The following is a 115,343-nucleotide window of genomic DNA, read 5'->3' on the forward strand; positions in this document are numbered from 1 at the left end:
TGAATATACTGCGATGTCCATACCGGGTAATCTGAAGTCATTGCTGGCAGGCAGAATAGCCTACTTGCTTGACTTACATGGACCCTCTATATTGGTGGATACCGCATGCTCCTCTTCTCTTGTTGCGATTCATATGGCGTGCATGGCTCTGATGCAAGGAGAATGCAGTATGGCGATCGCAGGAGGCATCAAACTGAATATGCTCCCCGTTGAGCCGCCAGAGAAGCTGGGAATTGAATCCGCGGATCAGCTTACGAAGACCTTTGACCAGTCATCCGATGGAACAGCAGGTGGCGAAGGGGTTGGTGCGGTGCTGCTTAAGCCCCTAGTCCAGGCGGAGAAGGACGGCGACCATATCTATGCTGTCATTAAGGGCAGTGCGGTTAATAATGACGGCGATTCCATGGGGGTTACGGCACCGAATCCGCTTGCCCAGGAAGAAGTAATCGTTCGTGCATGGAAGGCCGCCGGAATTAACCCTGAAAGCTTGTCCTTTATAGAGGCTCACGGCACAGGGACTAAGCTGGGGGATCCGATTGAAGTGGAGGGAATCACGAAGGCCTTCCGCCAATTCACGGAGAAGCAGCAATTCTGTTCGATTGGATCGGTCAAATCCAATTACGGCCACTTGGACAATGCGGCGGGAATGATCGGGTTCATGAAAGCTGTTTTTTCTCTGAAAAATCGTCAATTGCCTTCATCCCTGCATTTTCGTTATCCCAACCGGAATATCGGGTTTCACAAATCTCCGGTTTATGTGAATGATGTGCTGCGGGACCTGGAGGAGAGCGAGGAACCGGTTCGGTGCGGTGTAAGTTCTTTCAGTCTCGGCGGAACCAACTGTCACATGGTCTTGGAGGAGTACACAAGGAAGTGGCCTGGTGCAGCAGCAACCGGGGATTCTCTTTTTACACTGTCGGCCAAAACAGAACGCTCATTATATCAGCTTGTGCAAAGCTACATTAAATACTTCAATGATCCTTGTAGTCTGGCAGAGGTTTGCTACACTTCAAATATTGGAAGGGGGCATTATCAATACCGGCTGGCGATCATTACGAACGACCAATTGGATCTTCAGAATAAATTAATGCTGTTCCAATCCGGGAAGAAAAACTGCCCGGAGCTGCAAATTTATTATGGCTCAGTCAATAAAGCGGCTGCCGATGCTGCAGGAGCTCTCTTGGAAGCTTATGAAGATGTATTGGCGGAAGGCCATGATCCGAAGCGGCTGGGCCGGCTTGCAATATCGTATGTTCAAGGACATGAAGTGAACTGGAGCGCGATGTACAAGAATACGGTATTTCGCAGAGTCCCATTACCTCCTTACGTCTTTGATGAAAAGAGGTGCTGGGTTGCCAAGGAGACGGAAGACAGAGGGGAAGAACAGTATTATCAACTCAATTGGGTGGAGGCAGAGAAGGCTGTTCCACCCGGGCGAACATGGGAAGGTGCTGTTCTGGTCATTGTGGGGGATGGTTGTCTCTCCGATGCGATAATGAAGGAGCTCCGTGGACAAAGATATGTTGTAACGGCACAACTCGGCCGTGAATATTCCAAGATCAGTGCGATGGAGTATCTAATTCGGAATACGGCAGCGGACTTCTCGGCTCTGCTTGCGCAAATGAAGGACATGAATTTGACCGCGATTGTGCACTTAGCCAGCCTTTCCGAGCAGGGGGGGATGGACAGCGAAAATGATTTGACTGCAGGTCTTCAGCGGGGAGTGTGCAGTTTTAGAAACCTCCATCTGGCTCTGGCAGAAGAAACCTTTGCAGACTTGGACCTTTATTTGATAGCGGAGCGCGTCAACGCTATACACCGCAGTGATCCCGTAATCAACCCGGTCTTCGCGCCGATGTTCGCGCTGGCGAAAGTAATGAAGTACGAAAATTTCAATACCCAATGCAAATGCATCGATATAGATTCCGAGACGGAAGCCGAAGTCATCGCCAATGAGATTGCGTCAGCGGCAATGGATTCGAACGTGGCTTACCGGAAAGGGATCAGATATGTGGAACGGCTGGAGACCTTCCAGCCTCTGGATATGGAGCTGAAACCGACCGGTATCCGGCCCAAAGGTGTTTATGTCATTACAGGGGGAACGGGAGGGCTAGGGCTTCAGGTTGCCCATTATTTGTCGGTTCAAAATCAGGTAACCTTGATTCTGATTAACCGCTCCTGCTTCCCGGATAAGAAAGAGTGGGCAGCAATAGCGGCCGATCCTGCCAATGCCTTAAGCGATAAAGTGAAGTCGCTTCAACAAGTTGAGGGACGAGGATCTCAGGTCCGGTGTTACCAGGCGGATGTTTCCTGCCCGGAGGACATGATTTCTGTTCTGGATGAGGTTCGTGAGACTTACGGCAGCATTCACGGAGTTATCCATAGTGCAGGAATAGGAACGGGTGCCAGAGGGGTGAGTATTCAAGAGCAGGAAGAAGAAGACTTCCTTCGCACATTAGCCCCAAAGGTTCAGGGAACATGGCTCTTGGATCGCTTAACACAGCAGGATAAGCTGGATTTTATGGTGCTGTTCACCTCACCGGTCACCCTGATCGGCGGTGTGGGACTTTCAGGTTATACTTGTTCCAATTCCTTCTTGGATTCCTTCGTTCATTACCGAAATACTGGTGGTAAGCGAACGATTGCCATGAGCTGGGCACCGTGGGAGTTCACAGTGCAGTTGATGGGGGAGCGGTTTAATCCGCAGAAGCAGTTGTTCCAGGTCATTTCTTCAGAGAGGGTACGTGAAGCGTTTCACGACATTTTAAACCATGACGTGCAGGAGTCCATTATTGGAGGATTAAACTACCAGGGCGAGCTTCTTCCTTACTATAAGGAGTTTTCCTTCCGTCTGTCCGATTCCATTATTGAAAGAATCAAAGGCGGGCTTGAACAGGCTTCTTCGTATCAACGTGTGGTCGAGGTAAGGTACAAGGGGGAAAAGGTACCACCGCATGGACATTCGGAAAGCCTTGGACAAATCATCGGCGGCGTCCTTGGCATGGAGAAGCTTGATCTGGAGAGCAACTTCTTTGAGCTTGGCGGGGACTCCATCATTGCCATGAAAGTAATAGTGCAAATTAATCAAGTCTTCCAGACGGCACTTAAGGTAACGGATCTGCTGCGGTTCCCAGACCTTCATGCTTTCACCGGGTTTATTGCGGAGCAGACCATGGTTGAAGATTCTTCACAGAACACGGCGAGGGATATTAGCCGAGACATTCTCCTGGCACCTGAGCAGAATTATTATCCCGTTACTCCAATTCAACGGGGGATTTTCATTATCGAAGAGCTGGGAAACGCCGGTTGTTCTTACAATATGACTAATGTAGTCAGAATTACCGGTAACTTTGATTTGAACAGACTGGAAAAGGCCTTTGGAGCTCTGATTCGGAGACATGAAGCGTTGCGGACTGCCTTCCGGATTGCCGACGGCGAGGTTGTTCAAACCGTCCAATCGGATGTACCGGGAATCGTAACTGTCAAACAAGTGGAGACGGAGGAGGAGATCAGACATTATTTAAAGGCTTTTATCCGCCCATTCCATCTTCTAAGCGCTCCGCTGGCACGATTAGAGGTATTGGCAGCAGGTACAGAGCAATTTATCTTATGTTTTGATATCCATCATATTGTATCTGACGCAGTGTCGCTTAGCATTCTCACTAAGGAGCTCTCAAGTTTGTACAACGGAGAGAGGCTCGAACCGGTGAGAATTCATTTTAAGGACTATGCTTATGTGCGCGGCAAGCAATGTGAGCACAATGAGATGGCGGCTGATCTGGAATACTGGGATGCGAAATTGAACCGGCCGGCAATTTCTTTTGAGCTTCAGACCGATTTCCCGCGGGGACCAATCAGAGAATTTGCTGGAGACACAGTCACTTTGGACGTCAGCGGGGACGTAAATCGTGGTTTATTCCGGTTAGCACATCAATCAGGAGGCACCTTGTTCATGAGTTTGTTTGCGGCTTTTCACATTCTTCTCATGCGGGTCTCCGGTTATGAGGATGTCATCGTCGGTACACCCATAGCTTTAAGGGATCAGCCAGCCCTGGAAGGCTTGGTCGGAAACCTGGTCAATGTTGTGCCGGTAAGGACCCGTCCGGTCCCTGAGGATACCTTTAACGGCTTTTTTGCCAGATTTAGGAGTGAAGTGCTGCAATCCTTTGAGCATAAGGAGTTGTACTATGATGAGATGGTATCCTTATGGAATGCACCGCGTCACGTCAGCCGCAATCCTATATTCGATGTTGTGTTTGCCATGCAAAATATTCCGATACCCCAAGCTTCCTTCGGGCGTCTGCAGGCCAATCCGTACAGGTATGAGAATTCGAATTCCAAATATGACCTTACGTTAAATATTCAGGACTACGATGGGGTATTGAGCTGCAATATGGATTACAACACCAAATTGTATCAAAAGGAAACGGCAGAGGAGCTGTTGCGCCAGTATACAACAATATTGGAAGCAGTTGTAGGCAACGGGGATATTCAGCTGGCCCGGATCAATCTGGATGATCCTTCGAAGATATCGCGCAAGGTTGATTTGGAAAGCGTTGAATTTGATTGGTAAGGGGGGAATGAGATGGAATTAGAAGATGCATATCCAGGGGATGGCAAATACTACTGGAAGGACAAACAAACGCTGGTGGAGAAAGTAAGCGGTTTTCCACGAGATTGTGTACACGTTGGCAGTTCCGATTATCCTTCATCAGTTGAAACGTTCCTGTTTCCGGATGCAATAAATAACGAAATTAAACGGATCACCAAGAAATCTCCCTACGCAGAGTTTATGATGCTGAATGCGGGAGTCATTTTTTTGCTGTCCAAATATGGAAGGGTTTCCGAGGTTATTGCTGTAACTCCGCTAATGAATCAGTGGGATAAACCGGACGTTGATGTTGTCAAAAAGTTGCTTATCCCTGTATGTTTTCATTTAAAGCGGGAGATGACCTTTAAATCCTATATGGACGGTGTGAGAAAAACGCTGCAGCAGGCCCTGAATAGCCCGGATTCGGGTTTTCACCCTCTACCGGAGATGTCTCTGCCCGCCTTAGTCGTTCACCGGGATATCCATTATCTTGAAAAGTGGAAGGCGGACCTTTGCTTTTCCTTTTATTCGGATGATTGCGGCCGTATTGCATTGGATATCGAATTTCATCCCGGATATTACGATGCCGGTACTATTCGCCGTATCTTCGGTCAGTTAAATGTTTTTTTTGAGCAGGTCCTGAGCAATACCAATACGTTATTGAAGGATGTTCAACTGTTAACGAACCAAGAGCAGCAGCGGATAATAACCGAATATAATGAGACGGCGTCAGAATACCCGGAGGCCCATACCATCGACCAACTCTTTGAACGGGTTGCCGAGTGTTACCAAGACCGGGTTGCCATAACCTGCGACAGCAGCTCATTGACTTACAAAGAACTCGATCAGCTGGCAAATGTATACGCGCGGCAGCTTCGCAAGCTCAACCTTCCGCAGGAAACTATAGTTGGAGTGAAGCTGGATAAAAGCATTGATTTGGTGGCAGCTGCGTTAGGAATATTGAAATCGGGTGCAGCTTATCTGCCGATTGATCCGGAAATGCCGGCGGCGAGAATGAAGGAAATCATTGAAGACAGCCGGTCCCCTGTCATTATCACAAGCAGACGGTTCGCAGATACAGGGGGAGAATCAGGACAAGCAGCCGTCATCTATACCGAGGACTTGGCCCGCTTGAATGAAGAACCGGAGACCGCTTCTAAGCCAGCTGATCGGAATCCAGGGCAGTTGGCATATGTGATCTACACTTCAGGATCGACTGGCAGACCGAAGGGGGTCATGATTGAACATCGAAATGTGGCGGGGCTGCTGAGCAATAACAAAAGCCTGTTTGATTTCAATAATGATGATATATGGACCATGTTTCATTCCTTCAGCTTTGACTTCTCTGTATGGGAGATGTACGGCCCGCTTCTGAACGGAGGGCATCTGATCATTGTCCCCAAGGAGGTTGCCCGGGATACTCCCCGCTTTCGTAAGCTGCTTATAGAGAAGCGGGTAACCGTTCTGAATCAGACTCCGGGGGCTTTTCATACCTTGATTCGGGAAGATGAGAGCTATCATGATGCAGGTCTATCGCAATTGCGCTATGTCATATTCGGCGGGGAAGCGCTGAATCCCTCAATTCTCCGGGACTGGCATAACAAATATAAGGCAACCAAACTGATCAATATGTATGGCATAACGGAAACAACTGTTCATGTGACCTATAAAGAGATTACGGAAACGGAGATCTCGAAGGGACATTCCAATATAGGGAGGCCGCTTCCCACTTTATCTGCCTATGTTGTTGATGAAGACCTGCAGCTGGTGCCGGAAGGAATTCCGGGAGAGCTGCTGGTTGCCGGACTAGGAGTTGCCCGGGGATATTTAAACCGTGAAGAACTGACAGAGGACAAGTTCATTCCGGATCTCTTTCAACACGGATCGAGGGTGTACCGTTCAGGGGATTTGGTAAAATGGTCAAAAAGCAGCGAACTGCTCTATTTGGGCCGGATAGATCAGCAAGTGAAGATCAGAGGACACCGGATTGAGTTGGGAGAGATCGAGAACCAGTTGTTGAAGCTGGGCGGGGTGCGGAATGCAGTTGTCCTTGATATGAAGGACGGGGAAGACAGCAGGTACTTGCATGCTTTTTTTACCGGCAGTGATCAATTAACCCTTACGGATATCAGATCGCACTTAGGGCAGCAGCTCCCGGACTATATGCTTCCGGCTTTCTTCTCACGCATCAGGGAGATTCCTCTGACGAGTAACGGGAAGGTCAACAGAAAACAATTAATGGAGAATTCCCCAGTCTTAATGAGGGAACAGGGTGTGATCCAGCCCAGAACCGAAGCGGAGCGGATTATGGCCGGGGTGTGGCAGGATGTCCTTAAGGTGGCTGAGGTCGGTATAGACAACCACTTTTTCACGTTGGGCGGAGACTCGATCAAGGCTATACAAATTCTTTCTAAGTTAAGGCAAAAAAACTGGAAGGTGGAGTTAAAGCACTTCTTTCATTCTCCCACCATCCGGGAGATCAGTAACCACATGGAGCCGGCGGAGAAGCTGGACAACTATGACAGCGTTTCCGGCGAGGCTGCATTGTCACCTGTTCAGCAATGGTTTTTGGAGGAATGCTCCTTGGAGATCGCCAATCACTATAACCAAGGCATACTCTTAACCTCAGTCGAGCGGATGAGGGCAGTTTGTATAGAACAGGCTTTTTACAAACTGATGGAACATCACGATGCGTTGCGTAGTGTTCTTCGCGTCTATGAGCAAGGTACCGTTCAGCAAATCAGAGAACCCGGTGCTCGCCCTTTATTTGCCTTTGAAACGGTGGACCTGTCGCAGCTTGAACATGCAGAAGAGCGGATTACGGGACATTTGAATGGGAAACAAAGAGCCATGCGTCTGGTTGATGGCCCGTTGCTGCAGGTAGTGCATTTTCGCTGCAAAGACAAAGATTATGTAGCTGCTTTGATCCATCACTTTGTGGTTGATGGGGTTTCTTGGAGAATTATTCTGGAGGATTTCACTACCCTTTATAATCAGGCAATTGCAGGTGAGGGGCTGATTTTGTCTGGAAAAACTGATTCCTATGTGCAGTGGATTCAGCGGCTGAACAGGTATTTTGAATTGCCCGGAGCTGACAGGGAGAAGGATTACTGGACTGCAGTGGAGGAGCAGATCGAACCGTTCCTGCCAAGTAATCATGAAGGAAAGGGCTATTGCTTTCAGGATGTTGCCAGGGTTGAATTTGAGTTGTCTGCCGCCGAAACGGAAGCAATGATGAAGCTTGTCCATCACGCTTACAACACCGAAATCAACGACATCTTGCTGGCCGCGACCGCATTAACCCTGAAACAGTGCTTTAATGTAGACAAGGCTGCAGTGGATATGGAATCGCACGGCAGGAATCAGGAGCTGTTTGAAGAAGCGGATATCTCCAGAACAGTCGGCTGGTTTACAAGTATTTATCCGGTTGTATTAAGGGTCAAAGAACTCTCGGACGACTATTCCGAATATATCAAACTGGCGAAAGAAACCTTAAGAGCCGTTCCGAACAAAGGAATCGGAAGTATGCTGCTTGACTACGGGACCGGCAAAAGAGAACACAGAGCGCGAAAACCTCAAGTCAGCTTTAATTACTTGGGGAATTTTGACGTGTCTGATTATCAGGGGTTTCATTTCTCCGGCATCTCTATGGGGGAAATGGTCTCGCCTCGCTGGAAGCGAAAGCATGATCTCGACATTTCAGGTATCCATATCGGCGGAAAGCTCTCCATATCTATGACCTATAACAAGCATCAGCCTGGACAGGCAACCATGGAGCGGTTCGCCGATGTGATGAAGAACAATCTTTCGGGTATGATCGTCCATTGCATGGAAAGAAAGCAGCAAACCTTAACCCCAAGCGATCTTACCCTTCAAGGGTTGAATGAGCACAAGCTGGAACGGCTCTGCCGTTTTGCCGGGGGAATAAATGCTCAATTGGAAGATGTGTACCCGCTTACGCCGACGCAGAAAATGATCTTGTTTCATTCCATGCTCTATAAAGAGAAGAATTCGTATTTTAATCAGATGTCTTTTGATTTTGAAGGGTCCATACAGAATGACCTGGTTCAGGAAAGTCTGCTTGTTCTAATCAAGAGGTATCCGACCTTGAGATCAGTATTTACATTCCGTACTATCGAGGTTCCCGTTCAAATAGTGCTGAAAGAGACAGAGGTTCCTTTGGAAATAATTGAACTCTCAGGCATGGACGAGGAGAAACAGTCTGAATCCATTCAAGAGATTATCTGTAGCTCCAGAAATGCCAGATTTCACTTAAGCAGCTCCCCTCCTCTTCGGATTGTATTAGTGAAGCGAAGCAATACGAAGCATTTATTAATATGGAACTTTCATCATATTCTCCTGGACGGGTGGAGCTTAAGTATCATCATGAGGGAGTTTTTTGAAACCTATCAAGCCTTGTCGGTCCAAGATCCACCTCGGCTGAGGGAGCCCCGGCTGTTCCGCGACTACCTCCAATGGTTCCAGAAGTATAACAAGCGGGAGGAAGCGATTGCGTACTGGAGACATACGCTGGATGGTGCCACGGCTGGGACGCAGCTGTCGAAATTCAAAAAGGGAGGTGGGACCCGGCAGTATGTTCAAGAAGAGATTCAAACCTCTCTGGGGGAGGCCAGAACACAAGGTCTAAAACAGCTGGCCGAGCATTTAGGGGTAACGCAGAGTGCATTGTTTTTAACAGTATGGGGATTACTCCTCCAAGACATATGCGGGACGAATGAGGCATTATTTGGCCTGGTAATATCGGGAAGACCCACAGAGATCAGCGAAATTGACCAAATGGTGGGGATGTTCATTAATGCTGTGCCGGTACGAGTCAAAAATGTCTTAACATCCGGAGTGCCGGAAACAGCCGCTTCCGTTCAGGAGATTATCTTGTCATCCGAACAATTCGGTTGTCTTCCTCTCAGTGAGGTTCTTAGCAACGCAGGTATTGACAACATAATCATAGATCACATGATTATATATGAGAATTATCCGCGTTTGGAAGAGGTAGTTACCAAGGTGAAAAGCACCTTCCGCTTGGTAGGAATACACAGTTATGAGGAGACAAGCCACAACCTGAATATTGTTATTCTTCCGCAAGATGAATATCAGGTGAATTTTGTATACAACTCACTGGTTTATGCAAAGGAAACCATGGAAGGCCTGAAACAGCGACTGATTGAGAAGGTAGACATGGTCTTGGAGTCTTCGAAGACAATACAAGGAGGTTAAAGTCATGGGGGACGAACAGATGCTGCTGGAATTGAAAGCGATTCTGGAAGACTTGAACATTGAAGGCGTTGACAGTATCCAAGTGAACGACAGCTTGGCCGATTACGGATTAAACTCAGCCGGGCTGCTGAGATTGATCTTAGCTGTTGAAGAACAATTCGGATTTCAATTCAAAGATGAAGATTTCGATTCCGAGAACTTTGAAACGTTGGAAAGCTTGATTACCTATATTGCGCGTCGTAAGGAAGATTCCCATGAGTGAAATAAGTGTACGGAAAATCGGTGTGATTGGCGCAGGAGTTATGGGAAGAGGCGTTGCACAAACTTTTGCACAGAATGGTTATGGAGTTATTCTGATTGATATCTCTGAAGAAATACTGGCCAAAGCGAAGGAAGAAATCAGCAACAGCCTCCGCCTGTATACTATGTTCCATCCTGACAAGCTCACAGTAAAGCCTGAAGAGGCATTGAGCCAAATCGAATTTACAACATCCTATAATCACTTGGCAGACGTTACATTTGTTATAGAGAATGTGTCGGAGAAATGGGAGGTAAAGGAGCAGGTATATGCTACTTTATCGCGGACAGTCAGACAGGATTGCATTCTTGCTGTAAATACATCCTGTATTTCAATAACCCGGATCGGAGCATTGACCAAGCAGCCAGAGCGTGTCATCGGCACGCATTTTATGAATCCAGTTCCCCTCATCCAAACGATAGAGGTAATAAGAGGATTCTACACCTCCGATGAGACCATAGAGAAGACGAAGGACGTTCTCTCCTCTATTGATAAGGACTGTGTGATTGTTCAGGATTCACCGGGTTTTGTGTCGAACCGTATCTCTCATCTGCTGATGAATGAAGCGGCATTTGTTGTCCAGGATCAGGTTGCGTCTGCGCATGATGTGGATGAAATATTCAAGAGATGTTATGGACATAAGATGGGGCCGTTGGAGACTGCCGACCTGATCGGCCTCGATACGGTAGTGGATTCGCTGGAAGTGCTCTATCAGGATTTTCAGGATCCGAAGTATCGCTGCTGTCCGCTGCTAAAGAGAATGGTCAGTGCAGGGCTGACCGGGAAGAAATCGGGCCAGGGTTTCTTTATATACTAAAAAAAGCGAGGTTATAACACATGGAACAGATCAAGGAAAAAACAAAAGGTTTTTTAAGCAAGTTTTATAGAAAAAGAGAAATATCTGATAGCGAAGATATTTTTGCGCTGGGCTTTGTAAACTCACTCTTTGCAATGCAGCTGGTTATGTTCATGGAGAAAGAGTTTTCCATCCGGGTTGAAAACAATGACCTGGACATGAATAATTTCAGATCCATTGAGAGCATTGCGCAGTTCGTAGAACAGAAAAAGGCTGTTTGATCAATTTTAAATATACAGGGAGGCCTTGAAATGGAATTTACACCTTCTCAATTGAAATGGCAGGAATCCTTCAGTCTGTTTGTCGATCGTGAGCTGATTCCGGTTGCGGAACAGAATGACCGAGAGGAAAAGATCTCAGCGGAGCTGCTGCAAAAGGTTGCAGATGCGGGATATCTGGGGTCTATGCTGCCTCAAGATTACGGCGGCCTGGGGCTGGATATGGTTACAGTTGGCTTATTAAATGAGGAGATCGGCAGAGGCTGTTCCAGTGTAAGAAGCCTGTTGACGGTTCAAGGGATGGTTGCACTCGCTATTTTAAAATGGGGTACGCCGGAACAAAGGGACAAGTGGCTTCGAAAATTAGCCCGGGGAGAGGTTATTGGAGCCTTTTCCCTTACTGAGCCTACTGTTGGAAGCGATGCAAAAAATATTACCATGTCTGCAACGCTGGAGCAGGATGAATACGTTTTAAACGGAACGAAGAAATGGACGACCATGGGGCAAATCGCCGACCTTTTTTTGGTTTTTGCCCAGGTCGAGGGATTACCCACTGCCTTCCTCGTTGAAAGAGATAACATTGGCCTGGAGATAAAGCCGATTGAGGGTTTGTTGGGAGCAAGAGCTTCAATGATAGCCGAAATAGACTTTAAGAACTGCAGAATCCCGAAGGGAAATCTTGTAGGCAGCTTGGGCACGGGGTTATCCCACGTAGCTCTTGCTTCGCTGGACTATGGGCGGTTTACAATAGCATGGGGATGCGTCGGACTTGGCCAAGCCTGTCTGAATGCAAGCTTAAAATACGCCAGAAAACGGAAGCAGTTCGGTGCATCGCTCAGACAACATCAGTTGATTCAAAAAATGATTACCGGCATGGTAACGAACATCAAAGCGGCGAGAGCTTTATGCCATCATGCCGCTAGCTTAAAAGAAGCGGGAGAGCCAGATTCAATCATGGAAACATGGGTGGCAAAATATTTTGCTTCAACCATGGTATCCAAAGTCGCCAGCGATGCTATTCAAATCCACGGAGCCAACGGCTTCAGCAGAGAGTATCATGTGGAGCGTTTTTACAGGGACTCTAAGGTCAATGAGATTATCGAAGGCACAAACGAAATGCATGAGATTTTGATTGCAACATATGCCTTTCGGAATATCTGAAGAATAGATTAGAAACGGGGCGACGAGCGAAATGAGTATTGCAGGTGCAGCACACAAAACGCTGAAAATGAAATGTGTCGTTTGGGATTTGGATCATACCCTGTGGGATGGCGTACTGCTGGAAGGTTTCGGAGTTACGGTCAAGGACAATGTCAGCGAGATCATACGTACATTGGATGAACGGGGAATACTGCAGTCGGTCGCCAGTAAAAACAATCATGCGGATGCGGAACAAAAGCTAAGAGATTTGGGCCTTTACGAGTATTTCTTGTACCCGCAGATCAATTGGAATAATAAATCGGATTCCATCGGCACAATTGCAAAATCCTTAAATATCAGTCTGGACAGTATAGCCTTTATAGATGACCAGCCTTTTGAATTGGATGAAGTACAGTTTGTTCATCCTGATGTTTTCTGCATTCTAGCGGAAGGGCTGGACGGTCTGCTTGATCTACCAGAGCTGCACCCTGTCTTTATTACGGAAGATTCCAAGATTAGACGGAAAATGTATCAGGATGATATTGAACGTAAGCTGGTGGAAGAACGCTTTGAGGGAGCCCAGGAGGATTTTTTGGCTTCCTTGGATATGGAGTTCACAATATCTTCCGCAACCGAAACAGATTTACAGCGAGTCGAGGAGCTGACTGTCCGCACACACCAGCTTAATACTACCGGGTATACCTATTCATATGAGGAGCTAAGAGAGTTTATCAAATCGGACAGCCACAGGCTGATTATATCCGGTCTCAGCGACAAATACGGCACATATGGAAAAATCGGTATTGTCCTGCTGGAATGTCAGGACAAGGTGTGGAATATTAAGCTGCTGCTGATGTCTTGCCGTGTCATGTCGCGCGGTGTCGGCAGCATAATGTTAACCTATCTGATGCAGGAAGCTGCCAACGCCGGAGTGAAGCTGCGGGCAGAGTTTATTTCCAATGACCGGAACAGGCCTATGCTGATTACCTATAAATTTGCCGGGTTCCAAGAAGTTGAACAACAAGGGAATTGTACAATTATGGAGCGGAATACGGATCAAATTCCTCAGCTACCCGATTATGTAAGCATTATCATCAATGATTAACCAATGACGAAGGAGCTGCAATAAATGAATAACAAGCTGGCGTTTGTTTTTCCGGGACAAGGATCGCAATTTGTCGGTATGACCAAAACACTCTGTGATGACTATTCAGTAGCGAGGGAAGTATTCGAGGAAGCGAATGATATCCTGGGGTTTAATATTAAAAAACTTTGCTTTGAAGGGCCTGTCTTGGAGCTGAATGCCATTGAGAACATGTTGCCTGCTTTATTGACGGCAAGCTATGCCATCTTCAGGGCCTTTATGGATAAGGTCGGACTTGAACCAAGGTATTTGGCCGGTCACAGTTTGGGAGAATACTCAGCTTTGGTTGCTTCGGGAGGGCTTCGGTTTGCCGATGCCCTCCGGCTTGTCCGGTTAAGGGGTTCACTGGCGATGAATGTCAAGGATACACATCCAAGCTGGATGACGGTGGTGAACGGACTAGATTCAGCCCGGGTGGAAGCAGTATGCAATTGCCTGTCCCGGTTGGGACATACCGTCTCTATTGCTTGTTTCAATCTCAAAGACCAGCAGGTGATTGCCGGCAGTGAACAGGCTATCACGGATGCGGAGAATGAACTGCTTGAACTTGCCGACGACGTGCAGATTACACCGTTGTTTTCGAGTCCTCCCTTTCACAGCGGGTTGTTGAAGGATGTCTCGGATCAATTGAGAGCAGAAATATCAAAAATTACACTGAACGACGTAAAGTGGCCTGTCATTTCAAATGTTACCGGAATGCCATATACAACCTCAGAGCAAATCATCACCAATCTGACCGAGCAGCTGTACAAGCCGGTTCAATGGGACAAGACGATGGAATACTTGTCTGGACAAGGCACAGATTTGTATATTGAGATGGGACCGCAATCCATCATGACCAATGTCATTAGGGCAACCTGCAGCAACGTACAGGCTTACTCCTTTGGTCAGATTGACGACCGCAACTCCGTAATGGATAAATTTCAGACTCATCATGTCAACACTCCAGAGGACAATCAGTTTACGGTGATTACCCGTTGCCTAGCAATCGCGGTTTGTACAAAAAATAATAATGACAACAACGAAGAATACGAAACCGGCGTAATTATGCCTTACGAGAAAATACAAGCCCTTCAGGATCAACTGGAGAAAGAGCAGAGTATGCCGACGAAGGAACACATGGAAGAAGCGCTTGCGATGCTGATGAGTGTATTTGAAACTAAACGTACTCCCGCGGAACTTAGAGTAAAGCGGTTTGATCAAATTTTTGAAGAGACCGGTACAAAAGCCTTGTTCGCCGATTTTATTTACCATTAAGTCTGGTTTAGTGCAGGAGGGAAGCATCTTTGGATGAATAAATCTGACAAATACAATCAAGAGAGCATAGCGATTATCGGAATCGCTATGCAAGTGCCTGGAGCCGGCAGTCTGGAAGAATTGTGGGGAGTTATTACAGAGGGGAAGGAGTGCATCTCTGACCTGCCTTTGGCCCGGAAGCGTGATATTGAAGCTTACCGGGATTATTCCGCGGGATATGATCATGAGCTTAGGTACAATAAGGGCGGTTTTTTGCAAAATATAGACCAGTTTGACAACAGTCATTTTCGGATCTCACCCAAAGAATCCTCGGTGATGGACCCCACCCACCGGATGTTCTTGGAGTCTTGCTGGGAAGCAATTGAGGACGCAGGTTATGCCGTACAACGATTGGCAGGAACCGATACGGGGGTTTATGCGGGAGTCCGTTTGAATCATTCCGCCTATGCAACGATTGCAAAAGAAGTTGATCCGGAGGGGTATGGAAATTTCTTGACGGGGAACGCAACGGCTATAGTAGCTAATAGAGTGAGTTATCTGCTCAATCTCACAGGGCCTTCCATGACCCTAGACACCGCTTGCTCTTCCTCTTTGGTCGGCCTCCATCTGGCATGCCAAGCTATCCGTTCAGGCGACTGCAGCATGGCTCTCGTCGGTGGAGCTTATATCATGCCTGATCCGATACAGAGTGATGTAAAGATTGGAATTGAGTCGGAATTCAACAAGACGAAGACATTCGATGCCTCAGCGGACGGTACCGTTGAGAGCGAAGGTGTAATTACGCTTCTATTGAAGAGCTACAATCAGGCGAAGGAAGACAGGGACCATATCTATGCCCTGATCAGGGGCAGTGCGGTTAACCAGGACGGTAAAACCATCGGCCTGACATCTCCCAGTGCGGAGGCACAGGGCAATGTCATCAGAAAGGCGTGGAAGAATGCGGATATTGATCCAGAGACCATTACCTATATCGAAGCGCATGGTACTGGGACCAAAATCGGGGATCCGATTGAAGTTTTAGGAATCAGAAAAGCATTTGAAGCGTATACCTCGAAAAAACAGTTCTGTGCCATCGGCTCAGTCAAAACGAATCTGGGCCATTTAAATTGTGTCTCCGGTTTGGCGGGACTGATCAAGGTTATATTGGCTATGCAGTATAAAGTGATACCCAAGCAAATAAATTTTCTGCAACCGAATAAGAGAATCCGGTTTATTGATTCTCCTCTCTATGTCAGCGACAGGAACGAGCCCTGGAATGCTGTGCCTAGAAGAAGTGGGATCAGTTCTTTTGGAATTGGCGGAACCAACTGTCATATTGTTGTGGAGGAGGAGCCCTCCGTTCCACCTCGCGAGGAGGAACTGCCCGATGTTCTCTGTCTTTCCGCAAAAAGTAGGAAATCTTTGATTGAGCTAATGAAGCAATATGAACAACACCTTCGAACCCATTTAGACTTATTGAATATCCAAGATCTCTGTTTTACAGCTAACAACGGCAGAACGCATTACAAACACAGACTATCCATGCTTATTAAGAGCAAAGAAGATCTGCTGTCAAAGCTGGAACAATTGAACTGCATGGATGATTCTTTGTGGATTCAGGAACCGGATATATATATTGGCGGTGAGGAAGCCTTCACACAGCAGGCGTTGTCTTGCAGCGAAGAGGCCCCCCTGCCGCTTCAGACTATTGCGCAGCGCTATGCTGCTGGTATGACGATTGATTTCTCCGCCCTATATAGAGGCCAGAGCAGGCATAGGGTCAGAATTCCGGTTACCCCCTTTGAACGGAAGCGGTGCTGGATCCAAATACCGGAACATAGCCGGGTTGGGAAGTGTTTTGAAATGCAGGATGGCTATGAGGTGGTCTGGAAGGAGGATCTGAGCCCGAACCGGCCGGCTGCTGCCCGTAATGATGTAGTCACCATAGTGTTGGGCGGAGGCGGAGAGCGGGAGAGGGCGATTCTAGCATCATTGCAGGCAGATACCGAGAATGTAATTCCTGTGACGATAACGGATTATTGCGCCAAGGAGGGGGAAAGGTTCTTCATCACAGGTGATAGAACGGGGTATCAATGGCTGTTCAGACAAATCGGCATAAGCGGGAAAGTACAATTGGTTCATATGACTTCCGTGGGCTCAGTCAACGCTGCGGATGATTATATGGAACTGGGAACATCCATGATAGACCCGGTTATCAATCTGCTTACACTGATTAGAACGTTTCAGATGAATCAAATCCAAGAGGCCGAATTGGTCATTGTTACCCGGTATGCCTATCTGGTGAATCAAACAGACCTGGTACAACCTGTGAATGCGGCCTTGCACGGGTTTGCCAAGTCATTTCATTGGGAATTTCCCCAGGTGGGCTGCAAATGCATTGATATAGACGATGCCACTGAGCTTTCCGTTATCACGCGTGAAGTGCTCTGCCAGTCACCTTATTTCATAACGGCTCTCCGTGCTGGAAGAAGATATTATGAAGAGCTGAACCCAATGTCCGAGACTACCGTCCATGCTGAATTACGCAATGTGGGGATAAAGGAAAACGGGCTGTATCTGATAACCGGGGGATTTGGCGGGATCGGGCTGGAACTGGCCAAGTATCTGAGCGGTAAAAAGAAAGTCCGGCTTATTCTTCTCGGTCGTTCCAGACTTCCCGATACGGATGCCCGAAAGATGGACATGATTAAGCAGATGGAGAACTCCGGCAGTACAATTATCCATTATGCTGCGGATATTGCGGATTTTGACCGGATGAAGCAAATAATGGAGGAGATCAGGGTGATACATGGCCCGTTGAATGGCATTGTTCATTGTGCCGGAAACGGGATGGTCAAAGAAATCCATGAGTTGTCGGAAGACAGCCTTAGGGGAATCCTGCGTCCTAAGGTGCAGGGCACTTGGATATTGGACCGGCTGACATGTAACGAACCGCCTGACTTTATCTGTCTATTCTCTTCGGCCATGACCCTGATCGGAGGATACGGGGCTGCCGGTTACACAGCAGCTAACAGTTACATGAACAGTTACGCGAGTATGCGCTGCAGCGCATCGACTCCGTTTATTAACATCAGGTGGCCTGAATGGACGGATACCGGGCTGGCAGAATGCAAGCAAACCAATCTGCGCAAAGAATTATTTGAGCCACTGTTACTGGAGAGGGCCATACGTTATTTTGACTGGGTGCTGCACCATAATGTCCACGATTTGATCCCGGGCAGGATAAATTGGGGATGTGAGTTGTATGAAATCTCTGAACAATTGCCGATCCGTTTTTCGGAATCCGTCAACGAGGAGTTTCATAAACGGCAACAGCTCAGGCCGGATGCAGACAGTCGTATTCAGGTGAACAATAAGACCGCAACACGGACAATTGAACAGAAGATCGGAAGTCTGATTGGAGAGCTCTTATCTTATGAGCATGTGGATTATAACCAGAACTTCTTTGAGTTGGGTGTTGATTCTATCATTGCGGCCAAAATTATCAACCGAATCCAGAATCAGCTGAACTGTAGCTTGGAGGTAGCGGATATCTTCAGATATCCAACCGTCCATCAGTTATCCGGACATTTGGAGACATTGTGGCAACAATTATCCATGTTAAAGGCGATTGTTCCAGCCAAGGAACAGAAATATTATCCGGTGTCGGCTGCACAAAAAAGAATATTTCTTTTGCAAAGCATCAGCAGAAATAACACGGCTTACAATATGCTGGATGCCTTCAGGATAGATGGCGATCTGGACCGCCAAAGATTGGAGAAGGCCTTTCTTTCTTTGATTCATAGGCATGAGACCCTTCGAACGTATTTCTTAGTTGAGGGAGCAGAGGTTGTACAGAAAGTATCCAGCGAGTGCAGCTTTAGGCTTGAATGGGCGGATCTCTCCCAGGATACCAGCATGGAGGTTGAGGCTTGTATTCGCCCCTTCATCAGCTGTTTTAATTTAGGCACTTCTCCGCTGATACGGGCGAAGCTTATCAAGTTGCAGCAGAACGAGCATTTGCTGCTTATTGATATCCATCATATTGTTACCGACGGAACCTCCCGGGGAATTATTCTGGGTGAATTGGGAGACGGCTACGAAGAAAGAACGCTGCCTCCATTGGAGCTGCAATACAAAGACTATTCCACCTGGCAGAGCGAGATGCAAAAGGAAGGGTACTTCAAGAGGCAAACCGAGTACTGGCTCCGCCGGTATCAAACACTGGCTCCGCCTTTGGAACTTCCGACGGACTATGTAAGAACATCATATGTAGGTTTCGAAGGACGTATGTTTTCTATCGAGGTAGACCGGAAGACGACGGATCGGCTGAGAAGCTTCGCTGCGGAGAAAGAATGTACTCTCTATATGGTGTTACTGTCTGTCTACTATGTGCTGCTAAACAAATTCTCCGGACAAGAGGATATTGTGGTGGGATTTCCTATTGAAGGAAGAACGCAAATGGGGACGGAAAAGATCATTGGTTTATTTGTCAACACCCTGGCGCTAAGAAACTATCCTGTTCCCTGCAAGAGCTTTCTGGATTTTCTGTTTGAGGTAAAAACGAGTCTTTTGGAAGCTTATGATAATCAGGAGCTTCCATTCGATGAGTTGGTTAACGCCTTGGGAATACAGCGGGATACCAATCGCAACCCGTTATACGACACCTTGTTCGTACTGCAAAATTCTACTAAGATCCAGGGGCAGTTCCAGGATGTGAGGCTGGTCCCTTATTCCATTGACCAGACTGCTTCCAAAATGGACTTGGAGGTTGAAGTTACGGAAACTTCCGCGCAGCTGCGGATTAATTTTACTTACAAAACGGCTCTTTATAAAGAGGAGACGATCCGCAGCATAGCCGATGAGTACAACAAGCTGATTGAATTAACCCTGAACGACCCTTCCATGGATATCGGGAGCCTAACCTCCCGTGCTGTAGAGCAAAAGCCGCTGGCAGACAGCTGGGATTTCAATTTTGAACTTGAACTGGACTAAAATGGAGGTTATGCTAAAATGAGGTTTTTCAGTATTCCGGCGGATTTCAAAGAGACTACAATCAACGGGTATGTTGAGCTTGCCAAGCAATATCCCGGTAGTCAGGTACTCGAGACTTACGGGCAAATATCCATTAATAACTCTTTTGAATCGGGACGGATCAACGAATATTTACCCCAGATTGACATGTATGATTTGACAGAATACATCCGGTATTGTGAAGCGAAGGGCATTGGTTTTAACTATGTTTTCAATGCACCTTACATGCATAACCGTGAGTTTACTGCAGAAGGCGTGAAGGAGACGAAGCAGTTTATATCCGCATTATATAAAGCAGGGGTCAGATCGTTGACCGTAACACTCCCATCGCTGATGGATCTTGTGAACTCCATGGAGTTGGACATAAAGATTAAAGCGTCTGTCATCTGCCAGATCAATTCCGTAAACAAAGCTCTGCACTACAAGAAGAATGGTGTAGACCGTATCGTGCTGGACGAATCAATCAACCGGGATTTTGACATGCTCCGGAGAATCGCGAGCGCTTTCGGCGACAAATCGGAAATCATTATTAACTCCCTGTGCCATCAGGAGTGTACGTACCGGATGTTCCATTACAACCAGACAAGCGGTGTTGTACGGGATCCTATGGATACAGGAACAAACTACTATACAACCAGGTGTGCGCTGAAAATTTTTCAGGATGTAAACCAACTTATGAAGTTGTCTTGGATCCGTCCTGAGGACCTGCATTACTATGAAAGCATCGGAATCCGCTATTACAAATTACAAGGCAGAGAATACGTGAACCGCGGGAATCCGCTTAAGGCAGTGGAAGCATATTTCAGAGGGTCATTTGACGGGAATCTGATGGAATTGCTGGATATGTTCTCATCGAATTATGCTTATAAGTTTTCAGTTGACAATAAGCTGCTCGATGGTTTCCTCAAACCTTTCTACGACATTCAGGGATATTGCAAAAAAGACTGTACAAGATGCAGTTACTGCGACAGGTATGCCAGCAAAAGTGTTGTGAGTGACGGAGTCAATGAAATAAGCGCACTCGCCAAGGATTTTCATACCAAATACGATGATTACAAGAAATTTGTGCGAGCTGTTGATCATGACAAGAAAGAAGAAGCTTCGAGCACTGTAGGCGGTATGGAAATCGAGTTTGATTTCTAAGCTTGTATATACCGGGGAGGAGTTACGATGTCATCGCTCAAAATCCACAGAGCGCGCCTGCATAACTTAAAGGAAATCTATGTTGAAATACCGAAGCACCGGTTAACGGTCATTACCGGACCGAGCGGCTCAGGTAAATCAAGCCTTGCCTTTGATTTGATTCATTACGAAGGCACCAAACGTTACCTTAGCGCACTTGGAGAATGGGATCTGAATTATGAATATGAGACTACTTCCTTCGACAAGATGGAGGGACTTAACCCGACGGTTGCGGTGGAACAGAAGCTTGTCCGGCAGAGCAATCCCCGCAGCACGGTCGGGACGAAGCTGGGAATGAACCGGTTGCTGGAGTTGTTCTTTTCACTTTACGGAACGTTGGAATGTACGGTATGCGGTAACACCGTAGCCGTCAATACAAGTTGTAAGGTTTGTGGGAGCCGCCACGGGGAATACGTCCCTTCAGCATTCTCGCCTAACTCCAGCATCGGCATGTGTTTTCAATGCTACGGACGGGGCGTTATCTCCCATGTGGATGAAAAAAGTATATTTGAAAAGCTAATGTTATCCAAAGCAAGCCTGTACAACGATACGAACCGGAATTTGAAACAGGAGCTTCTGCGTTATGCGAAGCTGGCAGGGTTTGATGCCAATCTGCCGTATTCCAAGCAGTCTCCCGCAATACAGCGTGACTACTTGTATGGGAGCAATGAATTTTATTTTATTGGCTATATTCCCTACATTAATCAAATCTACGCTCAAAAAGATATTGAAGACTGGGCAGAAACCACGGTTTGTCCTGGGTGTGAGGGCAGCGGACTGGCTCCGGAGGTTCTGAAGGTAAAGGTATTGAACCACCATATCTCATACCTGAAATCCATTTCGGTTAAGGAGCTTTACGGGATTCTGACTGAGGCAGCCGAGCACGGGCACGATGAGCGGTCCGTGCAGCTTGCCGAGCTTATGTGCAGAAAACTGCTGCATCTATTGGATGTCGGATTGTCCTATCTCTCTTTGCAACGCAGAATTCCAACGTTAAGCGGAGGAGAACTGCAAAGACTATATCTGGCTTCATTCTTTGATATTGAATTAAATGAGATCATGTATGTTTTTGACGAGCCTACAGTCGGGCTGCACGAAATTGAGAAAGATAAGGTTATTAATAAGCTTCTTAAGTTAAAGGAAGCCGGTAATACCGTTATAGTCGTTGAACATGACCATATGATGCTAAGGGCAGCGGAGCACATTATTGAATTCGGACCCGGCGGTGGACAAGAAGGCGGACAGATTCTGTTCCAGGGAAACTATGAACAGTTCATCAGCTGTAAGGAGAGTGTGATCAGCCAATATATTGCAAAGGAACAAGTGCAGCGTTTGCTGAGAAGAAGAGATCTGATTATAACTGCAGATACACCGCGTCTTAGCCTGTATGGGGTTAACACAAACAATCTGAAGGATATCCATGTTGCCATTCCACTGGGCACAATGGTTGGAGTTGCTGGCGTATCCGGAAGCGGCAAAAGCTCCTTGATCACGGACACGCTTGTTCCGGCACTGCAAGAGCACTTGTCCAAGGGAAGAAAGAGTGTTGCCGGTTCCACACATTTAGATGGAGCGGAGCATATTAGGAAGTGCCATTTAGTTGAACAAAAGCCTATAGGCAGGGCCAAAACGTCCATTCCTGCCAGTTACATCGGAGTTTGGGACCTTATCAGGCAGGCGTTTTCCAAGCAAGCCATTGATCAGGGAGAGCATTATACCGAAGGAGATTTCTCCTTCAACTCCAGGGGAGCTTGCCAGCAATGCCGTGGTGACGGTATCGTTGAGATCGCCCGGTTCAGCCATGTTTGTCCCAGCTGCGAAGGGAAGCGCTTTAAGCCTGAAATTCTTCAAATCCGGTATCAAGGCTATACCATCAGTGACGTTTTGCGGATGACCGTACAAGAAGCCTCTGGAGTATTTGTTCATGATCCAAAAATCGCAAGGATTCTGTTAACCATGGTCAATGTAGGATTAGGTTATATTGCATTGGGGCAACCGATTACAACGATTAGCGGCGGAGAGGCCCAGCGGATAAAATTGACTAAGGAATTAGCCGATCACAAGCATACAGGACAGCTGTTTGTTCTTGATGAGCCTACTTCGGGCCTTAGCTATCATGATATAGGCAAGCTGCTGACCTTATTAAATGAATTGGTTGGAAGAGGGAATAGCGTGATCGTGATTGAGCATGACGCCTTGTTTCTTTCATGTTGTGACTGGATTTTGGAATTGGGTCCGGGAAGCGGGGAACAGGGCGGCTCTATCATTGCGGAGGGGACGCCTGAGATGCTAGTCCATAATCCGCATTCGGTTATAGGAAGCTTCTTATATCTAAACTAAAACTACGGAGGCTAGCAATACCATGGTGGTTCACGGATCAAAGATATGGCCGGCGGAGGAATGGGAATACGGCACTCCAAGCTCAGCAGGAATCGATCCGGAGCTGTTATGGAATGCCAGTAAGCATCTTCAGAGAGATTTCCCCCATGTATACAGTTTTTTAGTAGTACAACATGGAAGAATCGCCTTTGAACAGTATTACAGAGGAACAAGAGAGACTGATAAACGGGATATTCTGTCTGTGAATAAAAGTATACTGTCAGCTTTGGCCGGTATAGCCTTAGCTAAAGGATACCTGTCGAATACGGATCAGCAAATCATAGAACTGTTTCCCGAGTTTCTCAGCAAGGATTGTGATCCAAGGATACTCTGTCTCAACATCAAGCATCTATTAACGATGACATCGGGTTTCTACTATCCCAGACTTGCAGCCGACAGTCAGCCAATGGTTGACAGGATGCGCAGGTCTGATAACTGGTTAAGGTATATTCTTGAGCTTCCTGTCAAGAACAGGGCGATGAACCGGTTTCAATATAATAATTTCGATGCTTGGCTTCTTTCGGCTGTGTTACAGAGAGTAAGCCAAATGTCAATTTACGAATTGGCCAACAAGTGGCTGTTTGGTCCAATCGGTATACACGCCGATGCTTGGGAATGCGAGGATCCGCAGCAGCATTTGGCCGGAAGCTTGCATTTAACTGCAAAAGATATGGCCCGGTTCGGTTATTTGTACTTAAATGAGGGGGATTGGAACGGTGTACAAGTTATCCCCTCCACTTGGGTAACTGAATCCACCGCCGGAAGCGGTCCCTATTCATATTTGTGGTGGCTGCATCCGCATGGCTATTATGCCTCAGGGGCCGGGGGAACAAGCATAATCATTCTGCCTCAAGCGGATATGGTTATTGTTTTTCAAGCTAAACATCTGAAGCGGTTCCGCCATCCTATGGAGGCGATGCATACACATTTATTCCCATACATCGGCTTAAGTTAAAAACATCTCTTTGGAGGCGCAAAAATGAATGAATCTCTTCTTTCATCAGGTTTACAAAGTGAAACGATGAATTACTGGATCGAAAAGTTCAGGAAGGAATACCAGGAATTGAGACTTCCAAAAGATTATTCTGCTCAGGGAAATGAAAAGGGTGAGTATCTTTTTAACCTACCAGCCGAATTATCGGCGCAAATCTTGCGGCTCGGGAAAAATCAGAATTTAGCGGTGTTTACCGTGATCTTATGCGCATTGCATGTTTTCCTAAACAAATGGTGCGATCAGGATGACATGACGGTTGTTATTCCTGCGTTAGCAGAAGAATCGCTGAATCCGTATTTGTTTCTCCGAACAGAAATCGACCCTGAACAAACATTTAAGAGTCTGCTGTTTCAGGAGAAGCAAAGCTTGATGGATGCCTACAAGCATCATTATTTCTCTATCCGCAGATTAAGTGAGCTTCTTGGAGAAGAAGCTGCGCAATCTGTATTCCGGGTGGCATTGCATATGCAGGGGTTACACCGGGAAGAATTCATCACCAGCCTTAGCTCCAACCCAAATAATGAGTTAGTGTTCTCCTTTGCTCAGACTGACGGGCTGATTAAAGGGAAGGTACTGTACCGCTTGGGCAGTTTTGACGAAGCTACCATTTGCCGGATTACAGAATGGTTCATTCAACTGTTCATGCAGGTGATGAGCAGTATGGAGCGCCCGATACAAGAGTATGAGTATATTACATCTGAAGAAAAAAATACAATCATATATGAGTTCAATAACACAAAAGCCTACTATCCGAAGGATAAACTCCTCTATGAGCTCTTTGAAGAGCAGGCGGCCAAAACGCCGGATCAAGTGGCCATTATCTGCAAGAATGAAAGAATGACGTATAAAGAAATGAATCGGAGAAGCAATCAACTGGCCAGGAAATTGCGTTCACTGGGAGTAGGATGCAATGAATCCGTTGCGATGTATTGCCAGCGTTCTCCTGAGATGCTGGTCGGTATCATGGCTATTCTTAAGGCGGGCGGATGCTACCTGCCGATTGATCCCAAATGTCCCATTGAAAGACGGGATTATATGCTGGACTTCAGCCGTGTGAGGGTGGTCTTGACAGACCACAGCTGTCCCGGGCTTGAGAAGCAAGGCCTGGAGATCATTGCCCTTGATGAAGCGGCGAATTATTCCGGGGAAGCTACCAATATGGCTCCTGTCAATTCCCCGGCAGACCTTGCATATGTCATTTATACATCGGGTTCGACAGGAGTGCCAAAAGGGGTTATGGTTGAGCACCATTCCGTTGTGAACCGGTTGCATTGGATGCAAAAAAAATTTCCGTTACAGCGCAATGACGTCATATTGCAGAAGACCCCCTATACCTTCGATGTTTCGGTTTGGGAGATTTTTTGGTGGTCTTTCCAAGGTGCGAAGGTATGCATACTAGAGCCGGAAGGCGAAAAAAACCCCATTGCAATACTGGAAGCTATTCATCAGGGCGGGGTGACGGTGATGCACTTTGTTCCGTCGATGCTTGATATCTTTGTCGATTATGTTCAACAAACCGGGAACGCACATCTTATGGATACAGTAAAAGTAGTGTTTGCCAGCGGAGAAGCCTTGCACGGAAAGCATGTACAAAATTTCCACTCCGTCTTCCGGAATAAGCAATTGGTGAACTTGTACGGGCCGACTGAAGGAACCGTTGATGTTTCGTATCATGTGTGCAGTGAATCGCATCAGGCTGATGCAGTCCCAATAGGCAAGCCGATTGATAACATCGGATTGTTTGTAGTTAACCGCAGTAATCAGTTGCAGCCTGTCGGGGTACCGGGAGAATTGGTCATCACAGGTGTAGGGGTTGCCAGAGGTTATTTGAATCAGCAGGACCTCACTGATGCCAGATTTAAAGATAACTGCATTACCCATGAGGGACAGATGTATAGAACCGGCGATTGGGCAAAATGGACAGCCGGCGGTGAGCTGGAATACATTGGCCGGATCGACTATCAAGTGAAAATTCGAGGAAACCGGATCGAAATTCCTGAAATTGAACTGCAGCTTTTGAAGGTTGAAATGGTGAAGTCTGCAGTGGTGCTGGTTCAGGAGGACCGTTCCAGCAATAAGGAATTGACCGCGTATTATGCTGCAGGTAAGGCCGCGCCGGCGGGGGAGCTCGCTGCATTCTTAAGTGCTTATTTACCGGGTTATATGATTCCTGCCCGCTTTATCCATTTGGATGAGATGCCGTTGAATGCCAATGGGAAAATTGACCGGCATGCACTGAAGATGTTAACAGAGCAAGTAGATCACGGCCAGGAGCAGCCTGCAAATGAAATGGAACGTAGAATCCATAAAGCCTGGGCGGGGATTTTAGGTTTGAGTGAGTTTGGAATTGACGATAACTTTTTTAACTTGGGGGGAGATTCCCTTAAGGCTATTCAGATTGTGGCAGCTTTGCAGAAATCACACATTGAATTGGATATCAGCTATATATATGAACATCCGACGATTCGCCGATTAGCCGTGCATGCGAAACAAAATGAATCACCTGCGAACGATTTATCCGGTGCTATCGAGCGTGTCGAAAAGCTCAGGGACACCATCTTAAACGATCCGCTGCAGGCAGCTTTTCTTCCTGAGCAATATGAAGATTTTTACCCGATCAGCGATATTCAGTTGGGCATGATCTTTTACTCATTGAAAAACTCCGGGGATGCTGTTTATCATGAACAATTTGTTTATGAAATTGAGGATGACTGCTTTGTATTGGAAGCGCTTAATAAATCCATGGGATTAATGCTGAAGAAGCATCCTATTCTCAGAACCACATTTGATATTCAACATTTTCACGAGCCGGTTCAGATCGTTCACAATAATATGGATTATATTATTGATTACATAGACATAACCGGGTACTCCAAAGACGATCAGCAAAGAATCATCGCTTTATACCAGGAAGAGGATAAGCGTAAGCCTTTTATTTACCCGTTGCAGGAAGGGTTCTCGCTGTTGTGGAGAATGAAGGCATTCCAAATTAATACTCAATCCGTTTGCATCTGCTGGAGCTTCCATCATGCTTTGCTGGACGGTTGGAGCAACGCAACCTTCAGTACGGAAATCATTAATACGTATTTCCAAATGAAATCAGATGGCTTCGCCGTGTTTGAGAAATTAAGCAGTACGTATTATGACTACGTTCTCTATCAATTATCGCTGAAGGAAAAGAACGACATTTATCACTTCTGGGAGGAAGAGCTAAACGAGTATAAGCGCTCTCAATTCCCTAAACGCAGTAAGGAGGCGGGAGAAGGGGCGGAGAGTAAGGCATCCATATTTAAGATTGATGAGATTACAACACAATCGCTGAAGCAATTTGCTGCCCAGAATCAAGTTTCTTTGAAAACCGTCTTATTCAGCGCTTATCTGTATATGTTGAACCTGTATTCCCACGATAATGATATTGTAGCAGGTATTGTAGATCAGAACAGGCTTATGTCTGAGGATAGTCATAAGATACTGGGTTGCTTCCTGAATACGATTCCTGTTCGCTTTCAGTTGGGGGACAGCCGGTTGACTTGGAGGGATCTCATCCATCGCGTTGAAGAGAAGTTAACAAAGCTAAAGTATTTTGGAAGAATGCCGTTATATGAGATTTCCAAACATCTGGGTGAAATGGGCAACTCCAATCCGTTTTTCGATACCCTGTTTAATTATGTAGACTTCTATGTCTATAACGAAGTGAAGCAGGACCTGTCAGCGAAGAGTGAATTGTCGATCAGTAACTATGAACGGACCAATACTTTATTTGATTTTACGATCAGCAATTTTGACTCAGAACTGGAAATCAGAATGATTTATAAAGAAGCCTATTTGCCGGTTGCCGAAGTCGAAATATATGCCGATTACTATCTTGCTATTTTGGAGCAATTCATTAAGAATCCCGATATCCAGACTAATAAAGAACAGATTCTGAATGACCGGGAATTGGAGCGGATGAACGCTCTTAATGAGACGCAGAAAGAGTATCCATCGAATACAACCATCCATCAGCTTTTTGAGGAGCAAGCGGAGTTGTTCCCGGAGAATATTGCACTTCTCTTGGAAGATGCAACGATCACGTATGGCGAATTAAACCGGAAGGTCAATCGATTAGCGCACTGTTTAACACGGGAGTTCGGAATACAACCGGGTGATCGGATAGCTATTTGTATGCATCGCGGGTTCGATATGATCGTAACCTTACTTGCGGTCATGAAATCGGGGGCGGCATACGTTCCAATCGAACCTGATTATCCGCAGGAAAGAAAAGAAGCGATTATGAAGGATGCGGAAGTCCGCTTAATGGTGTCAGGTGACGCGGAGGAAGGGATATATCATCCCCGTCTCTTACGGTATAACGACAAACACTTCAGGTCATTTCCATCGCATAACAACGATGTAAGAGTAAGCGGAGTGGATGTAGCTTATATAATTTACACATCAGGTTCGACAGGAACCCCCAAAGGGGTAACCATCGCACATCATTCCGTGGTGAACTTGATTTGTTGGGTGAATCAGCGCTTTGACATCGGACGGGATGATCGGCTTTTATTTGTGACTTCAATTAGCTTTGATTTATCAGTTTATGATTTATTCGGGATTTTATCGGCAGGTGGACAAGTTGTCATAGCAGATAAAGAAAGCGTTATGGATCCACGTAAGCTGCATAATCTTTTGTACGAGCAGAGAATCACCTTTTGGGATTCTGTTCCCTCAACGTTATCGCATTTGGTCGGATACATGGAAGACAGCGAGTTGACGACCAAGCAGACGTATCTGCGGCTGGTGTTTATGAGCGGAGATTGGATCGGTGTCGGATTGCCGGCCCGCATACAGGGCTTCTTTCCAAATGCCCAATGTATCAGCCTCGGCGGTGCTACAGAAGCGTCAATATGGTCGATATATTATCCGATAGAGGAATCATGTGCGTATGAGGTAAGCATTCCTTACGGAAAGCCGATTGACAATAATCAGTTTTACATTTTGGACAACAGCCTGCAGCGTATGCCCTATGGAGCTGTCGGAGAACTATTTATCGGCGGTGCGGGGCTCTCCCTGGGATATCACAAGAATGAGGGCATGACGAAGGAAGCCTTTCTTAGTGATCCCTACACTGGCAAGCAGTTGTACAAAACCGGTGATATGGGCAGATTTCTTGCGGACGGCAATATTGAGTTTATGGGAAGGTTAGAGCAGAACCAGGTCAAGATCAGAGGATTCCGGGTTGAACTCGGAGAGATCGAATACCAGTTAAGGCAGCATGAGGCAATTAAAGAGGCTATTGTATCGGATTTCTTGGATGAAGACCGTCATCGTTCCTTAGTCGCGTATTATCTCCCAGTAATCAAGGGCATATCCTTGAATTTACGGGAGTACCTGATGGAGAAGCTGGCCGATTACATGATTCCTTCTTACTTTATTGAAGTGGATCAATTTCCTCTTAACGGAAATGGCAAGGTGGATAAAAAGCAGCTCCCAGCCGTAAAGAAGAATCACCATCAGCCGGACACAACTCCTTATGCAGCGCCTGTAACAGAGCACGAGAAGATATTAACGGAGATTTGGCAGGCAGTGCTCGGTTACGAGCGAATCGGAGTGGAGGAGAACTTTTTCCAGTTGGGCGGAGACTCCATCAAATCTATTCAAATCTTGTCGCAGCTGCATAAGCATCAGATGTACTTCGATATGAAGGATTTGTTTGAATTTCAGACGATCAGCAAACTAAGTGAATGTCTTAAGGATACCAACAGCAGCATTGACCAGAGCCTCATCGTAGGAGAGATTCCTCTGATGCCGATTCACCATTGGTTTTTTGAAGTTGCGAACGGCCAGGTCAACCACTTCAATCAAGCCATGATGATTCATCGGGAGGGCGGGTTTGACGAGGCCTTGGTACACAGTACCTTCGACTCTATCCTGATGCATCACGACGTCTTAAGAAGCATATTTGCCAGGAAGGGTACAAGAACCGTTCAGATCAACAGGGGATGGGATAGCGGTCTTTTCTCATTAGAGAGCTTTGACCTTTGCGGACTGGACGAGGAGCATTCTAAGCGTATCCTCCGGGAGAGTGCGGATGCTATTCACAGCAGCTTGAATCTGTTAGAAGGACCGCTTGTACGCTTGGCCCTGTATGAGTGTGGCACAGATAGCCGGTTGCTTGTCGTTATTCATCATCTTCTTGCTGACAGTATCTCTTTGAATATTATTTATGAGGATTTTGTTTCAGGGTATGAAGCGCTTCTCCAGGGCAAGAGCATTACATTCCCGGACAAAACGCATTCATATAAGGATTGGGCAATACAAACCATTGAATATGCCAGTTCTAATTTGGACAACGAACTGCCGTATTGGAGAAATTTAAAGAAACTAGCGGCTGGAATTGAATTGAAGAATGAACTGGGCGGAACAGCAGGCACAGTTGGAGAAAGTGAAGTCATTGAGGTTGCAATACCGAGCTTGGATATCGATGCTCTGCTTACGAAAGCCAATCTTGCATTTCATACCGAGATCAGCGATCTTCTGATTACCTCTCTGATGCTGGCTTTTCATAAGTGGTCCGGAATGGAACGATTGCTTCTACAGATGGAGTTGAGCGGAAGAAGCAATGTCCATAACGGGGGGAGCACGGAGAGGACGGTTGGCTGCTTTGATACAAGGGTTCCGGTTTTAATAGAGATGAAACAAGCCGGCGACTTATCCTACAACATCAGAAATATCAAGGAGACGATCAGAAGAATTCCTAATCAAGGAGCGGGTTTTGGAATGCTTGCCTATTTAACTCCAAACCGCGAACAAATTGAAATCACGCCTGCAATCAGTTTTTCGTATAGTGGGCAATCCGAGAAGGGAACGGCTGAGAAGATACCGGGTTTCCTTGTATCCAGTCAATGCGGTCAGACGATAAGCCCGTTGTTTCCGCAGACGGTTGCTTTGGAGTTTAAAGCCTGGATCAATAACGATGAGCTGGTGACATCCGTCCGTTTCAGCAACAATCAATACCGGTATGAATCAATGCAGAGCTTGATGAATTTATACTTTGAACAATTGAAGGGGATTCTGGATTATTGCATGCTGCGCGATACGCAAATGAAGACTCCTTCAGATTTGGGGTATCGGAAGAATCTGCGAATTGAAGATCTGGACAAGCTCACTCAACGAATCAAAAATCTCAAATAGCGGAGGATTGGAGCCTTGGAAACGACGATAAATGAAATTGAAAGTATTTTACCGTTGACACCTACACAGGAAGGAATATTATATCATTCTCTGCGGAGCGGCAACCCGGAAACGTACTTCGAACAATGCAGCGTTATGGTAAAAGGAGAAGTAAACTTAAAGATATTCGAGGAAAGTCTAAATTATTTAATCCATCGGCACCAGGTGCTTCGCAACATATTTGTTTATGAGAACGTAGAGGATTTCCTGCAGATTACACTGGAGCAAAGAATAGCCCGCGTCGCCTGTCATGACTTCTCGCACTTGGAATTGGAGGAACAGAGCGCATACATTGAGCGCTTAAAGGCAGCAGATCGGACACGGGGGTTCAAATTACAGGAAGACCTGTTAATCAGGGCAACACTGGTGAAACTTGGGCAGAACCGCTATATGATGATCTGGTCTTACCACCACATTATTTTGGACGGCTGGTCAATGGGGATTCTGTTCAATGAGTTTCTTGTTGTTTATCAATCCTTGTCCCAATGTAAGCAGCCAAGCTTGGACGAAGCTGTACCGTTCGGAACATTCGTGAAGTGGGTGGAGGAACAAAAAGACTATAAAACGAGTTCATTGTTCTGGAAAGGATATCTTGACGGCTTAAAAGTGACGACAGGCTTACCCGCGCTGCTAAAGCAAAAAAAATCCGGGTTTCTTCAGAAGCAATTTGAATTCAGTTTGGGTGAAGAATGGACGAATTGGTTGATTGTATTTGCCAAAGACAACAAAATATCCATAAGCAACTTGATTCAAGCCCTGTGGGGAATACTTTTGTCCCGCTACAACAGTACAAACGATGTATTGTTCGGCTTGGTTGTTTCCGGTAGAAATCCCGCCGTGGAGGGAATCGAAAAAATGCCGGGACTGTTTGTAAACACGGTTCCGTTGCGAATGAATATTCCGAAAGGAATTCCCTTCAGCAATCTGCTTAAACAAATACAAAAAGAGTCGATTGAAACAACTGCTTATAGTCATTACCCATTGAATTCTATACAGGCTATGAGCCCGCTTCAGAAGGAACTGTTCGATAATATCTTGGTCATTCAGAATTATCCCATCAACGAGAATATAAGAGCTGGCAGTGAAGAGAGCGGGCTTCCTTTTGAAATTGAAGAGACTCATATGACCGGCCAGACTAATTACAACTGCACTGTAACGGTTCCGATTATGAAGGATGGAATAACCTTTCATTTCAGATACAATGCAAATGTTTATCAGCCGGAATTTATCGAATCGATCTCTTGTCATCTACGAAGTCTGATCCAGCAAGTATTGGACAAACCGGAAATGCCGGTGGAACATATGGAGATATCGTCTCTGCAGCAGCATCTCATCCCGTATAGCTTCAATAATGTCAGCAATCATTACTATACACAGAACATCCATCAAATATTTGAGCAACAGGCAGAACTATCAGCAAGTACCGCTGCGGTCGTCTTTGATAATAAGACATTTAATTATAACGAGATTAACCGTCACGCGAATAGGCTTGCCCGGTATTTAAGAGACAGGGGGGTTGGACCGGAACGTGTTGTTGCATTACTACTGGAGCCTTCTGTTGATATGATTGTGGGCGTTTTAGGCGTTTTAAAAGCAGGGGGAGCCTATCTTCCTATTGACCCTGAATTGCCGGAAGCAAGAATTAAGTATTTTTTGCAGGATAGCCAGACTGCCTTGGTATTGACGAACATGGATGAAGTCCCGCCCGGAATTGATCAAGATGTGATCAACCTTGCCGACATTAAATACGAAGATTATGACGATGTTAATTTGCTCCCGCTGGCAGAACGAAACCACATGGCTTATCTCATCTATACCTCGGGTTCAACCGGAACTCCAAAAGGAGTTGTAATTGAACATCAAGCGGTTGTCAATTTTATTGAGGGGATGAATGAGAAGATTGATTTTGTTTCCCAGCAGACCATATTATGTTCTTCTAATTTTTCTTTTGATATTTTTGTAATGGAGACACTTCTGCCTTTATGTATAGGCATGACGGTTGTCATCGCCTCGAAGGAGGAGCAAAAAAATCCAAGGCTGCTGGCTCAATTAATTGGAAATGAACGAATTAAAATACTGCAATTCACCCCGTCTAAGCTGAAGCTTATACTAAGCGACAATATATCAGCCCCTGTCTTACAAAAGGTGAATATTGTGATAACCGGCGGAGAGCCGCTGTCACCTCCGCTGCTGCAGCAGCTTAGGGAGAATACCAGAGCAAGAGTATACAACGTTTACGGCCCTACCGAATGCACTGTATATGCAACAGTGGAAGATATGACAGATAAGGACGATGTCACAATTGGCGGCCCGATCACAAATATGCAGATTTATATTATGGACCACAATATGTGTCTGCAGCCGCCGATGGTGTACGGAGAGTTATATATCTCGGGTACCGGACTGGCCAGAGGATATACGCAACCCGGCTTAACCACTGATCGGTTCGTATACAGCAGACATTCCCAAGATATCAGAATCTATAAAACCGGGGATATCGCAAGATGGGGGATGAATGGTGAGCTGGAAATAGCGGGGCGAATGGATGACCAGATCAAGATACGCGGTTACAGAATAGAACTCGGAGAAATTGAAAATGTCATGTTGGGCCTGCCTGGAATTACAAATGCTGTTGCAGTTGTGACCGATGACGATAATGAACATTCTCAAATCGTAGCGTTCTATATTTCGGGTACTTCCGTGACCCCTTCAGAACTAAGGGAGCGGCTGGAGCAGCTGCTTCCGCAATATATGATTCCTGGGCAGTTTTTTAAGGTAGACCAGCTTCCTCTAACTGCTAATGAAAAGATTCATAAAAATGTCCTTGCCCAAATGGCCCGGGAGCTTGCAACCAGCGTGATTGCCATGGAACAGGAGGACATGTCCTATTTGGAGGATGAGGACTTTATGAACATTCGGCAGATATTAGTGGATATTCTGAGCGTTGAGCCAGAGCTGGTGAAGCCGAAGGTACTCCTGAATGATCTGGGCATGTATTCACTGGAATACATCAAGCTGATCGTGATTATCGAACAAATTACGGATATTGCCTTTGACGACGGAGAGCTAGCGGGTGACCATTTAAGTACGGTTGAAGATCTGGTTACGTTTATGAAATCCAAGAAACAACTCCAATCCATTAGTGAAAGAGATGATGACCTATGAATAAAACGGTATGGTTTGACGGAAGAGAAATTGAAGCTGCAAGCAATCTTTGGCCGTTGCTGTTCAGCCAGCGGTTTGAATATGCAATCGTTCAGCGGAGCGCCTTGGGAATATTGAAAGCTCCCAGCAAATTAAAATTTATTGTGGAGTGCCGGAATGAAGAGGACTGCGAGGACCTTAGCATGGAGGTCATTATCATGTCCAGAAACAGGGTACTGTTGGAATCCAAAAAAGCAGAGGGCTATCTCACTGCATTTATTCAACAAATTGGAAATCAAGAGGAAATGGACAGCGCCTGGCAAGCCGGAATGAAGCATGACTTTTTGATCGCAGAATTTAAGGATGTTACCAACATCCCCTTGGAGCTGTTAATCGCCCGTCTTCAACAGACCGACACGAAAATTCTTAAGGCGGTGGATAGCGCACAGGATGCGGAAATTGCATTCGGTGTAATGGAAGTGGGATGTCATGGTGTAGTTCTAGAAACGAAAGAGGCTGCCGAATTGGTGAAAATGAATGAATTACTCGGTAAACAGGAACAAGGCAAGTTGAATCTAGTCAAAGGTGTCGTTAGAAGTATAGAACACATTGGTATGGGGTACAGAGCTTGTGTAGATACCACCAGTCTGATGACGCAAATTGAGGGCATGATCATCGGCTCTACTTCAAGAGGAGGGCTATTGGTCAGTTCGGAGACCCATTATCTTCCCTATATGGAGCTAAGGCCGTTCCGTGTCAATGCGGGAGCCATTCATTCATATATTTGGACTCCGCAGGGGATGACCGAATATTTGGCTAACCTGAAGGCTGGCAGTAGAGTGCTATGTGTGGATGTAGAAGGGAATACGAGGGAAGTATCTGTTGGCAGAGTGAAAACGGAAATGAGACCTTTAATAAAAATTGAGGTTGATGCCGGGAATGAGGTTATCAATACAATTGTACAGGATGATTGGCATATCCGCATTTTAGGATTTAATGGAGAACCCTATAACGCTTCGACATTGAAGCCAGGGGATGAATTGGCGGCTTATATTTGTTCGGGAGGCCGGCATGTCGGGATTAAAATTGATGAGCACTTTGAAGAGAAATAATCCAATACTGCTGTATCTTCAGAGAGAGGTGGTTGGAAAATGAACGGAAAGCAAATTAGATTGCAAAGATTAATTCCATCAGATGGTAAACTATGTATAGTTCCTTTGGATCATGGTGTAACCAATGGGCCATTGCAAGGCCTGGAGAATATCGCACATATGCTTACACAAGTGGATGAGGGAGGGGCTGATGCAGTCGTGATGCACAAAGGCCTCCTCCGGCAAGTATTGACATTGCCAAAACCGTTGCGCTGCAGATTGTTGATTCATTTATCTGCCTCAACCGTACTGAATCCGGCACAAGGAGCCAAGGTGCTTGTTGCGACAGTAGAAGAGGCGGTAAAGCTGGGGGCAGATGGGATATCCATGCATGTGAATCTTGGAGTGGAATATGAGCCCCGGATGTTGGAGGATTTAGGCAGGGTGGCATATTCCTGTGAGGAATGGGGGATGCCGCTTTTAGTCATGATATATGCGAAAAATGGCGGTGCAGATACCCCTGCACATGCGGCCAGAGTTGCACAAGAGCTGGGGGCAGATATTGTCAAGATTGAATATCCGGGTTCAAGGGAAGCGGTTATGAAAATTACGAATAGTGTTCACATTCCAGTCATAGTAGCTGGAGGAATAAAGCAACCCGTAATTGAATTATTACAAATGGTGGAAAATTCCTTGGCTGGGGGAGCTTCGGGAATTGCAATGGGACGGAACATCTTCCAGCATCCAAATCCCAAATCGGTAACGCAAACGTTAAGCAGGCTTATTCACCGGGAATACGAATATAAGGACTGTTTATTTCGCATTGAGACGGAGGAACTCGATGAATCGCCAAGATATTTTAGATAAGCTGAGAGATTTGCCGGGTCTGGAGTTGGACGCCGAAGATACATTGTATTGCGATAAGAAAATTGTCATGGACTCTCTTGCATTTCTTAAACTCATGACACTTATTGAACAAACCTTTCACATCAGTATCGATGATGAAGACTGGGCAAGGGGCGGTTTTGCATCCGTCAGCAGCTTGCTTGACAGCATCCAAAAAAAACAGTCGGGGGAGGAGCCTGAATGACGTTCAGTTTTCTTCACAGTCATGCTTGCAACAGGCCGGACCATACCGCCATCAAATATCAAGGAAAGGAATGGACATACCGGTCCTTAATCCAGGAGATTACCCGAGTAATGAATGATATGGCGGATAAGGGCATCGGCAGAACGGATAAAATTCTGTTATATCTCCCCAATAGCATTGATTTTGTTGTCCACTACTTTGCAAGCACCGGTATCGGAGCGATACCGGTGCTTGCAGATATTAAATATCAGCAAGAAATGAAACATATTTTTGCTGAGAACCAATTGAAGTGCATTATCGGAAATGGACAGAGTCTGGAGCATTTACGGCAATATATAGATCTAAGCGATGAGATTATCATTGATGTCAATTCACGGCTCCAGCCTGACGCTACCGGATTTAGCCCTGATTCACCGGAAGCCAACGCCTTGGAGGTGCCCAGTCAGGACGATATCGCGCTGATTCTGTATACTTCAGGGTCAACAGGATATCCCAAAGGAATCGTCAATACCTACCGTACGCTGAACGAAGCGTTGTCCAACTATTTGGGAACGCTTCCGTTTACGTCTGATGATATATTTGTAGGAGTTACCCCTTTTTTCCATTCCTATGCGTTTGGCTCTTGTTTCCTGTCGTGTTTGGCTATTGGGGGGACTTTATTGTTGTATGACACCTTTATTCCTAGACCAATCCTTAAGGCTATAGAGGAGGAGAAAGCGACGGTTTTTCAAGGGGTTCCATTCATGTATCATCTGTTAATCCAACAGCTGGAATCCCGTACATATGATTTGTCATCATTAAGGTTATGCATTTCAGCAGGTGCTCCAATCAAGGAGATGGAGGCGGCCGAATTCTACAAGCAGACAGGTCATGTTATCCATCAGGAATATGGAAGCACTGAAACAGGTACTATGGCCGTGAATTTAAGTCCCGATATGAAGCTTAATATTGAATCTGTCGGAAAGCCGCTGTTTAATGTTGAGATACGGATTACGGATGAAGGAAGCGGAGAGGGACAGCTATTCGTCCGTAAAAAAGGGCATGCTTACGGGTACTTAAACGATGCTCCTTTCGAAGACGATTGGTGGCCTACAGGTGATTTTGGAAAAATGGATCGTGAGGGCAATATCTTCATTCTGGGAAGGCTCAAGAAGATGATTAATGTCGCCGGGCTTAAAGTCAATCCGCAAGAGGTGGAAGCGGTGCTAGCGGCACATCCCGGGGTGGCTGATGTGATGGTAGGCGGCCTCCTGCATCCCGAATTTGGAGAAATTGTAGCGGCATATCTAATCCCCCATCCGGCTGCCAATGTTACACAAGAAGAGATTATGCAGTATTGTTACGAGAAACTGGCCTTATACAAAGCACCAAGGGTAGTCTATTTCGTTAATGAGATTGCAAAGACCAGTCTTGGCAAGAGCGTACAGCTCAACAATGAGCGACTTATCTCAAGTAGCATTAAGGAGTCCGAACTGAAATGACCGATAATTTCCAGCAAGATACCCGCAATTTTTGTTTTCTTGCCAACGTAAGGAATTATCTCCAGTTCCACGGCTTAAATGTGTCAGAGGATTGGCTGGGGGGCATTCTGGGGCTGGTTGGCTTCCGCATTAATCAAGATGTCCGGGGAGCAGACTATTTATTTGGATTTAATGGTGATTTTCAGGAGCTGTTTATAAGATTCGAAGCTTTATTCACGCATAAGCTTACCCGCATAGATGTCCCGGTGATCCAGGACCTGGAACAGATGAGAAGGACTCCATACCTCATATGGGTCAATGACTTCTATCTGGAGTATTCTCCAAACTACGGTGTGAAGGATTGCGGCAGGATCGTAGTTTTCCTTCATCTTTCGGAGGAACGGTTTACTTATTACGACAACGGCATCAGAGAGCTGGATACGGATATTTTTGCAAAAGCGGCGGGATTCGGAGATGGACTGGTTACCTTATACACTTTTGACGGCTTACCGGTGTGGAAGGAAGACCGGTACCTTATGGAGAGGAGGGGACTGCTCGGTGCGGTAAAGCATATGAATATGACATCACACGGGGACATGCTGTTGGGTTATGACGGGTTGAATAAGCTTTGTGAGACGATACGGACACATACGGGGGAAGAGCAGATCTACCCAATCTATTTTCAACTTCAAAGACCCGGAGGACTGGCGCAAAGCAGGCTGCTCATGAGCAGATTTATAGCCGAGATAAAAAGAGAACGGGATATTTACGGCGATAGTGAAGACGAAGAGTTTCATGATTTATCGGAACAGTGGAGAATGATCGCTAATTTGCTGTTTAAACTAAGCCATACCATGGAAGAGGATTTAAGAGCCAGAATCATAGAGCGGGTTATGCATGCCGTTCAGTCGGAGAGAAAAGCCTTTGCCGGGTTAGAGCAGCTTGCCACTCGGCTATGATAAAAACGCATTAAAAAAGTCATTTATACGAGGTGAAGCATGGATCAGAAATCTTTGATGCGTTACGTGGACTCTCTGATGCAAGATACGATCGACCAACACTCGCCTGGAGCTGCGGTTGTAGTGTATGTGGACCGCGAACCCGTTCTTATCCAAGGGTACGGGGCAGCCAATCTGGAGTATGAGATGCCTATTCAAGGCCGTACGGTTTTTGACTCCGGTTCTTTGGCAAAGCAATTTACCGCATATGCGGTTTCATTATTAATTGAACGAAATATGCTGTCCCTCGGCGAGGACATTCGCACCTATCTGCCGGAATTTCCGGAATCAAGCGGTAAAATTACCGTCGGTCATTTGTTGTACCACACCAGCGGGTTGCAGGAATGGGGCGATATCCTGCAGATTGCCGGTTGGCGCTTTGGGGACGAAATTACAATGGATGATGTGAGAGCGCTGATTCCCCGCATGAACTCTCGCAATTTTGCGCCAGGAGAGCAATTCGAATATGTCAACACTGGATACACGCTGTTGGCGGAGATCATATCCAGAATTGCGGGTGAGCCTTTTCATCAATGGATGGACAGGAATGTGTTTGGCAGTATCGGAATGAAGCATTCTTTCTTCAATGATGATTTGTATAAGGTTGTTCCGGGTATGGCGTATTCTTATCGGCTGGCAGACCGCGGAACGTATGCGAAGTGCAGGGACTATTTGCGCGTGGCTGGTTCAAGCAGCCTATACACCACCATTGAGGATTTGGGGCAATGGCTCGGCCATCTCCTTGACGGAGGAAGCGTTGTGGAGCGAATGGCCGTACCGGGCCAACTGGCAGATGGGTCTGTAACCAATTATGCCTTCGGTCTGTTTCTCGGCCAGCATAACAAGGTACAGGTGCTGGAACACGGCGGGAAGTACGCAGGCTACAGAAGCGCACTTAGCTTTATTCCAGAGAAACGCATTGGCGTCGCGCTGCTTAGCAATCTCGAATCGTTGAAGGAATGGGATATTGTAAGAGGGATTATAGAGTTTCTCTTAAATGACAGTGAGGAAGAGCAGGTGGCGGCTCAATCCGGCCAGCCCTTGCGGTCTGTCCAGCATGTACCGGATCAAGAGATTTCGGGCCATTACCTCATCTGCGAAGGACATGTTGCGGTTATTGGCATTGAGGACGGACAAGTTTTCTGGAAAATAACAGGCGGGCCCAAGTTCGAACTGGTTCCGCATTTTCAGGACAATTTCATAGATCAAGACGGTGATCCTGTTGTATTTTATCGGAACGGGGATAACCGGATAGACAGTATGACACTTATTTGGTGCGGCGAAGAGAAGCGGGTGCAGAAGATTGTGCCTGTATCCGATGGGGTTGAGGCCTATGCAGGTGTGTATTATAACAGCGGGCTGAACGTTGCTTACCGAATGATCGTACGGGAGAAAGAGCTTTACGCGGAGCATATGAAGCATGGAAGTATGGAATTGTTTCATTATCAGAGGGATCACTTTTCCGGGGAACACTACTGGTTCAGGTCTGTCCAATTTGTTAGGGAGAATGACCAAGTGATCGGGTGCATTGTATCCTCTGCCATCCAAGCTAAAAATATATACTTTACTAGAATAGACAGGTCCATATTGTTGTGAGCGTAAACGGCAGGCTCTTTCTCTGAAGAGGGAAATCCTTCTTCGGAAGAGAAGGAGCTGATTGCTTTACGGGAAGAGAACTAGCAAAAGGAAGATGGGATAAGCGATGCATTGTGCACATCTTTCAATCGAAATATGAAAAAGGGATTCCTTTCTAAATCTGCATCATGCCTACAACACCATATTTGGGAGATGATATAACAGTGAAGAGCGTTATTCTGCCGATGTATGAACCCAAACTAAATACCTTCAACGTATATGCTGCATTATTTTCAATTATTGCGAAAGATGAAAGCTATCTTCCCTGGTATTATAGTAATTTTATATCATTAGGAATTAATACTTGTGATGATACTTTGTATTTTACTGATCATTTCACTTTTTTTGAGTATGGGGATGGATTAAGCTCATGTCCGTGGCTAGAGGTTTATAAGCCGCCACATAAAACAATTTACTATGAGTACATATTTCGGATTAAGGATACTTTAATTGGTTATTTAAACCAAAATAAGTATGTGTGGCTCTATTTGGATCAGTTTTATATTCCCCAAAGCAACTCTTATCAGAAAATTCATAAAGAACATTCTATACTTGTCTATGGGTATGATGATGAAGCAAATATATTTTATATAGCTGATAATTTAGACAACGGTAAGTTTATAAAAACAATGATTTCATATCAACAACTGATAGAAGCCTGGGAAAGCGATATTTGCGAACACTTTCGAAGATTGTTTCGAGTAATTAATTTTAAAGAAGGCGAATATAAACTTAACACCACACATCTCAAAAATCAAATAGAAGGTTATTTATCATCGAACATTATCAATAATGGAGTCTACTGGGACCAAAATCCCATTGATGGGCCTCATGCTTATGCGCAGAATATAAAATATTGGATATTTGGCCATGAAGTTTATAGCTATATGCGGCAACTCATCAAGCAAGTAAAAGAGACAAAAGATACTAAAAATTTGGATATACGAATTCCCCACCTTCTATGGGAACATAAGAAGTGTATGGTTGAACGAATCAATTATCTAAACTTAAGAGTGTACGATTTTTATAGTGATTATGAGAAAATTGTAAATAGTTCATTAAATATCCGGAACCTGACTATAAAATATAATATGACTAAAAATGATAGTATCCTAGACAAAATAGACACTATTATTAGTGAAGTTGTAAATACCGAAGAAATTGCATTAAGAAAACTGGTCAAATTACTATAGCGGACTGTTAGCTATCCTCACGAATTGTGCGATATGCTTGTGTTTATTTGATCATACGAAGGTTGTCTATTTGATAGAGATAAAAAAATATAAGGGTGGTGCTTAGCAGTATGATTAAAAAGTTGCCGTTGGGTGAGTCACCAATTAAAGGTTATCAACATCACGCATACCCGTTATCAATAAGTTCACTGCATCCGTCATTTTACGATTGGTTTTATTGCAACTATATTCAACTCTACTGTAATAACGATACTCCTCAATTTAATTTAAACTTTTATGAATTTTCGAGACTGAATCCTAAGTCGCCTCTATTGGAAGAAATGTATTTACCGAAAACTTTTATATTCAAATACGCTGACCCAATGAGGTTTCTCATCGATTCCATAAGTAACGATCATTATATTGTTACGTTTGTTGATGAGTTTTATATCCCGAATCGGTCGGCATATCGGAAATTTCATAATGTGCATGATATTCTCCTATATGGTTTCGACGAGACGAAAGGAGTTCTAGATGTCGCTGGTTTTAATGCAAAAATGCAGTACGGATATTCGCAAGTCAATTTACGTGACTTCGAGCAAGCTTTTATTGATATAAAAACTTCGGATGGTTATTTAGTCCGATGGGCCAATGGAATGCACTTGTTTCAAGTGAAATTCGAAAAGTCCTTTCATTTTAATTTGAAGATTACTATTGAACTCATGCAGGATTATTTATTATCGCGGAATACTTCGATCAGATTTCGGATGTACGATGATCCATCGGAAAACATATATGGGGTCGATGTATATGATTCCGTTGTACAGTATCTCAGAAAATCAACAGACGAACTGGATATTCGTCCTCTTCATATTATTTACGAACACAAAAAATGCATGGTATCCAGGTTGAAATATTTGCTGGATACATCAACGTTAGACATACCGGAATACTTAATAAATGAATACTGCAAAATCGAACAAGACGCATTGAAAGCCCGTAATATTGGTTTGAAGTATCAGATGAATAAAAATCCAGTAGTGCTGGAGCATATTGTAAACGTTATAGAGGAGGTTCGAGAAAGGGAAATCCGTACTTTATCCGAGGTTATTCAGCTATTGACCGAGATAGTTCCACAATGAGCGGAATTTTTGACGGCAAATTATTTCAGGGCTACGTATGCTAATCCTAGGTGGAATTTCATTCCTAATCTAAATGATTTCGAGGAGATTAATTGTGAAAAAAAACTTTGTATTGGAAAGCCTCCCATCATCTCGTATCCGGTTCATCCCTCTCATTTATCCATTGTGACCGCATGCGAAAATCACGAAGCGTGGCTATATTCGAACTATATTCAAATTGCTTGCCCTCCCGAATTTCCTCAAGAAACAAACAAAGTTATAGATTTTTTTAACTATGACACCAATGCGCCATTTCACAATTACTCTCCTTATGCTATCGAAATGAAAGAAAATGGTTTCTTAATTGAGAAAGATATTGTTGTTGCCATTATTCAGTTTATTGAAAACGGCTATTACATCAAAATATATCTCGATGATTATTTTATACCTTTTCGCAAACGTGTATTTCATCAAAATCATACTCCGCATGAATTGTTTTTATATGGTTATGATTCGGATTTAATGATTTTTCATGTGCTTGGATATGACGAAAAGAGTGGTTTTATTGAAGCCCAAATTACTTTTAATGAATTCAAAGAAGCATTTATGAGTGCAAATCGGCTTATTAGAGTTGATCGGGAAGAATATCATTGGATGCAGTATATTTATCTTTACGCTCCCCAAAATGCCGATCTTGCGTTCGATCTGAAGCAAGTTGTTTCTTTACTAGACGCCTATCTGAATTCCACTTCATTTCAAGAAATGCCGGAATTTATTTATGGAATGAATGTGTATGAAGCACTTAAAGAATTCTATAACTATCAACTACAATTTCACGATTTTGATATACGCCCTTTTTACTTATTGTGGGAACATAAAAAAGTAATGCTGGACAGAATTGAATATATTTCAAAAAATATATTTAAAAGAGAAGTTGAATACATAGTGGATGCAAAGGATTTACAACGCGATTTTTTGAAACTGCGTAATGTTGTATTGAAAGGAAACTTATAAAAAAAACACATGAAAAACAAATTGTTTTGCAGTATGCTTGATTCTTACGTGAGAAAAGAGATTGTAATTCTCAACAGGCTTTTACATGATCTCTATGTATTCTTATAAGAACAATATCGGAGTAGCGTGATGCCTATATGGCTCTTCAAAACAACGCGACCGGGACCTTGCAAAGCTTTTCATCAGAAGGTTTGAATTAGATTAGTAGATAGATATGGTAAATCTAACTCAGGATAATAGATTAATCACTAAAAGAGGTGGTAACCAGGGCCGAACGGAAGCGATACAACAAACAGGTTAAAGAAGAAGCGGTAAAGAACATTCAAGAACAACGGAAGTCTATGGATGAGATTGCTCTGGAACTAAACATTCCAAAATGGCCACTCGAGAACTGGATTTGCGGTGCGTGAAAAAACCAGGTCGGCCATACGGGCACACCATCTGCGGCCACAGGCGATGGGGAAATTTAAAGTCCAGACGACCGATTTGAATTACGACTTTCCCATTATTCCAAATTGGCTAAACCAATACTTCGATAAGGCTAAGGCTGAGATTCTTCTTTGAATAAACTTTTACCTGTTAAAATGAGAGTGGTCTAGAGATGAACTAAAATAAGTCACAAGTAAAAAAAGGGACAAATCATAATGACTCGTCCCTTTAAACGTCCTACTGTATGACAAAATAAATTACTTTTACTCTTCTTCGCCCTCATCAGTCTCATTAGCCTCTCCATTTACAGGAATTTTGAACAAGGCAACCTTGATACCTAAACGTTTAATTAGGTTAACATGATGCAAAAGGTTTACTTTACTGAAGTATGGGAGTATTGCCTTGATGTCATTCGGGTTCGTGGAGGAAATAACATAAACTAATGTGCAATCATTATATGGGAGGTTTTCCTGATTAAAGTTCTCGTTTGGGAACTTCACATTCGCTTGCTCTACTACAAAATTTAAATAATCAGATGAATCTTTTAATAAGACCATTGAAACAGAATCATGAGCAAAGAGGTGACTTAGGGTCGCTGAACGTGTTCTTTTCTTTACTCAAACAAAATGTTTATCTTTAGATAGTTGGTCGCAAACTTCAATTTTGCTTCTTGAATTCGCCACCTGAAAGTTCTGTTTATCTAAACATAATTAATAATTCGAATTTTGTCTCTCATTATACTGTCCTTCTTTTTCTTTAGCTTGAATCTCGGTGAGAAAATCCTGATCCAACGAGTATAGATCATCTAATATTATTTCATTTTATAAGAATTATATCATTTATCATACTTTACTTGGCATGTATTGGTATAAAATTGAAAACAAACTAGAGAAACATAGTGTGGGGATAATTATTGGAAAGTTCTATGAATTTGAATATTTGGAGAGGATAGCGATGAGTCGAAATGTTTTGCCCATTAGTAAGCCATTAGTAAAATGCTATCTATACGATGCCTGTCCGCTATCTATCTTGGCTAATACAGAAGATTATCTGGATTGGTTCTATAGTAACTATATTCAGTTATTCTGTAGTAAAAATATATTGGAGGATGGGTATTTATTTCTAGAGTTTTACGGGAAAAATCAGGCTTTCACCTCCCCTTGGCTTAAAAATCAGCATTTGTCAGGATGTACATTGGCTAAAACACAGCAGGACATCATCAAGTTTATTATCGGCCATATCGATCTTGGCTACTATTTTTATGGTCATTTAGATGATTTTTATGTTCCATTTAGAATGGATCATCGAAAACATCATTTTTTACATGATCTGATGATTTATGGTTATGATGAGGAAAAAAGTATCTTTATGGTCATAGCTTATGACAAAAATGCGCTCTTTGATCACTTCGAGATTAGTTTCGATACATTTAAACAGGGTTTTTTGCAAGGCTATTCTATTAATAAAAATATTCCTTATTGGCACGATTGGGTCTATCTTTTCAAATTCAATAATCATGGGCAGTACAATTTTGATTTGAAGCTGGTAGAAGAACTGCTCCATGATTATTTATTTGGCATAAATACCTCCGAAAAACATCGGGCATCAAGTAATCCATGGTCAAATGAGAACAAAGCTTTTGGAATGGAGGTGTATCCTTATTTGAAAAAATATTATATGCATTTGATAAATCGTAAAATAAAATATGATACAAGAATTACTAGTATTTTAGTTGAGCATAAAAGATGTATGTTGAAAAGGATAAAGCACATGCACGACAAAGGATATCTCATGGGTATAGAACCTTTATATGAACATTATGTCGAAATAGAAAAGAGGTTCGTTATTTTCCATGGGCTTATGATTAAATATATGTTAACAGGGAATAAATCATGCATCGATACTATTGTGAATTCACTAGACGATATTGCTCATAAAGAACAAATGATTTTGTCGGAGCTTCTGGAGAAGATCAGACAGACAAATGCATTCAGGAACGGGAAGGAGGTTGTTCAATGAGATTTAGCTTTATTATACCTGCTTACCAGAATAAGGATCTTCTTCTTAATTGTCTGAAAGCGCTTAATTATCAAGAAGGTTACGTGAGAGACGAATATGAGGTTATAGTGATAGATGATGGCTCGAACTATCCGTTATATCCCTTTATTGAAAATATAAATCAAAATTATGATTTGGATTATTTATATCTTGATAGAGATGAATTATCCAGCAGATCTAGAGCCAGGAACCACGGCTTGAAGGTAGCCAGAGGAGAATATATTATATTTATTGATGCAGATATTATTGTAAAACCTGATTACCTGGCCGAACTGGATCGTGTCTATCGGATGGAAGCGGAAGCGATGGTAGTGGGTACACGGCTAATGCTTAGAGATAATGTTACATACCAGGACATATGTAATAAAAGTGTTTTTGATAAATTTTCTTTAACAGCAGATAAGCCGGAAATGTTTGACTTTCGCCTTCCCATCTTTGATGAACTTTCTTATAACAGCTCTGCGATGAAATTCCCTTATATCTATGGTTTAACGTGCAATCTGGCCGTACCTAAAAGCAAAATAGAACTGGCTGGCGGATTTGACGAAGAGTTAATATTCTGGGGGATTGAAGATATTGAATTATCCTACAGACTGTATAAAGCAGGTGTGAAAGTAATAATAAATAGTAAGCTGGAGGTTTTGCATCAACTGCATGGAAATCATGGGAATTTCGTTGAAGAAGATAAAATAGAGGGACTGTATAAAAATATTGATGTATTCCTGCGCAAGCATCGCGGTGTGTTGCCGCTGTCGGATGAGGAAGTGTATGCATTCTTTAGCAGTATAGCCACGAGGTATAATATGTTGGAGGCCCGCAAAAATAATCCATTAAAATTGAAGTTTGAGTTCAGTGAAAAACAGGATCTGGAAATGCTCAAAGAAACAATTGAAAAGATCTCTGATTGGGAGGGACACGAATTAGAGATCTATGACTTCATTGAGGATACAGATTTAGATATTTGGATCCAGTTGCTGGGGAAAAGAAAAAGCTCTATAAGATACTATCCAATGACAATGAAATTTATCTTTGAGAAAAGAGAGGCTGTGTATGAGAAAATATAGCATTGTCATCGTTACATATCAAATGAGAGAAACCTTGAGAAATACATTAGAAGCGTTAAACTATATGGAAGGATTCGGAAGGGATGAGTTTGAGGTTATTGTTTCAGATGACGGATCTATGGACGGAACGCAAGAATATGTACAGGGGATTAACAGAAATTATGAAATGAAGTATATCTTTACGGAAAGAAGCCAGTTATCCTGCCGAAATAGGGCGAGAAATTTGGGAATCAAGGAAGCCGGCGGTGAGATTATTATTTGTATGGACGGAGACGTTTTAGCCAATAAAAATCTATTGAGTGAATTTGATAGATGTTATTCGATGGACAGTAATATTGTAGTTGCTGGAGCACGGATTATGCTGGAGCGGAATGTGGAGTATGAAGCGGTGCATGATCAAAGTATATTCATGAAGCACAGATTTGACGGCAGTAATAATGAATCTCTGGATGACCGCTACAGAAAATATAATGAGCTTTCTTACAACTCCAATGCTATGAGGCACCCCTGGCTTATGGCGCATACAAATATTGTTTCCATTCCCAAGGCCTATATTAATAAGGTAGGGCTCTTTAGTGAAGAAATAAAAGGCTGGGGCTTTGATGAGTCAGAACTAATGTACAGACTTTTTAAAGCGGGCGTTAAGTTTATTATAAATCATAAAATCGAAGTCTTGCATCAGCCTCACAACGAGATGAGAGATACACCTGAGAACGTGAAAGTAATTGAATTCACAAACAATATCAGCCTCTTTTTTAAGAAATACCCGGATGCGCTGAATCAGTTGCCTGAAAATTTAACTGACTATTTTATGAATGATCAAATGCTGGAGTTGCTTACTCCTGCTCATGCTATTCTCAGAAGAATTGAACTTAATCTCAAGCAAACTGAAGAATTACTAGAAATCAAGCAGGTTATTATAAAATGTCTTAATGAAGAAGGCCTGGAACTGGTTGTGTACGATTACATTGAATCTACAGACCTGGATATATATATTCAGCTGCTGGGCGAGACCAGGAGTGTTATTAAATATTTCCCAATGTCCAAAAAACTTACTTATAGTACTGTTCTGGACGGAGGCGAGAAATGAACTATATTGCCTATTTGGCTTACGGAAAACGTGAATTTGCTCTGGAAGCAGTCTATTCAATTCTGTCACTTTATTATTCCGCTGGCTTTGAAGACCATAAAGACATTAGCATTATAATTTATACGGATCAAAGCGATTTTTTCACACGTGTGTTTGGAAAGAACGACAGAATTATCTATCAGGAGTTGACAGAAACACTGAGAGAATCTTGGATGAAAGGAGGTTATGTTTATAGAGCGAAAATTAAATTACTCCAAGATTGTATGGGCAAATATCCGGGCAATCTATTATTAGTAGATACAGATACCATCTTTATAAAAGATAATCTGGAGGAGTTATTCTGCGGAATTAGCCAAAATCAATTTCATATGTATGCTCAGGAAAATACGCTTGAGCAAAGAATGCGGATTCATCAGGAAGTGGTCATCGACCCCAAAGAGCAGAACTCTGAACTCAGTCTGTTGAATTTTATTAAAGATAACAGTTTTATGACCACAAGTGCTAAAGAAATTAAAGTACCTCTTACTATGGAAATGTGGAATTCAGGTGTAGTTGGACTTAATAAATCCCATCTTTCTTCACTGGATGAGGTCCTGGAAATGATAGATACGATTTATGAGAAGTTTCATTACCGCATTTTAGAGCAATTTGCTCTGTCATTTGTTTATGGTAAACAGTATAAGATCTGCAACACTGATTGTACTATTCATCATTACTGGTATTCCAAAATTACCAGATACATCATATTAATCTTTTTTAAGAGAATCCATGAAAAGGGACTATTTAAAAATAGCCCTTTATGCACAGATTTTAATATAGTTGAATTATTTGAATTTGAGCAAAAGTACTTTTCTCAAGATATCGAGAATTATAAAATGGAAGAGTTGTATCAAATTGAGTTTATGGAACTGGAATATGAGCAACTTATTCCGTATGGGGCAACAATATTGAAATATTTTTGGGATATAGAGTTTCTTAAAGAGTTAATCCCTAAAAACAGTTTTTTTGGTGAGATACTAACAAAATATGCCGCTAGTGGACTTTGATATCATATCGTGTCCACAACCTCAAGAAATTCGACAACACCGGCAAAGACATGGAGGACCTGATCTGCATCGGCACCATTGGTCTGATCAAGGCTATCGAGAGCTACCGAACAAGGGCACGAAGCTGGCTACTTTTGCAGCTCGCTGTATAGAGAATGAGATCCTGATGCATCTTCGGTCGCTGAAAAAGACTCGCAAGGACGTATCCCTGCACGATCCGATCGGGACAGATAAAGAAGGTAATGAAATCACGCTGATTGATATCCTCGGCTCGGAAGCGGACGATGTGATTAAGGAAGTGGATTTGAAGATAGAGAAGAGCAAGATCTACCGTAACCTCGATATCTTGGACGAGAGGGAGAAAGAGGTTGTCGTCGGCCGCTTCGGCCTGGACACTGGAGGCGAGGAGCGGACGCAGTGGGAGATCGCGAAGGACCTGGGGATCTCGCGGAGTTATGTGTCGCGGATAGAGAAGAGGGCACTCATGAAGCTGTATCATGAGTTTTATAAGGTGAAGCGGTAAGAGTATAGGGTCTGTCTTTTGACAGGCTTTTTTTGTTGTCGAAATATGGATAAGTAGTTCAAAAGAATTATGTGAAAAGTCGGATTTCCATGTAAAACATTTGAAATCTAATGTTATAATTTGGATATATGTGATTCAATACAAGGTAATTTAGAGGGGGTGAGGTGGCTAGGAGTTTTGGAATTACAGTTATTAAATTGATTAAAGAAACTGCGAAAGCGCAACGTGCAGCTGTAAAATCCAGGAATATTGCTATTCGTGAACAGATAATGATCTGATGGCGTATCACGCTCAATTAACGGTTAAGGGGTGAAAAGTAATGATTCAAGAGATTTCCATTAAGAAGATAGCCACTTATAACGATATAGGTGTTGTCTTTAGCGGATTAAATAAAATTAATTTTTTTTACGGTTCTAATGGAAGTGGGAAAACATCATTATCAAATGTTATGAAGAATATTGATAACTTTTCAGATTGTAATATTAATTGGGTATCTCAACCATTAAAAACATTGGTATATAACCAGAAATTCGTTGAGGAAAATTTCCATCAGGAATCGAACATAAAAGGTATATTCACATTAGGTAAGGAGTCAACTGAAATAAAAAACGAAATTACTGAAAAAAAGAGGCTGGTTGATAAATTAGATGAAGAGATTCGGAAAATGCGCACTAACTTATCCAATAAAGAAGAAGAATATACCTCGAATGAAAATGAGTTTATAGATGATTGTTGGGAAATGAAAAGAAAATATGATAACGAGTTTTTGCAAGCTTTTTCAGGTGTTCGAAATAATAAAATTAACTTTATGAATAAATGTAAACAGTCGCATTCACTTGAAGGTATGTTATGTGATGTTGAAAATTTACGCGCTCGTTCAAATAAATTATTCAATGGAAGTTTAGTGATAATTCAAGCTATACAATCAATAAAAAATGACGAACTAGACGCTGCTTGTTCAAGTCAGATATACCAAAATCAAATTGTTGGTAACAAGAGGTTGATATCGCCGCTCTCATTTCTAAACTGGCAATAAGCGATTGGGTAAAAAGAGGATATGATCATGTACATAATTCAGAAGGTAAATGCCCTTTTTGTCAACAGTCATTGCCGGTTGGTTTTCTACATCAATTAGAAGAGTATTTTAATGAAACTTATGAAAAAGAGATGAAGGAATTAAAAAAGTGTGTTGATCAGTACATGGAATCTTATAGTATTCTTAAAACTTCAATCCAGGACCTATTGGAAAAGGAATTGCCATATATCGATAAAGAGAAAATTTATCAACAGTTTGAACTAATCAGATCGAAGAATGAAATCAATCTCGAATTGATTGAACAAAAACAAAAAGAACCGAGTAAAGGAATGACACTAGTTCCTGTTGATGAATTTGTAAAAAATATCAATCTGGAAATTGAGAGAGTAAATCAGGAGATTCATGGACATAATAGGTTGATTGGTAATCGGACTCTGGAAGAACAACTACTAAAGAATCAGATATGGAGATTCATAGCAAATGAGAATCTGCATAATCACGAAAAATATGTACGAAAAGAATTTAACATTAAGAATGCGATAACGGGGATAAAGGATAGGATTACGTCAAAAACATCTGAGAAAAACAGATTAATTTCAGAAGTTGAGGGGTTGGAGGCTCAAATCACTAGTGTAATTCCATCCGTTAATGAGATGAACCGTCTGTTAAAAGCATATAATTTTACAAATTTTAAATTTGCGCATACACAAAACCAGGGTAATTATCGATTGGTACGATCCACTGGAGAAGATGTAAATCAGACGTTAAGTGAAGGAGAAAAAACATTCGTAACCTTTTTATATTTTATGCATTTATTGAATGGAAGTAATAACAGAGATCTTATTTCAGAGAATAAAGTCGTTGTGATAGATGACCCAATTTCTAGCTTGGATAGCAACGTATTATTTATCGTTAGCAATCTCATTTTGAAACTTATAGAGGATAGCAGGAACAATAAAAACAATGTTGTTCAATTATTTGTTTTAACCCATAATGTCTACTTTCACAAGGAAGTAACGTTTAATAAAAAGCGTTCAAAGGGCGTTAAATTACATGATGAAACTTTTTGGATTATTCGAAAAGTTAATAATGATGTTACAGCGGCTCAATCTTACGATACAAATCCAATTAAAACTTCGTACGAGTTAATGTGGCAAGAACTTAGATCAGCAACACAGATTAGTTCTTCAACTACGGTTCAAAACTTGATTCGTAGAATTATAGAAAACTATTTCAAAGTATTTGGAAATTTTAGTGAAGATGATATACTGAATAAATTCGATGAAGAAGAAAAGGTAGTATGTAAATCGCTTTTGTCCTGGGCGAATGATGGGTCTCATTTTGCAAGTGATGATTTGTATATTGAGCATCCATTAGATACAAATGCTAGGTACCTGAATATTTTCGAGAAAATATTCAAGGTTACAAATCATCATGCACATTACAATATGATGATGGGCATTGAGGAAGAAAATAAGATTCCTCAAGCACAGGTATCATGATTGAGTCCTTCTTATCCTTCTTATTAAGAAAGAATATAACTATATGGTAAACAGATAGTTTATTTAGACAGTGGACGGTATGTAACCCCTACACCAGAACGGGAATTCCTTTATTTTGGAGAATATAGAGTTCATGCAGATTATGCCTTGAAATATTTTATTAAGAATAGTCCCGCTTATAAGCTTAATGAGTTTTTGTATGATGAAGAAGAACCTGAAGCAAGCTTTGCTCGAGGAAGGTTCTTCGAGGTCATCTTGTTGTTTGAAGATACAATGGAGAATGCATTTCTTGAATATACACCGTTACAAAGATGACTTCCTAGAAGGCTTAACTGCTCTTGATGGTGAATGGCCATGGATTGAGGCTAATACCAAACGTCAAGAAGAGCAGGTCGTGGTTCGGTTGAAAACGGGAAAAGTCCTGAATCAAATGCTTAGAGATTATCGTCAACGTGTCTTACTAGGAAAATTATAATATAGATGCCCGGGTAGAGGCTCCGGAGGGAATGGAAGGGAGGCCCTGATGAGAAAAAATGATATCGGTGATTATATTCATAAAGAGGAAATGGTATTGCAAGATTCATTAAAAAAGAGTCAAGATCTTATTTCTAATATTAATGAGCTACTTGTTCTTTTATCGGATATTGTTATATTTGAAGATAAGAAGGCAGGAAGTTTTTTTCTTCTAAGTAACCAGGTTAAAAATGATTTGTATCTTTGTTTACTATCTGCTCTAAGAGGACATGAGACACAATCAAAATTAATGAAACGTCAAGCTATTGAAAAAGCATGTTTGGCGGCTTATTCTCTTGTCGAACCAAACATTGAGAAATTCCTTGGTCAGGATGAAGATGGGGCAAAGCCAATAAAGGCGGCCCTAGTTAATTCTTTTAAATATGTGGAAAAAGAATTTCCAAGTCATTCTCAAAAGCTAAAGCAAATTAAAGATATGATAAATAATTTTTATGCACATGGGAATATGTTTAATTCGCTTAGTAAAGAGGATCATTTTGGTTTTATCGATAGTCGTGATGTAGTGATGCAAAAAGCTTTCCTTTGGGAGATCGGGTATCTTACTATCGTTATTTTTGACTTGTGGTATTTAGCACTTGAAAAATGTTCTTTCGCAAAAAGAAACCAACAAATCCATATGAGATTTGTCCAAGCAGTTAAAATAAACCAAAAGTATCGAGAAGGATTTATGAACCATGAACGCTTTGCTAAGTATAAATCACGCTACAACAACGAGGTCTAAAGTAGAAAACTTGAATTTTTATGGGAATTATTAAAAAGTGCTATAGTTAGATTTTGTTCAGAAATGCATGTTTTCATTAAGTTAAAATTGATTAATGAAATGACATCGCATCGTGTCCATAACCTCAAGAAATTCGACAACACCGGCGAAGACATGGAGGACCTGATCTCCATCGGCACCATCGGCCTAATCAAGGCCATCGAGAGCTAGCGCCCGAACAAGGGCACGAAGCTGGCTACTTTTGCTGCCCGTTGTATCGAGAATGAGATCCTGATGCACTTACGCTCGCTGAAAAAAAACCGCAAAGACGTATCCCTCCACGATCCGATCGGAACGGATAAGGAAGGCAACGAGATCACCCTGATCGATATCCTAGGCTCGGAAGCGGATGATGTAATTAAGGAAGTAGATCTGAAGATTGAGAAGAGCAAGATCTATCGTAATCTGGATATCCTGGATGACCGGGAGAAGGAAGTTGTGGTCGGGCGGTTTGGGCTTGATACAGGTGGAGAAGAGAGGACGCAGCGGGAGATTGCGAAGGAGCTGGGGATCTCGCGGAGCTATGTGTCGCGGATAGAGAAGAGGGCGCTGATGAAGCTGTATCATGAGTTTTATAAGGTGAAGCGGTGAGGTAAGAAAATTGCCTGTAGGAATGAGACATTAGATATCTCGGTCCTGCAGGTTGTTTGTGTTTTTTAATAAGATATTCAAAAATCACTGTGTTATCTGTAAGGATTGAAGCGGATATAAAATGCGCTGTACTGTGGTATACTCGAACTATAAGTGCGAAATGAGGTGTTTGTGGAATGATGAATCTTACGAAGGACCTTGCTAAATTGATTCGGTTAACAGGTGACCGGGCGAAGTTGGATGCTAAAGCAAATGGAACATATATAGTATATAAGACAAATGAGGGGCAAATTGTTAGAGAATATAGTACGGGTGAAATTGAGAAAATGAATGAACAGGATTTCATCCATGAATGAGACAAAGGTAACGATGTTTGTGTTTGCCGGTAATAATGGAAGTGGCAAGAGCACAATCCGCAACTTGATTGTTGACAGGCTTGGGGTAAGTGTAAATATTGACCCCGATGCACTGGCCCGTAAAATTAATAATGGGCATCCTGAAAAGAGTAAAGTATCCGCTGGAAAGGAAGCCATAAGAATAGCCAGGGAATGCATCCGTAATCCGATAACAATAGAGCATTTATAAAGCAACTTGTCTGCGGATGAGTTGCTTTTTGTTTTTCAAACTTAATTTTGACCAGGTTTTGTTTTACGGATATATCGTCCTGGAGATACCCCTTCTGACTTCGTAAATTGTTTGGTGAATGAATATATATCCCCGTAACCCAGGCTAACGGCTACGTGTTTGATGGGAAGTCCGGATAGCAGCATCATTTTGGCCTGTCTCATTAAATGTTCAGTGTGGTATCGCTTAGGGGAAATCCCCGTAGTCTCTTTAAAAAATTTCCGGAAGTTCTCGTAGCCCATATTCACGGCAGATGCCACTTCCTGAATATCAAAGTGAATATCATTGGAGACACTAATCAGCTCGCAGGCTTTTGTTATTTTACTTTCAATTTCATTGCTATGAGCATTATGAATGCTACTGTGCAATCTGATAATCAAATCCTGAGACTTCATTAGCAGGGAGGGAAGACTTTCATCTGTTGCACTTTTCAAGGCTTTCAGCAAGGAAACAAAATCAAAGAAAAAATCATTCGTATGCTGTGCCGATTGGACTTCCTTATCGGAATTAATAATTCCAAGTGTCTTTAAGTATGAATAGACAGGATATCCGACACTGATATAAAACTCGATCCAATTCCCATCTGGTTCAATTGCAGTAGAGTGCAAACGTTCAGGTAAACGTTGAACAAGATCACCTGCTTGCATAGGAGTAACGGTACCGTCCGCAGAAATAAATGTTCCACTGCCTTGCAATACTACAAAACAGCTGTAATATCCTATCTTAAAATCATATTGAGAACGCTCTGCTGATCTTTTCCGCATAAAGCCGCAAGATAAAATACCCTGATTAAAGTCTTTGCCGATACATCGGTAGATTACATCATTTTCATTAATGTCTGCAAAATTCATGTATTCACACTCCTACCAAAATGGATAAATGAAATACCATACTCAACATTTAATATAAGGAATTTTCCTTATATTATAGGGGTATCTACATTGAAAGATCAACCAATTAGAACAATGGATGGGAGTGTTATTTAAGCCGATGAAGCTAAGCAGAGATTGGGAAAATCAATATGTTACTCAAAAAAACCGTTATCCCATGCATGAGCCCTACGGAGTATACGAAACCGTTGAACAGGCTTTAAGCGGAGACCGGAGAAAGTCTAAATACGTAAAAAGCCTGAATGGAATGTGGAAGTTTAAAATGTTCGGATCTCCCGATGAAGTAACGGATGAATTCTATAGTCCTGAATATGATGTTTCCCATTGGGATCATATTCCGGTTCCTTCCAATTGGGAGCTTTCGGGGTATGGAAAACCTGTATACACCAATATGTTGTATCCTTTTGTTCAAAAAGGGGAGGGTTCAAGTCACGAAATTCAACTCAGGAATAATGAATACATTTTGAATCCGCCTCATGTTCCAGAGAGTAACCTTACCGGTTGTTACGTTAGAACGTTTGAAGTTGACGAACATTTTAACGAAAGGGATATATTTATCGATTTTGGAGGTGTAGAATCGTGTTTTTATCTGTGGTTAAACGGCAAACTGGTTGGTTATTCTCAGGATAGTAAGCTTAACGCTTCTTTTGATATCACGGATTACATTCAAAAGGGACAAAACCTTATAGCTGTTCAGGTGATGCGGTTTGGAGCCGGGACTTATCTGGAGGATCAGGATTACTGGCATCTCTCGGGGATCTACCGGGATGTTCTCATTTATGCAAAACCACGTATGCGCATTCATGATTATAAGATCGAAACCCTCTTTTCGGGGAATTACAACAATGCCGAATTAAAAGTGACGGTTGCACCTAATAATCAAGTGAATGGTTATGGTGAGGCTCATGTGCGGTTGTCCCTGTATGATAGCGAACAGAAATTGGTTACTGAGTTTGAAACGCCAAAGTTTGCGGATTGTGATTCCTACCTGCGAGAAAAATATGTAGCAAAGGTTACGAAAACCATTTCAAATCCTCACTTGTGGAGCGACGAGAGCCCTTATCTCTATAAATTGGTGTTAGAAATGATTGATTTGTCTGGAAATGTAGTTGATATTGAGAGCGCGAATGTCGGCTTCCGTGAAGTGAATATCGATCGAAAAGGGGTCCTGAGAATTAATGGGAAGCGTCTCATTATACGGGGAACCAATCTTCACGCCTTTTGTCCTGAAACAGGACGAGTCGTAACAACAGAATATATGCGCGAGCAAATCAAGGTCATGAAATCGCTGAATATCAATGCGGTAAGAACAAGTCACTATCCGCACGCAATCGAATGGTATGACTTGTGTGATGAACTGGGCATTTACTTGGTGGATGAAGCCAATATTGAAACACACGGTCTTGGCGGCCAGTTAAGCGCATCCCCCGAATGGACAAATGCGTATATGGAACGGGCTACACGGATGGTTCTGAGAGATAAAAATCATCCATCCATTATTCTCTGGTCTCTGGGTAATGAATCCGGTTATGGAGCGAATCATGCTGCGATGTACGGCTGGATTAAGGAGTATGACAAAACAAGGTACGTTCAGTATGAGTCTCTGAATCCTCCGGCAAACATCTCCGATATTATGGCGCCTATGTATCCTCAGAAAGATTGGATTCTGGATGTCATGGCTGAAAGCGAGGATTTGCGTCCTTTTATTATGTGTGAATATGCGTATGCGAAAAGTAACAGTAACGGAAACTTTAAGGAATTTTGGGATCTCATTCATAAATTCCCGCGGTTTCAAGGAGGATTTATTTGGGATTTTCAGGATAAAGCGCTGGTTAAGCAGGATAAAGACGGAAATAAAAAGTATGTCTATGGCGGGGCATTCCAGGAAGAGGTTACTGATCCTGCACCTGATATGTGCCTGAATGGTATAGTTTTCCCAGATCTCACTCTCAAGCCGGCTGCGAATGAAATCAAAAATGTACAAGCTCCTATCCAAATGGATTACATGCCTGGGAATGATGGCTATCGAATTTATAATCATTACACGCATCGGGATTTAAGCCATTTGAATATGGCTTGGGAACTGGTTTGCGATGGCAATGTGATAGAAAGCGGTAGTTTGCCTAAATATCACACAGCGCCCGGATCCGTTGATAAGCTTCAAGCACCATACGATTCGTCTAAAGTCTCCGGGGAAGCTTTTCTTAATTTCTATGCTTATTTGGACGAGGACACCTTTTATTCTAAGAAGGGAACCTGTATTTATGCCTGCCAGATAGAGATTAAGGATTCTGTGAATAAAGTGCATACCGGAGATATAGAAAAGGATAGCTTGAAGTATGATGAAACGACAAATGAAATTCATATCTATAATGAAAATACAACGGTTCTTTTCTCGAAAGAAACCGCAGAGTTCATCTCTGTAAAATACAATCACAAGAATTATTTCACGGGAGGAACCAATAACTTCTATCGCCCTCCAACAGGAATTGATGGAGGTATTCATCTTGAATCGTCCAATTATGCAGATGAATGGATAGCTCTCGGGCTCCATTCCAATGAGAAAGAAATCAAGAGTATTCGGGTATTTGCAGCACCGGCTGCTGTTATCATTCAAGTTAATTGTATCTATCATGGATGCATTGAAACCAAAACCAATTATACCGTCGGCGGCAAAGGGATAGAAATCACCAATACAGTTGTGAACAATGCCAAGGTCGACACTCTCCCGAGAATTGGGCTAAGCTTTAAGTTCTCGGATGCCTGGAAGAAGATGAAATGGTATGGCCGCGGGCCATGGGAAAACTACGCGGATCGTAAATCTGCCGCATTCGTTGGAGTATATGAGAGCACTGTAGAACAGCAGCACGTACCCTATATCTTACCGGTAGAATGCGGTGGTAAGGAGGATGTCCGCTATTTATATTTGTCATCCAATGAACAAGAAGTAAAAGTATCGGCAGCGGGACATTTCCATTTTGATATTCATGGGCACAGTATTGAGCAATATGACAACGCCGCCTATGAAGACGAACTGGGAAATTCAGATTCTGTTTATCTTCATATTGATCACAAACATGCAGGTCTTGGCGGAGATACCGGCTGGACCAAAAATATTCACGATCCCTATCAAATTAAGAAAGGTATCTATGTTTATACGGTAACTATAGAAATCATTTCTTAAGAAAAACTAATTTTTGACTGGCTGAGTAAGGGAAGGATTGTGAAAGAGGTCCGGTTCAAGCAAGCTGGGAAATCCGTAGACCGGATATATTACCGTATTGGGGTATTATAAGGCGAAGCGGTGAGAGACAAAGCAGACCTGCCATAGGCGGGTCTTTTTTGTTGGTCTATAAACAATGTCACATTTAAATAACGAGTAATAAAGCAAGAAGAGGTTCCGGTTTATTGATATTTACAGCATCTTCAATTAAGCTCCCGGAAGCGCTGGGGCGTAATTGCCTCGAATTTGCGGAAGGTGGAGATGAAATGGCTCGCGTCCAAAAAACCGACAAGTGTGGCAATGGCTTTGATGGTCAGGTGTTTGTCCAGGATCAGGTGCTCCTTGGCCTTTTGAATGCGTAAATGAATCAAATATTGATAAGGGCTCATACCGGTGGTTATGCGGAATAAATAATTTAGCCGCTGCGAACTGAGGCCGGTGAACTCGGAAAGATTGGCCAGACCGATGCCGGGATCATGAAAATTATTCTCCAAAAACTGAATCATGGGTAGCAGACGTTTCGAATGCTGGGAATAGGAGCGCTGGTTATCCACTTGTCCAAAGCGCTTTAGATCGATCAGGAAGCGATAGACGAAAGCCGAGCTGTCCATTCCGCTGAATTCGGATGGCCGTTGCTCCAGATGGCGCGTTCTGTAATGAATCTTGGACAGCCTGGAGCCGGGCTCCCAGCTAATGACCGTAGATGTAGCCAATCCCAATGAGGAGATAATGGTCGGAGCTAAATTACCATTGAAGGTAACGTACCAGGTGGACCACGGGTGTGATAAGGTGACATAACGATGCGGGACATGTGGAGGAAGCAGGATTCCCTGGTTCGGTCCAAGCGTAACCGTGGTTCCCGAACATTCGAATTGGCCTTCCCCGCTTACCGTATGCAGCCAGTGATAGCAGTGATAGCCCTCTGGCCGGTCAAATTCCTCTTGCCATTCATTATAGCCCGTCAGTTCTATATAAATCGGCAGTGTCCGATCCAAAGTGGTGACGAGAAATTGCTTCATGTAATGCTTCATATAACGCTCCATGGACCATCAACAACTTTCATTTTTTTATATGATACTTTAATTTTACCTGATTTTACTCTGAACTGCCATCCCTTATAATCAAGACAAAGTTTGAACGAAATGCAGCACCTAACCTTCTGTTTATTGGACTAAAATAATGGCTAGAGGTCTGTTTATCCTTCATCAACAGTTTTGAAAGGGTATTCATTTTCATTCCGCTACAGTTATTGTTTGTCTGAAGCAGCAGTGATAATCTTATATAATTTTAAGAATGGATTATTCAGTTTAAGGGGGTGATTCGCAGTATCGTTGTACAGCATGAATAAAATAGAGGGGGCTTCAAGGATGAACGGGAAACGCAAAACCGTAATTTTAATGTTAACGATCATGGTCATTATACTGTTAGCCGGATGTTCGCAAAGTAATAACGGTAAAAAAGAAAGCGCTACCACGCCGGCTGGTGTATCGGGTACAAACGCAACGGATCCGACGGACTCATCCGGACAAGGCAAGCCTGTCACTGTCAATCTGTTCGCCGGCACTTCGAGCACCAACGGGAATATGGATACCAACTGGTTCACAACGTATGCCGAAGAGAAATTTAATATAGATATCAAGTGGTCAACTGTACCTAACACGGATGTTACGACCAAGCAGCCGCTGCTGCTGGCCAGCGGAGATTATCCTTCGATCTTCTGGGCAGGGCAGTTCACCAATGAGGACCTGCTGAAATACGGCAAGCAAGGCGTATTTGTGCCCTTAAACGATCTCCTGAAAGAGTATGCGCCTAATGTCTGGAAGGAAATCGAGAACACGCCGGCGCTCAAGCAAGGGGTATACGCTCCGGACGGCAACATTTACGGCCTGCCGTTCTATAACTACTGCCTGCACTGCTACTACTCCAGCAAGCTGTGGGTATATGAGCCGCTCCTGGAAAAGTACGGTCTTAGTATTCCGACGACTACGGATGAATTCGAGCATATGCTGGAGGTTTTTAAGTCGAACGGCATCCTGCCGCTTACAGGGTCCACGGACGGCTGGAACTCCGATCCGACGACGTTCCTGATGAATGCCTTCGTGTATAACGACGGCGGGAACCGCCTGGAGATAAATAACGGAAAGCTTGAATTTGCCGCAATCAAGGATGAATGGAAAGACGGGCTCTCCTATATTAACCGCTTGTACAGCAAAGGTCTGATCAGCAGTGCGGCATTTACCCAGACGAATGATGTGCTCAGCAAGCAAGCGATCAATCATGAAGTGGGCGTAGTGCCTTGGGGCTGCATCAACTGCGTCGTCGGAGCCGAGAACATGAGTGAAATCATTGACTGGGTCACCATCCCGCCGCTCAAAGGTCCGGGGGGCGCCCAATACGCGGCATTCAGCGGCAATGGCGTCAGTGGAGCCGTCTTCACCATTACGAATAAAGCATCAGAAGAAGAGAAAATTGCCATCATGAAGCTGCTGAATTTCATCTGGACGCCGGAAGGCGCGACCATGGCGAACATGGGGCCGGAAGGCGAATACTGGACTAGAGCTAAGGAAGGTGAAACCGGACTGGTCGGGACACCGGCGCTGTTCGATATTGATTTTCAGCCGCCGACACCGTTCACCCGGGGCTGGAATCAGCTGGGGCCGATCTACCAGTCGGAGGAATGGCGCAACAGCATCGTCGCCAAATCCCCGTTCACGCCGGATGGCTCCGGCTCGGAAGCGCTGCTGCACTACTATACGGAGAAGGATTACAAAGGCAAGCAGCCGGCGCAGGTTGTGCCAGCCTCAATCTGGATCGATCCCGCCAAGTCGCAGCAATATTCCCAGCTGAAGACCAACATTACTTCATACGTCAACCAATGGACCGCCGAGTTCATCGTCGGCAATAAATCGATCGACAAGGACTGGGATGCATATGTGGAGGGTGTGAAGAAGCTGGGTCTGGCAGACTTCCTGAGCATCACCGAAGAAGCGATCGTGAGCCCGTTTGATACGAGCAGCTACCAGCGCGATGATGCAGTGGTGAAGAATCTCGAATCGCTGCACTAAAGCGGCATGGGCATCATCCGCTCCGCGGTACTCCGGAGCGGATGATGCAACTTTTTTAAGCGAGGAATGATCGACGATGAAACCGAATTCTGAATTACGGCAACGCATAGTCCGGCACTGGCCGCTGTACGCCATCATCGCGCTCCCGACAGCTTTTCTGCTCGTGTTCAGCTATTGGCCGATGGTTGGCGTTCAGATTGCCTTCCGCAACTTTAATCCGGTTCAGGGTATCTGGGGGAGTCCCTGGGTCGGCCTTCAGCAGTTCGAGCTGTTTCTCTCGTCACCGTATTTCTGGCCGCTGGTCAAGAATACGCTGGTCCTGAGCCTGTACTATCTGATCGTGTCGATCCCGTGCTCGCTCATTCTGGCGCTGGCGCTGAACGAAGTGAAGCATGTCCGCTTCAAAAAAACCGTGCAAATGTTTACTTACGCGCCGTATTTTATCTCGACGGTTATCCTGGTCGGTATGATCCAGATCATGCTGTCTCCGACGAGCGGCCCTCTGGCGCTGTTCTCCAGTCTGCTCGGCAACAACAATCCTCCGAATGTCTTGGCAAGCGCCGACAGCTTCTCGTCGGTCTATGTCTGGTCGGGCATCTGGCAAGAAACCGGGTATGCGGCAATTATCTATCTTGCGGCTTTGGCCAGCGTCAATCCTGAATTGTACGAGGCGGCAAGAATTGACGGAGCCAGCCGGCTGCAAAAGATCCGCTATATTGATCTGCCAGGCATCAGCTCCACCATTATTATCCTGATGATTCTCAGCGTGGGCGGGCTGCTCAGTATCGGCTTCGAGAAAGTATTCCTGCTCCAGAACAACCTTAATCTAAGCAGTTCGGAAGTTATATCCACGTATGTGTACAAGATCGGACTGGTTAACGCCGACTTCAGCTTTGCGACAGCGATCAGCTTATTCAACTCTGTCATCGGCCTGATCCTGATTACCGCGGTCAACTATAGCGCCCGTAAAGTTTCAGACAGCAGTCTGTTCTAGGTTAGGAGGAAATTTCATGCGTCGCACATCCGCGATTCGGGAGTCCGGCTCAGACCGCATCTTTTTATTTTGCGTGTACACCGGATTAACAATAGTTCTGCTTTTGGTATTGTACCCTCTGATCTTTATCGTCAGTTCCTCTTTCAGCTCGGCAGCGGCCGTACAGGGAGGCAAGGTCTGGCTGCTGCCGGTTGATTTCACGCTGGACGGCTATATCGGTGTTTTTCAATACAATGCGGTGTGGACGGGATTCGTCAACTCGCTGCTCTACACGGTGGGCGGCACCCTGCTGAGCGTATCGCTTACTGTCATGATGGCCTATCCATTGTCAAGAAAAGAGATGGTTGGACGCAACATCTGGATCTGGGCGATTCTGTTCGCGATGCTGTTTAACGGAGGACTTATTCCTTTTTATCTTGTAGTCAAGGATCTGGGGATGCTCAATACGCCATGGGCGATTATCGTGCCGTCGGCACTCAATATTTACTCGATTATCATTGCGAAGACGTTCTTCCAGAATTCGCTGCCGAAGGAAATGTACGAGGCTGCCCAGCTGGATGGCTGCGGGGACTTCAAGTTCCTGACCCGTATCGTCTTGCCGTTATCGAAGCCGATTCTTGCTGTCCTGATGCTATGGTCGGCGGTGGGGTTATGGAACTCATATTTTAATGCACTGATCTTTCTGAATTCACAGTCTCTGTATCCGCTGCAATTGGTGCTTCGCCAGATTCTGGTCGAGAACAAAATCGACTACACCAGCATGTCCGCGTCGCTCGACCCTCAGCGGTTGACCATGATGAAGAACATGGAGACGCTTTTGAAATATTCACTGATCGTCATTACAACTGTTCCCATTCTGATCATTTATCCTTTTGTGCAGAAGTATTTTGTGCAGGGGGTCATGATCGGTTCGGTGAAAGAATAGTTACAGGCATATTACCCGTCTCTAAAACACAAAGCGAATTGGAGGAACGTTCAATGAAGACATCTGCTAGGGTCAAAGGACCGTTTGAGCCGAAGCTTGCTTCCCTGCAAACCTTCGAATGTCCAGCCTGGTTCCGGGATGCGAAGCTGGGAATCTGGTCACACTGGGGAGCGCAGTCCGTGCCGATGTTCGGTGACTGGTACGCCCGTAACATGTACTTTGAAGGTTCGGACCAATACCGCTATCATATCCGTCATTACGGCCATCCGTCGGTCTTTGGCTACAAGGACATTGTCCAGCTCTGGAAGGCAGAGAAGTTCGATCCCGAAGAGCTGATGGATCTGTATCAGGCTGCGGGTGCCAAATATTTCGTGGCGCAGGCGATGCACCATGACAACTTCTTCAATTACGATTCCAGGCTGCACCGCTGGAATTCCGTTCAGATGGGACCCAAGAAGGATATCGTGGCCTTGTGGAAAGCAGCAGCAGACAAGCGGGGCTTGCCATTCGGCCTGACCGAGCATCTTGGAGCAACGTTCAGCTGGTTCCAGAGCAATAAGGGACAGGATAAGGAAGGCCTGTACAAGGGTGTCCCATACGATGGCAATGATCCGCAATACGAAGACCTGTACCTGCCCAATCAGATGTATTATCACGCAGATAAAAAGATGTACGATCTGGATCCGTGGTATGCCACCGAGCCGGAGTGGCATCAGCGCTGGCTGGATGTGATGATGGAGCTCATCGATCTGTACCAGCCGGATCTGCTGTATTCCGACGGAGCACTTCCGTTCACTGACATCTTTCAGGATGCGGCGACTGCGCCGGATGAGGCGGTTATGGCGGCAGGGCTTCAGGCAGTTGCCCATCTCTATAACAGCAGCGCCGCCCGTAACGGAGGCGTGAATAAGGCGGTCTATAATCAGAAAGACCGCAGGAAAGCAGTGTACTCGGTCGGCGTCCTGGATATCGAACGCAGCCAGGAGCCGGGTATCAAGGAAGAGCCCTGGCAGACGGACACCTGTGTCGGTGACTGGTTCTATAATGCCAAAGCCGTATACAAGAGACCGGATCACGTGATTGAAATCCTGATCGATATCATCTCCAAGAACGGCAATCTGTTGCTAAATATACCCCAGAGACCGGATGGAACAATTGATGACGAATGCCGATATATTCTTCAGGAGATGGCTCAGTGGATGGCTGTATCTTCGGAAGGCGTCTACGGGACGAGGCCGTTCCACGTGTCTGGCGAAGGGAATTCGCGCGTGGTTATCGAGCAATACAAAGAGGACAGGGTGGAGTGGGATGCGACGGATTTCCGGTTCACGCAGAAAGGGAATACGGTCTACGCCTTCCAGATGAAGGCACCCGGTGACCGGATGGCTGTCATACGGTCATTCGGGCCGGAAGAACGGGTTAGACACGTGCGTCTGCTCGGTGCAGGACCGGTAGAATTCAGCCAGGCATTAGGCCCGCTGGTTGTATCTTTGCCGGAACATCTGCCGACGCCGTACGTGCATTGTCTTGCGGTCGAACTGGAAGGATAGAGAAAGCGGGTATCATCCTCATTCAAGGATGATACCCGCTTTTGCTTCACTGTCCCAGACAAAGTCTGATCAGATCATCTTGGAGTACGAAAAGTGTTCTAGGCCAATGCTTCCATAGGGTGCGAACGGATAGTCGATCGTAATACGCCGCACTCAACTCATGACGTCCGAGGTGCTAACTGTGACTTTACTTATTCTTGGAAGAGCGCAGGCAAGATGAGTTCACTTACGGCGCCGTTTTGATTATAAAAGCGCCATTTTGCTTTTCCCTCAAATAACAAGGAGAGACGCTGCAGGGTATTACTGACTCCAATATGCTCAGCCTTGCTATCAACTATAGCTTTCCCTTGATTCAATTGCTCTAGTTGAGCTGCAGGATATCCGTTTCCTGTGTCGGAAATCATTATTTTAGCAAATGGGTAGAAATCGAGTTCGATCGCGACAATTTTAACTGAAATATGTGTTGATTTATCGGGTTGTATAGCATATTTAATGGAGTTCTCCACAAAATTTTGAATAAGCATAGGTGGAACAAGCATATCCTCGATCATCTTATCGGTTTCAATGGAATAGGTAAACCTGTCTTTATAGCGGATTGACTGAATCTGAAGATAAGTGTTAACATGTTTGATTTCTTCATAAAGTGGGAGCAAATCGACCTCTATTTTGATCATGTACCGATAGAAGTCGACAGAATGAACAATCAATTTCTGAGCGGACGTTTAGCCGCACTTGGCCTCAATTCTTATCGCTTTTCCATCGAGTGGGCCCGGATTGAACCGGAGGAAGGGCAATTCGATGAAGCAGCCATGGAACATTACCGGGATGTATTAAGAACTTGCAGCAACTTGAATGTAACCCCGGTCGTAACGCTTCATCATTTCACCTCCCCGCAATGGCTTATTAGCGCCGGAGGCTGGGAAGCTGAAGGTACGCCAGCAAGGTTTGCACGTTATTGTGCTCATGTCATGAGCCAATTAGGAGATCAAATTCCTTATGTATGTACAATCAATGAGGCAAATATTTCTATTGGAATTGCAAAAGTTATGAAGCAGTATCAGCAGGGGGGATCTGCAGCAGGACAACTTGGCATGAACATGGATTTTCAAGAACAAATGCGGGACTACTATGCTGAATTGTCCCAAGCATTTGGTATACCACCCATGGAGGTGCATACCTTCCTGTCACCACGTTCCGAAAAAGGCCTGCACATCATCTTCCAATCGCATGTGGAGGCAAGGGCGGCTATCCGGCAGGTTAGTCCGAACACTAAAATCGGATTAAGCATGTCGCTCTTTGATTTTCAGTCCGTCCCTGGTGGAGAAGAACAGGCTGCTCATGAATTACATGAGGAATTTCTACAATTCCTTCCTTATATGGAGGACGATGATTTCCTGGCCTTACAGAACTATTCACGTGAGATCTACGGACCGGATGGTCTCATCCCTGTACCTGCTGATAGAGAGCGTACCCAGATGGGTTACGAATTCTATCCCGAAGCTCTAGAGAATGTTATTCGTTGTGCTTCGAAGCATCTGAACAAGCCGATTATCGTAACGGAGAATGGTGTTGCTACGGATGATGATACACGCCGTGTTGCTTTTATTGATCGGGCTTTAAAGGGTGTGGCTGCATGTATTGCTGACGGGATTCCAGTTAAGGGGTATTTGCATTGGTCACTACTTGATAATTTTGAATGGCAGCTTGGATTCTCCAAGCGTTTCGGGTTAATTGAAGTAGACCGGCAGACACAGGAGCGCACTCCTAAACCTAGCGCTTATCATCTTGGAAAGATTGCCCGAGCTAATATTATTTATTAGTGTGGATTTTCTATAACCTTACTAGCGGACGACATAGATGCATCCGCTGAGAATAATAGCCTGTAGAGATGAGAGAATAACGTCTCATTCCTACAGGCTATTTATGTTTCTATATCATGAACAAATTTTGGGTATCATCGTAGAGCATTCTACTTTCCGCTATACTTATCTAAGCAGCTTGAATATGTAATTAAAGAGCTTAGGGTAGGAGGCAAAAGTGAATACTTCAGATGATATCCTTTCGTTTATAAGCCGAAATTATTTGAAAAAAGATGAGCAACTGGAGATGCCAACAGTAATAAGTGATGATTCTCTTGTTGATATAGATATTGTAAAAAGGACTGCCCGTACGCTACGAAGAGTAGGGATCATTACCGTTGCATGGCAGGATGGCTTAAGTGCCGAAGAACCTCCGGAGCAGCAGCTGTTACGCTGGACAGTGGGGAAGCGTGCCTTATTAGATGACAATCAACAAACTTTTGACTGGCTGAGTAAGGGATGGATTGTGAAGGAGGTCCGGTTCAAGCAAGACGGGAAATCGGTAGACCGGATATATTACCGTATGGGGTATTTATTATATGTTCAACTGATAAATAAGCAAAAAGACACAGAAAGGGATATAATAGATCAATTTACGTTTTATCAGTCAGAAGCTGCCCGGCGAATGGAAGAAATAATGTGTGTACCGGGCGAACGGATGCTTCAGTTAAAGGGTTTGACAATATTCTTAACGGATAGTTTAGCGTGGAGTATTGGTACGTTGAAGGATCAGGTTGTTTTCCCTGCGAATTGGAGCGTATCTAAGAGAATCCATTCATTACACTTTTTACTGGCTTTTGGCATGATTTCTTGTACCAAAGAAATATTTGACTGGAAAGAAATTGGCGCGCAGTATTACCCGGGTATTGGAGGCTCTAAGGCATTTGATCTGTCTAAAATAGAGTTTCTTAACATGCTAGAGACGCTAAGCGGTCAGCCAGCTGAAGCATTAGGAATGATAAGCGGAGGGCAGATTACGCCGATCTATTTTGCCGGTACCCTTGAAGGGAAATGGTCCAATTTCCAGGCAGGACCTGTTCATGCCTTAACCAATATTTCAGTATCCCAAGACCAGTATTCAACCGCAGCAACTACGCTATGGTTAGTCGAGAATCGGGCTGTTTTGACGCGGATGTCAGCAGAACCCCATTTCTTGCAGGCGACTAATTCTGTGATTATATGTGTGGACGGCCATATCCGGAGTGTGCACCGGTATTTTATCAGGCAATTAATGAATAACAGCGCCATTGATCAAGTAATCATGTGGAGTGATTATGATGAGGCGGGGCTGCAAATTGCAAGGGAAATGTACCAGTCGCTTAGTGGACATGATGTGCGACATAAATGGATCTGCCCTGATCGCTCCATACTAACCAGTTGGCCGGAGTATCAACAGCGTCTGGAGGATTTGCTACAGTATATGAAGTTGGAACAAGAGATTGTGTTAGGGGAGGCAGAGGATTGGAGAAGCTGGATCAACCATTAATTTCAATTTTTCAGACTGACGAATCCGGGCCGGAAATGCACCAGGCCTTAAGGGATATTGCTCTGTTGTCAGGGGTATTGAATGATCTGGGCTCCCAGAACTTTCTGCAGACGCCTATCGAAATTTTACGGTTCTTACGTATTATTCAACTGCTCAATGAGGAGGCCCTGGGGCTGGATGAACCGATTGAGAACGTAGATACCCTGTATTTTCGTTACCGGAACCGCTATGAGGACCTTGACCCGCCAAGCAAGAAAAAGGTTGAACAGATTGTAAATGTCCTGGTGAAGTATAACTGGATATCCAAACAAACCAGGCAGCTAAAAATGCGTGATGTAGGGAAGCGGATGATGGATACGCTCATACGGCTTGCTAATGATTCTTTAGCCTATTACATGCATGATGATATTGGTCGATCGTTATTCCAGGCCAGACGGGATGCCGAGCTTAGCGAAGCCTATGATGATCATGGCATTTCCGGCGGTAACAAAATTGCCAGTATGATTCGCAACGTGGAAAATGCTATACAATTGATGAAGGAACGTGAATTAGAAATGCTGGCGGACCGCAATGCACTGCCTCAGTTAGAGATTATCCATCAGTTGATGCAGGAGCTGGAGATGAAGCTGACGGAGCGTTTCCGTCAATTTCATACATTAGAGGACAGTCTGGTACTCAGTGATTTAATGCAGGCAGGAACATCTGCGCTTGCCGATGGCACGAATCTGAGCATGGGGATGATTAATAAATATCTCAAATTTACGATGATGAAGCAAACGATGCTCTTGTCCTCGATTAATCCCGAAAAAGTTCGGATGTTCATTACTCAAATGTATGACCCGCCTCCAGAATCGGACATTCCTAATGCTCATCAGATTATGAGCTTTATGGAGCAGAATGAATACGAGGGGGAGTCCATGGATGGTCTGTGGATGCCTGTTAAATTCGCCGCGCCGCTGTCCGGTGCAGCTATTAGTGAAGCTATTCATTATCTGGAGGACTATGAGCCGCTAGTGGACCGGATGCAGGAAGATATCCAGGACACCCAATATATCCATGAGGAGATTGATATTACACAATTAGAGGATATGATGGGAGATTCAGCGTGGTTGCTGACGAAATCTATGATTGAGACGGACGCCATTGAAGGATTCATGCAGGAAGTGGAGCAAGCTCCGCTAGAGACGGTAATCATTGAAGCAACATCTGCGGAGTGGGGCGATGCGATTAACGCACTTACGGCGTTATCTGCGTTAGTAGGCAGCAAGAAGCTGACAATGGAGGAAGCGGCGGCGGAATCAGAATCCCAAGCCCCCCGATATGACAAGGAATGGGACTGGATGAATCCGAAGGATATTAATCAAGTCGTTAAGCATAACAAAGCTTCAATGAACAGGCAGAAGAGGAGTGACGATGAGCTTGACGGATGAATGTAATGTAAATCCGCTTAATGTCATGCAGGCAATCAAAGGCATGTTAACCGAGGCGGAAGAAATCGTGTTTATGAATCTTTTATTCTCATCCTCTGCAACAATACGTGTGGGCAATTTCGGCTTATCCCGGCGCGAGGTAGAGAAGCAGTTAAAGATATCTAATGATGATGAGCAGTTCAATTCATTTTTAATGCGGGTTAATCAGGCGGTAAGCCGGTATTTCAAAGTAATCTATGATGTGAAAAGAGATCAGGTGATCGTGATGATGCGGGTTCCTGCCCGATCGGCACGCAGTACATTGTCCAAAGAAAGTCTGGCCATTCTCTTGTTTATCTTTTATCAGCAAGAAGTGTTGCAGCATGAGTTCACGCTATTCGATCAATTGTTAAATGCTCTTGGACATGAGACGACAAAGGCAAATCAGCGTTTGATTCTAAATATAGACCAATTGAAAAAAATCGGGGCAGTCGAAGAATATGATACCAATTCAAATGAGAAGGCGTATACCATCACTGGAATTGGGGCTAATATGTTCTCGGATTCCTTTCTGCGCCGTACGATTGAATTCAGTCAATCCAATCAATTAAACAAAGAGGAAGTTCTGAAGTTTTTCAAACGATATAATCTGTATCAGGAAGGAACTGACGAAGCATAATGATACCTTGGAAAATGTGGTTTACTGGCATTCGGGATTATCAGCCAACGATGATGGACTTGTCAGGACAAGAATCACATATCTTGATCACCGGCCCGAATGGAGCAGGGAAATCTACCATAACGTACTGCATGGGGGTTGTTTTGTATTCTTCCAAGGTAGACTTAGAGGGTCTAAAATCCCGCAATCTTCTTCCGGATGATACGTGGAAAGCTCATATTCGGCTATTGTTTAAGAATGAGGGAAGCGTGCGCATGGATGCCCCTGCTTTTATCGAATTCTCGATTTATATTGTGCAGGAACCGGGACAGCCGGCCAAGAAGGAATTTATCATTCAATCGGGGGATGATCCGGAGCAATGGGATGAGACTATTAAGTATACTTCAGGTGACCGGCAATACAATTTCACTACGTACAAGAAGGACCTCCAGTACAAATACAAAATTGATCCCGACCTGTTCTACCTGATTTGGTATCAGCAGGAGGTTAATCAATTCGCGGTCATGGACCCGCAGGAGCGGTTTCGTATTTTTGCTGAAATGCATGGCATTAATCAGGTACAGCACAACTGGGAAGAAAGTATGGAGAAGTTGAAGGAAGTGCAGGAGAGTCTAAGAACAGCTGATATTAACGTTTCCAATAAAAAGCAATGGCTGGGAATTGCTAAGGCAGCGCTGGAACGGTATGAGGATAATCGCAAGCGTCTTGTACAAGGAGGCCGGATGTACGCTGGAGCACTGCTGAAATTAGAAACCTTTTATAAGCAGGAACAACAGCATTTATTAGCCAAACAAGAACAATTGCTCGTGGACCAGGAAGCAACGAAGGACAACCTTGACCTATTGCAGGAGCAAGCCGAGCGGATTACTTATGAGCTAACGCAGGTCCAAGCGGAAAAAGAGCAGATTAACGAGGAAATCACTTTATTACAGGAGAAGCTATCTCTTGTGAATAATGAAATAAATGAAACCACGAACGTTATTAATGAATTGAACCACCGGCTGAAGGAGCTCAATCAAGAAAAGTCTGGAATTACGCGCACTGAAGAAGAGGTACAGGCGCAGCTCGAGGCAATCACTTTACAGCTTCAAGAACGGAATCGTGACTTGGCGAAGGCTGATGCAGACATCCAGGAATCCGAGGGTATGATAGCGAAATTAATGAATTCAAGCTATATTCTGCATGCGCAGATTCAGCAGGATAAGGCACTGGAGTACGAACATCAGGGACGGTTATGGCAATATCACAGCAGTTATGATGTGGATAAGAATATTGCAGCATTAGAGCAAAGAATTCGAGACTTTAAGCATGAACGAGATAAGAAGGCGAAGCTGCTTCAGGCATTAACGGAAGAGGGATTTCAGCTTGAGCATAATCAATTATGGTCGGACCGCCAAAGAGAATCACTTGCGCTATTTAAAGCGAATGGGGTGCGTGCTTATACCTTAAATGAGCTGGTTGAATTACACGAGTCCGCCCGGCCCGCAGCAGAGGAGCAATTCGAAGCTATTAAATATACAGTATTTTTTGATGGTATGCATGTACAGGCTCCGAATGATTTGTATCATGTTCCTCTGCGGAGTATCGTGCCGGATCGATCGGTTACTGACATTCAGGAGCTTCAGATTCATTTGAAAAAAGGCATCAGTGATGATGTGTTCCCACATGCAGTTAAAGCTCTATGGTGGGTTGAGCAATTCTATCAGGCAGGAGAAATACGTGTAGAGAAGGGTCTGCTGATTGATCCGAGGGGGATTCGCGGGCCACAGGAGAAGAAGAACTATATCCTAAGCCAGAAGGCTCTGCAGAAACGTAAAGAGGAAATTCAGAAGAAAATTAGCCAATTAAATACAGTGCTTGCGGATATCGAAGACTCCATTAAGAGTGATACACAGACTATGCAGGAATTGCATGCGATTATTCAAGCTGTTCGTGAATCCGAAGCTTTCCTCACCAAGAAGCATGAACGTGAAGGACGTGCTGCGAAATATGCACTTGAAGTGCTACGTCTTGACGAGCAGAAGCAGCAGCTTCAGGAAATAAAGGTTGTGCACAAAAAAATCCTCGAGAAACAGGTCAAGCTGGAGCATACACAGGAAATTTTGCAGCAGGAAGCGAATTTTTATGTACGCTTGGGACAGCAGAAGGAAAAGTATGAGACGTTGCAGCAGAAGACAAAGCACCGCCAGAGCTTAGCCGCGCAACAGGATATGATGAAGCAGCAATCTGACACTCTTGAAGAACAGCTTGATCGTATAGACGGTAATGAACGCCGGCAAAACCGGAATTTTGCCAAGAATCAAGATGATGTTGAACAGGTAACGCGTACGTTGCAGCAAATGAATATCCAATTAAAAGATACCCATGAGGCGCTTGAGACATCACAAATAAATCTGCTTACGGCCATCGAAGAAATTGAGAATTTCAAAGGAACAGCCCGGTTTATTTATGATGAGCTGGTTAACGAGCCTGAACCAGAACTTAGTAATGTGAAAAAACCGCAGTCAGTTACCAAGCTCCGTCAAGAATATGAGTCCGGGAAGGTTACATTTGATAATGCCAGGTATGAATCGGGTCTAGACCCTGCTGCACCTGAGAATTACAAAGTCATTGAAGAAGAGGTTCACCGGCTGCAGGATGAGTATAAGCGGACAAGCTTATTGTATGAAGAGAATCAAGAACGGGCTGAGACGCTCAGGGATCAATTGGAGACAACCATTAATATGAGAGTGCTTGAAATTCAGCAGCGATTCAAGAACTACATGAGCGGTTTTCAGTTCGAGGGGCAGATTGATTGGAAGCAGCAAGAGGATCGCAAGGGACGGGTGCTGTTCCATTTATTCATAAGAGCCCGTAAGGAAGGGCACCGGGGAACGTTAGAGGATGTCAGTGTGAAGGCACGGGGAGGAAGAGTTGGTAAGGGTGTCTCTGGCGGGGAGGAGTCGCTTAGTTCACTACTGTTTGCACTCGCTTTGTTACAGAATCTGCAAACGGCACCGGGGTTTATTGTGATGGATGAATTCGATAGTGCGTTAGATGAGCAGCGGAAGTTAAAAGTATTTGATCTCTATGCGAGCGAGCTAAAGCGCAAATTAATTATCCTATCTCCGAAGTCACATGAGAACTCTTACCTGGACCGCTTTTCCAAAGCCTATATTGTGCAACATGACCCTACCGTACCTTGGAGTAAGGTGACGGGGTTGATTCTAAAGCGTGAATGAGAGTGGGTGAATAGAATTGGCCCGTTAGAGTGAGCTTAACATTATTGGGTCTAGCGGGTTGGTTTGTTCTGTGATGCAAACAATAACTCTACTGTATCCTTTAGTTATTTGTCAGGAGCTGTTGTACTTATAGGAGGCGCTGCTGGGTATGCTATCGGTGAAGTAACAGATTGGATTAATTATTAGAGGTGTTAAAGTGTTAACTTTTTTTAATTCATTTTCTTACAATGGTGTACTAATATTCACTTTTGGATGTGGTACATGCTTGCTAGCCATATCGTATTATGCAAGCAGACTAAATAAAATGATGGGTTTTGCATTAATTTTATTTGGGATAGCAATGATGGGAATAGGCACTGTTACTATTTTGAAAAAGTACAATTATGTTGATCCATCAAGCATGATTACTATAATACCAGCGTTTATAGCACTACTGAGTATCCCATTACTATCCCTATCCTCCTTAAAGTTGATAGAAAGAAAACCGGAATTGATGAGGATTTATAATCATGTAAAAATTAGCTTGATAATATTCACAATTTTTTTTGTTATGTTTATAATTCTCGTTATTTTTGCATTCACTAAATGAAACTTTAACCACAAGCAGCAGTACAAATCAAGAATTTGTTACAGCAAGTTAAAGGCCATCCCTTTCGGGATGGCCTTTCCTGTGAATTCTATACTTTTAATAATAACTCCTCTTACTTCCCGCTCTCCAACAGCCTCGCCACCATAGTAGCGAACTCTGCCCGGGTAATGTCTTTTGCAGGCTTAAATGTACTGTCTTCGTATCCGGTAATAATTTTATTCGATGCCAGTGCATCAATGGAGTTATAATACCAGGCCTCTTTATTAACATCCTTGAATGAGGTGGTTCCGGTACCAGTCAGCTTAAAGGCTCTGGTGATTAGTGTGGCTAATTCACTGCGGCTAATCTTCACGTTTGGACGGAAGGTGCCGTCGCTATAACCGTTCATCAGGCCGGCACTGGCGGCTGCGCCGATGAACTTGTTTGCCCAATGTGCTCCAGATACATCGGTGAAGCTGCTTGCTTGTCCGTCAAGCCCCATGTGCGTTGTAATGACCTTAATGGCTTCGGCACGGGTCAAGCCTGCATTCGGACGGAAGGTTCCATCTTCATAACCCGTCAGCAATCCTTTGGAGATCAGCAGGTCAATGCTTGCTTTTGCCCAATGATTCAGTGTATCTGTAAAACTTACCACTTCCGGCGCAGGTGTCGGTGCTGTTGTTTCTGCTGGTGCTGGTGTAGCTGTAGGAGCCGGTGTAGCTGTAGGTGTTGGCGTTGGTGTTGCTGTTACCGGTGGAGTTCCGGTACCTCCTCCAGGACTTGGATTGCTTGGTTCATTATCTACTGGATCAGGATCAGTAGGGGTTGGAACATATGGGAGTGCTGGAGCAAAAGCGGTAAGCAGTCTGGCTTGACTTTGCTGCTCAAGCGCATAGCCCATACCTAGAACTTTGGCATCGTCCCATGCTCTGCCCACAAGCTGCATCGAGATCGAATAACCGCTGTCGTTCGTTCCTACAGGAACCACTACGGTAGGGAGGCCGACATTAGACGTTAATACTCCCGTGTTGCGGTCAGAGCTTAACTGAGAGGCTGATGCGTCATTGTTATACACGTCACTGATGAAGCCTGCATAGACAATGGCATCCACGCCATTCTCGTCCATCCAGCCTTTGATCACTTCTTTATAGTCCGTTCTATACTTGATGTAATCCTGTACAGCCTGTTCCGTCATCCGCGTAGGGGCGGTATATCCTCTCTGATTATAGATAAGCACCTTATCTGAGGCGAGTACACTTGCTCCATCCGCGTAAGGGAAGGCTTTATGAAGCTCGATATAGCGCGCCCAGCCTTCGGTAGAACCGTTAATGCCTTGAGGACGGGTAGGGGCTGCTGGCATTTTTGACATTTCAACCATTTCCGCTCCCGCAGCTTGCAGCTCAGAGAACTTATTCTTTACTGCCACTCCAGTATCATCATCTGCGTAGCTGGAGACAAAGGATTCGGGGATGTATCCGATTTTCTTTCCTTTCAATGCGCCGGCATCCAGCGACTCCTTCCAGTTCTCCGGACGTTTATGATCTGCATCTGCTGTTACGGTGAAAATATCCTGCGGGTCCGTACCTGTTGTAGCATTCAGCATAATGGCCAGGTCTGTTACGGTTTTGGCGATAGGCCCCGCATAATCCTGTCCCCAAGTGAGCGGCAGCACACCTGTCGTACTTGCCATGCCGTCTGTACCACGGAAGCTCTTTAAGCTGGCGCCTGTTGTCGGAGCATAGAGAGATACCCCGGTCTGCGATCCCATAGCTGCCGCTGCGAAATCAGCTGCAACCGATACTGCCGATCCTCCGCTGGAGCCGAAAGAGGTTTTCGAAGGATAGAGTGCGTTCCATGTCTGCATCCAGCCGCTTTCACTAAAGCTTCCGCTGTTAGCGAACTCCGAAGTATTGACTTTACCAATAATGACAGCGCCGGCATCCCGCAGCTTATTCACCTGGAAGGCATCCGATTCAGGCCGCCAGCCTTCAAGTGCTTTACTGCCGCCTGTAGTCGGCATGTCCTTGGTGTCATAGATATCTTTGATCGCAATCGGAATTCCCAGCAGGTCGCCCTTAGCGCCTTGTGCACGGGCTTCGTCAGCCGCTTTGGCCTGAGCCAGCGCAGTTTCGGATACATGCAGGAAGGCATGGAAGCCGAGTTGCCCCATATCGTATGCCTTGATTCGATCCAGATACGCTTGAGTAATTTGTACAGAAGTCGTTGTACCGCTAATCATATCCTGCTGCATCTGTGCAATAGATTTATTCACAACATCGTAAGGGGAGGAAGTGATGAAGCTTTGCGCTGCAGGAGCCTCTGGAACGAACAGGGTATCTCCAGTATTAAGTCCCTCTATGCCTGAGATATCCCAGTTGCTGATGGAGCGGATCTGTGCAGGGGTTAAGCCGGATACATCCAGCTGCTGATTAAGTCCATTAAGCGTGGCAACCAGATTGTTCAGCCCAGCTTCACCCGCTTCTCCAACTTGTACAAAATTCACCAGGGATTTCGACTGGCCCGGTTCAAGGTTCAAGGTATTAATGAAGCCATAGAAATTCGCCTCATTACCGGACTTGGCCAGAGGTGTGGTGAATGGATTCTGCTGTTGATTCCCTAGAGCGGTTAATCCATTATTAAATGGATGTGGAGACCCGACCGCAACACCTAGAGGTTTATTGTTTCTGGCGCTGCTGTCGACCACAATCCATGAATCGTCTGTAGTCACGTCCAGATCATTGGAGTAGGTTGCCTTGACCACTGAAGCATTGGCCGCTGTGCCATAGCCTAAGGAGCCGCCGAAGGATACATCTACTTTTACAGCCATATCATTCTTATTGGTAAAAGTATCAAAGAATCTAGTCCGATTATTGATAGTGTCCACATACACATCACGGGTGACGGTGACATTTCCCAGATTGACAGATTGAGACGAAGTGAATCTATTAACGCCATCGTACTTGAGGTCGAACCCACGCATCATTTGTCCATTCATCAGGGAAGCTGAAGGTGAGGATACTTTAACAAAGATATTACCGAATCCCTGCACTTGTGTAGTACCGACGGTACGCAAGCTTCCTGTGTCCAAGCTGGGTGCAAAAGCATCGTGAATCTCCCATACGGTGCCACTAGATGAAGTAACCCTCGTTAAAGCATCGGCCGTTTGAAACGGAATGACTCCCGAAGCAATAACAGATAACGCAATGGAAGTAGCTATAACTTGCCTCTTCGTTCTACGCAGACGTTTCAACTTACTCATGTAGGCAATCTCCCTTTCCTCTATGTATATTATTAATTGTGTTAAGAAATATAACATTGTATATTAATTCAGTCAATGAATAATATGAAATTGAACTATTTTTAGAGATTTTAACAAAGGAAGAGTACTTTATTTATTAAAAAGTGCATGAAAAATAATATAAAGGTGTTTTATATAACGTTTTATGTTATGTATATGGTAGTTATCCTGATTAGTTTTTTCATAAGCCTACTTTTATGCTGATAGATTATGGAATGTGCTACAATATTTTAAATGGAATTTTTGCTTGTATAGGATGACACTCAAAGGAGATTTAGAATGAAACGCTATCGATGGAGCATTACGGTTTATTTCATGCTGTTCGTGTTTGTCTTATTCACATTATTCAATGACTATTCACCAATCCTGATCGTAGTGGGCGCTGTGGTGGCTACTCTCATTGTTTTTACAATCCAATTCTATTATCCGGCAGTTTTGGACAAGCGTGTGGACCGCGTGGAGTCTTTTTTGCGCAGCCAAAAAAGTAATCCAGCCCTTTATATTCAGTATGTTCTTGCGAACAGGCTTGAGGATGAAGCGGGAACGGTTATGGAGCAGCTGATGAGCAAGCATAAAAGGGTAGCGGTACAGGCAACGTATAAGGCGGCTTACGGATGGTACCGCAAAGATATGGCTGCTATTCAGGAAGCCGTGCCGTATATCCGCTATCCCGATTACCGGGCGTACTATGAAGCGGCTCTTTTGCTGGAGGAAGGGAAAAGTACACAGGCGCGGGAACACTTGAAGTCAATCCGAAAGCCATGGATGAGATCAGCGGTGCTTGCAGGAATTGAACGCAAAGCGGGCAACAGTGAGCTCGCGGTCAGGTATGCGCGGGAAGCGGTGGAGGCTTCAAGAGGGGTCCAGCGTTATGTGTTATACAAGGAGTATGAAAGAACGTTACCGCAAGCGGTTGAAGCATAGTTTGAAAAAGCGGGTATCATCCTCACTAAAGGATGATACCCGCTTCTGCTAGTCAGGAGGCCAGAGTGGCCACCTATCTTACTGCCCCAAACAAAGCCTAAGCAAATCATCGACATGCGCGGTGGCCAAACATTCCACGGTGTCGGCCGCGCCGTAGTAGATTTTAACTTCGCCATCGTCCTCCAGAATCATGCCGCCGGGGAAGATGACATCATTGCGGAAGCCTCCGTCTACTTCGTAGGGGGCTTCAGGGGCGAGCAGCGGCGAAGCGCTCATCCCGAGAATTTTCTTCGGATTGTCCAGGTCCAGCAGCATAATGCCTGCCGTATACCGCTTCTTCCAGGACGGCTCCCAGCCGTTCTTGCCTCTGGCGGGATCAAGATCCACCGCATGGAAGGTGGTCAGCCAGCCCTTGTCTGTCTTCACGGGCGGTGCTGCCGGGCCGATCTTGTCATTGGCGAATGGGACCTGCTCCACCGCCAGCAACAGATCGGAACGTCCCCAATAGATGAGATCCGGCGACTCCGCGATCCAGGTGTCGAATCGGTCCTTGCCACCGCGGCTGTATACGGTGAACGGCCGTTCCAGCCGCACGTAGTTGCCGTTGATCTTCTCCGGGAATAGGACCATATTCCGCAGGTCCGGCGTGGACAGGCTCAAGATTTCAAAGGATTCAAAATCATCCGTGACTGCGATCCCGCCCCGGATCCCATGCCGCGTATCTACAGCGAAGCACATGTAGCAACGGTCATCAATTACCGTCAGCCGCGGATCGTATCCGCGCACAAACTCTTCGTCGTTCAGCTTGAACACCGGCTTCGGCCCGGCCGTCCAGTGAATTCCGTCTTCACTGAATGCGATTCCGAGATCCGTTGTATGAGACGGCTCCAGGGTCTGCTTCTCAAGGGAGCCGTAGTCATTGCGGAATACCATCACATACCGGCCGCCAAACTTAACCACTCCCGCGTTGAACACAAGTGCGGTGGGGTAAGGGACCCGCGCTGCATCTAGCACAGGGTTGGCCGGATGGCGGCGGATGAGCCGACTGGAGGCCAATGCTCCTATGATGGGTGTGTTTGCCTGATTCATCGTTTGAATATCCTCCTTGGGTGTTGAATTGCTTTTCCTTTAACTTGAATTTTTAGTTCAATCTATTTAGACAATGCTTCCGTAAGATGCGAACGGATAGTCAATCGTAATACGCCCGGCCTGGCAGTCGCCAACGCCGCTGTACAGATCGGCCTTGCCGTCCCCTCGCATCACGATCCCCGAAGAGAAGACGCAGTCCGTCAAATACGGTGCCTTGGCTGGTCCGGGCGGGTAGCAGGAACGGCTTCCGATCAGATGCAGGTTATGGGATTCCCGGGTCACGGGATCGAAGATGAAGGACATGTTCAGATAGACCTTGATTTCCTGTCCGTTCTCATCCTTGTGCGAATAACAAATATGGCCGACAATTCCGATCTTGCCGCTGCTCAGCAGGTAAGCCTGATTAACGCCTCCCCATTCGCCTGCTCCGAAGATACCATGAATATAAGGGGCGTTCTCAATGACGTCAGCAGTCAAATCCTCCAGCTTGTCAATCACCGTGAAGCCGATCATGGATTCGCTGCCATATTGGCCCTTCACCTCATGGCCCCGCGGACGGGAGAAGACGCCAATTCTGCCGTCCGCCAGAGCAACAAGGCGGATATCCTTCATTTTGTTAGGACCGGTAGTGAAGTAGTACAAGTCGTGGAGATCCGTCCCCCGGTAAAAGTAACCGAAATACGTGCTGTATTTGCCTCTTTCATATTGCACATGCGTTCCGCCCAGTACGAGCTCATCACCTATTTCGCTGATGTACGGGTCCTCCAGCGTATAGATCATGCTGTTCTCCACCAAAGTCCATTCATCCTGGCCTGTTTGCTCAAACAGACGGACCCAGGAGCGGGCCCATTCCTCCCGGCGTTCCACCCGGCCGAACAAGTAACGCTTGCCATCCCGTTCAAAAGGAATCGAAATATTATAGACATCGAATCCGTCCACGTTCTTAAATACCAGAGTTGCGCTGTCATAGATGGTTTTGGTTGCTTCAAATTGTTGTTTTTGCTGATGCAGGCTCACGATTTCTCCGCTCCTTTGGTGTTGCAGCTCGTTTTATTGCTGAGAAGCTTGATATTCCTTGAACTGTTTTTGATATTCGGCAATGACCTTATCCAGACCTGCCTTCTTCATTTTATCCAACGCTTCGGGGAAGGCCTTGTCGTAGTCCAGGACCCCCATATAGATTGGAGTGATGCTGGCTGAAGCTTCCGAGAGAATATTGGTATATTCGGTTCTTACATTCGTCGGGTCAAAAATAAAGTTGGCTGCAATACTGTTGACCGCACTCGGATTTGGCTCGAATAAGACCTTGTTGTTCTCAGGAATACTGCTCTCCGGGTCAAAACGCATAAAGTTCACATTGCCGTTCTGCGAATCAGAGCCTCTGTACCGCGGATTATTATTGTTGTTCGGGTCTTTGATCGGCTTTAAGCCTTTGTCGCCATCTTTGGTGTAGTGCTCACCCTCAAGGCCATATTGAACCAGGTCGTAGTTATTCTGGCTGGCCAGCATCCAATCCATAAATTTAACGGCGGCCTCCGGATGTTTGCTGTTCGCCGGTACGGCATTTCCGTTCTTGAAGGAGAGGGGGCGCAGATACTCTTTCTCCGGGTTAAACCATACTACGCCGATATCGTCCACTGTAGCATCCGGATTGTACTTCTGGAGCCCATTCAGGCTTCCGCCCGTTCCCAGGCGTACGAACCACTCCCCACTGTCGAGCTGGGCATCTACCTGTTCCTGCTTCATGACCAGAATGTCAGGATTCGTAATTCCCTTGGTGTACAGCTCGTGCATGAAGGCGGCATCCTTCTTGAATTCGTCGGTTTCAATCCAGGATTTGACCTCTCCGTTCTGGTTGACATAGAAGAACTTATCCTTAACGGTGAACGGGAAGGTGTCATAGGTCCGGTGCAGGATGGAGGTATGCAGATTGATCGGGTCAAAATCGGCCCGGGTGCCTAAGTAAGGCTTGTTCTTTCCCTTCCAGTTCTTCATCACTGTCTCCCAGGCGCTGATCAGCTCAGCCGGAGTTGCCGGCTCCTGCAAATGGTTCTCGCGGAGAATGTCGCGGCGGATATTGAATTGGCCCTCGCTAGCCATTTCAACCCAATAGGAGGGCACGATATAATATTTCCCGCCGATGGTCGCCCCGTTGAAGATATCCTCCGGAATATTCTTTTTCAGGTTGGCTCCGTACTTCTCAATCTCTTCAGAGATATCTGCCAGTGCACCGCGGGTGTAGTAGTTGGAAAAAGGAGTGCGGTCCTGCATGACATGAAACAGATCGAACTCTTCCCCGGTGGACAGCATCAGGTTCAGCTTCTGGTCCCACGCATCCCAGGGGATGTAGATTTTCTCCACCTCAACCCCGACACCGTCAGCAGCCAGCTTCTCATTGACCTTCTGGAACACCTTCTGGTAGTCTTTGGGCTCGGTGCCGGGAACCACGTATTTGATTTTGACGACCTCAGAGGCATTAGCATTCTCTGCATTTGGGGATGAAGCATTGCTTTCTCCATTTGCGCCAGGGCTGGCATTATCGGCCTTGCCGCACCCAACCAGGGTGGACAGGGCAAGCACCACAGCTAACAGGGTTGCATAGGATTTTCTCATGAATAATACGGACCTCCTCTTATGTTGTCTTCTATATGTTAACCCCTAAGGGATGACATCAGCCTTTCACCGAACCGATCACGAGCCCTTTCACGAAGTACTTCTGTAAGTAAGGATAGAGGAAAACAATCGGTCCGATGGTTACGATGGCTGTCGCCATCTTGACCGACTCCGAAGGAAGCGTAACGTCGCTTGTTCCGGCCAGCATGGCCATATCGTTCAGCATACTGATCTCCGATTGCATCTGCAGAAGCATGAATTGCAGCGGGTACAGGTCTTTCGTGTCAATCAGCATGATCGCATTCCACCAGTTGTTCCAATAATCCAGTCCATAGAAGAGGGCAATCGTCGCCAGTACCGGCTTACATAACGGAAGATAGATCTTGAAGGCAATGACAATATCACTGGCTCCGTCGATGGTGGCCGATTCCCGCAGCGAGTCAGGAATGCCGTTCATGAAATTGCGCACCAGGAAGAGGTTGAACGGGCTGAACAGCAGCGACGGAATAATCAGAGCGAGTATATTATCGGTTAAGCCGAGCGCCCGGTTCATCAGATACCAGGGCACAATGCCGGCTGAGAAAATCATGGTGATAAAAAAGTAAAGGGCGAGCAGATTGCGGTGCCTCACATTTTTGTTCGCCAGGGTATAGCCTGCCATAGAAGTAATCAGCAGGGCCAGCGTGGTACCGACGAGAGTGACAAAAATCGAAATGCCGTAGCTCTGAATGACCTGGGAGCCGCTTGTAAAGATCAGCTTATAGGCATACAGAGAGAATTTCTCCGGAAACAGGCTGTAGCCGTTCTTAAGAATGGCATCCTCATCCGTGATGGAGATCATCAGCACAAGCAGCATCGGAAGCAGGCACAGCGCCGAATAGACCGCTGTCAGCGTGTACATGACCGTTCTGCTGATTGAAATTCTTTTCATGAATACTCCTCCTTCCCGGATTTAATACAACGCGCCATCTTTGAAGTACTTGCGGGTAACGGCATTGGTACCAAAGACAAGGATAAATCCGATAACCGACTGGAACAGTCCCACGGCCATGGCTTCAGAAGGGTCGCCGATCTGGCGCAAGGAGCGGAACACATACGTATCAATAATATCCGTAGTCGAATACAGGGTGCCGTTGTCCCCGATGAGCGCATAGATCATCCCGAAATCGCCGTACATAATTTTGCCGACCGAGAGCATCGTCAGAATAATAACTGTTGGCATCATTAGCGGAAGCGTAATCCGAAAACACATCTGCAGGCGGTTCGCCCCGTCAATCTCGGCTGCTTCATACAACGTCTCGTCAATGCCGGTAATGGTCGCCAGGTAGATGATCGCGCTCATGCCGGCCCCCTTCCACACATGCATGATGGTTAGAATCGCCGGCCAGGACTGGGCTTCGGTATACCAGTTCACGGAGGTCATTCCGAATTGGTTCAGGATTCTATTGATCACGCCCATATCCATGGAGAAAAGCGCATACAGCACATAGCTGATGACGATCCATGAGATGAAATTCGGGAATAACATCAGCGACTGGCTGATCTTCACAAACAGCTTCTTGCGCAGCTCGTTCAGCACCAGTGAAATAGTAAGCGCCATCAGCGTGCCGAAAACAATAAACAGTAAATTAAGGTAAATGGTATTAAAGGTAACTGTAAGCGCTTTATTGGAACGGAAGAAAAACTCAAAGTTTTTGAAGCCCACCCATTCGCTATGGAAAATTCCCTTTGTATAATTGAAGCGCTGGAAAGCAATAACCATATAAGGATAGGTCATATAGCCGAAAATAAACGTGTATGCCATGGCCGGCAAAACCAACAAATAGGACGTACCATTCCTGCGGATGTCTGACAGTATGCTGAGCCCTGGACGCCGTTTTTTCTTCAATTCCTGTTCCCCCCCTATTGGTTTGTTATAGATGACTGTTGCCTTGATTTCAGCTTAGCTATAGCCGCAGTAAGAGTCTATTTTAAAACCCGGCAAACGCTTTCGAATTCGCTCACGAGGCTTTCAAAAAAACGGAATGGCTTTCATTTTCGCCTGATTCAGTACCGTTCCAGACGGAAATGTACTATATTTAGAAATGATACCGAGCAGCAGGGGAGGAATACAGCATGCGGGCAACCATCAAGCGGCTTGTTCGATACAAGGCCTTTCAAAAACTCACCATTTCATATTTCCTGCTCGTTCTGCTAACTGTAAGCCTGCTGTCCAGTGTACTCTTCGCCTTGTTCTCCCGAAGTGCCATCAAGGAGATCGAACGCAATTCCCGGGCCATGTTATCCCAAATCACATATGCTTCGGATGTCGTCTATAACCAAGTCATGACGATCGGAAATACACTGCTGATTCAACCGGAGATCCTGTCCTTTCTGGATGAGACGGTGGAGAACAAGGTGAGCAATTATCATATTCATCAGCAGATCGAACAGATTGCCAATCTGAACCCGTATATCCACAGCATCGGAATTCACCGGCCTTCTACAGGCACGACCATCGATACCGCCGGACTTCCGTTCGACGCATCGCTCACCGCGCTCAGTGCGAAGCAGTATATGGAGTTCAATCCGCGCAGCCTGAAGGTTGCGGGCCGGAATAACGGCAGGCCGTTACAGTTCCTGACCTTCTTGCTGTATCCGAATTTCGCATACCAGACCGGAGGCAGTCCGCTGATCTATATCAATGTGGAGGAACAGTCGATTCTGACGACGATCCGCAAGATCGGTAAAGCGGGCGCGGCCAATAATGTCTTCGTGATCAATAATGAAGGTAAAGTGCTGTCTCATACCGATTCGAATCTGTTCCTGGATGACTTATCCGGGGAGGAGTATGTACGGACCATATTAATAGAGAACCAACCGGAGAACAGCTTCACCACAACGATTGCAAACGAAAAGAATCTGGTCACTTATGTGAAATCAGAGGAACTGGACTGGTATTTTGTAAGCGTTTCACCGTATTCTGAGCTCATCACTGACATTGACCAGCTCCGGGGAATTACGCTGCTGGTCACAGCCGGTATTGTACTTGCAGGTCTGCTGATCTCTATCCTGTTGACCTCGAATATGAATAAGCCCTTATCGGCGCTGCTGGAGAAGGTCATGCCGAGCCCAGCCAAACCCGCATCAGGCCTGGCACTGATTGATGAATACAAGATGGTGACCGAGGTGTTCCAATCCTATCATGAACGTGAGAAATCGATGCAGTTCGTCATCAGCCATTCCTCCCGGACGGTCCGTGAGCATTATCTTCATGCCTTGCTGCGCGGTCAATCCCTGGAGGACTCGGTCTCAAGCGAGATGATTAAGGAGATCGGCGAGGAGGTTGCGGGACCGTTCTTCGGCGTGCTGGTATTCAAGATTAATGAGCTTGAGCCTGCAGGGGAGAGGGTAGAGGGGAAACAGCAGTCTTTGCTGCGCTTCGCACTTGGGAATATCGCCAAAGAGCTGCTGGAGCATATCGGCCCCTGCGATGTTCTTATTATGGGAGGAAACGAAGCTGCCGCCATCCTTCAATACACGAAAAATCAGCTGCCGGAGGAACTGGTGCCTGCCTTGCGTAATGTTCAGAGCTTCCTGAGCCGTTACTTCAAGGTGACTGTATCGATAGGTGTCGGAGATATCTCCTTAGGCAAGGGGAATATTCCGTCCTCGTATACATCAGCCCAGCAGTATGTGAAATACCGCTTAATCTATGGGAAAGAAGCGATTCTGGACGCGGCAGCGACACGGCACCATGTGTTAACGGCCTTAAGCTATCCAAGTAGCTACGAAAAGAATCTGATTGATGCTGTGCAGCAGGGCAAGCCGGAGCCTATCGCTGGCGCCATCGAAGAATTTATCGATACTATATCCGGCGGATCTGTTCATCAGATCATCACCTTCAGCACGCAGCTCATGTTGTCTTTGCTTAAAGCTTTTGACTATTTGCAGCATGTGCCGGATTCTAATTTCAATGATTATCTGCAGGCGGTAACCGAAATTGAAGGTGCTGAGGATCTCACGGAGATCCGTAACCTGTTTAACCGCTATTGCTCCACCATCTGCAAGTTAATTGAAGACAAGAATCACTGGATGAATGCCAAGAAGCATAATAGTCTCATTGAAAAAGTACAGAATTATGTCCATGAGCATTATGCCGAGCCTAACATCTCACTCGATCTGGTGTCCAAAATCGCCGGCCTGTCACCCAGCTATCTGGGCAAGCTGTTCAAAGGAGCGACCGGGCAATCCTTCAGTGAATACCTGAACAACACCCGGCTGGACAAAGCGAAGGAGCTGCTTGCTGCAACTCCTGACACGGCGGCTAAGATCAGTGAAGCGGTAGGGATATACAACATCACTTACTTCTCCACCTTGTTCAAGAAAAAGTACGGGCTGACACCCTCGGCCTTCCGTGAGCAGGAGGCGATGAAGAGCGCTGCAGGTGATGAAGAATGATCATTTCCCGCTTAAACAGCGGAGCGGACGGAACGATTATGAAAAAGCGGCAGCGGTCGCCTTTGTGTCCGGATTTTCACCGCTAAGGGGAATGAAAAAAATCTGGACACAACAGCGATTGTAACAACGGTCCGTTTGCGGAGCGTCCATCTAAGTGCTCACGTTGATCCTGCACCGCAATAAAAAGCTGTCCCAAGCAGCCATTTCATGGCTTTGGGAACAGCTCTTTTCTTCGTATGATTTGAGACGATCCGGTCCGGTTATGGCTGCTCCGCATATCTCCACCAGGCAAAGGTTCCGGCAATTCCGATAATCCCGGTATACGCAATGATGATGATACTGCTTAACTGTAGCGAACCTGTGCTTAGAAATACCGACGGGATCGTCCATGGGAAATAGGGTGCAAATCCAAAGGAGCTGAGCACATTGGACAGAATGACGATGATCAGGATGAGTCCCAGAGGGGCCAGGTAGCCCTTGGTCACATTGGCCAACAGAATGCTTGGTGCGGTTACCAAAATGAACAGCAGCGAGGTAATGAGGAACTTAAGGAACAAGCTCCAAATGAACGCGGCGGACCCGCCTGCAACACCCAGGATAGCTCCTACGGCAAGGCCTACGGCAAACATATAGATGGACAGTAACAAACACCATGCTAAAATGACCAGGAACTTGGACAATACAATTTTCGCCCGGGAAATGGGCTTGGCCAGTAAATCTTTGATGGTCCGATCCGAGAATTCCCTTCCGAATACCCATGCGGCCACGAAGGTGTAGCCGATCAGTCCCAACGGGGCAAGCGTCTCCAGCAATCCGTTTAAATACGCTTCCCAGGTGACACCGCCGGCGTCACTGGATAATACATTTCCGACGCCCATCATGATGGGCCCGAAGCCTAGAACCAGGAACATGATCCAGAACACATTGGAGCGGATAATCTTGCGAAGCTCACAATGTAACACCGATAGAATATTCATTATTTAATCCCCCTGTTAACCCCGATGGTGCGGAGAAAATAGCCTTCCAGGTCCTCTGTAACTACCCGAAGCGACGTTGGCGGCTGATTGCTTTGCACGAGCAGTTCGGCCAGCCGTTCCGGATGATCTGCGGCATGTTCATTGGTGAGTTTAATGGAGCCGTCTGCCGTATCCGCAAAGTCATAGCCATGCGCCTCCAGCACCTTCTTTAAGGCAGGCTTGTTCCGGCCGTTCACGACCAGGCTTTTCTCCAAGGACTGCTCCAGCTTGTCCATCGCGACCTCTTGCACCAGCTTGCCGCCATGAATAATCCCAATCCGTGTGGACACCTTCGAGAGCTCCTCTAACAGATGGCTGGATATAAACACCGTGATGCCGAAATTGTGCGCCAGATTATATAACATATTCCGTATCTCCGCTACGCCTGCGGGATCAAGGCCGTTGATCGGCTCGTCCAGAATCAGAATCTCAGGGTTATGAATCATTGCTTTGGCCAGTCCCAGGCGCTGCTTGTTCCCGAGGGAGAGATGCTTTGCTTTTTTCTTTTTGTGCGGCTCCAGCCCCAACTTATAGATCACCTGCGGTACAGCATCCTTGTCCGGCACCCCTTGCATCCGTCTGGCGATCTCCAGATTCTCCGTTACAGTCAGATCCGGATAAAAGGTCGCCTCCTCCAAATACCCGACTTTGCTCCATAGTTTAGAGTTTCCGGCGTCGACCTTCTCACCTAACATATAGAGCGAGCCCGAGTTAGGCTTGATCATCGCCAGCAGCATCTTGATCGTCGTTGTCTTCCCGGCGCCGTTCAGTCCCAGGAATCCGAAGATCTCACCCCGGGTGACCTCCAGCGAAAGATTGTTTAATATGGTATAGTCGCCAAACCTTTTGTGCACTCCGTCAATTTGTATCGCGGGCGTGCTGCCGATTCTTTTCTTGGATAGAATACTCATTCTTCCTCCGACCTCCTGCTTGGTTCCAGTGATTGTTGTATCCTGCTACAACCTATTGTCACATCCAAACATGAAGCTTCATTAAAGGAAAAATAAACAGATCTGAAGAGAATATAAAAAACTATAAAGGCAGGCTGAATCTGATCCCGAGACCGCCATACTCCGAGGAGAAGGCCGTAATCTCGCCTCCATGGTGCTCAATAATCGATTTACAGCTGGCCAGCCCCAGCCCGAGTCCGCCCTTCCGGATCTGCCGCGACGGGTCCACCGTGAAGAATTTGAGGAACAGTGAAGACATGTCCTGATCCGGTACGCCAATTCCATTATCTTCTATTTGAAAATAGGCATGATGCTCCCGCAGATATCCGGTCATATACACCTTCAGATCCGGCTTCCCGCCATATCTAACGGCATTGCTGAACAGGTTGCCGAACACCCGGCGGAGCATCGGTTCATTCACCGTCAGCCATATGCTGTCCGTGAAGGAATGGCGGTAAACCAGTTCAATATCAAGTCCCGCCAGCTCATACTCATATTCAAAAGCAATGTCGGCGAACAGCTCTGTCGCTTTTACAGGCTTAGCGATCATGGATTCAAGCTCCGATTTTTCTTTGGTGAAGCTGGAGAAATCATTGAGGAGTTCAACCATATAGGCTGATTTCCGCTGAATCAACTCATAATATTCCTGCTTCTCAGTTTCGGGTAAGTCCTCATGTGTGGCCAGCAGTTCAGTAAATCCGTTAATCGAGGTCAGGGGTGTCTTCAAATCGTGGGCGATGGCGGCAAGCATATCGGTCTGTTCTCTGTGGGCAAGCTGAAGCCTGTGCTCCATTTTATTGAAGTGATTATATAGCTCTCCAATCTCGTCCTTACGCTTCAAAGCCAGCGGAGGCAGGGGACGGACCACATTGACTTCCTCCAGCCGGGCATTCAGACGCCGGATGGGCTGCTCGATGCGGAAGTGAATATAGATGATCAGAATGGAAAATATGCAGCCGGCGATGACGAAGATGGGCAGCAGTAATACTACATATGGTGAGTCCAGCAAAGTGGTACGTATTGGGGAATATACGGCAAAGATAAACTTTAAATACAAACCAATCGAGAACATCAGAATCAGCAGCATTAGCAGGAATAACAGGGGAAGCTTGATTTTCAGTTTCATCCTATTGCTCTCTTTCTGTGTATTTATAGCCTATGCCCCAGATGGTTTTAATGAAGTTATGCTCAGGACCCAGTTTCTTGCGGATATTCTTGATATGGACCGTTACGGTATTGATCTCTCCGTATTCGTCTCCCCAGACGTTTTCATAGATCTGCTCACGGCTGAGTACCTGATTGGGGTGACGCATCAGGACAGACAGAATTTGAAATTCCTTCGCGGATAAGTCGAGCTTACGGCTGTAGAGGAAGGCTTCATACGTTTTGTCATTTAAAATAAGCGGAGCATCGGCTTTGTCTTTGGCAGGACTAAGCTCGCCCCACTCTTTGTGCAGCCTGTCCACTTTGCGGAAATGAGCCTTGATCCTGGAGGCCAGCTCCTGAATACTGAACGGCTTGGTCATGTAATCATCTGCGCCGATTTCCAGACCGACAATTTTATCAATGTCCTGATCCCGTGCGCTTAACAAAATAATCGGAACATTATAAGACGACCGGATCGTTCTGCAGACATCCAGTCCGTTCATGTCAGGCATGACGATATCCAGTACAATGAAATCAATATGGTGATCCTCCACCGCAGATAGGGCTTCTCTCCCGGAGCTTGCCGTAATTACAGCGAATTGCTCGTACCTTAGCGTCTTGGTGATGAGTTTTACGATTTCTTCATCATCGTCTACCACTAATATCGTTTTTGACATATTACTACCTCCCGGGGCACTAACCATTCTGAGGTTAATCATAATTGCTTACCCTTGTTGTTGCAATCCTTGCCAAACTATACTGTGGAGTGCTGGTGAGGATGAGATGCCGGGAGATAAGAGGTAGTGGAGTACTCAAGCAGCAGCCGAACGGTCACCATTCCCGCTGGCGGCTACACTCTCATGACGGCGGCGGATAATTCCGCGCGTAACCGCCTTTTCGAGCTCAATAATTACGAACAGCGCGGCTCCCATGAGGAGCGGGAAGGACCAGTAGGGCAGGCCGATCGGCACTGTGCCGAACACCCGGTTCATGAACGGCAGATAGGTGATGGACAGCTGGAGTACGACCAGCAGGCCGGATACGACGAAGACCGCTTTATTGTCGAAAAATCCCTTGCGGATTGCCGGTCCCAGCTCGGTGCGGCAGTTGAAGAGATGGAACATTTGCGCCAGGACGATGGTCTGCATGGTCACTGTATTGACGACAGCCTGTTCATATCCATTGCTGAGCATGGACATGTTCATGGCCAGGGTTCCCCCGCCGAGCAATACGGATACGAACAGAATGCGGAAGATATAATAGCCGCTGAGCAGGGGGGCCGCCGGATTGCGCGGGGGCCGCTTCATCGCTCCGGGCTCAATCCGCTCAAACGCCAGTGCCAGGGAGACCGTGACCGAGCTGACCATATTGACCCACAGAATCTGGATCGGCGTCAGCGGAATCATCGTGCCCAGCAGGATGCTTGCCATGATCAGGAAGCTTTCTGCACCGTTGGTCGGCAAAATGAACAGGATGGTTTTCTTCAAATTGTCGTACACACGCCGGCCTTCCTTGACGGCCTTGACGATGGTGCTGAAATTATCGTCGGCCAGAACCATTTCCGAGGCGTCCTTGGATACTTCGGTGCCTTTGATGCCCATGGCTACGCCTACATCTGCCCGCTTGAGTGCCGGGGCATCATTCACTCCGTCACCGGTCATGGCACAAATGCTGCCGCTGCTCTGAAGCGCTTCGACCAGCTGGAGCTTGTTCTGCGGACTGGTGCGGGCGAAGATGGAATACTTCTGTGCAGCTTCCTTCAACTCTTCCGCAGACAGGTTGTCCAGCTCCCGGCCTTCAATCGAATGCTTCCCATCGCCGATGCCCAGCTGTTCACCGATGGCCATCGCTGTCTCTTTATGGTCGCCTGTAATCAGCTTGACCTCGATCCCGGCGTTCTGGCACTCGCGGATCGCATCCACGACTTCATCACGCGGCGGATCGACGATCCCTGCCAGCCCCAGCAGCACCAGTCCTTCCTTCAGATCATCATGGTCTATCTGCTCAGGGGAGGAGTCCTCCGGCAGCTCCTTCATCGCCAGTCCGATGACCCTTTGTCCCTTGCGGGCATGGGCCTGCATCTGGCCGTTCCAGAAATCAGCATCGAACGGAGTCTCGCCTTCGTCGTCCGCCTGCCGGTCCGCCATTTCAAACAGACGGTCCGGCGCACCTTTGACATAAATGACTGAACGTCCCTCGTATTCGCTCAGGACCGCCATGTATTTGTATTCGGAGTCGAACGGGAGCTTGGAGCGCGTCTTCAGTTCAGTAACTTCAGATTGGGCCTTGCCCGCAAGCGTCAGCAGGCAGCCTTCTGTAGGATCGCCTTGAAGCTTCCACTCCCCTTGTTCTTCCGTCAGCACAGAATCGTTGCAGGTCACCCCGCATATCAGCAGATGCTTCAGCGTCCGGTCCTGCTCTGGATCGGCCTCCTTGTCTTCATCCCGTATAATTTCACCTTCAGGCGCGTATCCGGTTCCCGTAACCCCGTATTCATGCATGGACGTTACTACAGAGGTGACGGTCATTTCGTTTTTGGTCAGCGTTCCCGTTTTATCCGAGCAGATGACGGAGACCGCGCCCAGCGTCTCTACAGAAGGCAGATTGCGGACGATGGCCTTTCTCCGTGCCATATTCTGCACACCGATCGCTAATATAATGGACAGAATGGCCGGTAAGCCTTCGGGGATGGCCGCTACAGCCAGTCCGATGACCGACAGCAGCAGCTCTCCGGTCTCATAGTCGCGCAGCCCGTAGCCGAAGCCGAACATCAAGGCGGCGACGGCTACGATAACAACCGACACCATTTTGCCGAAACGGGCGGTCTGTTGCAAAAGCGGGGTGCGGATCTCCTCCACGGAGGCGATGGACTGGTTAATTTTCCCGAGCTCCGTCTTGCCGCCGGTTGCTACCGCTACTCCAATTCCTGTCCCGGAAGCAACGGTTGTGCCCGAGAAAACCATGTTGGTCCGGTCACCAAGCGGACAGTCCTCCTCCAGCGCTTCCGTCTGCTTCTCCACCGAGGTAGATTCGCCGGTCAGCGCCGATTCCTCGACCTTCAGATTGCTGCTGCTGAGCAGCCTGAGATCTGCCGGGATTCGGTCGCCTGGATTCAGCAGCACGATATCGCCCGGCACCAGCTCTGCCGCTTCGATGGCCGCCGGGCTGCTGTCCCGCAGTACCTGAGCTTCCGGGGACAGCATATTCTTGATGCCCTCCAGCGCTTGCTCGGCCCGGTGCTCCTGCACGAAACCGATGGCCGCGTTGACGATGGCTACGATAATGATGACGATGGTATCGGTCCAATGGCCGAGCAGGGCCATAATGACGGCAGCAACCAGCAGAATGTAGATCAGCACATCATTGAAATGCTTCACAAATTTAAGGGCCGCCGGCGATTTTTTACCTTCCGGCAGCTCATTCCTTCCATAACGGTTCAGCCGCGCGGTTGCCTCGCTGCCGCTCAAGCCCTGTTCCATGCTTGTCTCCAATGCTTCCAGCGTACGCTGGCTGTCCATGGCATGCCACAGCTTGTCCTGCTTCTTCGCCAAGTCAGTCGCCTCCTCTGGTTCAAATCTTCCCATTCATTAAACGGGAACCCGTCCGGGCAAACGCTTTAGAGGGAAGTCGTTGCGAAATGTTCACTAATAGAAATTCAAGTTGATGGATTTTTATAGAAATTTTGAATCAAAGTGATAAAAATTTTTAATATATTTACATTTATTAGGATAAAAGTGTATGATGCAAATGTATTTATTTTACTTTTTATAGAAAAATCTATGAGAATATGCCTTGGGAGGTGATAGGTTTGATCTACGACAATGTGCTGCAATTAATTGGGAACACGCCTATTGTTAAACTGAATTATCTTCCGGACCCGTATGGGGCGCAGGTATTCATCAAGCTGGAGGGGCTTAATCCCGGCGGCAGCATGAAGGACCGCACGGCGCTCTACATTATCAGCCAAGCGGAGGCAGCGGGACAACTGAAGCCCGGCGGCACGATTGTTGAATCCTCCTCCGGGAATCTGGCCATCGGACTGGCGCTTGTGGCACGGCAAAAGGGGTACAAGCTGATCTGTGTGGTCGATCCCAAGATCAGTCTGGTCAATCTCAGTATTATCCAGGCCTATGGTGCGGAGACGGTAATGGTTGATCAGGCTGATGAGTATGGCAACTATCTTAGAGCCCGCCTGGACAAGGTACAGGAGCTCGTCAAGCAACTGGGAGCATTCTGGCCTAATCAGTATAATAACCCGAGTAATCCTGAGGCACACAGACAAACGACCGCGCTTGAAATCTATGAGGCGTTCGGTAATGAGCTTCAGTGGGCAGTGATACCGGCAGGCACCTGCGGTCTCATTACCGGGTGCAGCCTGGGGCTGAAAGAACATATCCCGCACATAAAGATTATGGCCGTTGATGCTGCCGGCTCGGTTACCTTCGGGAAGCCCCCGGGTGTCAGACATCAGATTGGCATTGGTTCAGCTATAGTACCGGGCAATGTGCGAAGAGAGCTGTATGACGAGATTACGCATGTCTCGGATGCAGAGGCCTTCTCCACCACCCGCAGGCTGGTTAAGGAAGAAGGGCTGCTGGTCGGCGGCTCCGCAGGTGCAGCGGTGTTCGCGGCCCTTAAGCTTGCCCGCCGCCTGCCTGGCGGGGACAAAGTGCTTGCGATTCTTCCAGATCGCGGAGACCGGTACTACAATACTATTTTTTCGGATGAATGGCTGGAGCAGATTGGAATTGAACTGGGTAAAAGCGCTGTGAAAATATGATCGGGGGTGCTACAGATTACTGTTTCTACACGTAATGAGGTGATTGACCGTGCCGTCAGACAGACCCGCAGGCAGCTTGACAAGCTTGCTTCTATGCCATCCTCCGGTGAGATTAGGCTTCCTTATGTTACGAACAACGGAAGATATATGCTGGAGGATAAGTGGTCCTCCGGATTCTTCATTGGACTCCTCTACCAGCTCTATCAGTTGACCGGCGATACTCTTTATATTGAGGAAGCTGACCGCTGGATGGGCGGGATTGAGTCTTATAAGAATCAGGGGGATTATCAGGATATTGGCTTCCTGTTCTATTACTCTTATGCGTTCGGGTACGATCTGACCGGTAAGGAAGCATACAGAACGATTGCGCTTGAAGCTGCTGACAGCCTTTTTGATTCGCGTCTCCCGGGCGGTTATCTGGAATGCAATTGGCTGCCCGAGGGGAAGCGCTATGCAGGCGTCGACAGTATGATGAACATCCGGTTGTGGCTATGGGCCTATCGGATAACCGGTGAGGAGCGCTATCGCGCCGCTGCCATCGAATCAGCACAGATTACAAGTGCTGCGCTGATGAGGGAAGACGGCTTCACTTACGAATATATGAGAATGGACTCACTTACGGGAGCCCCGGAGCAGCCCTACAACAAGAACGCCAAATTCAGCTCAGCATCGGTGTGGGCCAGAGGCCACACATGGGCACTCTATGGAGCAGTTCAAATGTATGTGCTGGGCCATGAAGAGGAGTGGAGGACAAAGGTTGAGCAGCTCTCTGCATTCTACTTAGCCCATGTCTGTTCGGATGGTGTTCCGGCCTGGGATCTGATGCTGTCCCATCAGGAGACGGCTATGAGGGATGCTTCGGCTGCTGCGATCGCTTGCTCTGCTTTCTACCAGTTTGCCGCAGCCTTAAGCCCTAATGATCCCTTACGCCAGCAGTTCCGGCAAGAAGCAGAGAGGGTGCTCGATGTTCTGATTTCTGCGGAGTATGCGCCCCCGGGTCCGGAGCATGAAGGACTGCTGGTGCACGCCAGCACGCCGCTGCATGTCGTTCAAGCCGCAGGCGAATCTCAGATCTGGGGCGATTATTTTCTGCTGGAGGCTCTATATTACTCATTGGAGGTCGGTTCTTAATGAATGTCAGTGCCGGATCGATAGAATCTAGCGATATTAAAATTGTCATCGAAGAAGGCCACGCTGCAATGCAATGCATGAATATGGTGCCGGAGCTTACGGACCGCCAAGTCTATGAATATGTTGTTCCCATTCTGAAGCAGTATGGCTTGGCGGATCTGTCCCCCCAGATCTGGTTCAATGGAGCCAATGAGTGGGTCATCCGCAGCCGCTGCGAAGCCTTGGCCTACTCTCTGAACACGGTTAATCAGCGGGAAGGTGTAACAGGATGAGTGTAGCTGCCGAATCCTTAGTCTATTTCTATGTTCCGGGATACAAACCGAATTACATAGAGTACGCTATGACCTTCTATCCTATGAATATTATTCTCTGTCTGGAAGATGGTACGCCGGAGGAGAAGAAGCTTGAAGCAAGATATGTGGTCAAGAATGCCCTTCAGGAATTCAGTGACTCGGAGCATACGCTCATTGTCCGCGTGAATAGTGTTCATACCTCCCACTGGGAGCAGGATCTGGAAGAGCTTGTGCCAGAGCGCCCTGCCCGAATCCGGCTGCCCATGGTCCGGACGGCGGAGGATTTACGGCAAGTGGAACGCAAGGTGCAGGATGTTATACACCAGCGTAGCTTGAACTATTCACCCAGCTATGAAGTCATGATTGAATGCTGTGAGGCTATTGCTAATCTCGGAGAGATTCATCAGGCCAGCCGGAATATTTATGCGTTTACCTTTGGAGGAACAGATTATTTCAATGACTGTGTGGCTAAGGGGCTTCGGGACCCGGCCCTGGAGGTCCGGAAGGCCAAGCAGAGGCTGGGGGAATACTGCCGCAGTGTGGGCCTTCAATGCTTTGACACCACTTACATGGCTTATCGTGATCTGGAGGGGTTCCGCGAGGATTGTCTGCTCTCCAGGGAATACGGCTTCACGGGGCGTTCTGTAATCCATCCGGACCAGGTGGCCGTCGTCCAAGACATATACGGAATTTCAATAGCGTAGGAGGCTGTTATGTTCACAACATACCGATTGGAATTGCCTGAGCCTGTGACTCTGAATAAGCTGCAAATCCCTGTGTTCACCCATATGTTCCTGCAAAATGTATCTGCCCATAAGGTGCAGGTCGACCCGATTCAAGGGAAGCGGATCAGCGTCACCTATCTATCGTCTTATCCCAGGGAGCAGATTGAGCGGGAGGTTGCTATTTTCCTGGAGCGGTTCACCCCGGAGCATGATGAGGCATCCGCATCATCCGCTGAAATACTGGAGCCTGAGCTGAATATGGTGGAGCTGGATGAGCCGCCGCTGGAGAAGCTGTGCTCCTGCTGCACGCCGGGCAATCAGCGGAATATCTCGGATGACCTGCTGGAGCAGAGATGGCTGACTTTATTGAAGAATCAGGAGCTGGCGTACCATCGTCCGATCATCACTCTGCTGGAGTATTTTGACCAGAGTTATGTGGATTATGTCGGCCGGAGAATTGGGGATTGTCAGCAGCGGCAGTATTCGGTCTTGTTGCCTGCTTCGTTCGCCGAGAAGATGAATTACTTCCATAGCGCACCAATGCATTTGCTGCTGGCCACCCATTTAAGCCATGATCATGAGACAATGAAATCCTTCGCTGCAGATGTATCCGCGAATAACGGGAAGCTGCCGCAGGACTGCGGCCCTTATCTGGAGACGCCTCCCTATATTCTGCAATCTGCCCCCTGCTATAAAGTCTATATGGAAATGGAGGATCAGGTGTTTGAGGACAATACCGCTTTTGTACTCAAAGGCCAGTCTTTCCGCAATGAGGGCAAACGTGTATATCTGCTGGAACGGTTGTTGAATTTCACCATGCGTGAATTCGTATTTCTGGGTACTCCCGAATACGTCACCCGGATGCGTGACTTGACATTAGAGTGGACCGTGGAGTGGATGGAAGCGGTAGGGCTGAAAGGCGGGTGTGTCTTAGCCAATGATCCATTCTTCCTGCCGGGTAAGGTGAAGCAGAATTTCAAAGTGCCCAAACATGTCAAATACGAGGTTCGTGCGGATATCCCGTATAAGAACGACACGATTTCGATTGCTTCCTATGACACGCACGGCGATTTTTTTGCAAAGACCTTTAACTTTAGACTGAGGGATAACGCCGAGACATGGTCGGGCTGCATCGGGCTTGGCCTGGAACGGGTAGTATGGAGCTTTCTGCAGCAGTACGGTCTACAGAGTGAAAACTGGCCTGCGGCTATCCCGGAGAGCGTAAAGTGACTGCTTCCGGCCAAGCTGCAGCAGCCTGGATTGCCGAAACGCTTGTCTATAGTGTTCTGGCCGAGGCTGTGAGCTGGCCTTCCCCCGGATTGGTATCGGCGGTGAGCAACGGATGTCATGCGGATATGGATATTTACACTTTTCTGAGAAGCGCACTCCGCATTCAACCTTATTACCAGGAAGCTGCGCGCCTGGGCATAGAACAATCCGGGGGCCGAACCGGCAGGGAGGATTTGTTCAGGATGCTCCAGAAGACCGGGCGGCGGGCCGAGGCTGACATGCTAGGAGCTACCGGGGGAGTGAATACCCATAAAGGAACGATCTTCCTGGGACTGATTCTATGCGCGGCTGCCGGAATGACGAGTCAACGTCCATCCAGTGCAGTAGAACCGCAGGAGATATGCCGTTTGGCTGGAAGGCTGGCTGAGTATCCGCTCCGGGCACAATTGGCGGACATTCTGGAGGAGACGCATAATGTAAGCACAGGCGGGCGCGCGTACAGGGAGTGGGGGATTAGAGGGATACGGGGCGAGGTTATAGAAGGATTTCCGTCCATTCTTCAGCAGGGCTTGCCTGCCTTGCGGGAGGCGCTTCAACAAGGAGCGGATTTGCGGACGGCGCTGATCCACTGCTTGCTATCATTGATGGCTGTGGTACAGGATACCACGCTGCTGAACCGCAATTTCGACAGGGCAAGGATTGACTATACTCAGGCGAGTGCATTAGCGGCGTTGGACCGGGGGAGTCTGTTCACCTCTGAAGGCAGAGCCTACATCCGCAACATGGAGGAGGACTTCCGTCTCCGTTCCCTATCTCCCGGCGGATCAGCCGATCTGCTGGCCATGACGCTTGCTTTGCATTTGTGGACTGAGAATCAGGGGGAGGAAAGAGTGTGGCGAACGATTCCGTTGTATCAGCCATCCTTCGTGACCGGGAGCGCCTCCATGAGCTAAGAGAGGCCCGGTATCCGGCAGCAGGCTCGCTGATCCAGATTATGATGAATATTCCGGGGCCGGATAAGAGGCTGGCTGTTGCCTATGAACTATTCGAGCTCTGTATGGAGGCTTTACAGGAAGCTCTGGTGGTTACAGCTTATAAGATACTTGCGCTGGAGCGGATCGGGCTGGCGCTTGGTCCGGTTGCTTATCTTCAGGTATCTGCGGATGCGGCGGCATTGAAGCTATTCTGTCTGTCCTTTGAAGGGGAGCATCCGCTTAGCGCTTATTGGGATATGGATATTTATGATTCATCGGGAAAAGCAATGGGCAGGCATGAGCTGGGGGCTCCTTCACGCCGCTGTTATCTGTGCGGCCAGCCTGCTAAAGTGTGCGGATTCCTGCAGCGTCATTCGCCAGAGGAATTAATTGGACGTATGGCTGCTGATCTGGCGGCAAGGAAGGCAGTCACATGAATCTTTTCCGAAACTTAAAGGTGCCCCGGCCGGTGTTTGCCATTTGTCTGAACACACTGGTTACCCATCTTGGCTTCTACGCTATGACGGCGATATTAACGGTCTATCTGTCTCAGGTCAAAGGACTGCCGCTGTCGGTTACCGCTGTAGTTACCATGATCTTCACGGTGTCTTACCGCAGTGCGAGATTCCTTACCGGACCCCTGCTGGACAACATGGACCCGTTCAAATGCATGTGGTTCGGCTGCCTGCTAACAGGGGTCTCCATCGCTATGGTAGATTTCTGGCAGTCTCCGGTGTTGATTACTATACAGCTTATCATTGCCGGGATCGGCTACTCTGTCCGAGGCTTATCCTCCAAGGCTTCTTTATCCTTCGTGGGGAGTAAGGATGGTAATGCCCTGTTTTATTTTGCGAATTCCAATATGTATACGAACGGTGCAGCCATTGCCGGGCCCTTAATCGGCTCCTTTCTGCTGACTAGCTCCTTGAAAAGCTTCACGTTGACCTTCGTTGGAGGGTTTTATGTGTTAGGTGCCATCCTGCTCAATATCTTCCCGCCCGGGTGTAGTCTGATGGGCCAGGAACGGAAGCCGGTAAGCTTCTGGAAAGGCTATCAGACCGTTCTGCTCGATAAAAGCTTCCGTAAGGTGCTGCTGTTCAATATGATCGGCTGCTTCTTCTTCACCCAATTGTTCAATTCCTTTCCTTATTTAATCGGCACTTATTACAATGCACCGGAAAGGCTGGGGAGTCTGCTGATGCTGAACGGAATCCTCGTGGTGGTGCTGCAGATTCCGGTCGGGCGCTGGATGAATACCGCGTTGTCAGGCCAGCGTGAGGGATACCGGCTGATGCTGGCGTTTCTGCTATTCGGCATTTCTTTCTCAATGAATGCGATCATCGGCTCAATCTGGGGCTACTACGTATTCGTCGCGTTGTTCACCCTTGCAGAAATATTATTCATCCCCACGATAGATGCGTATGTCTCTAACGCTGCCCACCCGGATCTGCGTATCACATATTTCAGTGTCATCGGATTGTCCACAGCCCTTGGAGAAGGAATCGGTGTATATACCGGGCTGCAATTCATACATATGTGGAGCATCTACGGAAAGCTGTCCTATTTCTGGTTGTCCCTGGCTCTTCTGTCTGGACTGTCTCTTGTACTATACGTAATGCTAAACCGGTCACCTGTTCATCACAAGGAGGAGGAGAAACTATGGCGGTATTAATTCTGAATCAGAGGAGGCGGGCCTTCGCTCCTTATCTGACCTGGCTGGAGGATCTGGATGAAGAAGTATACCTGTATACTTCGCCGGCATATGGTGAGATAACGGAACCCTTTGCCCTTGTGCAGGTGTTCGACAACTGGGTGAGCAATGACCGGGTAGAGATCGATGCGTTACGATTGTATGAGGAACATCCTTACCGTCTGATCATCGCTCTCGATGAGAGTGATCTGATTCGTGCGGCCCGGCTGCGTGAACGGCTGCACCTGCCTGGTCAACAGCTGGAGAGTGCAGTGGCTTACAGGGATAAGGCGGTGATGAAAAGCTTAGTCAGCCCGCAGGTATCCTGCCCGGCATTCCGCAGACTGGCTTCACCGCTTCACTTGTATGATTTTGTGCTGGAGCACGGCTTGCCGGTTGTGGTTAAACCGGTGGACGGCATGGGCTCCATGAATACGGACATTATACGGACCCGGGAGCAATTGAACGATGTATGGGAACGCGGCCTCGGCAGCGGCTTAATGGTTGAAGCCTACGTAGAGGGAGAAATGTATGAGATCGATGGGCTGATGATAGGCCAGGAGATCCGTTTCGCTTCTGTGGGCAAATATTCCTGCAAGCCGCTGGAGATTCTCCAGCAGGATTGCTTCGTGGAATTGCTCAGCCCCGGCTGCGCGGTGTATGAGCGGCTGGTTCATGAAGTTCAGCAGGTCATTGAAGCCTTGCCCTCACCGGGAGTCTCGACCTTTCATTGTGAAATGTTCCATACCCCGGAGGATGAATGGGTATTCTGTGAAATTGCCAGCCGGACCGCAGGCGGGCGGATCAGTGAGTCGATCAGCGCCATGTATGACGTAGATCTGAACCGGGAGTGGGTCCGGGGGCAATGCGGACTGCCGCTGAAGCTGCCGGTGCCAAGGCCGTCACAGGTAGCGGGGGTATATCTAATGCCGAAACGCCCGGGAACGGTAGAGACCATTCCGCAGACGCTGCCCTTTGAATGGGTGGAGGAATATGTTCCCCGCGTCAGAGCAGGCGAACAGCTGGACGCGGCTCATTCCAGCGTGGATGCCGTGATGACCGTAATCATCGTAGGCGAGAATTCGGCAACGCTGCAAGCCAGGCTGTCACAGCTGCTGCGGTATCTGGAGCAAGAAGTGCAAATTCTGCCCGCCTACAAGGAGGATACAACCAATGAAGCACCTGTTATTAGTTGAAAGCAATGAGTCTATCGCAGGTATCCAGGCCTGCAAGGAGATGGGGTACACCGTAACGTTGCTGACCCAGAATATTCAGCATTACCTGAAGGGCCAGCCGCTGGAGTCCCACCCGCTCCGGTTGGTAGATTACATTCATGAAGTGGACACCTTTAATGAAGAAGCTGTGGTTGACTTTGTCAAAGCGTACCATCAAGCGAACCCTTTGACCGGAGTGATGTCTTTTGCGGAATTCTACGTGGTTCAGGCAACGGCAGCTGCGCATGCGATTGGTGTGCCGACCATGCAGCCGCTGGCGGCCAAGAATGCCCGGAATAAATATAAATCCAGAGAAATCTGCGTTCAGAGTGGCGTTCCGGTTCCCCGTTCACTGCTCGCAGGCAGTATAGAGGAAGCTTGCCGGCACGCCCATTCCATGGGTTATCCCTGTATCGTTAAGCCGTGTGACGGGGCTATGAGTATCGGGGTGGTCTTTGTCAACAATGAGCGAGAGCTGCGGCAGGCTTACGACAGCTATGTGAACAACCGGAATTTTGGGCGTAATCTCTATGGAAGTACGGATGTGCTCATTGAGGAATATGCAGCCGGACCTCTGGTCAGTGTGGAGATGGTCACTTATCAAGGGCAGGATCACCTGATCGGGATTACGGACCGCCGTCTGGTTGGATTTCCGTATTTTGTAGAGACTGGCGCCAGCTTTCCGGTTCGGTTAAGCCATGAGGCGGAGATCGTGGAGGTGGTCCGCCGGGGACTGCATGCGCTTGGGGTTGACTTTGGCCCCACACATACAGAGGTTGCTCTCACTCCTGAAGGTCCCAAGATTATTGAATTTAATCCGCGGATGGTAGGCGGGCCTGTTCCGGAGATGATTAAATATGCAACCGGCATTGACCTGCCGCGTGAAGTGCTTCGTATGCATATGGGGGAGGCCCCGGAGTTGACGCCGAGCGTCTCACGCGGTGCTGCTTCAAGGGAATTCTGTTCGCCGGTTGACGGCAGGCTGATCGAGGTTACGGGGCTTAAGGAATTAGAGGGACGTGCGGACATTCTGCGATCGCATTTCATTGCTGCCGGGCGCGAGGTGTCCTTTCCGAGATCTAATTTTGACTGGATTGGCAGAGTGATGGTCGGCGCGGACGATGCAGAGCAGGCTGAGCAGAAGTGCAGTGAAATCCAGAATACGATCGGCTTGCACATTGCAGCCAGACCTATAAGCTGAGGAGGCCTTGAGCATGTTATATCTGAATACCACAAACCTGGAGCAGATGAATCTTCCCTGGGCACTATGCATGGATACGATACGGAGTGCTGTCCAAGTGATGGCAGCGCATGAATTCTCCCAGCCGATTAAACCCTATCTGCTCTTTGATAAAGATCCAAGCAGCCGGATTATTGCTATGCCCGCTTATGTGGGCGGAGAGATCGGGATGGCAGGTATCAAGTGGATCGCCAGTTTTCCCGGTAACCATGGCAGGCAGCTTCCCCGTGCCCACTCGGTGACGATACTGAATGATTCCGGCAGCGGGAAGCCGGTGGCTATCATCAACAGTCCGCTTATCTCCGGGATTCGCACAGCTTCAGTCAGTGGGCTGATGATCCAGGAATACGAGAAGGTACACCCTTTTGCCGGTAAAATAATTGCCGGTATTGTCGGGTTCGGACCGATCGGTCAGCTCCATCTGTCGATGCTGAATCAGCTGCTCGGGGACCGGCTGGAGGAGGTTCGGATTTTTGATCAGAATCCGGGTGCTCTGAATCATATCCCGGAAGAGCTTGGGACAAGGGTGCGGCCTGTGGATTCCTGGAAGGAAGCCTACGAAGGGGCTGATCTGTTCATCACCTGTACAATTTCCAGCTCCGGTTATATTGACCGCAAGCCCAAAGAACAGAGTCTGCTGCTGAACGTGTCTCTGCGCGATTTCACCCCGGCGATCTTAAGCTACACCTCGGCCATTATTGTCGATGACTGGGATGAAGTGTGCCGTGCGAATACGGATATTGAACATATGCATCATCAAAGAGGGCTGCGGAAGGAAGACACGGCGTCCATCGTCGAGGTGGTCTGCGGCAACGCGCTGGCCAAATTCCCGAAGGAGGAAGCGGTCATGTTCAATCCGATGGGCATGGCTGCCTTTGATATTGCCATTGGATCACTATATTATCGTGAAGCGCTGAATCGCGGATATGGTAAGGAGTTGGAGGAGTAGGAGCAGGGGGCAAAATCAGCATACAAAATAAACGGGCCGGATAAGAGATATCCTCTTGTCCGGCCCGGCTGTGTACTACCTCATCACAAGGCTATGGATTCTTGCGGTGCTTCTTCTCTTCCGGATCTGGTGAAAGGCCAGGAGCTGACACCTCGGGGTCATTCCCCAGCACGGCGCCTACGACCTCATCCAGCTTATCTGTTTCCGATTGACCGTCCGCCGGACTGGGTTCGCCCTCCGGAATCGGGTGGACGCCTGCGGTGCGTCCGTCGAGCGGTGCTTTTTTATCATCCTTCATCTGTCAGTCTCCCTTCTAAGTGCAGGTTCTGTCTTAGGATGTGTCTGCGATAACCGTTCTATGTAACGATAACCGCAGCGGAGGCTGATGAACCATACGGCTGGTTAGGAATGCTGGACCATTTCCGTACTCTTTTCCAGGGCGGTCTTATAGTAGTGGCATTTATGGTCTATGACTTCCATCGTTTTTCTTAATTCCTCCATCTGCGCTTCTACGGAAGCCTTCCGCTCCAGGAACATGTCGTATCGGCGCTGCAGGGTGGAATCTCCTTCGGAGCACCATTCAATGAAATGCTTAATCTCTTTGATGGGCATCCCGGAGGCCTTCAGGCATTCAATGATCCGCAGGGCCTCCATATCGGAGGGCTTGAATACGCGTTTGCCGCTGGGAGTTCTTTCTATAGAAGGGAGCAGGCCCTCTTTGTCATAATAACGCAGGGTATGCGGGGTCATGTTGAAATGCGCTGCCGCTTCGCTTATGGAATAGGTCTTCATCATCGTTCTCCTGTCCTGGATATTTCGGGCTTGACTTAGAGTTAACTTTAAGGAATATCATAGGCTTTGTAAAGCTTAAAGAATGATGTCTACTATTCTATTGAAAAGAGGTTCACTATGATACAAGTTAACGCACGCGCTGCATTCAGCCAGGAAGGCCCGTTCAAGCTGACTACGATCGAACGCCGCGAGCTGCTGCCGCAGGATATTCTGATCGAGATTAAATACGCCGGTATTTGCCATTCCGATATTCATACCGTCCGCGGGGAGTGGGGACCGGTGAAATATCCGCTGGTTCCGGGGCATGAAATTGCAGGTATTGTCAGCCAGATCGGTTCTGGAGTGACGAAATATGCAGTTGGCGACCGTGTCGGGGTAGGCTGTATGGTCGATTCCTGCGGAGAGTGCAGCAGCTGCCGGCAAGGCGAGGAGCAATATTGCCTGGAGGGGAACACGGGAACCTATGGAGCGACTGACCGCCACGGGCACTATACGCAAGGCGGATATTCCACGCATATCGTTGTCACTGAAGACTTCGTGGTGCGGATTCCCGACAGCCTTCCGCTTGACGCTGCTGCACCGCTGTTGTGTGCCGGAATCACTACTTACTCACCACTGCGCCACTGGGGAGCTGCTCCCGGCAAAAAGGTGGCTGTAGTGGGTCTCGGCGGGCTGGGGCATATGGCAGTAAAAATTGCTCATGCCATGGGGGCTGAGGTTACGGTGTTGTCCCAATCCCTGAAGAAGAAGGAAGACGGCCTGCAATTGGGCGCAGATCATTATTATGCCACCACTGATCCGGAGACATTTAAGCAGCTGGCCGGTTCCTTCGACCTGATCATTAATACGGTCAGTGCGCAGGTGAATATCAATGCTTTCCTGTCACTCCTGGCGCTGGACGGGACGTTGGTGAATGTCGGTGCGCCTGCTGATCCTTTGGCTGTTAATGCCTTCTCGCTGATCGGACACCGCCGTTCCTTTGCCGGTTCGATGATCGGGGGAATCCGCGAGACACAGGAGATGCTTGATTTCTGCGCTGAACATCAGATTGCTTCCGAGATCGAAGTGATTTCGGCTGACCAGATTGACGAAGCCTGGGAGCGTGTGCTGGCCTCGGATGTGCGTTACCGGTTTGTGATTGATATCAGCACGATGGGGAAGGCCTAAGTATTTAGAGGAGCAAGAGTCTTAATCTATATTGTTTGAAAAACAGCCTGCAGGAATGGAACTACTCCATTCCCGCAGGCTGTTGGTATTTCTGCCTAGCTTCTCCTACGAGAAGCTATATAATCGCACCCCGTGCGGAGGCACGGTGGTCTGCAGCACGCCCCCGCTAAGCTCCGCAAGCGTCTGGCTCCACAGCTCCGTACCTGCGGCCACGCCGCCGAGGCCGATCTCTTCGAGGCTTAGGTCAACCGGCAGCGGACTGTTGCTGGTGTTGAAGACGGCCGCATACCGGGTGCCATCGTCATGAGCAGCAGTCCAGACGATCAGCTCTTCGCGGTACAGGGCTTCCCTGGCGCCATGGCTCTCGCGCTGCATGCGCAGCACTTCGCGGTTGGTGAGCAGCGACAGGGTCCAGTCGTCATTGTCCCGCAGCTCGCCGCCGAAGATCAGCGGCGAACGGAAAATACTCCAGAGCGACATCATCGTCAGCTGCTCGTCCCGGGTGAAGCGGGTCCAGCGGTCATCTCCGCCGCCATCGACGGAGCGGACGCCGATGTGGCCGAGCGGCAGCATGTCGCAATCCGGCCAGGAGCCGGCCTGCGGGATGCTCTGCCAGCTGCGGCAGCGGCTGAACATGTCCAGCAGCAGCTCCCAGCGGTCCCAGAAGTCATCCGTGATGCGCCACATGTTGGCATGTTCGATGAAATGTGGTGCGTATTCTACCGGAGCAGGGCCGGGTGAGAGGCTTAGCACCATTGGACGGCCGCAGTTCTCGATCGCCCGGGAGATCAGGTCAATCTCCGGCTGATGGGTATCGTACAGTCTGGAAGCGGCGATATCGTCCACCTTGACCAGATCGACACCCCACTGTGCGTACAGTTCAAAGAGTGAATTGTAGTAGGCCTGAGCACCTTCCTTAGATGCATCGACACCATACATATCTGTATTCCATGGACAGATGGAGTTCGTGTGCGCGATCTCGCGGGCAGTTGCCTCCGTCCCCAGAATCGCGGTGCCTGCATGGGCGGCCTGACGCGGAATGCCGCGCATAATATGAATACCGAACTTCAGTCCCAGGCTGTGGACATAGTCAGCCAGCGGCTTGAAGCCCTGCCCGCCCGCTGCCGAAGGGAAGCGGTTCTCGGCTGGCATCAGCCGGGAGTATTCATCCATGATTAGAGGGACGAAGGGGCGGTACAGGGAGGACACGGCACCAGGCTCATACCACTGGATATCAACGGTGATATAGCTCCAGCCGTAGTCTTTGAGATGCTCGGCCATATACTCCGCATTGCCGCGGATTTCCGCTTCGGTTACGGCTGCGCCGTAGCAGTCCCAGCTATTCCAGCCCAGTGGGGGGACAGGTGCTGCAAGCTTATGATTCATTGTGTAATCTCCTTATCAGATGGATTATTGCTCCTCATAAGTCCATCATAATCAAGGAGAAACCCAATATCTATAGTAATGTTGCAAGTGGAATAGCACTATATTGCGCTTAATCGAAAAAGAGCTGGCGGTAGATCAGGCTCTCGCCCCCGCTGCGGAAATCGCCTGGTGTCAGTCCGGTCAGGCTGCGGAAGGCCTTGATAAAGTAGCTTCCGCTGGAATAGCCGATCTGCTGTGCAATAGCTTCAATGCTTAAGCTCGTCCCCCGGAGCAGCTCCATCGCCTTCTCCGTTCGGACACGGGTCAGATAAGCGCCGGGTGTCAGGCCGGTGCTGGCCGAGAAACGGCGGATGAGATGATATTTGGACAGGGAGACATGCTCTGACAATTGGTCGATGCTGATCATCTGCGGGTAATGCTGCTCGATGAATGCAGCGGCGCGCTTAATATTCTCTGACCATTTGTCCCTGTCGCGCAGCGTAGCTGTCTGCATTCGGGTCAATTCGGTCATGAATTGATAGACGCTGGATGAGGCGATCAGCGGATCGGAGATTCTGCCCGCTCCGGCATCCATTACAATCATCCGCGTCAGCCGGACAGGGGCACAATCTGCGGGCAGCCGGGGCACCTCGCCCGCTTCGCGCAGGAATCTGCGCCAGTGGGGCAGGATCAGGCTTGGGCGCAGCAGGAGGAACAGGAACTCCCAGGGCTCTGCCGCATCCGGCGGATAGTAATACCGGTGAGGTCCCGGGATTTCCGCCAGCAGAGCCTGTCCGGCCCGGACCCGGTAGGTCCGGTTCTCTGACTCGAACACGCCCTCACCGGAGAGCGTGTACTGGAACAGCAGCAGCGGGCCGTCGCTGCGCTCCATCCCGTCCCAGCGGTATGCGGGATCGGAGACGGAATCATAACCGGCTGCGAACAATACGCACAGCTGCAGCTCCTTATCTTCGGCAAAGCGAAAGCCATAGGTCCCTCTGGGGATGTCCATTGAGATCCTCCTTTTCTCAACAATTACTTAATATCTTAACATATCATTGAAAATATAAAGCGCCTTTGCTACTGTTACGAATAGAAACGAGAGAAGGAAGGTTATGGAATGTCCCAGATGCAAACGTACCAGCCGGCAGCTAATCATGTCAGACTCATCGGACGGACCCACTGGATGGGAGAGGTGCTGTGGCTGGCTCTTTCCGGGAGCGGGGTGGAATTCTCATTCTACGGCCGGGCGGCCCGGATCACTCTGCAAGGCGATGATATCGCTGCAACCGGCAACAATCTGGCCCGGATTGGAATCAGTGTTAACGGCCAGCAGGTGATAGACGATCAGGTGGATCAGCTACGCAAAACGTATACAGTGTTCGAAAGCGACACCGCGCAAGAGGTTACTGTAAGAATAACGAAGCTGTCTGAAGCAGCCATGTCAACGGTTGGCATTGCGGAGATCGCGGTGCAGGCTGAGGAAGGGATTAAGCCGACTCCATCTCCGCAGCATACGATCGAATTCATCGGCGATTCCATTACCTGCGGGTATGGTGTGGATGATGAAGAAGCGCTGCATACCTTTTCTACGGCTACAGAAAATGTAACGAAGGCTTATGCCTACTTGAGCGCAGAGCAGCTTGGTGCGGATTACAGTATGGTGTGTTACAGCGGATACGGCATTATTACCGGCTATACAGAAAATGATCAGAAGCTCACCACGCATCTTCTGCCCGATTACTACGAGAAGGTAGGCAAGTCTGAAGGGAGGTTCGGCGGCAGTCTGCTGCCTCAGGAGATAGCTTGGGATTTCAGCAGATTCACGCCGGAGCTGATCGTTATTAATCTGGGGACCAACGACGATTCGTACACGAAGGATGACCCTGCCAAGCAGGCGGATTATGCAGAGAACTATGTCGCTTTTCTACACATGGTCAGACGGAATAATCCCGATTCGACCATTTTGTGTACGCTCGGGATCATGGGGGACAGGCTGTATCCTATCCTGGAGCAGGCGGTGGACCGCTATGCCCGGGAAACCGGCGACAGCAGAATCTCGGTGATGAAATTCGAGGTGCAGCTAGAGGCGGACGGGCACGCTGTCGATTATCATCCTTCGCAGGTGACCCACCGCAAAGCGGCGGATAGACTGGCGTCAGAGATCAGGAAGCTGATGAAGTGGTGATCTGAGCGGATTAAGGCTGGCGAGTTGGGGAAGCGGGCTGGCTGGTGAAGAAATGGAGCGGGTAGTCCAGTGGTGATTGCACTATGTGCAATAGAAATTCATAAAACACCTCTAAAAATAGTCCCTATTGTATTTAGTACAGTAGAATATTGGAGAGAGGCCCAATATGGGCAAAATCTCTAAATTCTGCTGTACATAATACAGTAGAAAGGCTAGAAGGGTAGTTTTATAGCTCGATCTAATGTACAAAGTACAATAGGCACATACTTCTCAGCACTCCAACTACCGTCCCTCATCACCGATGAATTCCCTTCTCACGCACAAACCTCTCCAGCACCCCGAACTCCTCCGTCACCTTGGTGAACGGCAGGGCTGCAAGGACCTGCTCCCGGTACGGGTTACGGGCTCCAGCCGTCAGGCGGGAATCCAGGATGCTGAGTACACCGAGGTCTGTCTCGCTGCGGATCAGGCGCCCGGTGCCTTGTCGCAGGCGGAGCAGCATGTCCGGCACGTAGACCTCCATGAGCGAATTCTTCGCCTGCGCAGCCTTGTATTCGTAGACAGGATCAGCCGGAACCGGGAACGGCAGCCGGAAGACGATCAGATGCGATAGATCTGCACCCTCGATATTCACGCCTTCCCAGAACACGCCGGTACTCAGCAGCACGCCTTTGCTCGCCCGGAACTCAGCGATCACCCCGTCCTGCGACGAGCCTTCCCGCTGCATATGCAGCGCCCATTTCAGCTTCTCCGCACTCAGCTTCTTGTGAATGTACTTCATATCCTCTTTGGCCGAAAAAAGCACCAGCGTCCGCCCGTCCGTTACATTGCACAGCCGCAGCAGCTCCTTATACGCCGCTTCCAGATAAGCTTCCCGGTTGTTGTGGTTATAGTAAGGAACGTCTTTGGCAATATACATCATCGTATGGTTGTCGTAATCGAACGGTGAAGCCTGACGCTCCATATACTCCCCTCTGTAGCCCAGCGAACGCGAGAGATAAGCGTATTGTTCCTCCAGCGTACCGCCGGACTGGCTGAGGGTTGCGGAGGTCAGGATGACAGAGGTCTTGCCGCTAAACAGACTGTATTTCAGGAATTGGCTGATCCCCTTGGGGCAGATGCTGACGGTAGCTTCTCCCCGGGGCTCACTGGCCCAGAGCAGATAGTTGTCCTCCGTCCCGGCCAGCACCTGGAAGAGGTCAATCATTCCGTTAACCGCTTCGAAGGTATTATCAATCTCCCGCTCATGCCGGGAGGTCAGGACCGAGAGACTGAGGCGGAACTCCTGCAAAATCTGCACAGCCTGCTGCAGCGGGACTCCGGTAATCGCCGATACTTTAATCCGGTCAGTGTCCTGCTTGGCCGTGTGCAGCAGGTCTGCTTCTATCTGTCTGAATAACTCTTTGGCACAGCGACGGACGAATTGGCAGGACTTCATCAGGCTGCGGTCCGCCGACTGCTTGAACAGAAGCTGCAAGGCATCCTCCAGCACCCGGGAGATCTGCCGGAAGGTGAATTCAAGCGTCTGGGCATCCCGGACCTTGGCCTCAAGATTATGCGCTTCATCTATAATGATCAGCGCAGGCCGCTCTGTGATCAGGCCCTTGGTCCCTTCCTTTTTCTTGATCAGGTCTCGGATCAGCAGGTCCTGGTTCACGATGATGATATCCATCTCGCCCGGGCCGGCGTTGATTTTAGCCCGCATGTCGTAGAAGGCGCAGGTATGCTTGTAGTGACAGTGCTCGAACTTACAATCTGTCACACACACGTTAGACCATAAGGCATCACTGACTCCGCCCTTCAGATCTGCCCGCTCGTTGATTTCTGCATTCAGGATACGTTCTGCCATCACCGTGAGCGGGGAGCCGGACTCCCCGGACGGGAACAGGTCCGCTGCCCGGTACCGGCAGGCATATTGCCCCATGCCCTTGCCGACTACAGAGCGGACCATGGAGAAGCCGAGCCGGCTGCCGATGAACCGCAGATCCTTATGGATCTGTTCGGAGAGCTGGATGGACGAGGTGGCGATAATGACCGGCTGCCGGGAGAGCTGGTTGATGAGCAGGCCGGGAATCAGGTAGGCGAAGGATTTGCCGATACCGACTCCGGCTTCAATCATGGCATTTCGGCCATGGACATAAGCGTCGGCAATATCCAGCGACATATCCTGCTGGCCGAGCCGTTCGGTGAGACCGAGCCGTTTGAACCGGTCGTACATGCGGAAGATGGCATTGACCAGGGCAGGCTCGGCGTTTTTGGCCGGCTCCTGCTTCTGTAATTTGTAGAGATCATTTAACCAGTTGATAACGACCGCCCCTTTTCCTGAAATATAAGGTTTTATAGGTTTCACATTATAAATGTTCCTTCTATTTCTCGCTGAAACAGTGCCATCCCTAAAAGGACAGCAAAGCTGTTTCCACTTGTCAATGTTAGTCTTGTCCTGCATGATATACGGCAGAGGTTGTTATTATCTTAGATGGCGGGCGAACAGTCAAGGGCCAGGACGGAATCCGTCTGCTGGCATCCCGGAAGTCCGCTATCTTATAATGTTAATAAAATCATAGCCTGCGTACTGATCATGAAGGGAGAGAGAGGATATGAGCGAACGTCTGCCTTGTCAGACCCCGGGCTGCACGGGAAGCATTCTTCCTGCAACCGCACTGAAGACCGGGGGGATCTGTATGCCCTGCTACCAGCAGAAGAAAGCGATGGAGAAACAGGCTTATATTGAACAGAACCGCAAAGAGGTGAACAGGTACGCCGGTATCCATGATCCGGTTGACATTCTCACCCTTATGCACAGCCCGCGGAAGCCTGATCCGCTGATCAAGGAAGTCCCTTACCCCCGGACCGCACAGGAGCTGTATCACGGACTGACGGAGGAAGAGAGAGGGCGGATGGAGAGCTACGCCGTTCATTTATTGGAAGTAGAGGATATAGACCAGGCGGAGACGGTGCTGGTGTCACTCCTCTGCTTCACGGATACACGGCTTGGGCCGGGTCTGGAAATGCTCCTCCACACAGGGAATTATGCGCCCGCGATCCTCTTCAAGGATGCTGACACGCAGGTCAGGGACCGGCTCATGGCTCAGGTGGAGTCCGATCCGGTTAACCGTAATCTGCTGCTGCTGGCGCTAGCCTGGATTGGCGATGAAGAGGTGGTCAGGCTGTTCGCGGCATGGCGGCAGTCCCCGCCGGAGTGGGCGTCAGCGTTATATATAGCTCCCGAGATGTATGCCCGTGAAGCGGGCTGGGAGCTGGATGCCGCAGGCGGCAAAAGGCAGCTGTATCATCCTGAATGTTACCCCTTCCTGGTAAGCAGGGAAGACACTCTGGAAGCGCCCGGTGCTCCGGCGGCTGTTCAAATGCTCCAGGCAGGAACGCACGCCTGTCCTTGGTGCGGAGGTGCGCTAACCGTTTTATTTGATTACGATTTGCAGCATCCGCAGGTTAGGTTCATGGAGCTTCCCGGCAAGCGACTAAGAATTGCAGCCTGTATGCACTGCAACTGTTATGGCACTGTATATATGAAGGCTGATCTGGAGGGCGGGTATGCATGGAGTGAATATAATGTTGTTCCTGGATATCTGCCTGACAATACTGGAGGAGCATTGGCGTTCAACACGTGGCATGTAATGCAGCTGTCGGAACAGCCGGCAGGTACTTATGAGAGTGCATACTGGGTTCTGGAGGCACCGGCCTCGCAGATCGGAGGTCATCCGGCCTGGATTCAGGATGCGGACTATCCGGCTTGTCCCTGCTGTGCACAGACGATGACTTTTGCGGCGCAGGCGGATATGGGCCAGGTGGCGGAGGAAGAGGGAATTTATTATGCTTTTCTGTGCCGGGAGTGCCTGATTACAGCGGTGAATTACCAGCAGACCTGAGTTTCGTTATTTGAAATTTTGGGTATATAAGCTATATTTTCGAAATATAAACGTAAGCAAGCCACAACCTGGAAAGCGAGGGTTCTCATGGATTTTCCAGTCAATATCCTGCTTGTAGACGATCATCCCGAGAACCTGCTTGCCCTTGAGGCCGTTCTCCGCGGAGAGCCTTACCGGTTGTTTCGGGCCTATTCCGGGATTGAAGCTTTACGTTGTCTGCTGGAGGAGGAATTCGCCGTCATTGTGATGGATGTGCAAATGCCGGATATGGACGGGCTGGAGACGGCGCGCCTTATCCGTACCCGGGAGAAGAATCATGTGGTGCCGATTATTTTCATGTCCGCTAACAGTACGACGATGGAGGATATCTTCGCAGGTTACTCTGTGGGTGCGATGGATTACATGACGAAGCCCTTCGTCCCGCAGCTGTTCAAGTCCAAGATTGAGGGCTATGTCAGCATGTATGAAGCGAATAAGACGCTGCAGCTCCAGAGCGAAATGCTGAAGCAGCAGGCGCGGCAGCTGGAGAAGACGAATCAGGAGCTTCGGGAAGCGAAGGAAGCGGCAGAAGTTGCCTCCAAGGTGAAATCTGAATTCCTGGCGATGATGAGCCATGAAATCCGCACGCCGTTGAACGGGATCATCGGGATGTCTGATCTGCTGCTGGCCTCGGATCTGCCGGAGGAATATTGTGAGATGGCGGGGATTATCCATACAAGCAGTAATGCCCTTCTGTCGGTGATCAATCCCATTCTCGATTATTCCAAGCTGGAATCCGGGAAGCTGGTGGTGGAAGAGGCGCCGTTCTCCCTGCAAGATTGCCTGAGCGAGACGGTTGCCCTGTTCACCGCGAGGACCCGTGAGCGGAAGCT

The 115,343-nt window shown here is 46.9% G+C and carries 78 protein-coding genes and 4 pseudogenes (2 of these 82 cut by a window edge); 62 read left to right on the forward strand and 20 right to left on the reverse strand.

Translation table 11 applies throughout. The features are described from left to right. The 23 genes from NST69_RS05670 to NST69_RS05780 all read left to right on the forward strand — a co-directional run. A protein-coding gene (locus tag NST69_RS05670) for an SDR family NAD(P)-dependent oxidoreductase (protein ID WP_342548713.1) crosses the window boundary here: on the forward strand, positions 1–4,573 show its 3' portion. It extends 521 nt beyond the left edge of the window; 4,573 of the gene's 5,094 nt are visible here — the last part of the coding sequence; its start codon lies off the left edge, out of view; it ends in the stop codon at positions 4,571–4,573. 12 nt (positions 4,574–4,585) lie between these two features. Next, a complete protein-coding gene (locus NST69_RS05675) occupies positions 4,586–9,826 on the forward strand; it encodes an amino acid adenylation domain-containing protein (RefSeq protein ID WP_342548714.1) in 5,241 nt (1,746 codons plus the stop codon). A 4-nt stretch (positions 9,827–9,830) separates the two neighbouring features. Further along, on the forward strand, positions 9,831–10,088 hold the full coding sequence (locus NST69_RS05680) for an acyl carrier protein (RefSeq protein WP_051478215.1): 258 nt from the start codon (positions 9,831–9,833) through the stop codon (positions 10,086–10,088). Beyond that, entirely contained in the window at positions 10,081–10,941 is an 861-nt protein-coding gene (locus NST69_RS05685) for a 3-hydroxyacyl-CoA dehydrogenase family protein (protein WP_036727801.1), read from the forward strand. Before NST69_RS05680 ends, NST69_RS05685 begins: the two co-directional genes overlap by 8 nt. Before the next feature lie 20 nt (positions 10,942–10,961). After that, the gene (locus NST69_RS05690) at positions 10,962–11,201 is read left to right on the forward strand and encodes a phosphopantetheine-binding protein (RefSeq protein WP_036727803.1); all 240 of its coding nucleotides are present in this window, start codon (positions 10,962–10,964) and stop codon (positions 11,199–11,201) included. Positions 11,202–11,231: 30 nt separating this feature from the next. Continuing rightward, a complete protein-coding gene (locus NST69_RS05695) occupies positions 11,232–12,359 on the forward strand; it encodes an acyl-CoA dehydrogenase family protein (protein ID WP_036727805.1) in 1,128 nt (375 codons plus the stop codon). A gap of 31 nt (positions 12,360–12,390) precedes the next feature. After that, positions 12,391–13,443, forward strand: coding sequence for an HAD-IIIC family phosphatase (locus NST69_RS05700; RefSeq protein ID WP_036727807.1), 1,053 nt, complete (start codon positions 12,391–12,393; stop codon positions 13,441–13,443). Between the two features lie 24 nt (positions 13,444–13,467). Beyond that, positions 13,468–14,739: an ACP S-malonyltransferase gene (gene fabD / locus NST69_RS05705; protein ID WP_340955274.1), complete on the forward strand. Its 1,272-nt coding sequence runs from the start codon at positions 13,468–13,470 to the stop codon at positions 14,737–14,739. 33 nt (positions 14,740–14,772) lie between these two features. Continuing rightward, the gene (locus tag NST69_RS05710) at positions 14,773–19,713 is read left to right on the forward strand and encodes an SDR family NAD(P)-dependent oxidoreductase (protein ID WP_342548716.1); all 4,941 of its coding nucleotides are present in this window, start codon (positions 14,773–14,775) and stop codon (positions 19,711–19,713) included. Between the two features lie 18 nt (positions 19,714–19,731). After that, positions 19,732–20,895 carry a U32 family peptidase gene (locus tag NST69_RS05715; protein ID WP_036727811.1) on the forward strand — a complete coding sequence of 388 codons (1,164 nt, stop codon included), beginning with the start codon at positions 19,732–19,734 and terminating at the stop codon, positions 20,893–20,895. Positions 20,896–21,423: 528 nt separating this feature from the next. Then, complete coding sequence (locus tag NST69_RS05720; protein ID WP_155991592.1) at positions 21,424–23,274, forward strand: hypothetical protein; 1,851 nt, start codon at positions 21,424–21,426, stop codon at positions 23,272–23,274. A 22-nt stretch (positions 23,275–23,296) separates the two neighbouring features. Continuing rightward, entirely contained in the window at positions 23,297–24,268 is a 972-nt protein-coding gene (locus tag NST69_RS05725; protein ID WP_036727815.1) for a serine hydrolase, read from the forward strand. A 24-nt stretch (positions 24,269–24,292) separates the two neighbouring features. After that, entirely contained in the window at positions 24,293–31,480 is a 7,188-nt protein-coding gene (locus NST69_RS05730; protein WP_036727817.1) for a non-ribosomal peptide synthetase, read from the forward strand. 15 nt (positions 31,481–31,495) lie between these two features. Further along, a complete protein-coding gene (locus NST69_RS05735) occupies positions 31,496–34,684 on the forward strand; it encodes an amino acid adenylation domain-containing protein (RefSeq protein ID WP_340955268.1) in 3,189 nt (1,062 codons plus the stop codon). Next, on the forward strand, positions 34,681–35,775 hold the full coding sequence (locus tag NST69_RS05740; RefSeq protein WP_342548717.1) for a 3-dehydroquinate synthase II: 1,095 nt from the start codon (positions 34,681–34,683) through the stop codon (positions 35,773–35,775). The genes NST69_RS05735 and NST69_RS05740 overlap by 4 nt, the downstream gene beginning before the upstream one ends. 39 nt (positions 35,776–35,814) lie before the next feature. Then, the gene (locus tag NST69_RS05745) at positions 35,815–36,621 is read left to right on the forward strand and encodes a 2-amino-3,7-dideoxy-D-threo-hept-6-ulosonate synthase (RefSeq protein WP_340955267.1); all 807 of its coding nucleotides are present in this window, start codon (positions 35,815–35,817) and stop codon (positions 36,619–36,621) included. After that, the gene (locus NST69_RS05750) at positions 36,596–36,844 is read left to right on the forward strand and encodes a phosphopantetheine-binding protein (protein ID WP_036727825.1); all 249 of its coding nucleotides are present in this window, start codon (positions 36,596–36,598) and stop codon (positions 36,842–36,844) included. The genes NST69_RS05745 and NST69_RS05750 overlap by 26 nt, the downstream gene beginning before the upstream one ends. Further along, positions 36,841–38,325, forward strand: coding sequence for a class I adenylate-forming enzyme family protein (locus NST69_RS05755; RefSeq protein WP_342548718.1), 1,485 nt, complete (start codon positions 36,841–36,843; stop codon positions 38,323–38,325). The genes NST69_RS05750 and NST69_RS05755 overlap by 4 nt, the downstream gene beginning before the upstream one ends. Next, entirely contained in the window at positions 38,322–39,263 is a 942-nt protein-coding gene (locus tag NST69_RS05760; RefSeq protein ID WP_340955260.1) for a hypothetical protein, read from the forward strand. The genes NST69_RS05755 and NST69_RS05760 overlap by 4 nt, the downstream gene beginning before the upstream one ends. A 39-nt stretch (positions 39,264–39,302) precedes the next feature. Next, a complete protein-coding gene (locus tag NST69_RS05765) occupies positions 39,303–40,898 on the forward strand; it encodes a serine hydrolase domain-containing protein (protein ID WP_342548719.1) in 1,596 nt (531 codons plus the stop codon). Between the two features lie 203 nt (positions 40,899–41,101). Beyond that, positions 41,102–42,130, forward strand: coding sequence for a BtrH N-terminal domain-containing protein (locus NST69_RS05770; protein ID WP_036727833.1), 1,029 nt, complete (start codon positions 41,102–41,104; stop codon positions 42,128–42,130). Between the two features lie 110 nt (positions 42,131–42,240). Beyond that, positions 42,241–43,251: a hypothetical protein gene (locus NST69_RS05775; protein ID WP_342548720.1), complete on the forward strand. Its 1,011-nt coding sequence runs from the start codon at positions 42,241–42,243 to the stop codon at positions 43,249–43,251. 9 nt (positions 43,252–43,260) lie between these two features. Beyond that, the gene (locus tag NST69_RS05780; RefSeq protein ID WP_342548721.1) at positions 43,261–44,244 is read left to right on the forward strand and encodes a hypothetical protein; all 984 of its coding nucleotides are present in this window, start codon (positions 43,261–43,263) and stop codon (positions 44,242–44,244) included. A 692-nt stretch (positions 44,245–44,936) separates the two neighbouring features. Here NST69_RS05780 and NST69_RS05785 read toward each other — a convergent pair. Next, positions 44,937–45,278: pseudogene (locus NST69_RS05785) on the reverse strand (TIGR04141 family sporadically distributed protein); the annotation flags it as partial. 349 nt (positions 45,279–45,627) lie between these two features. Between NST69_RS05785 and NST69_RS05790 the strand changes: the two are divergent. From NST69_RS05790 to NST69_RS05845, 12 genes and pseudogenes are all read left to right on the forward strand, one after another. Continuing rightward, positions 45,628–46,692 (forward strand): hypothetical protein, encoded by a 1,065-nt coding sequence (locus tag NST69_RS05790; protein WP_155991594.1) that lies wholly within the window; start codon positions 45,628–45,630, stop codon positions 46,690–46,692. Further along, the gene (locus tag NST69_RS05795) at positions 46,689–47,795 is read left to right on the forward strand and encodes a glycosyltransferase (RefSeq protein WP_036727843.1); all 1,107 of its coding nucleotides are present in this window, start codon (positions 46,689–46,691) and stop codon (positions 47,793–47,795) included. Before NST69_RS05790 ends, NST69_RS05795 begins: the two co-directional genes overlap by 4 nt. Next, positions 47,782–48,885 carry a glycosyltransferase family A protein gene (locus tag NST69_RS05800; protein ID WP_342548723.1) on the forward strand — a complete coding sequence of 368 codons (1,104 nt, stop codon included), beginning with the start codon at positions 47,782–47,784 and terminating at the stop codon, positions 48,883–48,885. The genes NST69_RS05795 and NST69_RS05800 overlap by 14 nt, the downstream gene beginning before the upstream one ends. Continuing rightward, the gene (locus NST69_RS05805; protein WP_340955252.1) at positions 48,882–49,931 is read left to right on the forward strand and encodes a hypothetical protein; all 1,050 of its coding nucleotides are present in this window, start codon (positions 48,882–48,884) and stop codon (positions 49,929–49,931) included. Before NST69_RS05800 ends, NST69_RS05805 begins: the two co-directional genes overlap by 4 nt. A gap of 20 nt (positions 49,932–49,951) precedes the next feature. Beyond that, positions 49,952–50,454 (forward strand): annotated as a pseudogene (sigK, locus tag NST69_RS05810) (RNA polymerase sporulation sigma factor SigK); the annotation flags it as partial. A 319-nt stretch (positions 50,455–50,773) separates the two neighbouring features. Then, positions 50,774–51,490 carry an AAA family ATPase gene (locus NST69_RS05815; protein ID WP_340955249.1) on the forward strand — a complete coding sequence of 239 codons (717 nt, stop codon included), beginning with the start codon at positions 50,774–50,776 and terminating at the stop codon, positions 51,488–51,490. Then, positions 51,487–52,992, forward strand: coding sequence for an AAA family ATPase (locus NST69_RS05820; protein ID WP_342550086.1), 1,506 nt, complete (start codon positions 51,487–51,489; stop codon positions 52,990–52,992). Before NST69_RS05815 ends, NST69_RS05820 begins: the two co-directional genes overlap by 4 nt. A 289-nt stretch (positions 52,993–53,281) precedes the next feature. Further along, complete coding sequence (locus tag NST69_RS05825) at positions 53,282–53,467, forward strand: hypothetical protein (protein ID WP_155991595.1); 186 nt, start codon at positions 53,282–53,284, stop codon at positions 53,465–53,467. Positions 53,468–53,515: 48 nt separating this feature from the next. Next, positions 53,516–54,247, forward strand: coding sequence for a hypothetical protein (locus tag NST69_RS05830; RefSeq protein WP_340955246.1), 732 nt, complete (start codon positions 53,516–53,518; stop codon positions 54,245–54,247). Between the two features lie 123 nt (positions 54,248–54,370). Next, positions 54,371–54,877, forward strand: a pseudogene (sigK, locus tag NST69_RS05835) (RNA polymerase sporulation sigma factor SigK); the annotation flags it as partial. 176 nt (positions 54,878–55,053) lie between these two features. Then, positions 55,054–55,233, forward strand: a complete 180-nt coding sequence (locus tag NST69_RS05840) for a hypothetical protein (RefSeq protein ID WP_036727852.1) — start codon at positions 55,054–55,056, stop codon at positions 55,231–55,233. After that, positions 55,226–55,438: pseudogene (locus NST69_RS05845) on the forward strand (hypothetical protein); the annotation flags it as partial. The gene NST69_RS05840 and the pseudogene NST69_RS05845, both read left to right, overlap by 8 nt. 65 nt (positions 55,439–55,503) lie before the next feature. Here the strand turns inward: NST69_RS05845 and NST69_RS05850 are convergent. Beyond that, the gene (locus tag NST69_RS05850) at positions 55,504–56,352 is read right to left on the reverse strand and encodes an AraC family transcriptional regulator (RefSeq protein ID WP_339254541.1); all 849 of its coding nucleotides are present in this window, start codon (positions 56,350–56,352) and stop codon (positions 55,504–55,506) included. Positions 56,353–56,491: 139 nt separating this feature from the next. On the opposite strand from NST69_RS05850, the gene NST69_RS05855 reads away from it, so the two are divergent. Further along, positions 56,492–59,575 carry a glycoside hydrolase family 2 TIM barrel-domain containing protein gene (locus tag NST69_RS05855; protein ID WP_342548725.1) on the forward strand — a complete coding sequence of 1,028 codons (3,084 nt, stop codon included), beginning with the start codon at positions 56,492–56,494 and terminating at the stop codon, positions 59,573–59,575. Between the two features lie 242 nt (positions 59,576–59,817). On the opposite strand, the gene NST69_RS05860 is transcribed toward NST69_RS05855, so the two are convergent. Next, positions 59,818–60,645: an AraC family transcriptional regulator gene (locus NST69_RS05860; protein WP_036727855.1), complete on the reverse strand. Its 828-nt coding sequence runs from the start codon at positions 60,643–60,645 to the stop codon at positions 59,818–59,820. 336 nt (positions 60,646–60,981) lie between these two features. Here NST69_RS05860 and NST69_RS05865 point away from each other — a divergent pair, with 336 nt between their 5' ends. The 4 genes from NST69_RS05865 to NST69_RS05880 all read left to right on the forward strand — a co-directional run bounded on the left by NST69_RS05865 (position 60,982) and on the right by NST69_RS05880 (position 66,148). Further along, positions 60,982–62,679: a hypothetical protein gene (locus tag NST69_RS05865; protein ID WP_339254546.1), complete on the forward strand. Its 1,698-nt coding sequence runs from the start codon at positions 60,982–60,984 to the stop codon at positions 62,677–62,679. Positions 62,680–62,755: 76 nt separating this feature from the next. Next, positions 62,756–63,673, forward strand: coding sequence for an ABC transporter permease subunit (locus NST69_RS05870; RefSeq protein WP_051478221.1), 918 nt, complete (start codon positions 62,756–62,758; stop codon positions 63,671–63,673). Positions 63,674–63,689: 16 nt separating this feature from the next. Beyond that, on the forward strand, positions 63,690–64,598 hold the full coding sequence (locus NST69_RS05875) for a carbohydrate ABC transporter permease (RefSeq protein ID WP_036727859.1): 909 nt from the start codon (positions 63,690–63,692) through the stop codon (positions 64,596–64,598). Between the two features lie 53 nt (positions 64,599–64,651). After that, positions 64,652–66,148 (forward strand): alpha-L-fucosidase, encoded by a 1,497-nt coding sequence (locus NST69_RS05880; RefSeq protein WP_036727860.1) that lies wholly within the window; start codon positions 64,652–64,654, stop codon positions 66,146–66,148. Between the two features lie 191 nt (positions 66,149–66,339). Here the strand turns inward: NST69_RS05880 and NST69_RS05885 are convergent, their stop codons facing one another. Then, a complete protein-coding gene (locus NST69_RS05885; protein ID WP_155991596.1) occupies positions 66,340–66,822 on the reverse strand; it encodes an ATP-binding protein in 483 nt (160 codons plus the stop codon). Positions 66,823–66,843: 21 nt separating this feature from the next. Here NST69_RS05885 and NST69_RS05890 point away from each other — a divergent pair, with 21 nt between their 5' ends. The 5 genes from NST69_RS05890 (at position 66,844) to NST69_RS05910 (ending at position 74,802) form a co-directional block, all read left to right on the forward strand. Then, positions 66,844–67,968: a family 1 glycosylhydrolase gene (locus NST69_RS05890; RefSeq protein WP_342548726.1), complete on the forward strand. Its 1,125-nt coding sequence runs from the start codon at positions 66,844–66,846 to the stop codon at positions 67,966–67,968. 217 nt (positions 67,969–68,185) lie between these two features. Further along, a complete protein-coding gene (locus NST69_RS05895; RefSeq protein WP_340955221.1) occupies positions 68,186–69,493 on the forward strand; it encodes a DUF2399 domain-containing protein in 1,308 nt (435 codons plus the stop codon). After that, positions 69,469–70,923, forward strand: coding sequence for a hypothetical protein (locus NST69_RS05900; protein WP_340978948.1), 1,455 nt, complete (start codon positions 69,469–69,471; stop codon positions 70,921–70,923). Before NST69_RS05895 ends, NST69_RS05900 begins: the two co-directional genes overlap by 25 nt. After that, positions 70,907–71,581, forward strand: coding sequence for a hypothetical protein (locus tag NST69_RS05905; RefSeq protein ID WP_342548727.1), 675 nt, complete (start codon positions 70,907–70,909; stop codon positions 71,579–71,581). Before NST69_RS05900 ends, NST69_RS05905 begins: the two co-directional genes overlap by 17 nt. After that, positions 71,581–74,802: a chromosome segregation protein SMC gene (locus NST69_RS05910; RefSeq protein ID WP_339254558.1), complete on the forward strand. Its 3,222-nt coding sequence runs from the start codon at positions 71,581–71,583 to the stop codon at positions 74,800–74,802. Before NST69_RS05905 ends, NST69_RS05910 begins: the two co-directional genes overlap by 1 nt. Positions 74,803–75,503: 701 nt before the next feature. Here NST69_RS05910 and NST69_RS05915 read toward each other — a convergent pair. Continuing rightward, on the reverse strand, positions 75,504–78,629 hold the full coding sequence (locus NST69_RS05915) for an amidase family protein (protein WP_342548728.1): 3,126 nt from the start codon (positions 78,627–78,629) through the stop codon (positions 75,504–75,506). A 318-nt stretch (positions 78,630–78,947) separates the two neighbouring features. Between NST69_RS05915 and NST69_RS05920 the strand changes: the two genes are divergently transcribed. Continuing rightward, positions 78,948–79,592: a hypothetical protein gene (locus NST69_RS05920; RefSeq protein ID WP_340978955.1), complete on the forward strand. Its 645-nt coding sequence runs from the start codon at positions 78,948–78,950 to the stop codon at positions 79,590–79,592. Between the two features lie 78 nt (positions 79,593–79,670). On the opposite strand, the gene NST69_RS05925 is transcribed toward NST69_RS05920, so the two are convergent. The 5 genes from NST69_RS05925 to NST69_RS05945 all read right to left on the reverse strand — a co-directional run bounded on the left by NST69_RS05925 (position 79,671) and on the right by NST69_RS05945 (position 85,182). Continuing rightward, the gene (locus NST69_RS05925; RefSeq protein ID WP_342548730.1) at positions 79,671–80,681 is read right to left on the reverse strand and encodes a glycoside hydrolase family 130 protein; all 1,011 of its coding nucleotides are present in this window, start codon (positions 80,679–80,681) and stop codon (positions 79,671–79,673) included. A gap of 66 nt (positions 80,682–80,747) precedes the next feature. Further along, complete coding sequence (locus NST69_RS05930; protein ID WP_342548732.1) at positions 80,748–81,698, reverse strand: DUF1861 family protein; 951 nt, start codon at positions 81,696–81,698, stop codon at positions 80,748–80,750. A 33-nt stretch (positions 81,699–81,731) separates the two neighbouring features. After that, on the reverse strand, positions 81,732–83,294 hold the full coding sequence (locus NST69_RS05935) for an extracellular solute-binding protein (RefSeq protein ID WP_342548733.1): 1,563 nt from the start codon (positions 83,292–83,294) through the stop codon (positions 81,732–81,734). Between the two features lie 58 nt (positions 83,295–83,352). Beyond that, positions 83,353–84,225: a carbohydrate ABC transporter permease gene (locus NST69_RS05940; RefSeq protein ID WP_342548734.1), complete on the reverse strand. Its 873-nt coding sequence runs from the start codon at positions 84,223–84,225 to the stop codon at positions 83,353–83,355. A gap of 21 nt (positions 84,226–84,246) precedes the next feature. Beyond that, entirely contained in the window at positions 84,247–85,182 is a 936-nt protein-coding gene (locus NST69_RS05945) for an ABC transporter permease subunit (RefSeq protein ID WP_342548735.1), read from the reverse strand. 227 nt (positions 85,183–85,409) lie between these two features. Between NST69_RS05945 and NST69_RS05950 the strand changes: the two genes are divergently transcribed. Further along, on the forward strand, positions 85,410–87,734 hold the full coding sequence (locus NST69_RS05950) for a helix-turn-helix domain-containing protein (protein ID WP_342548736.1): 2,325 nt from the start codon (positions 85,410–85,412) through the stop codon (positions 87,732–87,734). A gap of 260 nt (positions 87,735–87,994) precedes the next feature. Here NST69_RS05950 and NST69_RS05955 read toward each other — a convergent pair whose 3' ends face one another. From NST69_RS05955 to NST69_RS05975, 5 genes are all read right to left on the reverse strand, one after another. Then, positions 87,995–88,711, reverse strand: a complete 717-nt coding sequence (locus NST69_RS05955; protein ID WP_339254576.1) for an ABC transporter permease — start codon at positions 88,709–88,711, stop codon at positions 87,995–87,997. Continuing rightward, positions 88,711–89,661 (reverse strand): ABC transporter ATP-binding protein, encoded by a 951-nt coding sequence (locus NST69_RS05960; protein ID WP_339254578.1) that lies wholly within the window; start codon positions 89,659–89,661, stop codon positions 88,711–88,713. Before NST69_RS05960 ends, NST69_RS05955 begins: the two co-directional genes overlap by 1 nt. 121 nt (positions 89,662–89,782) lie before the next feature. Further along, positions 89,783–90,826 (reverse strand): HAMP domain-containing sensor histidine kinase, encoded by a 1,044-nt coding sequence (locus tag NST69_RS05965; RefSeq protein WP_339254580.1) that lies wholly within the window; start codon positions 90,824–90,826, stop codon positions 89,783–89,785. Position 90,827: 1 nt separating this feature from the next. Then, positions 90,828–91,523, reverse strand: a complete 696-nt coding sequence (locus NST69_RS05970; protein ID WP_342548739.1) for a response regulator transcription factor — start codon at positions 91,521–91,523, stop codon at positions 90,828–90,830. A gap of 135 nt (positions 91,524–91,658) precedes the next feature. Next, entirely contained in the window at positions 91,659–94,364 is a 2,706-nt protein-coding gene (locus tag NST69_RS05975) for a cation-transporting P-type ATPase (protein WP_342550087.1), read from the reverse strand. A gap of 290 nt (positions 94,365–94,654) precedes the next feature. On the opposite strand from NST69_RS05975, the gene sbnA reads away from it, so the two are divergent. Genes sbnA through NST69_RS06030 form a run of 11 tightly spaced genes read left to right on the forward strand, consistent with a single transcriptional unit; the run spans position 94,655 to position 105,072 of the window. Further along, entirely contained in the window at positions 94,655–95,626 is a 972-nt protein-coding gene (gene sbnA, locus NST69_RS05980; RefSeq protein WP_209874991.1) for a 2,3-diaminopropionate biosynthesis protein SbnA, read from the forward strand. A gap of 6 nt (positions 95,627–95,632) precedes the next feature. Further along, a complete protein-coding gene (locus NST69_RS05985; protein WP_342548740.1) occupies positions 95,633–96,757 on the forward strand; it encodes a glycoside hydrolase family 88 protein in 1,125 nt (374 codons plus the stop codon). Then, positions 96,757–97,029: a hypothetical protein gene (locus NST69_RS05990; protein WP_340955188.1), complete on the forward strand. Its 273-nt coding sequence runs from the start codon at positions 96,757–96,759 to the stop codon at positions 97,027–97,029. The genes NST69_RS05985 and NST69_RS05990 overlap by 1 nt, the downstream gene beginning before the upstream one ends. Beyond that, positions 97,026–97,754, forward strand: coding sequence for a CoA ester lyase (locus tag NST69_RS05995; protein WP_342548742.1), 729 nt, complete (start codon positions 97,026–97,028; stop codon positions 97,752–97,754). Before NST69_RS05990 ends, NST69_RS05995 begins: the two co-directional genes overlap by 4 nt. Positions 97,755–97,763: 9 nt before the next feature. After that, positions 97,764–99,005 carry a hypothetical protein gene (locus NST69_RS06000; RefSeq protein WP_342548743.1) on the forward strand — a complete coding sequence of 414 codons (1,242 nt, stop codon included), beginning with the start codon at positions 97,764–97,766 and terminating at the stop codon, positions 99,003–99,005. After that, the gene (locus NST69_RS06005) at positions 99,002–99,958 is read left to right on the forward strand and encodes a triphosphoribosyl-dephospho-CoA synthase (protein WP_342548744.1); all 957 of its coding nucleotides are present in this window, start codon (positions 99,002–99,004) and stop codon (positions 99,956–99,958) included. The genes NST69_RS06000 and NST69_RS06005 overlap by 4 nt, the downstream gene beginning before the upstream one ends. Next, positions 99,898–100,416 carry a citrate lyase holo-[acyl-carrier protein] synthase gene (gene citX / locus NST69_RS06010; RefSeq protein ID WP_339313167.1) on the forward strand — a complete coding sequence of 173 codons (519 nt, stop codon included), beginning with the start codon at positions 99,898–99,900 and terminating at the stop codon, positions 100,414–100,416. Before NST69_RS06005 ends, citX begins: the two co-directional genes overlap by 61 nt. Next, on the forward strand, positions 100,413–101,651 hold the full coding sequence (locus NST69_RS06015; RefSeq protein ID WP_339313168.1) for an MFS transporter: 1,239 nt from the start codon (positions 100,413–100,415) through the stop codon (positions 101,649–101,651). Before citX ends, NST69_RS06015 begins: the two co-directional genes overlap by 4 nt. Then, positions 101,639–102,865: an ATP-grasp domain-containing protein gene (locus NST69_RS06020; RefSeq protein WP_342548745.1), complete on the forward strand. Its 1,227-nt coding sequence runs from the start codon at positions 101,639–101,641 to the stop codon at positions 102,863–102,865. Before NST69_RS06015 ends, NST69_RS06020 begins: the two co-directional genes overlap by 13 nt. Continuing rightward, positions 102,843–104,084, forward strand: a complete 1,242-nt coding sequence (locus tag NST69_RS06025) for an ATP-grasp domain-containing protein (RefSeq protein ID WP_342548746.1) — start codon at positions 102,843–102,845, stop codon at positions 104,082–104,084. The genes NST69_RS06020 and NST69_RS06025 overlap by 23 nt, the downstream gene beginning before the upstream one ends. A 13-nt stretch (positions 104,085–104,097) precedes the next feature. After that, positions 104,098–105,072: a 2,3-diaminopropionate biosynthesis protein SbnB gene (locus NST69_RS06030; RefSeq protein ID WP_342548747.1), complete on the forward strand. Its 975-nt coding sequence runs from the start codon at positions 104,098–104,100 to the stop codon at positions 105,070–105,072. Between the two features lie 91 nt (positions 105,073–105,163). Here NST69_RS06030 and NST69_RS06035 read toward each other — a convergent pair whose 3' ends face one another. Then, positions 105,164–105,370 carry a hypothetical protein gene (locus NST69_RS06035; RefSeq protein ID WP_342548748.1) on the reverse strand — a complete coding sequence of 69 codons (207 nt, stop codon included), beginning with the start codon at positions 105,368–105,370 and terminating at the stop codon, positions 105,164–105,166. A gap of 104 nt (positions 105,371–105,474) precedes the next feature. Continuing rightward, the gene (locus NST69_RS06040) at positions 105,475–105,864 is read right to left on the reverse strand and encodes a MerR family transcriptional regulator (protein WP_342550088.1); all 390 of its coding nucleotides are present in this window, start codon (positions 105,862–105,864) and stop codon (positions 105,475–105,477) included. Positions 105,865–105,981: 117 nt separating this feature from the next. Here NST69_RS06040 and NST69_RS06045 point away from each other — a divergent pair, with 117 nt between their 5' ends. Beyond that, complete coding sequence (locus NST69_RS06045) at positions 105,982–107,031, forward strand: NAD(P)-dependent alcohol dehydrogenase (protein ID WP_342548749.1); 1,050 nt, start codon at positions 105,982–105,984, stop codon at positions 107,029–107,031. Between the two features lie 105 nt (positions 107,032–107,136). On the opposite strand, the gene NST69_RS06050 is transcribed toward NST69_RS06045, so the two are convergent. Together NST69_RS06050 and NST69_RS06055 are read right to left on the reverse strand one after the other, a co-directional pair. Next, a complete protein-coding gene (locus tag NST69_RS06050; RefSeq protein WP_342548750.1) occupies positions 107,137–108,417 on the reverse strand; it encodes a glycoside hydrolase family 27 protein in 1,281 nt (426 codons plus the stop codon). A 109-nt stretch (positions 108,418–108,526) separates the two neighbouring features. Next, on the reverse strand, positions 108,527–109,408 hold the full coding sequence (locus tag NST69_RS06055; RefSeq protein ID WP_342548751.1) for an AraC family transcriptional regulator: 882 nt from the start codon (positions 109,406–109,408) through the stop codon (positions 108,527–108,529). 108 nt (positions 109,409–109,516) lie between these two features. Here NST69_RS06055 and NST69_RS06060 point away from each other — a divergent pair, with 108 nt between their 5' ends. Beyond that, positions 109,517–110,584 carry an SGNH/GDSL hydrolase family protein gene (locus NST69_RS06060; protein WP_342548752.1) on the forward strand — a complete coding sequence of 356 codons (1,068 nt, stop codon included), beginning with the start codon at positions 109,517–109,519 and terminating at the stop codon, positions 110,582–110,584. A 295-nt stretch (positions 110,585–110,879) separates the two neighbouring features. Here NST69_RS06060 and NST69_RS06065 read toward each other — a convergent pair whose 3' ends face one another. Then, positions 110,880–112,934, reverse strand: coding sequence for an ATP-dependent DNA helicase (locus NST69_RS06065; RefSeq protein WP_342548753.1), 2,055 nt, complete (start codon positions 112,932–112,934; stop codon positions 110,880–110,882). A gap of 247 nt (positions 112,935–113,181) precedes the next feature. Between NST69_RS06065 and NST69_RS06070 the strand changes: the two genes are divergently transcribed. Continuing rightward, a complete protein-coding gene (locus NST69_RS06070; protein ID WP_342548755.1) occupies positions 113,182–114,471 on the forward strand; it encodes a DUF1963 domain-containing protein in 1,290 nt (429 codons plus the stop codon). 87 nt (positions 114,472–114,558) lie between these two features. Continuing rightward, positions 114,559–115,343 carry the 5' portion of an ATP-binding protein gene (locus NST69_RS06075; protein ID WP_339254611.1) on the forward strand. Its footprint extends 445 nt past the window's final position, so only the first 785 of its 1,230 coding nucleotides appear in the window; its start codon is at positions 114,559–114,561; its stop codon lies off the right edge, out of view.

Source organism: Paenibacillus sp. FSL P2-0089 (assembly GCF_038595095.1).
Taxonomy (GTDB): Bacteria; Bacillota; Bacilli; order Paenibacillales; family Paenibacillaceae; genus Paenibacillus_AQ; species Paenibacillus_AQ silagei.

Bases quoted from the DNA above. Each gene is read 5' to 3' on its own strand.
- NST69_RS05675 (WP_342548714.1), top strand. From the start codon at position 4,586: ATGGAATTAGAAGATGCATATCCAGGGGATGGCAAATACTACTGGAAG.
- NST69_RS05680 (WP_051478215.1), top strand. From the start codon at position 9,831: ATGGGGGACGAACAGATGCTGCTGGAATTGAAAGCGATTCTGGAAGAC.
- NST69_RS05685 (WP_036727801.1), top strand. From the start codon at position 10,081: ATGAGTGAAATAAGTGTACGGAAAATCGGTGTGATTGGCGCAGGAGTT.
- NST69_RS05690 (WP_036727803.1), top strand. From the start codon at position 10,962: ATGGAACAGATCAAGGAAAAAACAAAAGGTTTTTTAAGCAAGTTTTAT.
- NST69_RS05695 (WP_036727805.1), top strand. From the start codon at position 11,232: ATGGAATTTACACCTTCTCAATTGAAATGGCAGGAATCCTTCAGTCTG.
- NST69_RS05700 (WP_036727807.1), top strand. From the start codon at position 12,391: ATGAGTATTGCAGGTGCAGCACACAAAACGCTGAAAATGAAATGTGTC.
- fabD (WP_340955274.1), top strand. From the start codon at position 13,468: ATGAATAACAAGCTGGCGTTTGTTTTTCCGGGACAAGGATCGCAATTT.
- NST69_RS05710 (WP_342548716.1), top strand. From the start codon at position 14,773: ATGAATAAATCTGACAAATACAATCAAGAGAGCATAGCGATTATCGGA.
- NST69_RS05715 (WP_036727811.1), top strand. From the start codon at position 19,732: ATGAGGTTTTTCAGTATTCCGGCGGATTTCAAAGAGACTACAATCAAC.
- NST69_RS05725 (WP_036727815.1), top strand. From the start codon at position 23,297: ATGGTGGTTCACGGATCAAAGATATGGCCGGCGGAGGAATGGGAATAC.
- NST69_RS05730 (WP_036727817.1), top strand. From the start codon at position 24,293: ATGAATGAATCTCTTCTTTCATCAGGTTTACAAAGTGAAACGATGAAT.
- NST69_RS05740 (WP_342548717.1), top strand. From the start codon at position 34,681: ATGAATAAAACGGTATGGTTTGACGGAAGAGAAATTGAAGCTGCAAGC.
- NST69_RS05745 (WP_340955267.1), top strand. From the start codon at position 35,815: ATGAACGGAAAGCAAATTAGATTGCAAAGATTAATTCCATCAGATGGT.
- NST69_RS05750 (WP_036727825.1), top strand. From the start codon at position 36,596: ATGAATCGCCAAGATATTTTAGATAAGCTGAGAGATTTGCCGGGTCTG.
- NST69_RS05755 (WP_342548718.1), top strand. From the start codon at position 36,841: ATGACGTTCAGTTTTCTTCACAGTCATGCTTGCAACAGGCCGGACCAT.
- NST69_RS05760 (WP_340955260.1), top strand. From the start codon at position 38,322: ATGACCGATAATTTCCAGCAAGATACCCGCAATTTTTGTTTTCTTGCC.
- NST69_RS05765 (WP_342548719.1), top strand. From the start codon at position 39,303: ATGGATCAGAAATCTTTGATGCGTTACGTGGACTCTCTGATGCAAGAT.
- NST69_RS05775 (WP_342548720.1), top strand. From the start codon at position 42,241: ATGATTAAAAAGTTGCCGTTGGGTGAGTCACCAATTAAAGGTTATCAA.
- NST69_RS05790 (WP_155991594.1), top strand. From the start codon at position 45,628: ATGAGTCGAAATGTTTTGCCCATTAGTAAGCCATTAGTAAAATGCTAT.
- NST69_RS05795 (WP_036727843.1), top strand. From the start codon at position 46,689: ATGAGATTTAGCTTTATTATACCTGCTTACCAGAATAAGGATCTTCTT.
- NST69_RS05800 (WP_342548723.1), top strand. From the start codon at position 47,782: ATGAGAAAATATAGCATTGTCATCGTTACATATCAAATGAGAGAAACC.
- NST69_RS05805 (WP_340955252.1), top strand. From the start codon at position 48,882: ATGAACTATATTGCCTATTTGGCTTACGGAAAACGTGAATTTGCTCTG.
- NST69_RS05815 (WP_340955249.1), top strand. From the start codon at position 50,774: ATGATTCAAGAGATTTCCATTAAGAAGATAGCCACTTATAACGATATA.
- NST69_RS05830 (WP_340955246.1), top strand. From the start codon at position 53,516: ATGAGAAAAAATGATATCGGTGATTATATTCATAAAGAGGAAATGGTA.
- NST69_RS05840 (WP_036727852.1), top strand. From the start codon at position 55,054: ATGATGAATCTTACGAAGGACCTTGCTAAATTGATTCGGTTAACAGGT.
- NST69_RS05850 (WP_339254541.1), bottom strand. From the start codon at position 56,352: ATGAATTTTGCAGACATTAATGAAAATGATGTAATCTACCGATGTATC.
- NST69_RS05855 (WP_342548725.1), top strand. From the start codon at position 56,492: ATGAAGCTAAGCAGAGATTGGGAAAATCAATATGTTACTCAAAAAAAC.
- NST69_RS05860 (WP_036727855.1), bottom strand. From the start codon at position 60,645: ATGAAGCATTACATGAAGCAATTTCTCGTCACCACTTTGGATCGGACA.
- NST69_RS05865 (WP_339254546.1), top strand. From the start codon at position 60,982: ATGAACGGGAAACGCAAAACCGTAATTTTAATGTTAACGATCATGGTC.
- NST69_RS05870 (WP_051478221.1), top strand. From the start codon at position 62,756: ATGAAACCGAATTCTGAATTACGGCAACGCATAGTCCGGCACTGGCCG.
- NST69_RS05875 (WP_036727859.1), top strand. From the start codon at position 63,690: ATGCGTCGCACATCCGCGATTCGGGAGTCCGGCTCAGACCGCATCTTT.
- NST69_RS05880 (WP_036727860.1), top strand. From the start codon at position 64,652: ATGAAGACATCTGCTAGGGTCAAAGGACCGTTTGAGCCGAAGCTTGCT.
- NST69_RS05885 (WP_155991596.1), bottom strand. From the start codon at position 66,822: ATGATCAAAATAGAGGTCGATTTGCTCCCACTTTATGAAGAAATCAAA.
- NST69_RS05890 (WP_342548726.1), top strand. From the start codon at position 66,844: ATGAACAATCAATTTCTGAGCGGACGTTTAGCCGCACTTGGCCTCAAT.
- NST69_RS05905 (WP_342548727.1), top strand. From the start codon at position 70,907: ATGAGCTTGACGGATGAATGTAATGTAAATCCGCTTAATGTCATGCAG.
- NST69_RS05910 (WP_339254558.1), top strand. From the start codon at position 71,581: ATGATACCTTGGAAAATGTGGTTTACTGGCATTCGGGATTATCAGCCA.
- NST69_RS05915 (WP_342548728.1), bottom strand. From the start codon at position 78,629: ATGAGTAAGTTGAAACGTCTGCGTAGAACGAAGAGGCAAGTTATAGCT.
- NST69_RS05920 (WP_340978955.1), top strand. From the start codon at position 78,948: ATGAAACGCTATCGATGGAGCATTACGGTTTATTTCATGCTGTTCGTG.
- NST69_RS05925 (WP_342548730.1), bottom strand. From the start codon at position 80,681: ATGAATCAGGCAAACACACCCATCATAGGAGCATTGGCCTCCAGTCGG.
- NST69_RS05935 (WP_342548733.1), bottom strand. From the start codon at position 83,294: ATGAGAAAATCCTATGCAACCCTGTTAGCTGTGGTGCTTGCCCTGTCC.
- NST69_RS05940 (WP_342548734.1), bottom strand. From the start codon at position 84,225: ATGAAAAGAATTTCAATCAGCAGAACGGTCATGTACACGCTGACAGCG.
- NST69_RS05950 (WP_342548736.1), top strand. From the start codon at position 85,410: ATGCGGGCAACCATCAAGCGGCTTGTTCGATACAAGGCCTTTCAAAAA.
- NST69_RS05955 (WP_339254576.1), bottom strand. From the start codon at position 88,711: ATGAATATTCTATCGGTGTTACATTGTGAGCTTCGCAAGATTATCCGC.
- NST69_RS05960 (WP_339254578.1), bottom strand. From the start codon at position 89,661: ATGAGTATTCTATCCAAGAAAAGAATCGGCAGCACGCCCGCGATACAA.
- NST69_RS05965 (WP_339254580.1), bottom strand. From the start codon at position 90,826: ATGAAACTGAAAATCAAGCTTCCCCTGTTATTCCTGCTAATGCTGCTG.
- NST69_RS05970 (WP_342548739.1), bottom strand. From the start codon at position 91,523: ATGTCAAAAACGATATTAGTGGTAGACGATGATGAAGAAATCGTAAAA.
- NST69_RS05975 (WP_342550087.1), bottom strand. From the start codon at position 94,364: ATGGACAGCCAGCGTACGCTGGAAGCATTGGAGACAAGCATGGAACAG.
- NST69_RS05990 (WP_340955188.1), top strand. From the start codon at position 96,757: ATGAATGTCAGTGCCGGATCGATAGAATCTAGCGATATTAAAATTGTC.
- NST69_RS05995 (WP_342548742.1), top strand. From the start codon at position 97,026: ATGAGTGTAGCTGCCGAATCCTTAGTCTATTTCTATGTTCCGGGATAC.
- NST69_RS06000 (WP_342548743.1), top strand. From the start codon at position 97,764: ATGTTCACAACATACCGATTGGAATTGCCTGAGCCTGTGACTCTGAAT.
- NST69_RS06015 (WP_339313168.1), top strand. From the start codon at position 100,413: ATGAATCTTTTCCGAAACTTAAAGGTGCCCCGGCCGGTGTTTGCCATT.
- NST69_RS06020 (WP_342548745.1), top strand. From the start codon at position 101,639: ATGGCGGTATTAATTCTGAATCAGAGGAGGCGGGCCTTCGCTCCTTAT.
- NST69_RS06025 (WP_342548746.1), top strand. From the start codon at position 102,843: ATGAAGCACCTGTTATTAGTTGAAAGCAATGAGTCTATCGCAGGTATC.
- NST69_RS06030 (WP_342548747.1), top strand. From the start codon at position 104,098: ATGTTATATCTGAATACCACAAACCTGGAGCAGATGAATCTTCCCTGG.
- NST69_RS06035 (WP_342548748.1), bottom strand. From the start codon at position 105,370: ATGAAGGATGATAAAAAAGCACCGCTCGACGGACGCACCGCAGGCGTC.
- NST69_RS06040 (WP_342550088.1), bottom strand. From the start codon at position 105,864: ATGAAGACCTATTCCATAAGCGAAGCGGCAGCGCATTTCAACATGACC.
- NST69_RS06045 (WP_342548749.1), top strand. From the start codon at position 105,982: ATGATACAAGTTAACGCACGCGCTGCATTCAGCCAGGAAGGCCCGTTC.
- NST69_RS06050 (WP_342548750.1), bottom strand. From the start codon at position 108,417: ATGAATCATAAGCTTGCAGCACCTGTCCCCCCACTGGGCTGGAATAGC.
- NST69_RS06055 (WP_342548751.1), bottom strand. From the start codon at position 109,408: ATGGACATCCCCAGAGGGACCTATGGCTTTCGCTTTGCCGAAGATAAG.
- NST69_RS06060 (WP_342548752.1), top strand. From the start codon at position 109,517: ATGTCCCAGATGCAAACGTACCAGCCGGCAGCTAATCATGTCAGACTC.
- NST69_RS06070 (WP_342548755.1), top strand. From the start codon at position 113,182: ATGAGCGAACGTCTGCCTTGTCAGACCCCGGGCTGCACGGGAAGCATT.